Genomic DNA, 82,500 nt, shown 5'->3' with positions numbered 1-82,500 from the left:
ATCTCATTCGCCTTGCGCAGCTCGGCGTTCTCCTTCTCAAGCTGCTTGATCCGCTGCGCGGCCTCGGTCGTGACACCAGGCTTGGCGCCAGCGTCGACCCCGTACCGCCGCTGCCAGAGCCGCAGTGTCTCCGGGCTCATCCCGAGCAGCCCGGCGACGTGACGGACCGCGCTCATCATGTTCGGGTGCGACGGCCGCGTCTCCGCGAACATCCGCAACGCCCGCTCACGCATCTCCGACGAATACATCCCGTTCATCGTGTTCCATCCTTGCTTGAAAAACGGAACGAAAGTCAGGCCGATTCACACCGTCACGAGAGGACAGCCCCATAACAGCACGGACGCCTGCCGACCTGCATCGGGCAGACCGCTGTGGTTGAGGCGGTGGGGATCTTTCCAGGCGCAACCAAGGGAGCGCTGCGGGAGCAGACGGCCAATCTCAGGGCTTGTTTCCGCGTGGAGTCGGGAGCCTCAGGACCGCCACCGCAAGCGACAGGAGAGGCCGATGGCGCACTGAACGGGTCTATGTCGTGAGCATTCCCGACGCCGCGGCGCACGCCGTGATGATGCTGATGCCGAGACCGAGACTGGCGATACCGGCGACCGCTCGGACGGTGATCCTGATGACGCGGCTCATGCGCTCACCCTACGCACAGTTCCCCCATACGTTGAAGAACCGTCGACGCTTGCGGGCCTTCTCGTCGGCGCCGACGATGGATGCATGGCCACGACGCGAGCGCAGACCCGACGGAAGGCAGGATGGATCGCGCTTGCCGTCGCCGGAATCGTCGTTGCGACGGCGCTCGTCATCGTATGGGTCGTCGCGTCGAGCTCGGGCGAACCGCTCGCGGCAGCGCCGAGCCCCACACCCACGGCCACAGTCGAACCCGCGCCGACACCGACACCCACTCTGGTCGGGCCCGCCGCGGACACGACCGACTACGACCTCGCGGGACTCCCGGAGATCACCGTCTTCGCCATCGTTCCCGAGCTGCCCGTCGATGACGATCCGTTCGGAGACCTGACCAACGTCGCCGCTCGCGCGAAGGACGCCGCGGTTCCCGTCTTCGCCGAGCCCGGTGGCGCTGCGGTGGCGTCCCTGCCGCGTGACTACTACTACGACGGCACCGTGGTGCCGGTGATCGAGCAGTACGACGCATGGGTGAAGGTCATGCTCGTGGGCCGTCAGGCCTATCCGTCTGGGGGGAACTCCGGGCAGCTCACCGGATGGCTCCGGACGCAGGACGTCGAGCTGACGCCGCAAGAGGCGGTGATCGAGGTCTCACTCGGGGACCGCACCATCGACATCGTTCGAGGGGAGAACCGGCAGCGCATCGCCGCCGACTTCGGGTCCGGCGTGGAGGCTACGCCTACGCCGCTCGGTCGCTCCTTCATCATGACGGTGCGCACCGAGCCGACCTTCGCTTACACGAGGGGCAATCCGATCACCTACCTGTCGGTGCAGAGTGCGACTCTCGATGGGTTCGACGGCGGCGATGTCGCGGTCACCGCTTTCCACTATCACGACACTCGTTCCGGTCGGGTGTCGAACGGATGCCTGCGCGTCGACGAAGCGGCGGCCCACGCGCTCGCCGCGCTCCCTTTCGGAACTCCGGTGATCATCCGCGAATGACGCTCGCGCGGATGCCCCCGGTGGTCGTCGACTTCGCGGCGCCGTAGTCCACAGAGAGCCGGCGTCACGACCCCCAGGCGACCAGTGCTGCACGGGCACACTCGCCCATGACGGTGAGTGCCCGGCCCGTTGCATCCGCGCCGATGATTAACGGGTTCGCGTCACCGTCTCGCATGTGCTCGGCCTTGTCGACCGCTTCGTCGTAGATGCTGTGATTCGAGATGAAGACGCTCACTTCCTGCATCTGGATGAGTTCTCGGGCTCGATCCGTCGCGGCGATATAGGCCCGAATCCGGTCGAGGCGGTCGGATCGATCCGCGAAGTTGAAGGCCGTCCCGCCCCAGAGCATCGTCCGGTGTGTGGCGTTGCCGCTGCGCGCGTTGAAGAGCAGCGAGATCGTTCCCCCCCACGTGTGCCCGGGGGCGAGTACGACGGTGATCTCGGTGTCTCCTAGCCGTACCACGCTGCCGTCTTCGACCGACACGTCCCGTTGCGGTGGACGGCCCCAGTCGGGACGGTCGAACTCGAGTCCGGTTTCGAGCATCGTCCAGTCCTCGCCGCTCATGACAACCCGCGGATTGTAGGTCCGCGTGAAAAAGCCTGATCCTCCGTAGTGATCACCGTGCCCGTGGGTGATGACGATCACCGCGATCTGTGGTGTCGATCAGGATGATGCCCTCGGATGTTGTGATGGCCCAGGCGCTGACCCATCTGCTGCCAACAAGGAAGAGATTCTCGAAGACCTGCGCGGGCGGTGGGGCTGGTTGCTTCATGAGCTCGTCCGGGCTCATCCCGGCGGGAGCGACGGACTCATCGACAACGCTCGCCAGGGCGAGATACGACGTGAGGTCGTCGGCCGCTGCTTCTTGCGCGGCCGCCAGGTGCGTCCGCACGCCGGTCTCACGCCACTGCTCTTGTCCATCGGACATCTCGTCCGCCCTTCGAGGCCCGGCAATGCGATCACACCCTACGACGGGCCGGCTCTCTGGGGCGAGCATGGGTGCGCGGTTTGCGCGGCCATCGACCGGTTCCTCGACCGCACGGCTCTCGCGGGGTGTGGTCGGTGCTGGCCCCGCCAACGGTCACGAGGGTTTTCTGCCCAGAGCAGAATCACTGCATCAGGTGACCGCTACCGCCATAGCATTCAGCATGGCCAACCATCTGCGCGCAGTTCCGCCTCTCCCGGTGACAGGCTCCGTCCCGATCGCCTCGCGGCGGGAGCCGCTGTGGCGCCAGCTCGTCGGAGATCTGCTTCGCGAACGCCGCCACGACCGGGGGGAGACTCTCGGCGATGTGGCACGACGCGCCGGTGTTGCACCGCAGTACCTCTCCGAGATCGAGCGCGGTCGCAAGGAGCCGTCGAGCGAGGTTGTTCAGGCAGTCAGCAGTGCCCTCGATCTCACACTGCGTGATCTCCTTGACGACGCAGGACGGCGACTGGCCGCGAGTGAAGAGGCGATCTCGCACAAGGCGTCTCTGCACGCGCCCACGCTGCTGGCTGCTTAGGTCGCCGAGCCTGGGCGTCAGCCGGGGTTCCCGATCAGCCCGGCACGGGAGCCGCGGCCCGCTGATCGATCACCCGATCGATCAGGCCATAGTCGCGGGCAGCGGATGCCGTGAAAACGCGATCGTGGTCGGTATCGGCGCGCAGGGTCGAGGCGGACTGCCCCGTATGGCGTGCGAGAACCTCCTCGATATCGGCACGCACGCGCACCACCTCGTCGGCCTGCAAGATCAAGTCGGGGATCGTTCCCCGGCCCCTGCGCTACCGGCTGGTGCAGGATCACGCGCGCGTGGGCGAGGGCGGTTCGGCGCCCCGGCGCGCCACCGGCCAACAGAACGGCGCCGGCAGCCACGGCTTGGCCGACGCGCGTCGTTGCGACAGCTGGGCGGATGAACTGCATCGTGTCGTAGACCGCCAGCATCGCGCCGGGGTCTCCGCCCTCGCAGTTGATGTAGAGATCGATGCCGCTGTCGGGGTTGTCGGAGTCGAGGTGCAGCAGTTGTCCGATCAGTGCATTCGCCACGCCGGAATCGATCGCGGTGCCGAGATAGACGATCCGTTGGGTCAGCAGGTGCGAGTAGACATCCATGATGCGCTCGCCGCGCGGGTTCTGTGCGACGACGTTGGGGATCGCGTACGAGCTCATGGGGTCACCGTTTCGGGAGTAGCGGCGAAACCGGTGGTCGGGCGGGATCCCGGGCGGTAGTCGTCGAGAGATTCGACGATCACGTCGACGAACCCGTACTCCTGCGCCTCGCGCGCCGTGTACCAATGGTCGTGGAGTGAGTCCTCGAAGATGCGCTCGAGTGGCTGACCGGTGTCGTGTGCGATCAGACCGAGGACGGTGTCGCGGGTGTGGCGGAGGTCGTCTGCCTGCAGTTCGATGTCGACCGCGGTCCCGGCGATGCCGGCGGACCCCTGGTGCATCAGCACCCGGGCGTGGGGGAGCGCGCGACGCTTTCCGCGCGTGCCGGACGAAAGCAGGAACTGTCCGGCGCTGTAGGCGATCCCGAAGACGAGCGTCGACACGTCGTTGGGGATCGTTCGCACGATGTCACGGATCGCGAGCATCGCGGGAACCGAACCGCCGGGTGAGTGTATCCAGAGGTTGATGTCGGCGCCGGGATCCTCGAGCGACAGCGTCACGAGTTGCGTGGCCAGGAGCATGCCGTTGTCATCGTCGAGCGGTCCGTCCAGAACGAGCACTCGACGCTCGTAGAGGGAGCGCCGGGCATTCTCGCTGAAGATCGGCGACGTGGTGGATTCGGTCATGACCCCAGGCTGACGCACCACGCCCTCCTCCGTGGTCGGTATCCGCCCACGGCAGAGCAGCCCACGGCAGAACGCAGTCGCCGCCGCCGATCTCAGTCCGACCGGTCAGCGGCGCGGTGGACGGCCTTTGCGCTTAGTCGAGTTGCCGAAGCGGTCGGGCTTGAGTTCGATGAGCTTGCCGCTGATGCGTGTGTTCTCGAGGCGCTTCAGCGTGTCACGGGAGAGATCCGCAGGGAGCTCGACGAGCGAGAAGTCCGGGCGGATCTGGATCGCGCCGAAGTCCTCGCGGCGTAGACCACCCTCGTTCGCGAGCGCTCCAACGATCTGGCGCGGCTCAACCTTGTGGCGCCGGCCAACGGAGATTCGGTAGGTCGTTCGCGCGCCCCCACCGCCACGGGGGCCGCGATCGGAGCGGTCGTTGCGGTCACGTCCACCACGTTCGGGTCGGTCCGGCGAATCGCGCGCGAACCGCGGCTCGGGGGCGGCGTCCGGTTCGAGCAGCAGAGGTGTATCGCCCTGCGCGACGATGGCGAGTGCCGCTGCGACATCTGCCTCGGGAACGTCGTGGTGCTCGACGTAATGGGCGATGATGTCGCGGAAGATGCCGATCTGAGCCGGATCGGCGAGCGCCGCAGTGATGGCGTCGTCGAACCGCGTGAGTCGCGTCGCGTTGACGTCCTCGACGCTCGGCAGCTTCATCTCGGTCAGCGGCTGCCGCGTGGCTTTCTCTATTGAGGTCAGCATCCGGCGCTCGCGCGGCGTGACGAAGCTGATCGCAGCTCCCGTGCGACCGGCGCGCCCCGTGCGGCCCACGCGGTGGACATACGACTCGGTGTCGATCGGCAGGTCGTAGTTGACGACGTGGCTGATGCGGTCAACGTCGAGGCCGCGAGCGGCGACATCCGTGGCGACAAGGATGTCGAGCTTGCCGCTCTTGAGCTGGTTCACCGTGCGCTCACGCTGCGCCTGGGCGACGTCGCCGCTGATCGCGGCGGCGGTGTATCCGCGGGCGCGCAGCTTCTCGGCCAGGGTCTCGGTCTCGTTCTTCGTGCGCGTGAAGACGATCATGCCCTCGAAGTTCTCGACCTCGAGGATGCGGGTGAGGGCGTCGACCTTCTGCGGGTACGACACCATCAGGTAGCGCTGCGTGATGTTGGCCGACGTCGTGGTCTTGGTCTTGACCGTGATCTCTTCGGGGTCGCTCAGGTACTGCGCCGAGATGCGCCGGATCTGGGCGGGCATCGTCGCCGAGAAGAGGGCGACCTGCTTGGTCGCGGGGGTGGTCGGCAAGGATCGTCTCGACGTCCTCCGCGAAGCCCATCTTGAGCATCTCGTCGGCCTCGTCGAGGACGAGGTACTTCAGCTCGGAGAGGTCGAGTGTGCCCTTGTCGAGGTGGTCCATGATGCGGCCAGGCGTGCCGACCACGATGTGTACGCCGCGGCGCAGGGCCGACAGCTGCTGCCCATAACCCTGACCGCCGTAGACAGGCAGGACGTGCACGCCGCGCAGGTGCGACGCGTACCTCTCGAAGGCTTCACACACCTGCAGGGCCAGCTCGCGAGTCGGTGCGAGCACCAGGGCCTGCGGGGTCTTCTGCGACAGGTCGAGTCGAGAGAGGATCGGCAGCGCGAAGGCTGCCGTCTTTCCCGTGCCGGTCTGGGCGAGCCCGACGACGTCGCGTCCGGCGAGCAGGGGAGGGATGGTCGCGGCCTGGATAGCAGACGGCGTCTCGTAGCCGACATCTCTCAACGCCTTCATGACCGCGTCGCTCAGACCGAGCTCGGCAAAGGTGGGTTCGGATGCGAGGGGTTCGGCCTCGTCGGTCGCGTTCTCGAGGGAAGAGGCCATAGGTGTGACGCTAGTCGCTCCGTGGGTTTGGCGCGATTCGGCATCCGTGCTTGGCTGCGCCTGCCCGTCACCGCGTCTCAGGTGTGCAGGTGCGCGCGTTGGCCCTCGCGATCGAAGACCATGACGAGTTCGGCGGGCTCATCGATCGCGCTGATTGCGTGCGGATTCATCGTCGAGAACTCGGCAGCCTCGCCCTGCGCGACCTCGATGCGCCGCTCGCCGAGTTGCAGCAGCACGCGTCCTTCGAGCACGAGGAACCAGTCGAAACCCGGATGCACGCGCATCGCGGGAACCTCGGGCACGGGCTCCAGGCGCATCTTCATCGCCATCGTGCGGCCGTCGACACGGTTCAGTGCCCACGTCGTGCGCGCTCCGTCGGTGCGCTGGATCGGACGGATGACGACATCGTCGTCATCCTCGGCGCGCAACAGGTCGTCAACGCTGACGTGAAGCGCCGCTGCGAGCGGCACGAGCACGTCGATGCTGAGCGCGCGCTTACCGGTCTCGATGCGACTCACCGTCGAAGCGCTGAGGTTGCTGCGTTCGGCGATCTCATCGAGTGAGTACCCGAGGGTGGTCCGGATGCTGCGCAAACGCATTCGGGCGAGGGCCTCGACATCCGTGCTGGTCATGAGTCCAGCATCCGTCGTTCTTGCTAATACTGCAAGTCAGCATCCACTATGCGCCAGATCGGCCTACCCTTGACGCATGGGCAACCACGACTCGTCTCACCGCCACACTCACGGTCCCGCGATGATCCGCCGGTGCGATGTCGCCGTCATCGGTGGCTCGGCTGCCGGCCTTGCCGGCGCACTCCAGCTCGTCCGCCAGCGCCGCTCGGTGATCGTGATCGACGATGGCACACCGCGCAACGCGTCAGCCGAGCACATGCACAGTTACCTCGGGCGCGAAGGTGCGCCGCCAGCCGAGCTGCGGGCAATCGGGCGGGGAGAGGTCCGTTCGTATGGCGGGGAGATTCTGTCGGGCCGCGTCCTCGACGTTCGCCGTGACGGTGAGCGGTTCCGCGTCGAGCTCTCCGGAGGCGGCGCCTTGCTCGCGCGGCGCGTGCTCGTGGCATCCGGGATCACCGACGACCTGCCCGAGATCGACGGCCTGCGCGCGCGCTGGGGTCGCTCGGTGGTCCACTGCCCGTTCTGCCACGGCTGGGAGGTGCGCGATCAGCGCGTGGTCCAGATCGTCACGAGCCCGCTCGGGTTGCACCCGACCCCGCTCATGCGGAACCTCACCGACACTCTCACCGTCGTGCTGCACGACGGCGTCGAGGTGGATGCTGGGGCGGTGGGTCGGCTTGAGGCATCCGGTGTCACGGTGATCGCCAGAACCGTGACACGGGTGACGGATGCCGATGGCGCACTCGTTCTCGACCTTGGTGACGGCTCGCGAATCGCTGCGGACGCCGTGCTCGTCGGTGCGAAGTTCCACGCCCGCATCGAAGCGCTGACCGGTCTCGGACTCGAAGCGACTCCCCACGCGAGCGGGTTCGGTGAGGTGCTCATGGCCGACGCCGCGGGCCGAACGACGGTGGACGGCGTCTTTGCGGCGGGCAACGTCGTCGACCCGAGCCTGCAGGTGCTTCCCGCCGCCGCGAACGGCAGTATGGTCGGCGCGCAGATCGCGTTCAGCCTGGCCGACGAAGATCTCGCCGCGAGCTCCCGCCCGTCGGGCGTCGAGACCGAATGGGACGGTCGCTACAGCGGCGAGCAGGTCTGGAGCGGCAATCCCAACGGCACGCTCGTCGCCGAGGTGGCCGGGCTCGCACCCGGAACCGTGCTCGACGTCGGCGCAGGCGAGGGAGGGGATGCCCTCTGGCTCGCCGAAAACGGATGGCAGGTCACGGCATCCGATGTCTCCTCCCGCGCACTCGCGCGCGTCGAGCACGAAGCGCGGCGCCGGGGCCTTGCCGTACGCACGTGGCACGTGGATGCAAATGCCGTCCGGCCCTACGGGGACGAGACGTTCGACCTCGTCTCGCTGCAGTACGGGTCGTTCGCACGCACGCCCGACGGCAGGGGGGTGCGAAGCCTCCTGGACGCGGTGGCTCCAGGTGGCACGCTGCTGGTCGTCGCGCACGACACGGCGTGGGCGCGCGAGGGGCTCGATCCTGCCGAACACACGCCGATGTTCGACCCGGATGCCTACGTCGGTGTCACCGAGATCGCGGCGGCTCTCGCTGCCGATGCCGGCTGGAGCATCGAGGTGCATGAGACTCGGCCGCGCCCGGCAGGAGCGGTGAGCGGCCATCACGTCGAGGATGTCGTGCTGCGGGCTGTGCGGATCGTCTGACCGACCGGCCGCGGCCGCTCGCCCGGTCTCAACTGTCGAGGAGGCGGGACAGGCGCTTCTTGCGGCTGTTCTGCGTCACGATCCACGCGACATCCGGGTCCTCGGTATCCAGCGCGCTGAAGAGGGGAAGACCCCGCGTCGGATCCCCGGCCACCGCGACGCTCCAGCAGTAGCCGAGCGACAGACGCAAGGTTCGCAGGTCCGGGGTCTTCCGCTGCTCCGGTGGCTGGCTCGCGAGGTGCTCGGTGATGCGCTCGCACGCATCGAGCGCGAGGGCTGCCATCCGGGGATCCCGCAGCAGCCGCGGCTCGCAGACCGCTGCGATGGCGGCGCGCTGAACAAGCGGATGGGGGTGGTCGACCCACGCATCCACGATCGACGCCAGCGCCGCGGGCCGGGCGTCACCCAGAAGCTGGAGGCCCTGCGCGACGCCCTCGCGCACGCGCCACCGGGCGTCGGTGGCAAGCTCCCGGGCGCGTTTCTCGGATGCCGCGTCCTCCGCCCGCAGGGCGAGCGCGGCTCCAGCGCACATTGCGTGGAACTCGTCGCCGGTTGCCAGGAGTGCGTCGATGGTCGGCTCGTCGGCGAGAGGGGCAAACGCTGAGACCAGCTCGAGATTCGCGCGTGGACCAGGAAGCCCGGAATGGGCCGAGAGGTAGTCCGCCCACGCCGATGTCGGCATCGAGAGCAGCTCAGCAGCCCACTCGCCGCTACCGGTCATACTCCGACAGTACGCCCCGGGCGGCTCAGGCCGCGGCGCGAGATCAGGGCGTTGGTGCCCAGACGTCTGCGGGGTCGATCCGCTCCGCGATCCGGCCGCTCATCTCACCGAGCTGTGCGGCCTCGGTATCGCTCAGCGTGTCGAACACGAGCTCGCGAACCAGCTGGTGATGGCCTGGTAGCGCTGACTGTACGAGGTCGTGGCCGGCATCGGTCAGGATGCCGAGGGTGAACCGGCCGTCAGCGGCATCCGTTTCGCGTCGAACGAGCCCGCGCCGCTCGAGGCGTGTGAAGGCGCGAGAAAGGCGCGAGAGCGTGGAACTCGCGTAGCCGGCGAGAGTGCTCAGCCTCAGCGTCCGCTCTGGCGCGGTGTCGAGGGCGTACAGCAGGCCGAACTCGAAGTGTGTCAGCCCACAGCTCTCCTGCAGCTGCGCGTCAAGCGCGCGGGGGAGGCGCTCCACAAGAGTGGCGAGAGACGCCCAGGTTGCGAGCTGGTCAGGGCGAAGGGGCATGGCTCGAGCGTAACGCCATTGACTTGCTTAGGAAAGTCATTCGGCATACCGTTGACTTTCCTGGGCAAGTGAATTGAGGTGCCCGCATCCGACGGGCGCCGGAACGGAGCATCCATGGACCTGCAGCTGACGGGCACGAGCGCCTTCGTGAGCGGATCGACCGGTGGAATCGGCTATGCCGTCGCCGACGCGCTCGCGGCGGAGGGAGCCACCGTGACCGTCAACGGCCGCAGCACCGAGCGCGTGCACGAGGCAGTCGAGAAGCTGCAGGCGGCGCATCCCGACGCCGAGATATCGGGCATCGGCGCCGACTTCGCCGACCCTGCGCAGGTCGTCGACCTCATCGAACGCCTCGGTGAGGTCGACGTGCTGATCAACAACGTCGGCCTGTTCGGGCTCGGCGCGTTCGAAGAGATCGATGACGCCCAATGGCAGCACTACCTCGACATCAACGTCATGAGCGGCGTGCGGCTCTCGCGAGCGCTGCTCCCCGGAATGCTCGAGCGCGGGCGGGGTCGCATCGTCTTCATCAGCAGCGAATCGGGCGTCTCGGTGCCCACCGACATGATCCACTACGGCGTCACGAAGGCCGCCATGATCGCCCTCGGCAACGGCCTGGCCAAGCGCACGCGCGGCACCGCCGTGACGGTGAACACGGTGCTGGGCGGCCCAACCTACTCCGACGGCGTCGCTGCCGCGATCGAGCAGATCGCACACGCGCAGGGCGCGCCGGTCGATGCGGTGAAGGATGCCGTGATCGGCCAGAACGCGACGACGCTGCTCGAGCGGTTCATCGAACCGACCGAGATTGCGTCGCTAGTCACCTACCTCGCGAGTCCGCTCGCGTCGGCGACCAACGGAGCCGCGCTGCGGGCTGACGGGGGAGTGCTGACGACGATCCTGTGAGGCCTGCAGGCGCAGCACATGCGGGCGGCTGGCTGCCGCACATACGGTAGGGGCATGGCGGATGTCACGGAGCGAAGCCGAACCCGCGTCCGCCGGATCGGGTCACTCGTGGCGCTGCTCACGGTGGTCGTGGCGGGGCTCGCCGTTCACGTCCTCCTGCCCGACACGGGAGCCACCGACATTGCCGGGGACGCGCTCTACGCGGTTGCCGTGTATGCCTTCCTTATCGCGATCATGCCCGGGCGGTATCCACCCCTCGTCGGTGCTGTCGCGCTCGCGTGGTGTGTCGGCATCGAGGTGTTCCAGCTCACCGGCATTCCGCTCGCGGCGGGTACCGCTTTCCCTCCCGCGATGCTCGTCCTCGGGACCGTCTTCGACCCGCGGGATCTCGTGGTTTACGCGACCGCAATCCTCGTCCTGACAGCCGCCGACACTGCCCTCTCGCGGGGTAGGGCCAAAGGTACCTGACGTGTTTCGCCTACGGCGAGATACGGTTGTCTGAATCTGGGGCAAGGTGATCGAGGTGTGGGAGCGTCTGCGGGTGACGGGAGTCGCCGAGATCTGGTGGCGCGCCGTCACCGACGGCTCCTTCTACAACCGCTGGAGCGCGTTCCTCTCATTCTTGCTCGCCGCCATCGTGGGTGTGCCGACGGCCAACAGTGCGTCGGTGACGGGTTACCTGCAGGCCATGGTGGTCGGTGTGCTTGGGTGGATCGTGCTGGCGATTCTCGCCCTGCCGGCGGCGGTCGCAGAGCGCCGCTGGCGCTCCCGACCTGCCCGCGGTGCTGCGGTTCTGACCACGCTGCTGGTGATCTGCGTCATCAGGACACCACTGAACGACGTGCTCTCGCGGTGGCTGTGGGACGTCGCTACGGCTGGCGTCTTCCTCCCGCGTGTGGTCACGAACATCGTTGCCGGGATTGCGCTGTTCTCGCTCGTCAGCATCACGCTCTCGGAATACGCCCGCCGGCGAGCGATCAACGCGCGCCTGGAACGAGCGCTGGCGCCGATGCGTGCCAGCCTCGAGAGGGCGCGCGCTCAGGCCGACGAGGTTGGCGAGGTGCTCGCCGCGACGGTGCGCAGGCTCCAGGCATCCCGCAACGTGCTGCTGGCTCGCCCCGTCGACTTCGACAGCGTGCGTGCCTACGCCGAAGAGGTGCGGCGCGAGAGTCACCTGCTCGAGGCGCGCGCTGATGCAACGGATGCCTCGGCTCCGGTGCCTGGTGTGGTGACGGCATCCGCCCTGCGGCCCCGCACGATCTCTGAGCGACTGGCGAACCCGCCGCTTCTGATGGTTTCGGCGATCTACGCGGTGGCAACTCTTCCGTTCTCGATCATGCAGGGCGGCCTGCGCGTCGGGATTCTCGGGGTGATGGGTCTGTTGGCGATCGACCTGGCGGCGGGGTTCGCCGGCCGCCGGTTGCTTCCCCAGCCCGGCGCGCGCTGGCGGCCCGTGCTGTTCCTGCTCCTCTGGGTATTGGCTGGGTGTGCTGTCGCAGCGCTGTCGGTGACGTTGCTGCCCGACATCGGCTTGGTGGCATACGTCGGCATCGTTGCGATCCCGGGTCTGGCCATCTCGGTGTCCGTCTGTACTGACGCCTTGCACGAGGCGCGTCTCGCCGCGGCAATGTCGCAGGACCTGCTCGCCGGTGCGGCGCGAGACGTGGCACGAGAGAGCGCTCGGGCATCGGATCCCTTGCGCCATGCGGTCGGCATCCTGCATGGCGGCGTGCAAGGTCAGTGCGTCATCCTTGCCGCGCAAGCCGATGAACGACAACCCACGGTCAGTGAGGTCGCCCAGTTCCGTGCGCGAACGGATGCCGCCTTCTATCGACTGCAGGGGCCTGTCAGCGAGCGAGACGTGGATCGCGGATCGCTGCGCGGTCCCTTCGGTTCCCTCGGTCGTGTCATCTCCGCGTGGCGTGCGGTCCTCGACATCTCGTACACGGTTTCGGCCACGGCCGCCGCGGCGCTGGGCGATCATGAGACCGATGAGCTGGCCGCCGAGGCGGTCACCGAAGCCTTCGTCAACGCGGTCAAGCACTCGGGAGCGAGGGAGGCAACCGTCTCGCTCACCGTCCCGAGCGATGATCGCCTGGTCGTCACGGTCGCCTCGCCGGGCACCCTTCCCTCTGCCGAGCGACGAGCATCTGGTCTCGGAACGCGCCGACCGAACACGCGAATCCTGCAGTCAGGGACTGATGTCGTCTTCGAAGCCGTCCTGCCGGTGGCTTCCGATCCGGATGCGCCGTCGTCGCCGGTAGCCCGCGCTGCCAGTTTCTAGGTGCAGCCGGCGACCCGTTCGCCAGCGAATTGGGAACATTGTGTAACAATGTTCCCGTGCCTGGAGTGATCGCTGTGCTGCTTGCCGCGTTGTGCTTCGCGACGACGGGAACGGCGCAGGCGCTCGCCGATGTCGATGCATCCCCGCTGTCGGTCGGTGCCGCCCGCATCCTCATCGGCGGGGGGATTCTCGGTGCGATCGCGCTGGTTGCCCGGCCACGGATGCCGCGCACGGCGTCATCCGCGGTTGCTGCCGCACGCCGCGCGCCGGCGTGGGTCATCGTGGCGGTCGGCGCCGCGGGGGTCCTTGCCTACCAGCCGACCTTCTTCGCCGGCACCCGCCTCAACGGGGTGGCCGTCGGTACGGTCATCGCCCTGGGGTCCGCGCCGATCGTGACGGGAATCCTCGACGCGCTCATTCGTCGACGGATGCCGAGCGCGCGGTGGGGCGTTGCCACGGGCATCGCGCTGGTTGGTGTCGTGCTCGTCTCTGGGGTGGTGGGCGGAGCCAGCGCGGCGGGGGTAGGACCACTTGGCATCCTTGCCTCGCTTGCCGCGGGAGCGTCGTACGCACTCTATGCGCTGGCCAGCAAGCTGCTGATGGATCGTGGCTGGAGCTTCCAGGCAGCAATGGGCACCGTCTTCGGGGTGGCAGCGATCGTGAGCCTGCCGATTCTGCTGGCAAGTTCGTCCGCCTGGCTGCTGACGCCCGCGGGTCTCGCCCTCGCGCTTTGGCTCGGCGTTGTGACCACGGCGATCGCGTACCTGCTGTTCGGATGGGGCCTGCGGCGCCTCGCCCCGACCACGGTTGCCACGCTCACCCTCGCGGAGCCGCTCGGCGCGACACTGCTCGGCGTGTGGGTGCTTCACGAGCAGCTCACCGCAGCGTCGGCGATCGGGCTTGTCGTGCTCGCCGCGGGACTCGTGGTGCTCTCACTGCCAGGAGGACGGAAGGTGAAGACTGATGTCTCCGCGCCGGCGTGAGAGCGACCCGGGACCCACCCAGGCTGCCGCCCTTGCCGAGGCGCTGGGCGCCAGCATCCTGTCGGGCGAACTGGGCCTAGACGCACCGCTGCGAGAGGAGAACGTGGCAGAGCGGTACGGTGCGTCGCGGCACACGGTACGCGCTGCGCTGCAGACGCTTGCCGCCGAACGTCTCGTGACGATCGAGCCCTATCGCGGAGCACGCGTCGCAAACTTCGACAACGATGCGGTCGAAGCGCTCCAAGAGCTGCGGGGCGCGCTTGAGGCAGAAGCGGTGCGGCAGGTCAGTGCCACGCACGGCGCGTCGTGGCCGGATGCGGTAACTCGTCCCGTGACGGAGGCCATCGACCGGCTCGCGCTGGCAGAGGCATCCGGCGACTGGCTGGCGACGACTCGCGCCCATGCCGAGGTACACCGTCTCATCGTCGAGGCAGCCGACAGTCCTCGGATCGCGCAGGCGCATCGTCAGCTCGAGTCCGAGATCCTGCTGCTCCTGACCCACGTCAGACCCGACTATCCAGCGGGTTCGCTCGCGCAGGAGCACACTGCCTATCTCGAAGAGGTTCAGCGCGCCGGAGGAAAGGCGGTGCGTGCGCATCTGGCGCACTCGGCCGACCTCATCCGTGCGGTTCCGACCGCTGCGACGGCAAGTTCGTCGACGGGCAGCGGCGACGGCAACGTCACCGGACCCCGCGGTGGGCGCAGTGCCGCGACCAGATCGGCCCGGCCAGTCGCCGCCGAGACGAGTTCCGAGGTGAGCTGATCGAACGACGCCGCCATCATCGTCTGCCCTCGAGGTCACGGATGAATCCGCGAAGGAGGTCGAGTCCCTCTGGCCACGGACCGTGCCCGCTCAGAACGTTGATGTGTCCGGCGTCACCGACGTCGATCTGATGCGCACCCCAGCGCCGACAGATGTGGGGGGAGCGGTCGGCGGAGCAGTAGGGGTCGGTAGTGCTGGTCACCGCGATCATCGGAATCGGCAGGGGATCGTGAGACGCGGCGGCGCCCCTGAAGCTCACCGCCTCGGTCGGGAACGATGGCGCATCCGGATCGGGCGGAGCAACAAGAAAGACACCGCGTATGCGCTCAGGAGAGTGCGCTGCGAACGCCACCACGCTGAGGCATCCGAGACTGTGGGCGACGAGAACCGCCGGCTCACCGGCTGCCTGCACGGCAGCGCCGACGGCCCGGTCCCAGTCGTCGATGTCTGGTTCGTCCCAGGATGCCGGAGTGGTGCGTTCCCAGGCCGGATGCTGCGCTTGCCAGATCGACTGCCAGTGGTCGGCTGATGAACCGCCGAGCCCCGGCACCACGACAATCGAAGAATCCTGCATCGCTCTCCTCTTTCGTGATGGTTGGCGCCCATTCAACCGATCAGGTAGCCCGGCATGTAGAGCCAAAGTGCGCCAGCTGGCCCGTCGGCTCCGACCTGTCAGCTGGCGTAGCGCTCGACGAACGTGCGCAGCATGCGGCTCGGATGCAGCACCTCGCGCTCCCGGACTGCCGCGAGCGGAACGTGCACTTCGGTCGGTGCGAAGTACCCGTAATCGGTGTAGGCGTGGATGCGTGAAGTGATGCCGTTGACGTCGAGCTCGGGATGGAACTGCGTCGCGTAGATGTTCTCGCGCACGCGGAACATCTGAACCGGGCACGAGGCGGATGACGCCAGTAGCGTTGCCGAGGTGGGGAGTGAACGCATCGCTTCCTTGTGCCCCACGAAGGCATCGAAACGGGGTGGGATGCCGGTCAGTAGGGGGTCTTCGATCCCGGCATCCGTGAGTGAAACCTCGACGACACCGACCGGCTCGCCGTAGGTGCGGTCGATGACGGCACCCAGGTGAGCTCCGACCGTGCCCACGCCGTAGCAGGCACCGAGGAAGGGGAAGTCCCGCGCGACGACCTGGTCGAGCAGCGCATCGAACTCTGCCTCGACGCGCCGCTGCACGGCTGACTTCTGCTCGAGGGGGTCGGATGCGTTGAACGGCCCGCCGCCGACGAAGATGCCCGACAGGTCATCGAGCTCGAGCTCCGGCATCGGACCGGCCTCAAGTCGCACCCGTCGCAGCTCGGACTCCGCGAGACCGGTGAAGCGCAGGAACAGCTCGTACTCTTCATCGGCCGGACCGTCCTCGGCGCGGGTGGCCAGCAGGATGAACGGCTTCATCCGCTCAGCTTAAGCGCCGCAGAGCCGCGTTGATCCTGCAATCGGCCTGCATCGATCGAGCTCCGGGCCCGCTCTTCGTGACGAGTGTGTAAACCTCGCATGGCGATTCGCGACCGAGGATGATTAGCTCCGCCGGACTCGATATCGTCGTGAGGTGCCCGACACACAGAACTCCGACGCGACCCTGCGTCCCACGCACCCGCTCGCACTCGCTCCCGTCATCGCACCGCCCGCGTCGGTGGACGGATTCGTCAAGCAGTTCCTCGCGAACCTGAACTTCGATCAGGGCGTCTCGCTGTCGGCATCCGACGCCAACGACCAGTACCTGGCGCTCGCGGGCACGGTGCGCGACTACCTCATGGCGCGGTGGCTCGAAGACCAGACCCGGCAGCGCGAGCAGCAGGCGAAGACGGTCTGCTACCTGTCGGCGGAGTATCTGCTCGGCAAGCAGCTCGACAACAATCTGCTCGCCGCGCGCCTGGGTGAGATCGCCACGGAGGCGCTCGCGCAGTGCGGTATCTCGATGGACGACATGCGCGAGGTTGAGGTCGAACCAGGGCTGGGTAACGGCGGTCTCGGGCGCCTCGCTGCCTGCTTCATCGATTCGCTTGCCACGATGAGTGTGCCGACGATCGGGTACGGCATCCGCTACGAGTACGGCATCTTCCGGCAGACCTTCGTCAACGGAGAACAGGTCGAGCAGCCGGATGCCTGGCTGCGGATGGGTTCGCCGTGGGAGTTCCCGCACCCCGAGGCGGCGCAGACGATCTCGTTCGGCGGTCGCACCGAGACCTACGACGACAACGGCGTTACCCGTACACGGTGGGTTCCGGACTGGAACGTGCTCGCGGTGCCGTACAACATGATGGTGCCCGGCTACCACAACGGTCGCGTCAACACGCTGCGGCTGTGGCGCGCGGTTGCGACCAACGCCTTCGATCTGCGCATCTTCAACTCCGGTGATTACGAAGAGTCGGTGCGCGCGCAGACCTTCGCCGAGAACATCTCGAAGGTGCTCTACCCCGAGGACTCGACGCCGCAGGGCAAGGAGCTGCGCCTACAGCAGCAGTACTTCTTCGTCGCGGCATCCATCAACGACTTCCTCGACAACGTGCTGCTCGAGGGCTTCGATCTCAACAACCTGCCCGACCGCGTGATCTTCCAGCTCAACGACACGCACCCGGTCATCGCCGTGCCCGAGCTCATGCGGGTGCTGGTCGACGAACGCGGTATGGAGTGGGAGGACGCGTGGGCCATCACGCAGAAGTGCTTCGCCTACACCTGCCACACGCTGCTGCCCGAGGCCCTCGAAGTGTGGTCGGTCGACCTGCTCGGGAGGCTCCTGCCGCGACACCTTGAGATCATCTACCGCATCAACGACGAGTTCCTCGATGAGGTGCGCGAGCGGTTCGGCGACGACATGATGCGTATTCGCAACATGTCGATCATCGGTGAGCACCCGTACCGCTCGGTGCGGATGGCCTACCTCGCCACCGTCGCCGGCGCGAAGGTCAACGGTGTGGCCGAACTCCACTCGCAGCTGCTGCGCGACAAGGTGCTGCACGAGTTCGCCGAAATGTACCCCGACAAGTTCACGAACGTCACCAACGGCGTGACGCCGCGGCGCTTCATCCGTTTGGCGAACCCGTCCCTCGCGAGCCTCATCACCGAAGCGCTCGGTGCAGGCTGGACTGTCGACCTCGAACGACTCCGGGGGCTGGAGGCGCTCGCCGAGGACCCCGAGTTCCGCGAGCGGTTCGCTGCTGTTAAGGCAGCCAACAAGCGGCGCCTGAGCGATGTGCTGCAGCGCCGGGACGGCGTCACGATCGATGACACCCATTTGCTGGATGTCATGGTCAAGCGGCTTCACGAATACAAGCGCCAGACCCTTAAGGTGCTGCACATCGTCACCGAGTACGAGCGCATCATCTCGGGCACGGTCGCGGCCGCCGACATCCAGCCCCGCACCTTCATCTTCGGGGCGAAGGCTGCGCCGGGATACGCGATGGCCAAGCGCATCATCCACCTCATCAACTCGGTCGCGTCCGTGGTGAACAACGACCCGCGCGTCGAGGGGCGACTGAAGGTCGTCTTCCCGCCGAACTACAACGTCACGCTCGCCGAGAGCATCATTCCGGCCGCCGACCTGTCGGAACAGATCTCGCTCGCCGGCAAGGAGGCATCCGGCACGGGGAACATGAAGCTCGCCCTCAACGGTGCGCTGACGATCGGCACTGACGACGGCGCCAACGTCGAGATTCGGCAGCTTGTCGGCGACGACAACTTCTTCCTGTTCGGCATGACCGAGCCCGAGGTCGAAGCGCTGTGGGCGAAGGGCTACAAGCCTGCTGATTTCTACCAGGCCGACCCGCAGCTGCGCGCCGCGATGGACCTCATAGCGTCGGGGGAATTCTCGGGCGGAGACCGCACGGTCTTCGAGCCGATCGTGTCGAATCTGCTCTACGACGACCGATTCATGGTGCTCGCCGACTACGCCTCATACATCGAGGCGCAGGCGCAGGTCGACCTCGCGTACGCGGATCAGGATGCCTGGACCCGCTCGGCGATCCTCAACATCGCCCGCTGCGGCTTCTTCTCGTCCGACCGCTCGATGCGCGACTATCTCGACCGCATCTGGCACGCGCGTCCGCTGCTCTGACGGTCGCGGTCAGCGTCGCGTCAGTCGTGCGGCCAGGCGCTCAGCGCGTCTTCGATGAGCCGTGCGGCTCGATCGGTGACGGGCTCGAGGAGCTCGAGCACCGGAGTGCGGCTCTTTGCACCACGAGGCGCCGAGAAACGCCACGTGCCGACCACGACGCCGTCGACGAGGACTGCCGGGCGGAAGACGCCGTTCTTGCCGGGGACAAGAGCGTCGAACATTGCGTCCGAGGTGACGAGCGACCTGTCGGCATAACCGAGGATCCACTCGTCGAACGCGGGAACGAGCGTCACGGTTTCAGCAGACGCTTGCCAGCTTGAGTCAGCTAACGCGTCTGCCTCGGCATCCAGATACACGGGCTTCTCGCCGAGCTGCCCCAGCCCGATGCGGTCGACGGATGCCGCGGCGGCGCGCAGCCGCGTCTTGGGAAGCTTCGTCCACCAGGCCAGGTCGTCGAGGGTGACCGGCCCTCGCGCGGCGACATAGCCTGTGACGACACGGCTGAGTGCGGCATCCGTGTCGGTTTCACGTGGGGTCGCGCTGAGGGTGAGGAACTGCTCAGATCCGTCGGGCGTGAACGCGCCCCAGTGCGCCAACCCGCTGATGCACAGGTGGACGAGGAGGTGGTAGCCGCGCCCGCTGTCGGTCGAGATTCCGGCATCTTCCCACGTCGCGAGGATGTCGGCACGCCGCAGTGGAACGGTCTCGAGCGCCGCGACGGCGACCTCGTGCGCGCGGTCGATCGTGGCGTCATCCAGCTCGAGTTGCTCGCGGCGGCGCGCCATCGACTGCAGCGTTCTGGTACCGGTCAGGGCGAGGAGCGAAGCCAAGTGCTCGGGGGTAGTCGCGAACAGCGTGCCGCGCATGGGCCAGGACCGCACCAGCGCCCCGCTGTCGAACGCGGCGCGCACATCATCGACGGTCGTTGCCGGGGCCGACCGCAGGGCGATCGCACGCAGGACTGCCGGAAGATCTTGGCCCTGCAGGGCTCCCGCGCGGTCGACCACCTCCCGCGGGGAGCGGGCCGAGCCGCCGAGCAGCTGAGCCCGGTGGCGCAGCCCACGCGCTTGCTCGGGGGAGAGGGATGCCGTCATGTCGATCACCGTAGTACGAGCCACCCCCACACGGGCGAGGTGGGCGGCGCCCGCCATAGACTTGGCTTGCGGGGAGGTACACGGATGTACGACGAACAGGCCAGCCAGCGCGCCCTGGACGCGCTCGCCATAGTAGATACACCTGCCGATGAGCGGGTCGACCGGATCGTGCGCCTTGCGGCAGAACTGTTCCGCGTACCGATGGTCGGCGTAACGCTTCTCGACCGGGAGCGTCAATGGCGCAAGTCGCAGATCGGCCTCGGACCCGAGGCGGCGCGTCAGGACTCTTTCTGCGATGTGACAGCGCGACGCGACCGAACTGTGGTTGTCGAAGATGCCACGGTCGACCCGGACTTCGCCAACAACCCCTTCGTGGTGGGAGATCCGAACCTCCGGTTCTACGCGGGTCACCCCCTCCACGCGCCCGGCGGCGAGCCTGTCGGTACGCTGTGCATCCTGGATACCGAGGCGCGTTCACTGACCGCCGATGAACGGGGGTTGCTGGAGGAACTCGCCGGTTGGGTTCAGGCGGAGATCTCGCGGGAACTCGAAATCGACCAGGCTGCGCTCGTGCAGCGCGCCCTCTTACCTCGTGAGGTTCCGGAGGTAGACGGCTATCGCATCGCAGCTTCCGCCGTCGGCCCCGCGCAGCTGATGGGCGACTTTTACGACGTCCGTGCCCTCTCCGAGCACCTCCGTGTGGTGCTGGCAGACGTGATGGGCAAGGGCATCGGGCCAGCGATCATCGCGGCTAGCGTGCGAGCATCTTTGCGCACCTCTCCCGAACGCTCGATTCTGCGCGCTATGGACGATGTAGACACGCTCCTGGTCGAGGACCTTGCCGGATCGTCTAGCTTTGTCACCTCGTTCTACGTCGACGTCGATCTGAAGTCCGGAGACTTCTCGTACGTCGACGCAGGCCACGGGCTTGGGTATATCCTCCGCCGCGATGACACGTGGTCTCGGCTGCGCACGACCGGTCTTCCACTCGGGCTGGGTCTGGGCGATGTAGGTGACTTGCGGGCTGAAGCGAACGACCGCCTCGAGCCGGGCGACATCCTCATGTGCTGCAGTGACGGCCTTCTCGACGTTCTGGACGAGGACGCACCGCTGGATCATGTGAGGCGCGTCGTGCGCGATCGCGGAATCGAGGGAGCAGCGCAAGAGGCGAGTCGCCTGGGCAGAACCCGTCGGGCCATCGATGATGTCACCGTCGTCCTCGTGGAGCGCCTCGGATGAGCGCACGTTTCGTGTGGATCCGGATCCTCGCCGTGCTTTCGGTGATCCTCGGTGTGAACTACGTGGCGTGGCGGTGGCTAGCATCCGTCAACTGGGAAGCGTGGTGGATCGCCGTCCCGCTCGTCATCGCCGAAACCTACAGCCTGGTCGACACGTTCTTGTTTGCGGTGACGATGTGGCGTGCGAAGACCCGGCCACACCCGCAATTGCCGGCGCACGGGACTGCCGACGTGCTGATCACGACCTACAACGAGCCGATCGACATGGTCATGGCGACGGCGTTGGCCGCAAAGAGGATCGAGTACCCCCACACCACCTGGATTCTCGACGACGGTGCGCGCGACGAGCTGAGAACCGCTGCCAGCGCCGCAGGCGTCGGGTACATCACCAGATCGTCCGACTGGATCGGCAAGCCGCGCCACGCGAAGGCAGGCAACCTCAACAATGCGCTTTTTCAGACTGATGGCGAGTTTCTGCTGATCCTCGATGCGGACCAGGTTCCGGATCCGGCGATACTCAGTCGGACCTTGGGTTACTTCGCTGACGACACTGAGGTCGCTCTCGTTCAGACTCCGCAGTGGTTCGTGAACGTGGACGATGCAGACCCGCTCGGGAGTCAGGCGCCGCTGTTCTATGGCCCCATCCAGCAGGGTAAGGACGGGTGGAACGCCGCCTTCTTCTGTGGCTCGAACGCCGTCCTCCGGCGCGATGCGCTCATGCAGATGGGGATCGTCGGATACGTGCGGGATCTCGACCAGTCGACGCGTCGTGCCCTCAGGGCAAGCGATTCGCTGCTGGCTCGTGCCTCGCGTGACCGCTCGCTCGATCCGGTCGTGAGGCAAGAGCTGGTTGAGCTTCGGGCCTCCGTACGTACTGCCCGAACGAGGATCTCTAGCGGCGAGCCGATCGGCGAGGTTACCTATGCGGTCGAGGCCGCGGTCGACGCAGCGTCGCGTCGCCTCATTGCGCGTGACCTTCGTGCGCTGGAAGCCGATCTCAGGGCGATCGAGGAACTTCCGATTACCCGGGACTCAGAACTCGGTGAGATCGTGATCGATGACGAGGCCCTCGACGCGTTGGCGGCACGTGAACTGTCGCCACTGGGCGCCGTGGACTCCGTCGGCGCGCTCGTTCGGGCGGTGCGCGTCGACAGACCGGACGAAGCCATCCCTGTGCTCCCACTCGCGACGATCTCCGTGACAGAAGACATGGCGACAGCCATGGAACTGCATTCGCTGGGCTGGCGCAGCGTCTACCACCATGAAATCTTGGCGCACGGGCTGGCGCCAGAAGACCTCGGAACCATGTTGCAGCAGCGGCTCAGGTGGGCGCAGGGAACATTACAGGTGATGCTGCGAGACAACCCGTTGCTCAAGCGGGGACTCTCGGCAGGTCAGCGGCTCATGTACTTCGCGACGATGTGGAGCTATTTGGCGGGCTTCGCGGCCGTCGTGTACCTTGCCGCGCCGGTGATTTACCTATGCTTTGGTGTTCTGCCGGTCACCGCGTGGAGTGTCGACTTCTTCGCGCGGTTCCTTCCCTACTTCATCGTGAATCAGATCCTCTTCCTGGTTGTGGCGAACGGTTTGAAGACCTGGAGGGGTCAGCAATACTCCTTGGCACTGTTCCCGGTATGGATCAATGCATGCGTGAGCGCTGTGGCGAACGTCGTCTTCAAGCGACCACTTACGTTTGTGGTGACCCGCAAAGACGGCGTTCGAACCGCTATTCCCTGGCGAGCGATACTGCCGCAGCTGACAGCGATCGTCGTCCTTGTCGTCGCCCTGGTCATCGGCCTCGCTCGTCTCGCGGTTGGAACCGCCGACGGCACCGGTACGCTCGTGAACACGATCTGGGTTGGATACGACCTGTTGGTGCTTAGTGTCATCCTTCAGGCGGCCGCCTACCGTGGTCCTCGCACGACGACAGAAGAGGAGACAAAGTCATGAACCTCACCGTGACGTCCCTGCCTGAGTGCGTCGTCGTCGCTCCAGCCGGACGGCTCACGGCGTCGACAGCACCGCGACTGAGGGACGAGCTGAACGACCGCATTCAGAGTGGGCAGAACAAGCTGGCCATCGACATGACGGAGCTGGAGTTCATCGACTCGTCAGGACTGGGTGCACTCATCGGTGGGCTCAAGGTGGCACGCTTGGCTGGCGGCGATCTCCGCATCGCAGCTGTGCCTACTGCGGTGCAGCGCGTGCTCGCTCTCACCAATCTCGACAGGGTCCTCAAGTCCTATCCGGATGCGCGAGCGGCCTACGCGAATGACTGAGCCAGCGGTGTACGCGCAAGGATTCGCTGACGCGACCTTCATCGACGAGGTGCATCGGAGTTTCGCGACGCTGTGGGCGTCGGCGGCTCACGTCGGTGAAGAAGACCGGATGCTATTCGAGCTTGCGGTTTCGGAGATCGCATCGAACGTCGTCATGCATGCACAGGGCCGTGACCCGATTGAGGTTTCCCTCTCTCTTCGCGTGGACGATGTTGCCTTGGAAGCAGTGTTCACTGACTCTGCAGACCCCGCTCTGATCGATCTCGCCGAGGTGCAGATGCCCGGTTCCGACGCTGAGTCCGGACGCGGACTCGCACTCGCATTGAGCGTCTTGGACGAGCTCGTGCATGAACCCGGGCCGGGGAACGTCTGGCGGCTCCGGCGCTCGCTTCATCCTGTCGGGTAGCTCTACCCGTGAGACCGAGTCACGGCTTCACCGCGACTCACGTTCTTTCAATGTCGGACCCCCCTCGTAGTGTCGGGGTATGGAAGCAGTCGGTGCGGGTGATTCGGGTCAGTGGCCCGGGGTGCCGGATGCTGACGGGTTCCTTGACGAGCGGGATGTGCGGGAGTGGGATGCCGAGGTGGCGGGGTGGGTTCCGCCGCGTCCGGACGCTGTCGCTCTTGTGCTTGAGGCTGCTGATTTGGAGGCGGTGTTCGCTGCGCAACGGTTCGCGCGGGTCGATGACCTCCGCCTGGAAGCCCTGGACGATGTCACCCGGTATGGGGGTGGGTCCCGGGAGCTGGTGATGCGGTCCCTGCGGCTGGAGCTTGCCGCGGCTCTGCGGATCACGGAGAACGCGGCGGGGATGATGCTCGCCCGTGCCGAATCACTCGTCCACTCCTACCCGGCCGTGTTGGAGTCCCTCTCCCACGCAAACGTGACGGTCCGGCACGCGGAGATCCTGGTCGATGACCTCGATGTACTCGACCCCGATATCGCGGCGGGCCTGGTGGGTCGGGCGTTGGGGTTGGCGGAGTCTCTGCCGGTGGGGTCGTTCCGGCGTGCGTTGCGCCGCCTGATTGACCGGGAAACCGCCCCCACGTTGACCGAACGTCACCAGGTCGCGGTGCGGGGGCGTCGGATCATGGTGGAGCCGGCGGGGGATTCGATGTCGTGGGTTCACGCGCTGGTCCCGTCGGTGGAAGCCCACGCGATCTACGGGCGGGTCACCCAGAAAGCTGTGGTGATCCGTGACCACGACCGCGGCAGCACCCGGGGCGGGGAACCGGGGGACGGGTCGGAGCGGAGTCTGGATGAGATCCGCGCTGACGTGTTCTGCGACCTGTTAATCGACGGGACCGTTCCCCAACACCCAAAGCAGGCTCGGGGCATCCAAGCAACCGTTGTCGTGACCGTCCCCGCCCTCGCGCTGATGGGTGTGGACGGTGTGACGGATCCGGCGGAGGTGGAGGGGGTTGGTCCGATCCCGATCGAGACCGCCCGGGAGCTCGCCGGTAACGCGTCAGGGTGGATGCGGGTCCTCACCCACCCCGAAACCGGGGCCGTCATCAGTGTCGGGCGCACGAAGTACCGGCCACCACCGGAGCTCGCGAAACTGGTGAAGTGGCGGGCTGACCGGTGCATGGGCCCGGGATGCGGGAAACCGGCGTCGCAGTGCCAGATCGACCATTCGGTCGCGTGGGCAGACGGCGGGGAAACATCGGTGACGAACACGGCACCGTTCTGCCAGGGACACCACACCGTGAAGCATCACGGCGGGTGGGTCATCACGCATCTTGATGACGGGTCCCTGGAATGGGTGTCCCCACACGGGCGCCGCTACATCGTGAAGCCCGAACGACACCTCCCCACCTTCTACCCCAACGCAGCCTGAACCTGGCCCGCTGGCCGCAGGTGCGTAATACCGTGGGGGCATGAGCGCGACGGAATCAGCACGCGGCAGCGACGTGACCCGCCAGATCCTGGTGATCGCGGCCTTCGTCTTCATGATCATCGGCGACGCCGTCGGCCTCGGAGCCTTCGGCGGCACGCCGATTCAGGATGCGCAGGGCGGGTCCTTCTCGCCGGACAGGTCCTACCTCACGCCGGCTACCGAGGCCTTCGCCATCTGGACGCCGATTTATCTCGGCCTCGCGATCTACGTCGTCTGGCAGGCGCTCCCGTCGCAGCGCGCCCGTGATCGTCAGCGCAGCCTTGGCTGGCTCATCGCCCTCACGATGGTGCTCAACGGGCTCTGGCTCGTCACCGTGCAGTTCCTCTCGGTCTGGGCGACCGTGGTCTGCATCATCCTGCTCCTCGCAGCGCTCGTCATCACCTACCTTCGAGCGGTCCGCACCCGGGAGCCGGCCGATGGCTGGCTCGACGGCATCCTGATCGACGTCGTCACCGGCCTGCACCTCGGCTGGGTGGCCCTTGCTACCGTCGCGAACATCGCCGCGGCGCTCACGGCGACCGTCCCCGCCGACTGGGAGAGCGCGGCATCCGTCGTCGGAGTCATCGTGCTCATTGTCGTTGCCGCTGTCGCGCTCGGCATATCGGCGTCGGGCGGGTGGCGTATCGCTCCCGTCCTGTCGATCGCGTGGGGGCTCGGATGGCTCGCCGTCGCCCGTCTGCTCGGTGACCTCGTCGACGTCCCGATCGGGATCACGGCGATCATCGTCGCGGTGATCGTGATCGTCGTCCCGGTTGTCGGCAGGCTCATGCGTGAGCGCACACTCGCCGACTGACACGCCGAAACCTCGTCGCCCCGTGCGCGAAACAGCGACCTGGCACACTGAACCACATGACTAGCGGCGTCGGGCGTGTATCGGTTCTGAGCATCGGCGAGGTGCGGCTGCGGCGGCACAACATCGTCGGCAATGGCACCCCCATGCTGTGGTGGACCTTCACGTCGCGGCGATGGACGGATCCGTTGCCGGTCAATGTCGTTCTCGTTGAACACGAACAGGGCTGGGTTCTCTGGGACACCGGGCAAGCGCCAGCGTCAGCCGACACGCCGCGCGAGTACTTTCCGGGCGGTTTCGTCGGCGCGGTCTACGCGCGGCAGGTTGATTCGACCCTGACACCCGGCCAGGGACTGGGTGAGCAGCTCGAGCTCGCCGGCGTGCCGATCGAGCGACTTACCCTCGCCGCAGTGTCCCACTTGCACTATGACCACGCAGGAAACGTCGGTGAGCTCGCCGCGGCCGGCATCCCGGTGCTCGTCAGCGAACAGGAGCATGCCGTGCTCACGGGCAAGTCCCCACACATGCACGGCGTCTTGGCCGAGTACTTGCTCGATGCGGCTGTTCAGTGGCGGCCCGTCACGTTCGCACCGTCCGAGGATGCAGCGCTCGTCGACTTCGCCGGCGCGTACGACATCTTCGGCGACGGCGCACTGACGCTCCTGCCGACCCCGGGTCACACCGCCGGGTCGATGAGCCTGCTCGTCCGCCGCAGCAACGGGCGGAACCCGTTCCTGCTCGTGGGCGATGCAACCTACGATCCGAGCCTCATCGAGAAGGCGGTCGTTCCGGACGTGGGCGACAGAAAGCAGCAACGCGAGACACTGCGGCAGTTCGCAGCTTTGCGCGAGCGGCTACCGGGCCTTCAGGTGATCGCCGGTCACGATCCCCGGGCGGCCGAACTCGTCGCCTGACAGCACGCGCACCGTCACCGAAGCATCGCGCGCAGCTTCGACTCCACGGATGCCGGACGCGACGGGTCGATCGTCGTGCCGTGCTCGTAGGCCTCCACGATCCGCGGATCCACGTAGCTGCTGCGAGCGATCGCCGGGGTGTTGCCGAGGACGAACGCGGCGTCTCGCATCGCCGCGGCGACCATGCGCGCCCGCCGCGACGGCGACTCCACCGGTCCCGCTTTCGCAAGGCTCAGCGCCGCAGCCGCGGTGCCGTGCAGGGTCCGGAAGTCCTTGGCGGTGAAGTCGCCGCCCGTGCGTCGGCGGATGTCGGCATTGATTTCCTCGGGGTGCAGCGGGTGCACCTCGCCGTCGCCGTCGCGCCAGGCCAGCAATCGTGCCCGCCCGCCGCGGCGTTTCAGGGCTCGCACCACCGCAGCGAGGTCGGGGTCGGTCAGCTCCGATTCCCATGGCTGACCGCTCTTGCCCGGAAACCGCAGCTCGACGCGCTCACCGTCGTGCACGCTCGCGTGGGCGCACAGCAGCGTGCACAGGCCATAGCTGCCGTGCACGTCCGCGTAGCGTTCTGACCCGACCCGCAGGCTCCCGGTGTCGAGCATCCGGAACGCCGTCGCCAGGACGCGGGAGCGCCCGAGCCCGTCGGATCGCAGATCGAGCGTCACCGTGCGCCGGGCCCCCGGTAGCGTCTCGGCGAGGTCCAGCATCCGTTCGAACTTGACTCGATCCTGACGCTCGCGCCACACCTGGTGATACAGATACTGGCGCCTGCCGGCGTCGTCGACGCCTGTTGCCTGGATGTGCCCGTGGGGATGCGGTGAGATCCAAACGTCGTTCCACGCGGGTGGAATCGCGAGGTCCGAGATCCGCTCGCGGGTGGCCTCGTCGGTGATCGCCGCACCCGATTCGTCGAGGTAGGCGAACCCCCGTCCGCGACGCACGCGCCGCAACCCGGGTTCTGTGGTGCGACTGCGACGGAGGCGGGGCATGCGTTCACGCTACGCCGCCGCGATGGGGGCGAGGGCGGTTCGGTGATTCTGACCGCGGCGCGGATGCTGTCAACCCCCTCAGCGACTCGTGTCGGCATCCGTATCGTCGCCGTCGACCGATCGCCGATCCGGCGACCGGCAGCACGGTGACCATGAAGGAGACCGTCATGACAAGCACGATGACCGCAGACATCGAGGTGGACGCACCGATCCGCGCCGTCTACGACCAGTGGACGCAGTTCGAGGAGTTCCCCGAGTTCATGGGATCAGTGAACTCCATCACCCAGACCACCGACGACCTCACACACTGGTCGGTCAGCATCGGCGGTGTCGAGCGCGAGTTCGACGCCGAGATCGTCGACCAGGTTCCCGACGACCACATCGAGTGGGCGAGCACGGGGGAGCGGGTTCACACCGGACGCGTCGCGTTCACACCTGTGAGCGATGACTGCACCCGCGTTGAATTGCGCATGGAGTGGGAGCCCGAGACCTTCATCGAGAAGGCGGGCGCCGGACTCAACCTCGATGAGGCAGCAGCACGCATGGACCTGGAGCGCTTCAAGTCGTTCATCGAAGACCGCGGCCGCGAGACCGGCGGCTGGCGCGGCGAAGTCCACAACTGACGACACCACCGAAGCTCCCCGCACGCCCAGTAGGGTGCGGGGAGCTTCGGTGTTTCACTCAGCGACCCCGACGAACCGCCGCACGGCGCGCGTTCACGATCCCGTACGCCAGCGTGCCGATGATCGCGAGCAGGAACACCGCTGACGCGATCACGTTGGCCTGCGGCGGGATGCCGCGCTGAGCCGCAACGTAGATGTAGACCGGGAAGGTCTGCACCGAGCCGGACGTGAAGTACGTGATGATGAAGTCGTCGAAGCTGAGGCTGAACGACAGCAGCGCCGCCGCGATGATGCCCGGCAGCAGCAGCGGGAACGTGATGCGCCAGAACACCTGGCGCGGCGAGCCGTAGAGGTCTCGTCCGGCCTCTTCGATCGACGGATCCAGCGAGAGCGCACGAGCGCGCACCGTCACCACGACGAAGCTCAGACAGAACATCGTGTGGGCCAGGATGATCGTGCCGAGCCCCTTCGCGACGCCCATCGTCAGGAACTGGGCGGCAAGACCCGCACCGATGACGACCTCGGGGGTTGCCATCGGCAGGAACAGCAGCAGGCTGATCGATCCGCGGGCCTTGAACCGGTAGCGCACGAGCGCCAAGGCGATCATCGTGCCGAGGGTGGTGGCGATGATCGTGGCGACGAGACCGACGAGGATGCTATTGCCGAACGCGACACACACTTCGGGCTGCTCACAGACGGTGAGCCAGTTCTCGATCGTGAACCCGTTCCAGGTGATGTTGGTGCGGGTCGTCTCGTTGAACGAGAACAGGAACGTGTACGCGATCGGGATGAGCAGCACCACGAACGCTGCGATGACGTAGATACCGAGGATGCGGGACCGCACGGTCCATTGCGTCTTCACAGGAGGTCATCCGTTCCCGTGCGCCGCACGTAGCTGCCGACAATGATCAGGATGACGGCCATCAGCAGGATGCTGAGGGCTGCCGCCTGTGGGTAATTCACTGTGATGAGGAACTTCGACTGGATGACGTTTCCGATCATCGTCGTCGACGGGCTTCCGAGGAACGCCTGGCTGGCGTTCACATAGTCACCGGATGCCGGGATGAAAGTGAGCAGCGTCCCCGACACGACGCCCGGGAGCGAGAGCGGGAACGTGACCCGCCAGAACGTCTGCCCCGGCGTGGCGTACAGGTCGGAGCTCGCCTCGAGCAGGCGCGTATCGAGCCGGTCAAGCGAAGCGAACAGCGGTAGCGTCATGAACGGGATGAAGTTGTAGGTCAGACCGAAGACGACGGCGAATCCCGTGCCCGTGATGTGATCTTGCGGCCCGAAGAGCCCGATCGTCTGCAGGAACCCGACGACGGGTCCCTCGTCGGCGAACAGCGCCTTCCACGCCAAGGTCCGCAGCAGGAACGAGATGAAGAACGGCGCGATCACCAGCACCAGCAGCAGGTTCCGGATGAGCGGCCTGTCGCGCAGGACCACACCGATGAAGTACGCGATCGGATAGCTGATCAGCAACGCGAAGAGGGTGGCCAGCAGCGCGTACCAGAACGAGCGGAGGAACTGGGGCCAGTACTCCGCGATCACGTCGACGTAGTTCTGCCAGTTGAAGGCGTAGTAGAACGCGCCGTACTGCGACGTGTCGTTCACGCCGAACGAGGTCATCAGCAGCGACACGAACGGGACGACGAAAAACAGCGCGAGGTAGGCGAGCCCCGGCAGCAGCAGCGCGAACGCCACCCAGCTGGCGCGACGCTGCGGCGACGCCTTCTTCGTATCGGCGACAGCCAGCGCCGACATCGCCATGGCTAGGAGTCCTCGCTGTCGGCGATGGCCTCGGCTGCCCCCGCCTGGGCGTCGGCATCCAGCCCGAAGGTGTGCTCGGGTCGCCACCGCACCCAGACTTCGCTTCCGACCGAGAAGACCGAGCCGAACACCATGTTCTGCTCGAACACCCCGACGGGTCCGATGCCCGGCATCTCGACGGTGTATTGCGTGCTCACACCGGTGAACGAGAGGTCGGTGATGCGACCGGGGCCGAGGACGTTGTCGTCGGTGGTGGGCGCTTCGGCAGCGAGCATGAGTTTCTCGGGGCGAACACCGACGGTGATCTCGCCGGATGTCGAGACGGCGCGATCGATCGGCATCCGGAGTGTGCCCCCGGCCGCCGTGCGAGCCACGAGGGTGCCGCCGACCGCCGATTCGACGGTCGCTGCGATCAGGTTCGACTGACCGAGGAAGCTCGCGACGAACCCGGTGCGCGGGAGTTCGTACAGTTCCTGCGGCGCACCCATCTGCTCGATGCGCCCGTGGTTCATGACGGCCACGGTGTCGGCCATGGTCATGGCCTCTTCCTGGTCGTGCGTGACGTGCAGGAACGTGATCCCAACCTCGTCCTGAATCGTCTTCAGTTCGGACTGCATCTGGCGACGCAGCTTCAGGTCGAGGGCGCCGAGGGGCTCATCCAGCAGCAGCAGCGCCGGTCGGTTGACGACGGCTCGCGCGAGCGCGACACGCTGCTGCTGACCACCCGACAGCTGCGAGGGCTTGCGCCCCGCGACGTGGTCGAGCTCGACGAGCTTGAGGGCGTCGAGAGCGCGGCTGGAAGCATCCGTGACCTTGCGCCGACGCAGCCCGAACTCGACGTTCTCTTGCACCGTCATGTGGGGGAAGAGCGCGTAGCTCTGGAAGACCGTGTTCACCGGCCGCTTGTGCGGCGGCACGGATGTCACGTCTTTGCCGCCGATCGAGATCGAACCCGCGGTGGGTCGCTCGAGCCCCGCGACGATGCGCAGGGTCGTCGTCTTGCCGCAGCCCGACGGGCCGAGCAGGGCGAAGAACGAACCCGCCGGAATCACCAGGTCCAGATCGTGCAGAGCGGTGAAGCCCGGGAAGGTCTTGCGGATGCCGCGAAGCTCGAGGTCAGCGCCGGCCTCGGGTGTCGATGTGCTCATGCCCGGTCAGGCGCCGAGTCCGACGGCTTCGAACTCGGCGTTGTACTTCTCCTGCTCCTGGTTGCTGAGCGCCCGGAAGATGTACGCGTTCGCGAGCGTCGCCTCGTCAGGGAAGATGAGCTGGTTATCGACCATCTCGGGGTCGATGTCGGCCATCGCTTCCTGCGCTCCGACGACCGGGGTGATGTAGTTCACCCAGGCGGCGACCTCGGCGGCGACCTCGGGCTGGTAGTAGTAGTCGATCAACGTTTCGACGTTGGTCTTCTGCTGCGAACCGATCGGGATCATGAAGTTGTCGCTCCAGAGCGTCCCGCCCGAGTCGGGGAGGGCGAACCCGAACTTGTCGTAGCCGACCTCCGCGTTGATCGCGGTGATGTCGCCCGACCACACGATCGCGGCGAGTGTGTCTTCGTTGATGAGGTCGTCGGCGTAGGAGTTGCCCTTGATGTTGCGGATCTGGCCGTCCGAGACCTGCTGCGCGAAAACGTCGATCGCGTTCTGGAACTCGGTGTCGCCCCACGAGTCCGACGAGATGTCGACGCCCTGGCTGAGCATGATGAGGCCGATGGTGTCGCGCATCTCGCTGAGCACGCCGACGCGACCCTTCAGGTCGGGGTTCCACAGGTCTTCGACGGATGCCAGGCCGTTGGGGAGCTTCTCGGTGTTCCATGCGAGACCCGCAAAGCCTGACTGCCAGGGCACCGAGTTGGCGCGGCCGGGGTCGAAGCTCGGGTTCATCAGGCTCGGGTTGAGGTTCGCGTAGACGTTGGGCATCTTCGCCTTGTCGAAAGCCTGCGTGTAGCCGGACGCGATCCAGATGTTCGCCATCCAGTCGGTGAGGCAGACCGTATCGGCGCCGATGCCCTGGCCGAGCGCCAGCTGGTCGCGGACCTTCGCGAAGTAGGTGTTGTTGTCGTCGATCGCAACGTCGTAGTTGACGGTGATGCCGGTCTGGTCCTCGAACGCCTGCAGCGTCGGGTGGTTGCCGTCGTCATCCTCGTCGAGGTAGAACGACCAGTTCGCCCAGGTAAGGGTCTTCACGCTCGACGAGAGGTCCTCGGGGGCGGTCAGCGCTGAGCCGCCCGTGGAGTCCGAACCGCCGACGCGGCCGGTGCAGGCTGCGAGGAATCCCATGAGCGAGAGGGCACCGGCGCCGGCGAGCACGCCGCGACGGGAGATCTGCGCTGCGCGGGCCTGCGAAATCAGCGCTCGGATCATCGGATCGGAGGGGAGTGGACGGTCGGGCATAGTCGGTCACCTCAATCAGCTGAATGCGTGCTGTGCACGGATTGTCAGTGATCGTGTCACGACATCACCCGAGGCGGCAAGCGCAATCCGCAGTCCGAAACAAACTTGATACAGGAATCTGTCGTTTCAAGTAACGTGCGCGACGGTTTCACGTGCGAAAGCTGCGGATTCCGACGTGGCCGGAATCCGCAGCTTTCGAATCCGCTACAGCAGGCTTGCGGCGCGCGTGAGAACGTCGCGCAGGATCTGCTCGAGCTCGTCGAACTCTGAAGGTCCGATCGTGAGCGGCGGCGCGAGCTGGATGACGGGGTCGCCGCGATCATCGGCGCGGCAGTACAGGCCAGCGTCATAGAGTGCGCCCGAGAGGAATCCGCGCAGGAGCCGCTCGGACTCGTCGTCGTTGAACGTCTCGCGCGTCGCCTTGTCTTTCACGAGCTCGATGCCGAAGAAGTAGCCGTCACCGCGCACGTCCCCGACGATCGGCAGGTCCAGCAGTTTCTCCAGCGACGCCCGGAACAGGGGTGAGTTCTCGCGGACGCGCTCGTTCAGGCCCTCCTCGTCGAAGATCGCGAGGTTCTCCAGCGCGACGGCTGCCGAGACCGGATGCCCGCCGAAGGTGTAACCGTGCAGGAACGAGGTGTGCCCGTGGCGGAACGGCTCGTAGATCCGGTCCGAGATCACGGTTGCGCCCAGCGGCGAGTAGCCGCTGGTGAGGCCCTTGGCCGAGGTGATGATGTCGGGCACGTAGTCGTACGCATTGCAGGCGAAGGTGTAGCCGATGCGGCCGTACGCGCAGATGACCTCATCCGAGACCAGCAGCACGTCGTGGCGGTCGCAGATCTCGCGGACGCGCTGGAAGTAGCCGGGGGGAGGGGGGAAGCATCCGCCCGAGTTCTGCACCGGCTCGAGGAAGACGGCGGCAACCGTCTCGGGGCCTTCGAACAGGATCATCTCTTCGATGCGGTCAGCAGCCCAACGCCCGAAAGCCTCGAGGCGGTCGCCCTCGCCGTCCCAGACGAACCCGGCCTCTTCGGCGCGGTACGCGTTGGTATTCGGTACCCGGAAGGCTCCGGGCACGAGCGGTTCGAACGGTGCTTTCATGACCGGGATGCCGGTGATCGCCAGGGCCCCCTGCGGGGTGCCGTGGTAGGCGATCGAGCGCGAGATGACCTTGTGCTTGAGGGGCTGGCCCTGCAGCTTCCAGAACTGCTTAGCCAGCTTGAAGGCTGTCTCGACGGCCTCGCCGCCGCCGGTCGTGAAGAACACGCGGTTCAGGTCGCCGGGTGCCTCGTCGGCCAGGCGGTCGGCCAGCTCGATCGCCGACGGGTGCGCGTACGACCACAGCGGGAAGAACGCGAGCTCTTCGGCCTGCTTCGCAGCAGCCTGAGCAAGCCGCTTGCGGCCGTGGCCCGCGTTGACGACGAACAGGCCGGAGAGGCCGTCGAAGTAGCGCTTGCCGCGGTCATCCCAGATGTGGTGGCCTTCGCCGCGCACGATGACGGGCACCCCGGAGGTGTCCAGTACCGACTGGCGGGTGAAGTGCATCCACAGGTGGTCTTGGGCCTTCTTCTGCAGATCGGCGGGGGAGTTCATGACGGGTCCTTTCGGGGCGCGGTAGCGGCGGCGCGGGGTGCGATCACTGCGTGCCCCAGTCGTAGAGCTGTTTCACGAGGCGGAGGTAGACAAAAGACTCGGTGGCGACGACGCCGTCGATGGCGCGGACGCGCTTGTTGAGCAGATCGATGAGCTCGTCATCCGAAGCACACACGACCTCGGCGAGCACATCGAAGCTGCCGGCGGTGAGCACCACGTAGGTGACTTCGGGGAGGGCCGAGACCTCGGCGGCGATGCGCGTCGAATCTCCCGAGGTCCGGATGCCGACCATTGCCTGTCGCGCGAAGCCGAGTTGCAGGGGGTCGGTGACCGCGACGATCTGCATGACTCCCGCGTCGACGAGGCGCTGCACGCGATTGCGTACCGCAGTCTCTGAGAGCCCCACGGCTTTGCCGATGTCGGCGTACGAGCGCCGGCCGTCGGCTTGCAGGTGCTCGATGATGGCGCGCGAGATGTCGTCGAGCTGCTGGACCCGGGGAGTGCGATCTGCCACGCGACGATCATCGCAGAGGAGCTGTCAGAAGACAACCGAAAGCGTCGATCATTGCAGCGATATATGCGGAATCCGCAGATGCGACGCGTCTTCGCGGAGGAAATCAGAACCGTGTGGTTCGCAGGTGGGCCTCCTCCTGGCGAGAGGGCGACGTGCGACCATGGGGGAATGAGCCTGCCCGAACACGCGCCAGCCTCCAAGCGGGCGATCTGGGAGGCTGCGCAGCGTCTATTCGCCGAGAACGGCTACGCGCGGACCTCGGTGCGCGAGATCGCAAGCGAGGCTGCGGTCGACCCGGCCCTCGTCATCCGTCACTTCGGCTCGAAAGAACAGCTCTTCATGGAGACCATGGAGGTGCAGGTCGCGGCTACTGCCTTCGAGGGTCCGCTCGAGACCCTCGGTGAGCGGTTCATCGCGTTCATCCTCGACGACGACGCCGACATCCGGGGCATCTACCTGGCGCTCCTGCGAGCCAGCGATTCCGGCGGCATCTGGACCCACCTGCGAGCCGCGCACGAGGAGGGATTCGTGCGGCCGTTCCGCGCACGGATCGCAGCGTCGCCTGCTCATGCGGCGGATGCCGACACGCGTGCGCGGATGGCTGCCGCCGTGGTCGGCGGCCTGCTCTACAGCCTGTGGGTGGTGCGCGATGAGGGTCTCGCGCATCTGGAGCGCGAGACCCTCATCGGCCGCTACGGAGCGCTGCTACAGGCAGCGATCACCGGCTGAGCTAGATCGCCGACCAGCCGCCGTCAGACGGCAGGATGACGCCCGAGACGTTTGTCGCGTCATCGCTCAGCAGCCACGTGATGGATGCCGCGAGCTGAGCGGGCTCGGCGATCGGCGGCAGGATCGTCATCGCGAGCCCGACGCGCTCCTGGCCGAGTTCGGAGGCGAACGACGCCTCGATTCCGGTAGCGACCGGCCCCGGAGCGACCGCGTTCACGCGAATATTCTTTGCCGCGTACATGAACGACGTGCTTTTGGTGAGGCCTACGACGGCGTGCTTCGAGGTCGTGTAGGCAAGGCCCGCAGCTGAGCCGCGAAGCCCCGCCTCGGACGCCACGTTCACGATCGATCCGCCGCCGGCCTCGAGCATGAGGGGGAGGACCGCGCGAGTGAGTCGGAAGGTCCCCTCGACGTTGACAGCCATGACGCGCGACCAGACGGCGTCGCTCACTTCGTGCAGCGGCGTCATGTCATCCATGATTCCCGCGACGTTCGCAAGCCCGTCGACGCGTCCGTCGGCTGCCGCGACGATCTTCGCGATCGAGTCCTCCGAGGTGATGTCGCCGGCAACCGCGACAGCGCCGGGCATCTCGGGGACCGCCGCATCGAGGCGCTCCTGCGAAATGTCGACAGCGACGACCTTCCCGCCTTCGGCTGCAACACGGGCAGCCACCGCGCGTCCGATTCCCGAACCGGCGCCGGTCACGATGACCGTCTTGCCATCGAATCGGCCGGGCGTGATGCGCTCGACCCACGGGGCCGCCATCGGGGGAGCGGGAGGCTCGTCCTCGTCATCCTCGCCATCGTCGTCAGCTGCAGGCGCAGCGGCCAATGCGCTCGGGTCGTTGGCGCGACGAACCATATCGTCGATCAGCTCTTGCGACATCCGTCCGCCGCTCATCGAGGCAACGCGTTCGAGCGAGAAGAGTTTGACGGGGGCCAGTGCCGACTCGGTCTGACCGCCCTGCGCGAGCAGATCGCGCAGGATCGGGCCGCCGACGGGATGCTTCAACCACGCGCCGATCGATGATTTTGCGCTGAGTGCCTTGTCTTTGGCCATGTCTCCTCCTTGAGTCGATCGCGGTTTCGGGACCGCGTGATCCCAGTCTAGAGAAGGAGTCAACAAAGTTGACAGGGTGCGCTGGAAGAACCTTCAGATTTCGGGATGGTTCTGCTCCGAGGTAGGTTAGGCAAGGCTTACCAATTCGAGAGTGAGCCCTTCCACAGCAGCCCACGAAAGGAGCGCCCGTGCGCGCCTCCCGTCTCATCGCCCTCGGCATCGCCGTGGCCCTGACCGGTTCCCTTGCCGCGTGTTCGTCCTCGACGGATGCCGGGACCACCGACACCGAATCGACCGAAACCGGTGCCTTCCCTGTCACGATCGAGCACGCCTACGGCGAGACCGTCATCGAGCAGAAGCCCGAGCGGGTCGCGACAGTCGCCTGGTCAAACCACGAGGTACCCCTGGCGCTGGGCGTCGTTCCGGTCGGCATGAGCAAGGCGACCTGGGGTGACGACGACGGCGACGGTGTGCTGCCCTGGGTCGAAGACAAGCTCGAGGAACTCGGCGCCGAAACCCCCGTTCTGTTCGATGAGACCGACGGAATCGACTTCGAGGCCGTGGCAGACACGCAGCCTGACGTCATCCTTGCCGCGTACTCGGGGCTCACACAGGAGGACTACGACACCCTGTCGAAGATCGCGCCCGTCGTCGCTTATCCCGAGGTCGCCTGGGGTACCTCGTACGAAGACATGATCCGCATGAACTCCGCGGCGCTCGGTCTCTCGGCCGAGGGCAATGAGCTGATCGACGAACTGCACGAGACGGTCTCTACCTCGCTCGAGAACTACCCCGAGCTCGACGGCGCTCGCATCCTCTTCAGCTACATCGACCCGTCTGACTTCAGCCAGATCGGCTTCTACACGAGCCACGACACGCGCCCCGGCTTCCTCGAGAGCATCGGGTTCCCCGTTCCCGAGATCGTTGCCGAAGAGTCGGCGAATACCGAGGAGTTCTACACCTCGGTCAGCGCCGAAGAGGCAGACCGCTTCGCGGACGTCGATGTGTTCGTCACCTACGGCGACCCCGGCAGCGACATCGTCGAGCAGCTGCAGGCTGATCCGCTGCTCTCGCAGATCCCGGCGATCGCGAACGGTTCGATCGTCGTGCTCGAGAACAGCACGCCGCTGGCGGCATCCGCGAACCCGTCGCCGCTGTCGATCGGCTGGGGCGTTGACGACTACTTCGCTCTGCTCGCCTCCGGAGTCTCTGCACAGCAGTGACCACCCTCCACGCGCCCGCACCGGTACCGGCCGTCGCCTCGCTGCGACGATCGGTATCGGTGCGCGTCGCGTGGCTGATCGCGAGCATCGCCCTCCTCGTGGTGCTCGCCGTGGCATCCGTCGCCTTCGGGGTCGCCGACGTGAGTCCCGCCGATCTCGTTGCGGGCCTTTCCGGCAACGCCTCCTCGATCGAGTCAGCAGCGGTCATCAAACGGATGCCGCGCACCGTGCTCGCGATCCTCGTCGGCGCCTCCCTCGCCCTCGCGGGCGCGAGCATGCAGGCAGTCACACGCAATCCACTGGCCGACCCCGGCATCTTCGGGGTCATGAGCGGTGCGGCACTGGCCGTCGTCGCCGGGCTCGCGTTCTTCGGCATCGTCGACCCGTACGGCCAGATGGGCCTCGCGATCCTGGGCGCTGCCGCAGCGGCGATCTTCGTCTACGCCGTGGGCTCGCTCGGGCGCGGGGGAGCGACACCGCTCAAGCTCGCGCTGGCAGGCGCCGCGACCGCGGCTGCCCTCGCCTCACTCGTGAGCGCCATCTTGCTGCCGCGCATCGATGTGATGTCGACCTTCCGGTTCTGGCAGATCGGCGGCGTCGGCGGCGCCGAATGGGACCGCATCGCCGTGGTCGCGCCCGCGCTGCTGATCGGTGCCCTGATCGTGTTCGCGACAGCGCGCGGCCTGAACTCGCTCGCGCTCGGCGACGACCTGGCAGCGGGACTCGGCGAGCACGTGTCGCGCACGCGGCTGATCTCGTCGGCAGGTGCCGTCATCCTGTGTGGCGCAGCAACCGCGATCGCCGGCCCGATCGCGTTCGTCGGTCTCGTCATCCCGCACCTCGTGCGGCTGCTGGTCGGACCCGACCACCGTTGGCTGCTGCCGCTGTCGGCGATCGGCGGCGCCGTGCTGCTGCTTGCCGCCGACATCGTCGGGCGCCTGGTCGCCAAGCCCGAAGAGATCGAAGTGGGCATCGTGACCGCCCTCATCGGAGCACCGGTGTTCATTTGGATCGTCCGCCGTCAGAAGGTGCGCGAGCTATGACCGCCACCCTTATCCCCACGGCTACCCCCGCCGCGGTCTCGACGACCGCCGCCGCGATCGCTCGCGGTCGCCGCATCCGCCGCCGCCGTTGGACCGTGATCACCGCGATCCTCGCCGTGATCGTCCTGGCCGTCGTCGCCATCAGCACGATGGTCGGGCACACCTTCTATACGCCGGTCGACGTCGTGCGCGTCATCCTCGGCGAAACCGTGCCCGGAGCATCCTTCACCGTCGGTGAGCTGCGCCTGCCGCGCGCGCTGCTCGCCCTGTTGTCAGGCTTCGCGTTCGGGATGGCGGGGGTGACGTTCCAGACGATGCTGCGAAACCCGCTCGCCTCGCCGGATGTCATCGGCATCAGCGCCGGCGCGAGTCTTGCCGCGGTGACCGGCATCATCGTCTTCTCGCTGAGCGACATCGCTGTCTCGGTCGTCGCCCTCATCGGCGCTGTGGTCACCGCCGGCGCGATCTACCTGCTGGCGAACCGCGGCGGGTTCGCCGGCGCCCGGCTCATCCTCATCGGCATCGGTGTTGCCGCGATGATCCAGAGCCTCATCGCCTATCTGCTCTCGGGCGCTGCCGAATGGGACCTGCAGGCGGCGATGCAGTGGCTGTCGGGAAGCCTGAACAACGCATCCTGGGAACGTCTCGTGCCGCTCGTCATCGTGATGCTGCTCGTCGTGCCGGTCATGCTCGCCCGCAGCGGTGATCTCGACATTTTGCGCCTCGGCGATGACTCTGCCGCGGCCCTCGGCCTGCGCGTCTCGCCCACCCGCGTTTTGTTCATTCTCGGTGCCGTCATCCTGCTGGCCTTTGCCACCGCGGCAACCGGGCCCATCGCGTTCGTCGCGTTCATGGCGGGTCCGATCGCCGCGCGGTTGCTCGGCCCCGGACCCTCGCTCCTGCTGCCGGCGGGCCTTGTCGGGGCGCTCCTGGTGCTCGTTGCCGACCTCGTCGGCCAATGGGCTTTCGAATCGCGCTACCCGGTCGGGGTCATCACCGGCATCCTCGGCGCGCCCTACCTCGTCTATCTGTTGGTGCGCACGCACCGGTCGGGAGGATCCCTGTGAACCCGCCTCTTGGAACCACGCTCCTGGCGCCGGATGCTGCCCCTGCGGCCTCCGCGTCGCTCGATCCGGCATCGGTGCCGGGCTCGGTCGGCCACAGGCTCGCCGCCGAGGGCCTCGCGCTCGCGTACGGCGACCGCGCGGTCGTCAGTGACCTCGACCTGCAGATTCGCACCGGCGCGATCACGACGATCGTCGGGGCCAACGGATGCGGAAAGTCGACGCTTCTGCGCGCGTTCGCCCGTCTGCTCCCGCCGCAGGCCGGGCGGGTCGTGCTCGATGGCCGCGAAATCCACCGCACCCCGACGAAGCAGATCGCGTGCGAGATCGGCCTGCTGCCGCAGAACCCCATCGCGCCCGAGGGAATCGCCGTCGCCGACCTCGTGGGCCGGGGACGGCATCCGCACCAGGGCATGCTCGCCCGCTGGAGCGCCAAGGATTATCAGGTTGTCGCGGAGTCGCTCGAGGCCACCGACATCGCAGACCTTGCCGACCGCTCGGTCGATGAGCTCTCGGGTGGGCAGCGTCAACGCGTGTGGATTGCCATGGCACTCGCGCAAGAGACCGGCATCCTGCTGCTGGATGAACCGACGACCTTCCTCGACGTCGCCCACCAGATCGAGGTGCTCGATCTGCTGACCGATCTGAACCGCAGCCGGGGCACGACGATCGTCATGGTGCTGCATGACCTGAACCTTGCGGCGCGGTATGCCGATGAGCTCGTGGCGATGAAGGATGGCCAGGTCCACGCCTGCGGCGCGCCCGACGCGGTCGTCACCGAAGACCTTGTTCGCGACGTGTTCGGGATGGACAGCCGCGTCATCCCCGATCCCGTCTCAGGTTCGCCCGTCGTTCTGCCCATGGGGAGGCACCATGTCCGTCGTTGAATCCACCGTCGTCGAGGCGTCGCCGTTCGTGGTGGCGCGCGCCGCTGTTCGCTCGGTCGAGCTGCTCTCGCCGAGCTTCGCGCGCATCACGTTCGGCGGCGCGGACCTCGATGAGTTCGGTGACCCCGAGCGCATCCTCGACCAGCGCATCAAGCTGATCTTCCCGCCGAGTTCGGGCCGGCTTCCCGACCTCGAGCACCCGGATGGCGACTGGTGGGCGGCGTTCCTCGCCGTTCCCGAGGAGGAGCGCGGCTCGATGCGCACCTACTCGATTCGGGAGCTGCGCGTTGAGGAGGGCGGCACCGCTGTCGTGATCGACTTCGTGCTGCACCTCGAGCCCGGGTTCACCGGTCCTGCGTCGGCCTGGGCGAGTCAGACATCCGTCGGCGATGAGCTGCTGATCATCGGACCGCGCCGGGGCCGCCCGAACGGCGGCGGCATCGAGTACGCGCCCGGCGAAGCGCGCGAGATTCTGCTCGCGGGCGACGAGACCGCGGCACCGGCGATTGCCCGCATCCTCGAAGACATCGACCGCGACGCTGCCGGCCTCGCTGTGATCGAGGTGCCCCACGCCGAGGACGCGCTCGCGATCGACGCGCCCGAGGGTGTCGAGGTGCGCTGGGTCGCGCGGGAGGGCGCGGCGAACGGGTCGCGGCTCATCCCAACCGTGCTCGGTCACCTGGGCGCGACGGCGACGGTGACGGTGACGGATGACGGGACCGAGGAACTCCTGTGGGAAACCCCCGTCTTCTCGGGCTCGGGTGAGGAACTGGATGACGCGGTCGAGACGATCGATCGCTACTTCTGGATCGCGGGGGAGAGCTCGGTCGTGACGACGCTGCGCCGTCACCTCGTGAAGGATCTCGGCATCCATCGCGCGCAGGTCGCGTTCATGGGCTACTGGCGCCGCGGCGTCGCCATGCGCGGCTGAGTCGGGAGTCTATATACTCCTCTATACAAACCCGGGGGAGGGGCTCATGGCTGTCACGTCAATCGATATCGACCCGGACGAGCTGCGTCAGGCGAAGGAGCTTGCCGGCACGACCTCCAACCGCGAAACGGTCGACCTCGCGCTGCGCACTCTTATCGCCGTTCGTCGTCAGCCTGCCGCTGTCGAGCGAATCATCGCCCGCACTTTCGAACCCGACCAAATCGATGCTCCGACGATCCCGCCGGCGGCGTCGACTGCTGGCCAGTGACGACGTACCTCGTCGACAACAGCATCTGGCAGAAAGCCTCAACGAGTAAGGCGATCGCGGCCAGGCTCCGGGAGCTCTCGCCCGCGCACCTGCTCATCACCTGCCCGCCTCAGGTTCTCGAGTACTGCCATTCGGCACGGACTCCGCAGGAGCACCAGGAACTCCGCGCGGACATGGCGCAACTCTTGCCCGCGTGGGAGCATCCCGACGAGCGTCAGGCGCTCGACATTCAGCAGGCGCTCTGGGATTCGGGGTTCGTGCGCGCGGCTGCGGCGTTGGATTGCCTCATCGCGGCCTACGCGGTCGTCAATGACGCCGTCGTTCTGAACTCCGACCGCGACTTCGGTTACATCGCGGTCGCGACCCGGGGTGCGGTCAGGCAGGAGTACGTGGAGGCCTAAACCGCTGCCGTCCAACACCGGTGGGGGCAGATCCGGTCCTGATCAGGCGGGGAGTGCGGCTTCGATCGCCTCGATGACCTCGGGGGCGTCGGGCAGGGTGCGGGGGCTGAAGCGCCAGACGCGACCGTCGGGGCTGATGACGAACTTCTCGAAGTTCCAGCTGATCTTGCCGGCCTTGCCGTCGGCGCCCGGAACCGTGGTGAGTTGCTGGTAGATCGGATGCGCGTTCTTGCCGTTGAGCTTGACCTTCTCGGTCATCGGGAACGTCACGCCCCAGGTCGCGGAGCAGTACTCGGCGATCCTTTCTTCCGAGCTCAGCTCCTGCAGGAACTGGTTGCTGGGGAACCCGATGACCGTGAACCCGCGCTCACCATAGGTCTTCTGCAGCTCCTCGAGCTGTTCGTACTGCGGAGCGAGCCCACAGCGCGACGCGACGTTCACGACGAGCGCGGCCTTGCCGCCCGTGAGCGCGCCGAAGGTGGTCTGCTCGCCGCGAAGGGTGGTGACGGGGATGTCAGAGAGGTCCATGGGTGGGGTCCTTTCGGGAGGGGTTAGGCGGAGCGAAGCGAGGGGCGGTCAGCGCTGGTGAGGTTCTCTCGCAGATCATGAAGCGAGCTGATGAGGCTGTGCGCAGCATCCGGGGCCATCTTCATCGCGTCGGCGACGCACCCCGCGACGCGGTGGAGGGACGCTTGCAGGTCGGCGGATGCCTCGGTCGCGGTCACCATCACGGTGCGCCGATCGCCGGCCGGGCGGGAACGGATGACGAGCCCCGCGGCTTCGAGACGGTTGACGAGTCCGGTGATGGTGCTGGCGTCGAGGTGGAGTTCGTCGGCGATGCGCCCCGGGCTGGTCGATTCGTCACGCCACAGGATGCCGAGCACGAGCAGTTGCTGATACGTCACACCCCACGGCGCGAGCAGGTCGCGGTAGAGCTGCACGGTTGCCTGCGCGGCGGAGTAGACCGCGAAGCACACGGAATCCTCGAGGGTCACGCTGGGTCGGGTCACACGAGAAGCTTTGCATGCAAGTTATTTGGATGCAAGGTTGTTGCGATGGCTCATAGCTCTCTCGTATCTGCGCGCAACGTACGGCCGGCTTGCGTGCCGCGAATCAGTAGTGGTCTCGCGCCTGCAGTATGACGATGTGGTCATCGGTCACGTAGTAGACGAGTCGGTTCTTCTCGTCGATGCGACGAGACCAGGCGCCTGAAAGAACGTGACGGAGCGGTTCGGGCTTTCCGATGCCGTCGAACGGATCGCGCACGACATCCGCGATCAGCAGGTTGATCCGCTTCAGCGTCTTGCGGTCCTGCGTCTGCCAATAGACGTAGTCCTCCCACCCGTTCGGGTCGAAGGTGAGCGATCGCGTCACGCGTCGAGGAGGTCGTGTTGCTCAAACTCTCCGCGACGTGCGCGCTCGACGGCCTCGAGCAGTCGCTCCGCGTTCGCCGGGTTGCGCAGGAGGTAGGCAGTCTCGGTGAGTGCGTCGAAGTCGTCCTTGGACATAATCACGGCGTTGCCGCGGCGGGAGACGACCTCAACGGTCGTGTGGTCCTCGTTGACCTGCTGAATGAGCCCGAACAGGCTCTTTCGCGCTTCGCTCGCGGTGATGGCGGCCATGGCTGCGACCCTTCGGCTGAGTAGTACGTAAAACGGTACCACTCTGGTGTTCGGTCGGGACCGCATTCATGTCTCCGTAAAGAGTGACGCTGTCAAGGCATCTCGAAGTCTGGACGCACCTCGGCGAGCTCGTCGAGTTGCTCCTGCATGCGCGCGTGGAGCAGTCGCCCGTGCTCGATCCACCCCTCTGGCACCGGCTCGGTCTCGTCCCGGGCCTGCCAAACGGCGTTCCACTGGTGGAGATCGGCGGCCAGCTCACGACTGAGGGGCAGATCCCGGGCGGCGAGCGCGTACCGCTCGCTGAAGGACTCCCATAGCGGCCACTCGCGACCCCAATCCGGAAAGAGTCGAATCACGCGCCGCCCGTCTGGGAGGGTGAGCGGAAGTTTCTTTTGGCTCCGCCGCGAGAGGAGCCGGTCTTGCATTTCCGCGCGCATTCGCCACTCACGCGGTGACGTCGGCGGCGAGTTGTAGTCGCCTCCGACCAACCAGATTAGGCCGCGTCCGTGGGTGGAGTCGTCGACGACCAGCGCGACCGACCACAGACGGTCATCTCCGGCGAGCGTCGTCGCGGACGATTCAACGTCTCTGAGCGTCGCGTCGACAAGATCGACCGTGGTCACCGCTGAGCCGGGGCCTTCGAAGACGTAGATCCGGTAGCGCGGCTCGTTCGATTCCCACGATGAGTCTCGTTCGTCGACTTGGATCGCGCGCATGCCACCACGATAGGACGGGGCCCGCTGGTATGAGCCCTCTCGGACGTCCCGATTATGTGGTCGATAACCTGATCCGCGCATCAACGAATCATCCGCACTCAAGTTCGTGGGGCCTGCCCGATCGTTGCGGTCAGACATCCCCAATCGCGTAGCGGTGCATCGTCACGCCACCGGCGTAGGTCGCCTGCTCGAGCAGCTCGAGCCGCACCGGTGAGGTCATCTCATCGAACAGCGGCCGTCCCGACCCGAGGATGACCGGATGCGTAAACAGCAGCACCTCATCAAGCAGCCCCGCCGCGAGGAGCTGCGTCGCGACATCCGCCCCGCCGACCCCGATGTCTCCGCTCGAACTGGCACGTAGCTCACCGAGCCGCTTGATCGCGTCATCCCCGCCGAACACCGTCGTGTTGTACGGCGCCTCGGGCCAGAAGCTCTCCATCGTCTCGAAGACCTTGCGGCCCTGCACCATCATCGTGAGCGCCTCGGCGCGCGCATTGAACTCCTCGTGCAGCTCGTCGCCGATGCTCATCCAGTCGCCGCCGCCCTGCTCGTCGTGCGCGTGCTCGATGAACAGGTCGAGCGAGACGTTCATCCAATACACGAAGCGTGCGGCCATGGGTCCTCCTCGTCGACGCGGTGCGCACAGTTCACCACGCCGGGCGGTGTCGGTGCGAGGGGGTAGTTTTCGAGGATGGTCGCCCACAACGACAAGCCCGTCCTTCATGTCGACACCGTCGAAGACTGGGAGCAGTGGCTGGATGCCGATCCGAGCCCCGACGGCGTGCGGCTGCGCCTGCGCAAGACATCCACGCGCAAGCCGGGGATCACCTACGCCGAGGCGCTCGACGTCGCACTGTGCTTCGGGTGGATCGACGGACAGAAGCAGTCACTGGATGCCGACTACTTCCTGCAGGCCTTCACGCCGCGCCGGCCCCGCAGCCTCTGGTCGAAGGTAAACATCGCGCACGTCAACCGTCTGATCGAGGAAGGACGGATGCGGCCCGCCGGCCAGCTCGAGATCGACCGCGCGAAGGCCGATGGTCGGTGGGATGCCGCCTACCGCCAGAGCGATGGCGACATCCCTGCCGAGCTGCAGGCGGCGCTGGATGCCGACCCGAAGATCGCCGCCGCGTTCGCAGCCCAATCCGCGCAGAACCGCTTCGCGATGACGTTCCGCGTCGGCAACCTCAAGCGACCCGAATCCCGTGCAGCCCGCGTCGCCGAGTACGTCCGGATGCTCGAACAGGGGGAGACGCTCCACTGAGTCGGGAATTCTGGACTCACACCGGGATTTCCGTCACGAAGCTGCGTTTTTCGTATTACGATGCGGCCATGAGTAGCGGCGAGACCATCAACGGCACACCCGTCACCGAGGAGCAGATCGCAGCTTGGGCGGCGGAGGCCGACGCGGGTTACGACGTGGACGCGCTCAAGCGCCGGGGTCGCGGACGTCCCGGTCGCGGATCGGAACCCGCGCAGGTGGTTGCTCTCCGGCTAACTGCCGATGAGCTCGCCGCGCTCGACGCTCGCGCCGCCCGCGAGAACAAGTCGCGATCGGAACTGATCCGCGAAGCGATCGCCGCATACGCCGCGTGAAGATCCACGACGCTGCGCTCAGGCACGGGATCGCGCCCGAAGATATTCGACAGGCCGCTTCCTGGTCGCTGTGGATCGAGGACCTCGACGACGACTCTCCTGCTCGCCAACTAAGGCTGGGATTCGACACGCAGGGGAGGCTGCTCGAGACCGTCGTCCTCGTCTTCGACAGCGGTAATGAGCTCGTCATCCATGCGATGAAGGCTCGACCCCAGATGCTTGACCTGCTGCCTTGACCTCAGTGCTCTCCGTCGTGGGCGTTGTTGAAGGCATCCCGGATCGGGAAGGTGTCGTAGACGATGTGCAGGCGCTCGATCAGGCCGTGCTCGTCGAGTTCTGCGACGTCGACCACGGTGAAGGGTGCGGGTTCGCCGGTCGAGAGTGTCCAGTCGAAGTCGAACCAGAAGCTCACGACCGTGCGGACCTCGGTCGATCCGATCATCGTGGCGCGCAGCGTCAGCCGCGAGCTAGCCGTGTCGGCGAACAGGGCCGGGTAGAACTCAGCCGCGGGCATCGTGCCATACAGGGGAGACTCGACGATCCCGTCGGGCGCGAAGAGCGCGATCACCCGCTTGGCATCGCCGATCTCGAGGCTCGCCAGGTACTCGTGGACCAATCGGTCGACATCCATCCGCGTCCCTCCTTCGGCGTGGCCATGGCTCGACACTAGCGATCCGCGAGGCCGCCGCGTCCAACCGCCTCCACGGGGACCATGGTCCCTATATGTGGTCTGACCACAGTGCCACGATGGTGTCAGGACGAAGGCGTGGACACCGGGTCCACACCAGGTAGGAGGATCCGATGTCCACCGCAATCGATGCACTCGTGGCACGAGCACAAGATGCTCTGGCCGAGTACGCGTCGTTCACGCAGGAGCAGATCGACCACATCGTGCGCAAGGCATCGGTCGCCGCTCTCCACCACCACGGCGAACTCGCCGTCCTGGCCGTCGAAGAGACCGGCCGTGGACTGTTCGAAGACAAGGCCGTGAAGAACATGTTCGCGTGCGAGCACGTCACGCACTCGATCATCAAGCAGCGCACGGTCGGCGTCATCAGCCACGACGAGATCACCGGCATCACCGAGATTGCCGACCCCGTCGGCGTCGTCGCGGGCATCACCCCGGTGACCAACCCCACCTCCACCGCGATCTTCAAGTCCCTCATCGCGCTGAAGACCCGCAACCCCATCGTCTTCGCCTTCCACCCGTCAGCTCAGAACTGTTCGGTCGCTGCGGCGAAGATCGTTCGGGATGCCGCAGTCGCAGCCGGTGCGCCGAAGAACTGCATCCAGTGGATCGCCGAGCCCTCACTTGAGGCATCCGGTGAACTCATGAACCACCCCGGTGTTGCGCTGATCCTCGCGACCGGTGGCAACGCGATGGTTCGCGCGGCATACTCCTGCGGCAAGCCCGCACTGGGTGTCGGCGCTGGAAACGTGCCTGCCTTCATCGAACGCTCCGCCAAGGTCGGCCGCGCCGTCAACGACGTCGTGCTGTCCAAGGCGTTCGACAACGGCATGGTGTGCGCCTCCGAGCAGGCAGTCATCCTCGACGAGCCGATCGCGACCGAGGCTATGGCCGAGTTCACGCGCCTGCACGCCTACGTCGTGAACGCCGACGAGAAGCGCAAGCTCGAAGAGTTCATCTTCGGCGTCCACGCCAACGCCAAGAACTGCGGCGAGGCCAAGCTCAACGCGAAGGTCGTCGGACAGTCCCCGGTGTGGATCGCCGAACAGGCCGGCTTCACGGTGCCCGAAGACACCTCGGTGCTCCTCGCCGAGTGCGCCGTCGTCGGACCCCAAGAGCCGCTCACCCGCGAAAAGCTGGCTCCGGTGCTCGCCGTGCTGCGCGCCAAGAACGCCGAAGAAGGCATCTCGCTCTCTGAGCAGATGGTCAACTTCGACGGCCTCGGCCACTCCGGCGCGATCCACAGCAACGACCAGAGCGTCATCGACGAGTTCGCCAAGCGCGTCCGCGCCGTCCGCATCATCGAGAACGCCCCCTCGGCTCTCGGTGGCATCGGCGACATCTACAACGCGTTCATGCCGTCCCTGACCCTCGGGTGCGGTTCCTATGGACGCAACTCCGTCTCCAACAACGTCTCGGCGGTGAACCTCGTGAACGTCAAGCGTGTCGGTCGGCGCAACAACAACCTGCAGTGGTTCAAGGTTCCGGCCAAGACCTACTTCGAGCCGAACGCGATCCGCTACCTCATCGACATGAAGAACGTCGAGCGGGTCACGATCGTGACCGACCCGACGATGACCAACCTCGGTTTCGTCGACAAGGTCATCGATGTGCTGAACCGTCGTCGCAACCGCGTGCACCTGCAGATCATCGACCGCGTGCAGCCCGAGCCGAAGCTCTCGAGCGTCGTGGCGGGAGCTGCCGAGATGCGGGAGTTCAACCCCGACACGATCATCGCGCTCGGTGGCGGTTCCCCGATGGATGCCGCCAAGGTCATGTGGCTGCTCTACGAGAACCCCGACGTGCAGTTCTCTGACATGCGCGAGAAGTTCTTCGACGTCCGTAAGCGCGCGTTCAAGTTCCCCGACCTCGGCAAGAAGGCACAGCTCGTCTGCGTGCCGACCACGTCGGGCACGGGATCTGAGATGACACCGTTCGCGGTCATCACGGATGACGAGACGGGAATGAAGTACCCGCTCGCCGACTACGCGCTGACCCCGTCGGTGGCGATCATCGACCCGGTCCTGACCTCGGCTCTGCCGGCCAAGGTCGTGGCGGATGCCGGATTCGACGCTCTCACGCACGCGACGGAGGCCTACGTCTCGGTGTACGCGAACGACTACACCGACGGCCTGGCCCTGCATGCCATCAAGCTGATCTTCGAGAACATCGAACGCAGCGCGAAGGCACGCCCCGGCAGCACGGACCCGGCTGACATCCAGGCGCGCGAGAAGATGCACAACGCGGCATCCATCGCGGGCATGGCCTTCGGCAATGCATTCCTCGGCATCGTGCACGCGATGGCACACGTCACGGGATCGAAGTTCCACCTGATCCACGGACGCACCAACGCGATCTACCTGCCCCACGTCATCCGCTACAACGGACGCATCCCCACGAAGCTGACCAGCTGGCCCAAGTACGAGCGCTACATCGCTCCCGAACGGTTCCAGCAGATCGCTCAGCACCTTGGCCTGAAGGCCACGACCCCCGAAGAGGGTGTCGAGTCCTACGCCCGGGCCGTGGAGAAGCTGCGTGACCTCGTCGGCATCGAGCGCTCCTTCCAGGCGCAGGGCGTCGCAGAGGAGGCCTTCATCGGCCGCCTCGACGAGCTCGCGATGGCCGCCTACGAAGACCAGTGCGCTCCGGCCAACCCCCGGATGCCCATGCTCGCCGACATGAAAACCCTCATGGAGGCGGCGTACTACGGAACCTCGTTCGACGAGGTCCGTGCCCACCGCGGTGAGGTTGCGGTTGCGGGAGAAACCCCGGCAGAGGCCCCCGCATCCCCGCTCGCCAAGCGCGGCGCGTAGTACGAAATCACTGAAGCCCCGCCGGGTCGCGTTTCCCGGCGGGGCTTCGGCGTGCCCGGGAGGGTGGAGTTCGCCTACTCTTCGTACGGCCGTATCGACAAGCGCTCAATCTCTTCGGCTGACAGAGATCGGGGGATGCCGTGCCTGGTTCGGTGACGATCTTGTCGAACATGCGGATCAACGGTCCGAGATCCAATTGATCGGACCCTGCCCCTGCGGCGAGATGGTTCTCTTCACCGTGCACAGGGCGCCAGTCGAGTTGCCACCCCGCGGCGAGTGCAACGCGGCTCCAGTAGATCCGCTGTACGCGCCCGTTCCCTTCCCGGAAGGGGTGGACGTAGTTGATCTTGCCCGGCACGTTCTTGCGCAAGTCAATCGTCCGTAGTTGCCCTGCCCAGTCGTAGAAACGTCCTGGAAGAGGTGGAGGTGAATCGCTTGCAGTTCTCGCAGATCGTTTGTGGGGGAAACCGGGTCCTCGAGCAGCTGAAGCGCTCGTGCGAACGAAAGATCCGCCTCTGCAGCGCTCAGGGCCTCCGTCGACGGTAATCCGAGACGGTTCCTCAGAACGTTCGTTCCGGGAATGAGGTACGGGTCTACGGTTTCAGGAGAGTCCATACCGGGTGCGTACGCGGTTGACGAGCTCCGACGAATCGATTGTCCCGGCAACGTACGCGTCGGCGTCGGTGAGCGTTGCGCTCGTGATTTGTAGACCCTCGATCTTGGCGCTGTGTATTGCCGCTTCGACGTTGCTCGCCCGTACTTCCGTCGTCTTCATGTCGGCTCCGTCCGTCTTCGTCAGTCTACGAGCAGCGGCTGACACTCGGCGGATAGACGAGGTCGCGCCGTTTCACGAGGCGAAAACTTGCGCAGGCGCCTGATGTCTTAGAGCAGATTGGCGATGCCGATAATCACCAGGAGCGCACCGATCAGCGCCACCGAGAGGTTGAGAACGAGGGATGAGTTTGCCACCAGCCAGTCGCTGAAGCGCTCAAGCCGTGGCCGCACCGAGTGGCTGCCGATGACGTAGGCCAAGACCAGAGCAGCGACAGTCGAGATGGCAACGGCCGTGAAGATCAGCACCGTGAGGCTGCTGCCGGCGATGCTGAGCGATGCAGAGCCGATGGCAAGGCCCGCGGCCAGCGCGATGGCAAGGTTCTTGGGCCTGACGTTCATCGCGAGTCCGAACGCGAACGCCCGGCGCGGCCCGATATGGTCCATCGCCTTCGTCCACGAGGGCGGGCTGGTCGGCGCAGGGCGCCGCCGGGCGGCTATCGTGCGCCAGGTGCCCACGACAACCAGAAGCACTCCGAGCGTCAGCTCGACGATGTGGGCCCAGGGTGGCATCCGGCCCGCCGTCGTCGGCGGCACGAGCCGCGCACCGAGCGAGAAGAGGGTGACCAGCACGAGCACGCCGCCCGACCACCCCGCGAGGTAGCCGACGCTCGCCGGGATGGGGTTCGGCGAGAGCAGAAGCAGCACGACCGCGAGGATCGGGAACACGCTCAGCGCCGCCGCAACCCCCAGCGGCACGACGTACCACAGCACCGAATCCACCCCTCGACTCTAGGGCCGCGGGTGGGGTGCTCGCGGTGTCAGGGGACGATGAGCACCGGCGCGTTGAGGTTCATGAGCACGTCATGCACCACCGTCGAGATGTTCGGGGGCTCCTCGCTCTGGCCGCGCCCGATCACCAGCATCGCGGCATCGATGGACGCTGTCAGCAGCGCCGGGGCGACGTTGTCGGCGACGACCCGGGAACTCAGGTCGAGGTGAGGAATGTCGATGAGAGCGTGTGCGCTGGCGCGCGCGACAACATCCCGCGCAGCCGACGCGCGGTACTCACCGTTGCTCGACGATTCCTCGTGCGGAACCGGAGGCCGGGCGTGGATGAGGACCAGCTGCTGATCGGTGCGCGCCGCTTCGCGAGCTGCCTGCATCAGCGCGGCATCCGAGGCCGGCGATCCGCTGACCCCGACCACGACACTGTGCCGGCCCTCAAGCGGCAGGTTCGGCACGACCAGGACCGCCGACCGGGCGGCAGCGACGACATAAACGGATGCTGCGCCGAACGCGCGCCCACGCAAGAAGCCGGTGCGGTGCGAACCCACAACGAGAAGGTCGTGCGGGCGGGCAGCGCCCGACAGCACACTGGGCGCGCGACCGTGGACGAGTTCGGTCTGCACGTGGGCGACGCCCGCATCCACCGCGCGGCGCCGGGAAGCGTCAAGCACGTGGATGCCGCGCCGTTGCGCATCAGCCATATAGTCGGCGCCGGCAACGCCCCACGTGTCGTCGACAACGTGCACGAGCAGGAGCTCGGTGGCGTGATCGGCCGCGTACGCGATGGCCCATGCCAGCGCGCCGGTGCTCGGGCCTGACCCGTCTACGCCCACGACGAGGCGATCGTAGGGCGATACCCGCCAGATCGTGTCGCCGGCCGGGGCGCTCAACGAGCCGCCCTCGGACAGGCCCACGTGCGAGTCGTGCAGTGTGTTTCGCATCCGTCTGCCCCTCCTGTCTGTTCCAGCATCCGGCCCGCCAAGTTCCCCGCACAGGGTCGAAGGTCCCGCGATAGGATCCTGGCGAGAGAGCCGAGGGACGAGAACGGGGTAACCGGGTGGCTGATATCGAGGCACGGCTGCGCAGTCTCCTGACGGCGAACGCCGCTGTCGTGAGCCAGCTGGAGCTCTCGGCGGTGCTGCGCCGCATTGTCGAATCGGCAGTTGAGCTCGTCGGCGCGAAGTACGGTGCCCTCGGTGTGATCGGACCCGACGGGATGCTCGAGGAATTCATCCACGTCGGGTTGAGTGCCGAGACCGTCGAAGCGATCGGCCCGCCCCCGCGTGGCCGCGGCGTGCTCGGAGCCCTCATCCACGATCCTCGCCCGATCCGGCTGGAGCACATCGGCCACGACCCGCGCTCGGTCGGCTTTCCGCGCAACCACCCGAGAATGGACAGCTTCGTCGGGGTTCCCATCCGCATCCGCGGCGAGGTGTTCGGCAACCTGTACCTCACTGAGCACCCCGACGGCGCCTTCAGCGAAGAGGACACCGAGCTGCTCGAGACCCTTGCTGCCACCGCGGGCATCGCCATCGACAACGCGCGCCTGTACGAAGACTCGGTGCGCCGCGAGCGGTGGGCCGCAGCCGCGGCCGAGATGAGCGCAGCCATGTTCTCGGACGAGACCGGCAGGCCGCTGCAGCTTCTGGCCGACAAGGTCCTCCAGCTCACGGATGCCGCCACCGTCGTGGTGATCTCATCGATCAGCGACACCATGATGTGCGTCGAGGTAGCGCGCGGCGAGCACGCCGACGAACTCACCGGCTCCGTTCATGCGCAAGCTGGCACCCTCTCCGGCCGTGTCTTCGACAGTTGGCAGCCGCTGCAGGCCAGCGGCGACACCGTCGAACTCGGGGACGAACTCGTCGCGTGGGGTCCGACGGTGGTCGTGCCGATGCTCGGTGCAGACGGCGCCCCCATGGTCCTCACTGTGGGACGGCCCGTCGGTGCCCCCCGGTTCACCGACAAGGATGTCGACCTCGCCGCGGACCTCGCAGCGCAAGCCACGATCGCCCTCGAGCTCGCGCGAGGCAGGTCCGACCGGCAGGCGCTTGCGCTCATGGACGAGCGCGGCCGCATCGCCCGCGACCTGCACGATCACGTCATCCAGCGCCTGTTCGGCGCCGGGCTCTCGCTCCAAGCTGTCGCTGGCAGGGTCGGTGACGCGTCAGCACGAACTGAACTGCTCGAACAGGTCGATGCGCTGGATGCCGCCATCACCGAGATCCGCACCGTCATTTTCGCCCTGCGCCAACCCCGCGCGTCATCGGGATCGGTCAGGCACCGCATCGTGGATGTCATCAGCGAAGTAGCGCCGTCGTTCTCGGAGTCACCGCGACTGGTCTTCCAAGGGCCGCTCGATCTGCGCACGCCGCCGGATGTCGCCGAAGACGTCGTCGCGGTAGTTCGCGAAGGTGTGAGCAACGTCGCCCGCCACGCTCAGGCGACCGAGACCTCCGTGCGAGTCGGGATCGCCGACGAGATGCTGGTCGTCGAAATCCTCGACGACGGAGTCGGCGTGCCAGAGTCGACGACGCGCCGCAGCGGGGTCGGTAATCTTGAGGATCGCGCCGCGCGCTGGAACGGGGAGTTCGCCCTCACCGGACGCGCCGGCGGCGGCACCCGCCTGCGGTGGGCGGTGCCCTTGGCCCAGGGAGAGACCACATGATCCGTGTCTTCGTGCTCGATGACCACGAAATCGTCCGTCGCGGGGTGGTCGACCTGATCGACGCCGAGCGCGACATGGAAGTGATCGGCGAGGCATCCACAGCCCGGCAGGCACTCGGCCGGATCGCGGCCACCATGCCCGATGTCGCGGTCCTCGACATGCGGCTTCCCGACGGCAGCGGCATCGACGTCTGCCGCGAGATCCGCTCCCAGTACCCGAGCGTCACATGCCTCATCCTCACCGCGTACGACGATGACGAAGCCGCCTACTCGGCGGTGCTGGCAGGCGCTGCCGGCTACGTCCTGAAAGACATCAAGGCCAATGGACTGCTTGACGGCATCCGTGCTGTCGCAGCCGGCAAGAACCTGCTCTCGTCGGCTGCCGCGACGCGGGTGCGCGAGCAGGCACGCGAGACTCGCTCGAGCACGCCCGGTGTCGACCTGACCGAGCGCGAGCGTCAGGTGCTCGAACTCATCGCCGAGGGTCTCACCAACCGCCAGATCGGGGAGCGCCTCGACCTCATGGAAAAGACGGTCAAGAACTACGTGACTGGGCTGCTGCGAAAGCTCGGCATGGAGCGGCGCACTCAGGCAGCCGTCTACGCCACCTCGCTTCGCTCGCAGTAGCCACGCGTCGCCATCCGCGCATCGCGAGCCGAAAACAGTGAGGCCGTCGCAGCGCCCGGTGACGAGTCGGGCGCCGCGACGGCATGCGTGGGGGAGGCTCGCAGATCGACGGCGGGCCCGCTGCACCAGGTTTGGGTTATCCGCCGGATACCTCTCCCCACGTGCGTCGCCGAACATCGTCCAGCGACGAAACCTGTCATCCTCGGCGGGGCTTCGGACGACTTTTGTGGTCTGACATCAGAGTGCCGCACCGAACACCTCAGTCCATAGGGTCTTTGGTCCCGCTCCCATGGGCCGTGTCAGATTCCCGCGACGGATGCCGAGACACCTCTGGGCCGCCCCCTTCATTCGGTCCGGTCGCTGTGCGAGTCGTCGGTTTCCGATTGATGGGTGCATTGCCGAGCGTAGTCGACGGGTGCGAGGTAGCCGAGCGATGAATGCCGGCGGTCGTGGTTGTATTCGGTCTTCCAGTCGCCGATCACGACCTGGGCGTGGAGCAGCGAGTAGAAGCTGTTGATGTTCAGGCACTCGTCGCGGAGCCTGCTCTCGGCATCCTCGCCTTCACTTCGGCGAGGTCACCCGTGGCCAGGCCTCTCGCCCTCGCTGCGCCACCGGCGACATCCTCCGCTTCGCGAGGTCACCATGGACGAGCCCCTCGCTGGGCGACGCGTGCGTCCCGTCATGGCCTGAGACCTTACATCACCGACGGGGCCCTGCCGAGAGACGATCCTCACGGCAGGGCCCCGTCACGGTGCTTGGGCGCGAGCGGCCGGGTGCGCCTCGGGGGTCAGGCGTCGTCCCGCCCGGCGGCGCGGTGGACGAACTCGATGAGGGAGTTCTCCATCTCGGCGCGGGTCTCGGGCTCGTTGTGAACCTCGTGGCGGACGTCGGGGTAGATGTGGAGTTCGACGTCGTGGCCCTTCTCCTCCAGGCGCCGGGCGACCTCGCGCGCACCCTCGCCGTAGTTGGTCACCGGGTCCTCCGCGCCCGCGAAGATCGCGACGGGAACCTGCGGAAGGCGGTCGAAGAAGTCGTCGCCGTTGGCCTGGTCGTACACGTCGACGAAGCCCTGCAGGAACCGGTTGCTCAAGGGGGCGCCGAAGTTGTTGAAGGGGTCGCGGCCGTGATCACGGACGACGTCCGCGTTGCGCGCCACCCAGTCCGTCGGGCCGAAGTCCGGGCCGAGGCGGTCGTAGAAGCCGTCGAACAGCTGGCCCACCAACGCATCCGCAGCGGGGGCGGAACCGTCGGCCGCCACGGCAGCCTTCAGGGCCTCGCGATCCAGCGTCGACTCGACACCGCGCATGCCCACGGCGATACCGCCCAGCGCGAGCCCGTCGACCTCGACACCCGGCTGCAGCACCAGCGCCCGCGCGATCATCGACCCCAGGCTGTGGCCGAACACCACGTACGGCAGGTCGGGGAACAGCTCCTTGGCCTTCCGGTACAGCGTCACCTCGTCCTGCACGATGACCGTCGCCGACTCGTCACCGGCGTCACCCCACGTCCCCGACTGCATCGCCGTCCGACCGTGACCCGCGTGATCGTCCGCGACCACGACGAACCCCGCATCCACCAGCGCGGCCGTCATGTGCAGGTACCGGCGGGAGTGCTCGCCGAGACCGTGGATGAGCTGGACCACCGCCACCGGCGTGACCGCCGGTTCGTACACCCAGGCCTGGATGGTGTCGGTGCCGTTGTGCGACGTGAACTCGAGTTCGCGCAGAGCCATGCTGACCTCCTCGTCATGCCCTCGGGCGGGGAGCTCGACGGTATGACCCTACCGTACCTGCCGACAACGGGATGTCCGGCCCCCGACCTCCGTCGCCTACTCGCGGAACTCCCTGTCGCGGGCGCTGAGAGCGGCAGGTACGCGCCCAGCCCGTCCCGAGAGCCGCGTGACCGGGTCCGGACCCGGCGGCCCGGCAGGGTCACCCCCGGTGGGGGGCCGCGTCCCGCCCGGATCATGTCTGCCGGCCCGCCCCGTGGCACTTCGGACGCTCTGTGCCGGCGCCGGGCGTGCCCGTCCACGCCCGGACGGCCCGCAGAACGTGGACCAGGCCTCGGCATCGCGGCTACGGAAGGTGAGGCCGGGGTCGATCAGACAGGCGACAGAGGTTTACCCGGGTCCGCGCCTGATCGAGTTGGAACGGGTCATGGAGGACGGTCGGCCGGCGTGGACAGTCACGACGTACGACACCGAGACCGGGGCGCAGTCGGTGGTCACCCTGGAAGCCGACTGACGGCCGAGCTCACCGTTGTGGGGGGATGACGAAATCTTCGGGTAGTGCGTTGTTGTGAACGACGCCGTTCTGATCGCCGACGCTGAGGATGGTGTGGGCATCCAGGTTGAGCGTGTCGCCGGCGAAGAGGGCGTCGCCGTCGCGTCGGACGTAGTTGACCCAGTAAAGCCATTGCTCGCCGACGCAGAACCGAGCGCCAACTGTAGAGATCACGTCATTCGGGGCGACCTTGTATGCGACGGGAACACCCTGGTCATTGACAATCGCCTCGCCGGCGGCATGGGGCATGGAACCGCGGTCGAACGGGACGGCGAGGGTCGCGCCGCCGAGCTGTTCGACTTCCGTCTTGTCTGCGACCGGGTAGGCGGGTACGGCGGAGGCGCAGGGGCCGGAATCATCGACGGGTTGAACGTCTGGTGTGATCGCCGGGGTGGGGCTTGGTGCAGAGGTTTCACTTTGGCTGGGCTCTGGTGTTTGAGCGTCGATGTCTGGTGGAGGTGCCGCTGTGCATGCCACCAACATGAAAGCAAGGCTCACGACAGCGGCAGTGCCGCGTAACCCTCGCCATCTCATATTCGAAGTCTATGCGGCGCTCGGACGGCGGCTTTCGATCGGAGCTGCCAGTCGATCGGCTGGCAGCTGGTAGAGGGTGCCGTCGCGCAGCATCGCGAACATGACGTCGGAGCGGCGCCGGGCGAGGGCAAGCAGCGCCTGGTTGTGACGTTTGCCTTGGCTGATCTTGCGGTCGTAGTAGGCGCGGGATTCGGGATCGCGGAGTGCGGCGAACGCGGAGAGGAACAGCGCGTTCTTGAGGATCTTGTTCCCGCGTCGTGATGAGTACTCGCCGCGGATCGACGATCCGGATCTGCGGGTGACGGGTGCGAGGCCGGCGTAAGCGGCGAGGTGACCCGGGGTGGGGAAGTGTTTGCCGGCGACTTCGGTGAGGAGTCTGGCTGCGGTCCTGACGCCGACTCCCGGCATGCTCGTCAGGACGGGCTGAAGAGGGTGCGCATCAACCAGCTTCTCGACCTCCGTCGCGATCTCGTCACGCTGCTTCCGCAGGGTCGTGAGCTGCGCGGCGAGCCGTGGGACCACGAGCGCGGCCGCGTTCGTGCCAGTGACGACGACGGTCTGCTCGCCCAGCGCAACGACGATCTCACGCGCCCATTCCCGACCCTTGCGGGGCGCGAGTTTCAGCATCCGCGCCGCGATCCGCTTCTCCCCGGCCGAGCGCAAATCGTGCGGCGACGGCCAGTGTTGCAGGAGATCGAGAATGGCGGGGTGATCGAGCCGTGGCCCGACCACGCGTTCCAGTGCGGGGTGGATCTGGGTCAGGAGTCCGCGGACGCGGTTGCCGACTTGGGTGATCTGGGCGGCGAGGTCGTCGTCGAATCCGCAGAGCATCGTGAGCTCGGCAACCTGTTCATCCGTCGCCTGGATCGAGCGAAGCGTGTGCGGCATGGAACGTGCGGTCTCTGCGATGATCGCCGCGTCTCTCGCGTCGGTCTTGGCCTCGCCCGGGTGCAGGTCAGCGATACGTCGCATCGCGAGCCCCGGTAGATAGCCGACCAGCGCGCCGGCTGCTTGTGCAACCGCGACAGGCAACGCGCCGATTGTGGCGGTTTGATCCACGATCAACAAGACGACGCCGTGCTTTTGAAGATCGGCCAGCACCGTGCGGAGACGTTGCTCGTCGTTGGGGAGCGCCCGGTCGTAAAGCTTCTTCCCGCCGCGGTCGAGAGCGACCGCGTGGTGCTCGCCTTTGCCGACGTCGAGGCCGACGAACACGTCGACCTGGTCGTAGTTGTCGATCTGGTTGACCACCTGCTCCTCCGTCCGTTGTGAATGACAGCTGCGACGGTGCGTCTCGGCATCCACGTTACGAACGACCTCGAGCGTGCCCGGGCCTGGCCCCTATCAGCGATCACCCACCGCCAACCAGGCTCGGTGACAACACCCCCCGGATCATGCGTGCGACAGGGGGGACCAATCATGCCGAGCCCGGCAGACTGTCACCGCCCAGCATGCTCACCGAACGGCTACGAAGAAAGTAACGGGGGAGTCCGGGACCGGCGCCCTCATGGGTCGAATCACTCGGCCCGGCCATCGAATTCGGCGGCAGCCTCTCGGTGATCCTGGGACCCGCGCGGTGTTGCGGGGCGGCCTGGCACCTCTTCTCCGCGTCGTGCAGCAGCGTCCCTTCGCGTGAGAACACTGTGAACGTTCCCCCGAGATGCCGGGGGAGGCTGGGCCGCCCCCTTCATTCGGTCCGGTCGCTGTGCGAGTCGTCGGTTTCGATTTGATGGGTGCATTGCCGAGCGTAGTCGACGGGTGCGAGGTATCCGAGCGATGAGTGCCGGCGGTCGTGGTTGTACTCGGTCTTCCAGTCGCCGATCACGACCTGGGCGTGCAGGAGCGAGTAGAAGCTGTTGATGTTCAGGCATTCGTCGCGGAGACGGCTGTTGAACGACTCGACGTACCCGTTGTGCCAGGGCGAGCCGGGCGGAATGTAGAACAGGCCGGTGCGGGTGCCGGCCCAGTCGGCCATCGCGTCGCTGATGAACTCCGGGCCGTTGTCGGATCTGAGCACCGCGGGAGCGCCGCGGACGGCGACGAGGTCCTCGAGGTGCGCGGTGAGCCGGTCCGCGGTGATCGACCGCTCGACAAGCCCGCCGATGCATTCACGGGTGTGCTCGTCGACGATGGAGCAGATCTTGATCGCACGGCCCTGCTCATCGGCATCGAACTGGAAGTCCACCGCCCACACGAGATTCGGCGCGACCGCTGCCGGGGCATCGATGGTCGAGGAACCGACGCGTTTGCGGCGACGTCGCCCAGGGACGCGGAGGCCTTCCTCGCGCCAGAGCCGCTGGATCTTCTTGTGGTTCACGGCCCAGCCCTCGCCGCGAGCGTCGTGGTACGCCCTGCGGTATCCCCACCGCGGGTGCTTTTTTGCGTACGCACGCAACCAGTCCCGCAACGCCCTATCCGGGTCGGCGGCCGTGTCGCCCTTGAGCGGGCGACGGTACGCGGACCTGCTCAGCCCGGCCAGACGGCACGCCATCCGCTCGCTCACCTGCAGTGTCCTGATCAGGTGAGCGACGGCGGCGCGGCGTCTGTCCGGGCCTAGAAGTTTCCCTCAGCCAACTCCTTGAGCGCGGCCTTCTCCAACTCCGCTTCGGCCAGCAGCCGCTTCAAGGTGGCGTTCTGCTTCTCGAGCTCCTTGAGGCGTTTCGCGTCGTCGGCCTTCAGCCCGCCGTACTGGTTGCGCCACCGGTAGTACGTCTGCTCGGACACCCCGAGCTCGCGACACACTGCCGCGATGTCACTGCCGTCGGCGAGCATCCTGTCGGCCTGTCCGAGCTTGCGGACGACCTGCTCCGGGGTGTGACGCTTCCTGCTGTTCGTCATGATCTGACCAGTCTCACTGCCCGGACCCCCGGGCAACAGGACGACTCACACAACCACCGGACCTACCAAACGGGGTCAGCCCACCTCAGGCGCGAGCCGCGATGGATGCCGCATCCGTGCCCAGCGGCAGGACGCCGTAGAGGTGACCATCGCCGCCCAACCGTGATCCGATGAAGGCGTCGGCTACCGACGGGGGCGCTGCGCGCACCAGCAGCGATCCCTGCACAGCGAGTGCGAGCGCCGTGACCAGCTCTCGGGCGCGGGCGTCGCGGGCGTCGTCGCGACTGAGCTCGCCGATGAGTTCGCGGGTTCTTCGCACATGCGTGTCCAGGCGCCTGTCCGCCCCCGCTGACCGCGCGAGCTCGGCGTCAAAGGCCTCGAAGCTCTGCGGGTCGCGCGAGAGCGCTCGCAGCACATCCAGCGCGATGACGTTGCCCGACCCCTCCCAGATCGCCATGACGGGCTGTTCGCGATACCGCATCCCGAGGGGGAACGCCTCGGTGTACCCGTTGCCGCCCAGGCACTCCATCGCCTCATAGGCGTGCCCGGGACCCCGCTTGCAGATCCAGTACTTCGCCACCGCGGTGGCCAGGCGGCGGAAGGCCACCTCCTCGGCCGTCGCGTCCTCGTCGTAGGCACGGGCCAGCCGTAGGGAGGTCGCGGTGGCAGCCTCGGTTTCGAGCTGCAGATCCGCGATCACCTGCGTCATGAGCGGCTGGTCGATCAGGCGTGCTCCGAACGCGGCGCGGTGTCGAACGTGCCAGGCGGCTTCGGCGGTTGCCTGCCGCATCCCGGCAGTCGACCCCAGCACCGAGTCCAGTCGCGTGCGCGTCACCATCTCGATGATCGTGCGCACGCCGCGGCCTTCCTCGCCGACCAGGTGTGCGCGGGCGCCCTCGTACTCGACCTCGCTCGAGGCGTCGGCGCGGTTGCCCACCTTGTCTTTCAGGCGACGGATGCGGATCTCGTTGTGCGAGCCGTCGGGCAGCAGCCGGGGGAGAAGGAAGCACGACAGGCCTCCGGGCGCCCGCGCGAGCACGAGGAAGGCGTCAGACATCGGCGCGGAACAGAACCACTTGTGCCCGGTGAGTTCGTACTCGTCACCGCCGATCGGCCTGGCGGCAGTCGTTCCCGCGCGCACGTCTGAACCGCCCTGCTTCTCGGTCATCGCCATCCCGAACAGGGCACTGCGTTTTCCCGGCACGAGCTCGGGTTCGTACGCGGTGTTCAGCAGCCGCGGCATCAACCCTCGCATGTTGCAGTGAATGCAACTGTCCGTGCTTGCAATCGATACCTATTCGGCTCCTTCGGTGTCGAAGTGTTCCGACCATAACAGCGTGATCTCGCGGATGCGGAGATCTGGGTTGACACAGTGATGCACTGTCCCATACTTTGTTGCATCTAATGCAAGATTTTGAGGCTTCTCCAGCGGCGCTTCGGCTGATCACGTCAGCATCGAACGTCGCACTGGCGAACCCGGAAGCGCAGGTTTTCAGTGCGATGATCGATGGTTGGCGGAACCAGCAGCTGTCGCGCGGGCTCCGTGAGCAGACGATCCGGAACCGGACGGCGACGGTGACACGGTTCCGTGATTTCGTGGACAAACCGCCTTGGAGGTGGACTGTCGCGGATGTGGATGAGTTCACTGCTCAGTCTGGCGGTCGCACTCGGACGTTGTCGACGATGCGCGCCAACCATGGGTCTATCCGTGGGTTCTGTGACTACCTCACGAACCCGTTGTACGACTGGATGGAGATCTGCGATCGCGAGTTTGGGGAGGTCCCTTCGCAGGTGTGCCTGCCGTGGAACACGGTGGCGCACCGGTTCGAGTTCGAAGGCGATGGGAAGCGTCGCCCGTTCACGTACGACGAGATCGAGCGCCTGTTCGATACGGCCGACGCCCGCGTCGAGCTGCTCGTGAGTTCCGGGCGAAAGGGTGCGCTCGGCGCGTTGCGGGATGCCCAGTTGCTGAAGACGGTCTACGCGTTCGGTCTGCGCCGCACTGAGGCGGTGATGCTCGATACCGTCGATTTGCACCACAACGCGAAGATGCGCCAGTGGGGCCGCTACGGCGCGGTCCACGTGCGATGGGCGAAGGCGGCGGGCGGTGGCGCGCCACGACGTCGCACGGTGCTGCTGGTGCCGGAATTCGACTGGTGGGTCCCCGGCATGCAGCAATGGCTCGAGCAGGCCCGGGCCCGTTTCGCGCCCGGAGACGACCTCGACGCGCTCTGGGTGACCGAGCGCCGCACGCGTCTGTCTGCTGGGTATCTCGATCGGAGGTTCGCAGAGTTGCGTGATGAAGCCGGCCTGTCGAAGGACCTGACGTTGCACAGCCTCCGGCACTCCTATGTCACGCACCTTCTGGAGTTCGGGTACGCCGATCGATTCGTCCAAGAGCAGGTCGGGCATATGCATGCCTCGACGACCTCGATCTACGCCTCCGTCAGCTCGGACTACAAGAACCGTGTGCTCGCCGAAGCGCTGAAGGCCCTCATCGAAGGAGAAGCTGATGACCGTTGAGCTCGACACCGGCTGGAATCTGCGCAGCGTGATGGCGTCGCGCGGGATCTTCCAGACCTCCAAGCTGAAACCCCTACTCGAAGAGCGCGGCATCGACCTGTCCCGGGAGCAGGTGTATCGGCTGGTGACTCAGCCGCCCCAGCGGGTGCGTCTCGACGTGTTGGCGGCGTTGTGCGATGCGCTGGAGTGCTCGCTCGACGATCTCGTGACGATCACTCGCCGGGAGGCCTCGACCCCGGTGGCGGTGGGTGAGGAGGCGACACGGGGGGCGATCGGTGATCTCCGTCCTGTTCGCGCGGCGATCCGTCGGCCGCGTACGAAGTAGCCGCGGTGGCCAAGCCTCCGCAGCTGCCGCGAGTCGCTGAAGTCGTCGCTCTCGTCCGCCCTCTCGTTCCCGAGATCTCTCCCGAGCGACTCACTGAGATCGTGCATACGGTCGCGCCAGTACCCCTCACGCAGCGGCTTCTTGAGCTCGCGCTGATCAAGCAGCCCGGAGTCCTGGAGGGGCAGCATGCGAACGTGCCAGCGACCGTTCAGAATCTGGCCCATGCGCTGGTCAAAGAAGGGGCGAGCCGGGTGGTGTTGCCGACGTGTGAGTCCTGCGGACGCGCGGTGAGAATGCCCCACAAGACGCCGGGCGGTGGTCGGCACTGCTCCCGATGCGAGCGGAAGGCCCGGTCCGTCTCCTGCGCGTCCTGTGGCCGGGTCCGGCCCGTGCAGCGCACCATCGACGGACAGCGTTTCTGCCGTGACTGTTGGCGAGCCGACCCTCGATCGTTCGGCGACTGCTCGCGGTGCGGTCAGCACGCGACCATCATCGTCCGTCGCCCGGAACTCGTCTGCCTGGCCTGCTACACCGCACCGATCAAGACCTGTGGTCTTTGCGGAGAACCTGGCCGCGTCGCCTCGCACCTCGACGGACGACGAGTATGCGCGCGCTGCTACTACGCGATGCGCAGACCCCAACCTTGTCCCGAGTGCGCGCGCAGAGTGTTCCTCACCGGGTTCATGAATGGCCAGAAGGTCTGCGCCGACTGCGCGGGCACTCCGATCACGATGGCCTGCCCTGGATGCGGCTCGATCGAGGAAATCCGCAAACATCACCTCTGCGTCGAGTGCCGCCGGCCCGTCGCGATCCAACAGCTGCTCGCCGACGATGCGGGAGAGATCCGTGAGGATCTCCACCCGCTTGCTGACTATCTGCTCACGCACCATGGCAAAGCGGCGTCGCTCGAACGCTGGCTGCACAAGAGCAAGTGCGCGATGGTGCTCCGCGAGCTCGCGGACGGGACCCTGCCGCTCACCGCCGAGGCGATCATCACCCGAGCCCGGTCGGGACAGTCGGTCGCGTTCCTCCTCTCACTGCTGGTCCGTTCCGGCGTGCTGCCGGAGCTCGACGTCGAGGGCACGCGCTTCGACCACTGGCTCAACGACTGGCTCGGTGGCATCGACCATCCCGAGGACCGGCTGATCCTGCGCCGCTACTGCACCTGGGAGCTCCTCCGATCCACTCGGACACTGCGCAGCGCGTCCAGCCCTGCTTCCGGCTTCCAGAGGCAGAGGGCTGCACTGAAGTACTGCGCCGCGTTCCTCGGGGAGATCCGGGCGCAGCAGGAGACACTGGCGACGTTCCCGCAGCGCCTACTCGACGCGTATCTGACCGATTCGCCTAGCCAACGCGACGCGCTGGCACCGTTCACTCGCTGGCTGCGAAAACACCGGCTGAGCACCCTTCGGGTCGAGTTTCGAGCCCATCGCCTCGAGGGGCGAGACTACGCCTCTGATCACCGATGGCAGATGGCCCGCAGGTTCCTGTCCGATGCCGACATGGACCCGAAGACCCGGGCCGCGGGTCTCCTCGTGCTGCTCTACGGGATCCAGCTGACCCGCATCGTCACGATCACCCGGGCACAGGTCGACACGAGCTCGCGGCCCGTGACGCTCACCGTCGGGGCCGAGCCGATCGAGGTCCCCGCGATCCTCGGCGACGCCATCGTCGAGCTCGTCGATGCCACAAAAGGCCATCCTGAAGGGTGGTTGTTCCCCGGCCGGAACCCGGGCCGTCACCTCACCCCGGGGCCGCTCAGCCGTCGCCTTCGCGCCGAAGGCCTGCTTGCCGGGAGCGCCCGCACGACAGCGCTCATCGAGCTCACCCGGCAACTGCATCCCCGGATCGTCTCGGATCTCCTCGGCATCACGGCGGCATCCGCTGCCTCATGGTCGCGTCTCGCCGGTGGCGAGTGGTCCGACTACCCGGCTCTCCGCTCCACCCACCCCTGATCAAGCATCACCCGTCAGAGCCGGGCCGGAAATCGCTTCGCGCAGTTGCTCGACGGTCGGAGAGCCTCCCAGCCCGGCAGGGGTACGGAACACCCGGCAGGCGAGCCCGACCGGCGTGTGCTCGTCGGCGAAGGGATCGACGCCGTCGACGAGGACGGTCGGTGACCCGTGGAATCCGAGGCGCTCGGCGTCCTCGGCGGTCTCGACCAACTGTCGTGTGACGCGGATATCTGATCGACCGTCGAGCAGCTCAGCAAGCCGGCGGTCGAGTACTTCCCAGTTCGGGCAGCCGTCGAAGTACTGCAGGGTGATCTCCATGGTTGGCCCTCTCAGTTCTCGGTGCCGCGGAGCATCAGGAGCGCTCCGGCAATCGTAGCGGTGACGATCACGATGTCGGCGAGGTTCCCGATGAACCAGTTGCCGTAGGCGAGGAAGTCGACGACGTGCCCCCGGGCGAATCCTGGTTGGCGGAAAAGCCGGTCGCCGGCGTGCGAAGCAGCGGCCCCGCCGAGCGCACCGATCACGATCGCCCACCCGGGGCGTCGGACCCGGAACGCGAACACGATCGCGGTGGCCGTGGCCGCGACGGCGATGAGAGCGAACACCCAGGTGAAGCTCTCCCCGAAGGAGAACGCCGCGCCGGGGTTGTACGCGAGCTGCAGGCCCAACAGGTCGCCGATCAGCGGGATGCGCTCGTGCTCCGACAGGGTGGCCTCGGCCCACACTTTCGTTCCCTGATCGATCACGACGACGACCACGGCGATCAGAAGCGCCCAGGCAGTGAGCCGCCAGCGTCCTCTCTGCGGACGCTCTCCCGACGCCGATGCCGACTCAACGTCGGTATTCGTGTCCGGGGTCATACGAGGGCCTCGAAGAGACGGACGATAACGCCGGATTCAATGAGGATGAACAGGCCCAGGCCGATGAACACGACGGGGACGAGCCAGTGCTCGACACGTTCGAGCGTTTCGGTGACGGCCTTGTGGGTGCCGATCAGTCGCCCGGCAGCGCACCAGACGGCGACGAGGATCAGGAACACGACGATCATGACCGCGACGTCGCCGGGCGAGCTGGTGCGGAAGATCGGCGTGTAGAGGGAGATGTTGTCGGCCCCGTTGGCGATCGTGATCCCGGCGACCCCCCATAGTCCGACCGCGGTGATCTTGGAGTCGTCATCATCGTCGTCGCCGTTACGGCGCAGGCCGCGAATGAGCGTCCAGATGCCGATGCCGAGCGGGATCAGACCCAGGAAGCCGACCCATTCGTCCGGGACGATCGTGAGACCGAGCGCGGCGATCACGCTGATCACGACGAGTGTGATGAACCCGAGGTACTGGCCTGCGACGATCTGCCACGGTCGCGGCTTTCCCCGGCTGGAGGCGAGGAACAGCACGGTGAGCACGACGATGTCGTCGATGTTGGTCGCCGCGAACAGGCCGATCGCCGACCCGATGGTTGCGAGCATCAGCTTTCCATTCGTGGTGTGCGGGTGCGTGCGGCGCGCAGGCCGTTGAGGATCACGATGACCTCCGCGACCTCGTGGACCAGGACGACAGCCGCGAGCCCCAGGACCCCGAAGAGCGCGAGCGGGAGCAGTGCGGTGATGATCAGCAGGGACAGGATGATGTTCTGGTTGATGATCCGCCGGCCCCGCCGCGCGTGATCGAACGCCCGCGGGATGAGCCGCAGATCATGACCCGTGAAGGCCACGTCCGCAGACTCGATCGCCGCATCGGAGCCGGTCGCTCCCATCGCGATGCCGATGTCCGCGGACGCCAGGGCCGGGGCGTCGTTGATGCCGTCACCGATCATCGCGACCGATCCCGCCTTCGACAACTCGCCGATCGCGGTCGCCTTGTCCTCAGGGCGCAGCTCCGCGCGCACATCAGCGATCCCGGCCTGCGCAGCCAGCGCACGAGCGGTGCGGGCGTTGTCCCCGGTGAGCATCGTCATGCCGACGCCCTGATCCGCAAGCGTGCGGACCACCTCGGGGACTTCCGGACGCAGCTCGTCGCGGACGCCGATCGCCGCGACCGGTGCCTCGTCGCGGTGCACGATCACGACAGTCATGCCCTGCTCCTCAAGCCCTGCAACCCGGTCGCCGAGCTCGCCGGCGTCGAGCCAGCGGGGGCTGCCGACCGTGATACGAGCGCCATCGACGGTGCCGTCGATGCCGTGCCCGGCCTGCTCGGTCACATCCGCGGCCACGGGAACACCCGGGGCTGCAGCGGTGATCGCCGCCGCAAGGGGATGCGTGCTGTGCTGCTCCAGAGCCGCCGCCCAAGCCAGCGCCTGCTCCTCGGCAATGCCGTTCGCAGTGAGGACCGCGGTGACCGCGGGCTCGTTACGGGTCAGGGTGCCGGTCTTGTCGACCGAGACGTGCCGGACCGTGCCGAAGCGCTCGAAGACCGCGCCGGACTTGATGATCACGCCGAACTTGCTCGCCGCGCCGATCGCGGCAACGACCGTCAACGGCACCGAGATCGCCAGCGCGCACGGAGAGGCCGCTACCAGCACGACGAGCGCACGAGTGATCCATACCTCCGGGTCGCCCAGCAGTGACCCAATGATCGCGACGAGCGCTGCGAGAATCAGCACACCGGGTACGAGCGGGCGGGCGATCCGGTCCGCGAGACGCGCACGCTCGCCCTTCTCCGTCTGCGCTTTCTCGACCAACTCCACGATCGTCGTAAGCGAGTTATCGGTACCGGCCGCGGTCGCCTCGACCTCCAGCACGCCGGAGCTGTTAATCGCGCCGGCCGACACCGCGTCCCCGGGCTCGACCTCGACGGGGATCGACTCCCCGGTGATCGCCGAGGTGTCCAGGCTTGAGCGGCCAGAGCGGACGATCCCGTCGGTTGCGATCCGTTCGCCCGGGCGGACCACCATGACCTGGCCGACCGTCAACTCCCTCGCCGGCACCTGCGCAGAGACGCCGCTCTGCAGCACGGTCGCCGTCTCCGGCACGAGCTTCAGCAGCGCCCGCAGGCCGCCACGGGCACGGTCCATCGCCTTGTCCTCAAGCGCCTCAGCAATCGAGTACAAGAACGCCAGAGCGGCGGCCTCCTCCACATAGCCGAGGATGACCGCGCCGATCGCGCTGATCGTCATCAGCAGCCCGATCCCGAGCTTGCCCTTGAACAGCTTCCGAATCGCGCCAGGAGTGAACGTCGACGCGCCCAGCAGCAGGCCGATCCAGAACAGTACGAGCGCCGGGATCTCGAGCCCGGACCATTCAAGGATCAGACCAGCCAGGAACGCGACACCGGAGAGGACCGGCACCATGATCCCACGGTCCCTCCACCAGGGCCGCTCCACCTCTTCGGTCTCATCCTCCGCCGCAGTGGCAGGCTCGTGCTCGCAGCTACACGCCGCGCTCACGCGTCCGCCCCTGTACCGCAGCAGCCCGGCACCGTGCACGACGAGTCCACACACGGCGCGTGCTCATCGACCGCCAGCGTCACATCCACGAGCGCGACCAGCGCAGCCGCAAGATGCGGGTCAGCGATCTCGTAGCGCGTCTGGCGACCCTCAGGCTCGGCGACCACGATCCCGCAGTCACGCAGGCACGTCAGGTGGTTCGAGACGTTCGAGCGGGTCAGCTCCAGCTCGCGCGAGAGCACGGCCGGATAGCTCGGGGCGTTCAGCAGCGTCATCAAGATCCGGGAGCGCGTCGGGTCCGCCATGGCCCGGCCGAGCCGGTTCATGACGTCGAGGCGCGAAGCAATAGTCAGCATGTACTGAACTATACAGCAAGCGCTGATCAATCATTGGTGATCAGTGCCCCACCATTCATTGGGAGAAGAGTCGGAAGCCGCTGAATACGCAACTCAGCAACAATCGGCGCTACCAGTACACTCCCGGGCGAGCTCGTCGTGCTGGGCGATCACCGGAACCGCCGCGTGGGTCATCGAGACGGGACACGCGTGGCCGGGTTCTACCTGCGCATAGAGCATGAACGCGGCGGCGCGCACGACGGATGCCCCGGGCCCGGGCTCTCGGAACGCCCCGGTGTGGGCGCCGTCGGCCAATGCCGCGCCGATGATGCGGTGGTAGGCCGGGTCGTACTCGACCTCATCGAGCTGGCGGCCATAGCGGTCGTGCGTCTGCAGCACCGGCTCGACCCGGTTGGCGCGCACCGCATCGCGTTGGAAGGCGGAAGAGCCGACGCGATGCCCGATGTGGTGCAGCCGCGCCGCGGCACCTGGCCCGCTGTAGGTCTCGACGCCCTCGCGCAGGGCGATGTTCGCCTCGTACTCATCCAGCCCCGTGCGTGCGGGCGCCTGGTTCGCGACCTCGTGTGTTTTCATCCGACTCCCTCGTCCGTGGCTCCACGGTAAGCCCGCACGTGCCACGGGCGGTTCCCGGATGCGGCGCTCCCGGCATCCGCGAACCGCGCCGATAGGGTGAGGGGGTGACATCGGCGCTGCGCATCTCGGTCGTCATCCCGTGTCGCAACGACGCCGAGTTCCTGCGCAAATGCCTGCTCGCCCTGCAGAAGCAAGAGCGTCCCGCTGACCGCATCATCGTGGTCGACAACGGCAGCACCGACGAGTCGGCGGCAGTCGCGCGCGAGGCCGGTGTCGAGCTGATCGACGAGCCGCTCGTGGGGATCTGGCCCGCCGCCGCACGCGGATACGACGCTGCGCTACCCACCAGCGACATCATTGCAAGACTGGATGCCGATTCCCGGCCCCATCCGGATTGGCTGGCGCGCATTGAGTCAGCCTTCAACAGCGACGCCGCGCTCGGGGTGCTCACCGGCGGCGCCGAGTTCTACGGCGCCGGCAGAGTCATCAGCTATCTCGGCGAGCACTGGTACATCGGTGGGGGGAGGGTCTGGGTGAACCTGTGGCTCGGCATCCCGCTGGTGTTCGGGTCGAACTTCGCGATGCGTGCTGCCATCTGGGAGCGGGCCCGCACGGTGGTGCACCGCGAGAACCCCCGCATCCACGACGACCTCGACCTCACCATCCACCTGCGCGAGAGCGACGGGGTGCGCTGGGATCGGTCGCTCACAATGCCGGTCTCGGCACGCCCCCTGACCTCGGTCCGAGGTCTCGCGCGCAGGGTCGGGCGGGTCGTTCCGACCTTCGCCGCCAGCTGGCCCGCGGGTGCTCCCTGGCGGCGCCGGCACGACAGCTATCCACAGGAAGGCCAGGATGGCGAGGACCGAGGGGTCGCCGTCACCTAGGCTCAGTCGCCATGCCGACGATCTCGACCGCCCTCACGGTCGTAGCCTTCGTCACGTTCGCGGTCATCGGAGCGATCCTCGCAATCATCGACATCCGCACTCACCGTCTTCCCAACCGCCTCGTCGCGACGGTCGGCGTCACGGGTGTCGTGCTCCTGGTTGCGGCAGCACTGACCGGCAGTCGAATGGATGCGCTGATCCGGGCTCTGCTGGCGGCGCTGGTTCTTTTCGTCGCGTACCTCGTGCTGCGGATGCTGTCGGCCGGCGGTGTCGGCGGCGGCGACGTCAAGCTCGCAGCGGTCATCGGACTGCACCTCGGGTGGCTGGGATGGGGGAGCGTGCTCGTGGGGACACTGGCCGGATTCGTGCTCGGCGGTGTCTTCGCCGCCGGGATGCTGCTCGTTCGCCGCGCCGACCGCCGGAGCGCGATCCCGTTCGGTCCATGGATGCTGGCCGGCGCATGGGTCGCGATCGTGCTGACCGTGTCAAGGCCCTGAGCGTCTCGGCCCCCCGCAGAGCTTCCCGGTTAGCCTGGAACCATGCCGGCCGCCCTGAAGACCTTCGTTGCCGTCGTGATCAGATGGGCGCTCTCGCTGCGCATCGTTCGCGCGTTGCTGCTCTACACCGAGAAGCGCGGACCGGTCCTTGCCGACAGCGTCACCTACCGTGCGCTGTTCTCGGTCTTTGCGGCGGTCCTGCTCGGGTTCTCGGCCGCAGCACTCTGGCTCGCGGGCAACCCCGAAGCGTGGAACGCGCTCGTCAGTGCCGTGAACTCCGTGATTCCCGGGCTGATCGGGGGCGAGAACGCGGTCATCCGGGAAGAAGACCTGCGATCGGGCCTTGATCAGTTCCAGTCGGGTCTGTCGATCGCGGCGATCGCTGCGGTCATCGGACTTCTGTTCGCTGCCATCGGTGCCGTCGGAACGCTTCGCTCAGCGCTCCACCTGATCGGTGGCACCGTCATGGACGACGGGTTCTTCCTGTGGGTGATCCTCCGTAACTTCGCGATGGCCGTCGGAGTCGCGATAGCGATCGTCGCGACCGCCGCCATCACCTACTTCGGAACCGCCGGCGTCTCTCTCGCCCTGGACTGGATAGGCATCGACGGCGACACCGTGATCGCGGAGGTGCTGACCCGCACGGTCGGTATCGTCACGGTATTCGTGCTGGATGCCGCGCTCATCGCGGCGATCTTCCTGGTGCTCGGCGGGATCCGTCCTCCCGCGCGGGCCCTGTGGGGCGGCGCGCTCCTCGGCGCAGTGGGCTTGACGGTGCTGCAACAGTTGTCGGGACTGTTCGTGCGGGGCGCCCAGGCCAACCCGCTCCTCGGTACTTTCGCCACCCTCATCGCGTTGCTGCTGTGGATCAACTTCTCGGCGCAGGTCATCCTCATCTCCTGCACCTACATCGTGGTCGCCTCCGAGGAGGCGCACGGTGTGGTCTCCTCGGCCCCTCCGATGACCTTCGCCCAGCGCCGACTGCGCCGGGCACAGGCATCCGCGCGCGATGCGACAGCCGAGCTCCTTGAAGCACGCGCCGCCGCGATCGCCGAAGGGGACGAGATCGGGGCTTATGCTCGGGGGATGGCCATTGCACGACTCCACGGAGGCCCGCTCGACGGGCAAGTCCTGCCCCTGGAAGCCCCGGATGCAGACACGATGATCGTTCCCTACGGCGAGGGCCAGGTCATCTACGAACGACGTGGTGCCCTCGAGCACACGGGCGATCACGACGGACCGACCGAGGGTGAGTTCTACTTCGTCGAGTCCACCGACGAGATCGCCCCGTCTGACGACTGAGCCGACCACGCCATCGATGGAGCCCTCGCAGTCCCTCGAGGTTGAAATCACCTTCGACGTGGACCCAGAAACCGAGGTCCCCGATTGGACCCAGGTTCCACTGGTCGTCACTGTCGCCGAGCCGGAAGTGCGTGAACTCGACGCCGTCTACTACGACACCGCAGAGTACGTCCTCGGCAGAGCCGGCTACGCGCTTCGGCGCCGAGAGGGTGGGCCCGATGCGGGCTGGCATCTGAAAGGGCCCCGCCAGGGCTCCGGCCGGATGGAGACCGGCTGGCCGCTCGACATCGGTGGCGACACGGCATCCGTGACCGGCGTCCCGCCCGAGATCGCCGCGCATATCGGGGATCTGACGACGGACCCGCTGGTCGTGATCGCCCGCATCCGCAACACGCGCACCGCGTACGCGCTCCGGGATGCCGAGGGCGGCATCCTCGCCGAGATGGTCGATGACCGCGTGCGCACGCGCGACGAGCAGCGGGGGATGGAGCAGGCGTGGCGCGAGTGGGAGATCGAACTCGGGCCGGCAGCTCCCGAGGATGCGGATGCCCGTGCCGCGTTCTTCGACGCGGTCACCGTCGCCGCATACGCCGAGGGCGCGCGCGAGGCCTCGAGTGACTCGAAGCTCGCACGCGCCCTGGGCGTGTGAGGCCTGACCCGCGGGTCAGATGTTGATCATGTGGCCGGCAAGGCCGTGGAAGGCCTCCTGCACGGCCTCCGACAGCGTCGGGTGCGTGTGGACGTTCCGCGCCGCCTCGAGAGCGGTGAGGTCCCACTTCTGAGCCAAGGTGAGCTCGGGCAGAAGTTCCGAGACATCCGGGCCGATCAAGTGGGCGCCGAGCAGCTCGAGGTGCTCGCCGTCGGCGATGACCTTCACGAAGCCGACAGCTTCGCCCAGGCCGTTCGCCTTGCCGTTGGCGCTGAAGGGGAACTTCGCGACCTTCACGTCGTAGCCGGCATCCCGCGCCTGCGCTTCGGTGAGGCCGAAGCTCGCGACCTGCGGCGAGCAGAAGGTGGCGCGCGGCATCATGCGGTAGTCACCGAGCGGCATGGTCTCGGCCTTGCCGATCGTCTCGGCGGCGACAACGCCCTGGGCCTCAGCGACGTGAGCCAGCTGCAGCTTGGCAGTCACGTCACCGATCGCATAGATGTGCGGCACGCTGGTGCGCATGTAGTCGTCGATGTCGATCGCGCCGCGCTCGGTGAGCTTCACGCCGGTCTTCTCGAGCCCGAAGCCCTCGACCCGCGGTGCGAATCCGATCGACATGAGTACCTTGTCGGCGTCGATCGAGCCCTGTGCGCCGTCGTTGTTGCCGGTGTAGGCGACGGTGACCCGGTCACCGTGGTCGGTGACGCTCTCGACCTTGGTCGAGGTGAGGATCTCGATGCCGTACTTCTTGTACTGGCGCGCGATCTCCTTCGAGACCTCGACATCCTCGTTGGGAAGTGCGCGGTCGAGGAACTCGATGATCGTCACCTTGACGCCGTAGTTCGACAGCACGTACGCGAACTCCATGCCGATGGCGCCAGCCCCGACGATCACGATCGAGGTCGGTAGCTCACGAGTCAGGATCTGCTCTTCGTAAGTCACGACGTTCTCGCTCAGGCTCACGCCCGGGAGCAGGCGCACCGTGGAACCGGTAGCGATGATCGCGTTGTCGAAGGTGACGGTCTCGGTGCCGCCCTCTGAGGTCTTGACCTCGATCGTGTGGTCGTCAATGAACGAGCCACGGCCGTCGTACTCCGTGATCTTGTTCTTCTTCATCAGGTAGTGGATGCCCTTGACGTGGCCTGACGCCACCTCACGGCTGCGGTCCCAGGCGACACCGAAGTCGAAGTGCACGTCGCCGGAAATGCCGAACAGATCGGCCTTCGCGTGGAACGTGTGGGCGAGGTCGGCGTTGCGTAGCAGCGCCTTCGAAGGGATGCATCCCACGTTCAGGCACACCCCACCCCAGTACTTCTCTTCGATGACCGCTGTGGACAGGCCCAGCTGAGCGCTGCGAACGGCCGCGACATAGCCGCCGGGGCCGGCACCAAGGATGACGACGTCGTAGTGAGGCATGATCCCAGCCTATCCCTCGGAACCACCCCGATGGCGCCGCCGTCGGCGGGTGAGAGTGAGGGCGATCCACTCGACATCCGCCCACCAAATCCGACTATCCTGGGGAGCCTGAGGAGGCACCCGTGGAACACAATGCGCCCGCTGAACCCGACGAGATCCGTCGTGCCTCCGGAGACCCCGGAGCCGCGGTTCCGGGTGGTCGAGGGACGGATACGACGGCTTCATTCGGACACGATTCCGACCTGTCTTTCGTGCCGTTCGGCAGTGAACTGACCGAGATCGAGCTCGAGGCTATCGACGCGCTCCCCTCGGGGTCGGCGCTCATGATCGTCCGATCGGGCCCCACCGCCGGTGCCCGCTACCTGCTGGATGCCGACGTGACGACGATCGGCCGCCACCCCGAGGCGGATATCTTCTTCGATGACGTAACGGTCTCGCGACGTCACGCCGAGATCACCCGCTCCGGTACGACCTTTGAGCTGGTCGATCAGCGCTCGCTCAACGGCACGTACGTCAACGGCGAGCGCGTGGATCGTGCTGTCTTGACGAACGGCTCGGAAGCGCGCGTGGGCAAGTTCCGGTTGAACTTCTTCGTCTCTCCGGCCGACCTCCAGCCCCCGGCGGATCAGTGATGGCGGGTGTTCCCGCCCGCGATCGCGCCTCGTCCCCGGGGCTTCTGAGCATCGGTCAAGTCCTCGCGCGCCTTTCTCCCGAGTTTCCCGGGCTGAGCTCGAGCAAGCTGCGTTTCCTTGAGGTGCAGGGAATCGTCACCCCGACCCGGACCGAGTCGGGGTACCGCAAGTTCGCGCCAGCGGATGTCGAGCGGCTGCGGCTCGCGCTCACGCTGCAGCGTGATCACTATCTGCCACTGCACGTCATCCGGGGGTACCTCGATGATGTGGATGCCGGTCGTGACCCGGTCACCCCCATCCCGGCGCCGCCGACCTCAATCGTTGCTGCGCCGCGGCGTTACCGGCGCGACGAGTTGCTCTCTGCCGCCGGGGCAGCGCCACAACTCCTCAATGACGCGATCAGCACCGGCATCATCACCGCCGCGGAGCACTACACCGAGCAGACGGTGGCTCTGCTTCGGTGCCTGGTGGCCCTCGATCGTCATGGCATCGAGCCGCGTCACATCCGTACGCTTCGCCAGAGCGCCGAGCGTGACGCAGCCCTCGTCGAATCTGCGGTTGCGCCCCTCGCGCGCCGAACCGATGCGACATCGCGGGGCAGAGCCGAGGAACTCGCGCCAGAACTCGCGCGTCGCCTGGAGGAAGTACGCTCGATTTTCCTGCGCTCAGCCCTCGAGCGATTCCTCTCATAGTGCGACACGCCGAGACGCAACGGCCCGATGTCGTTGCCCGAGCCTCTCGGCTGATCTAGCGTTGACATGTCCGATCGAACTGGGGAGGTTGCCATGACGGCACGCGAGGCGGAATCGACGCCCAGCCTGACGGCAGACCTCTTGTTCACCGACGGCCTTCCCGCCCTCGACGACGAAGTGGGCTACCGGGGAGCTGTCGCTGCACGAGCTGCGGGCATCACGTACCGGCAGCTGGACTACTGGGCTCGCACCGAACTCGTCGAACCGACAGTGCGCGGTGCATCCGGTTCCGGGTCGCAGCGTCTCTACGGCTTCCGCGACATCCTCGTGCTCAAGCTCGTCAAGCGCCTCCTCGACACCGGCATCTCGCTGCAACAGATCCGAACCGCCGTCGAGCAGCTGCGCGCCGCCGGCATCCGTGATCTTGCCGGAACCACGCTCATGAGCGATGGCGCTTCGGTGTATCTGTGCACCTCGAACGATGAGGTCATCGACCTTGTCAGCCGCGGTCAGGGTGTGTTCGGCATTGCCGTCGGCAAGGTCTGGCGTGAGGTCGAGTCGACGCTCGTCGAGTTCGACCCGCAGGCACCGGATGCCGTCGACGAGCTCGCCGCACGGCGCGCCGCACGCTCAGCCTGAGCAACGATCCCAGCCGCCCTCGGGGCGCCTTCTCGACGCCTCAGCCGCTGTATCCGCTCTGCCATTCGCGAAACTGCAGCGTGCCCGCGAGACTGCGCGGTTCGGACGCGCTCTCGCGGGCACGCCGCAGTCTCGCTGAGAGCAGAGGCCGAAAAACGCGGATTCGCGCGAGCGTGGGGCTGTCGCGTGATCAGGAGGCGGCGGCGTCGGGGGAGGGAATCCGCCCGGTGCGCATGACGCGATCCAGGATCGCGTCGAAATCGGCAGCCAACTCCTGCGCCGAGTCGCCCGGCCAGATATGGAGGGGCTTTGCCGCGCCCTGAGCCTGCTGCAGCGAGGTCCGTTCGGGAAGCTGGGGCGAAAGCACGAGCGGGCCGAACATCTCGCGCAGTTCCTTGATGCGGAACTGATGCTCGATCGACTGCGGGCGTACCCGGTTCACCACGATGCCCAGCGGCTGAAGACGGGGGGAGAGACCGCGGCGGATCTCTTCGATCGCACGCAGCGCCCGGTCGGCTGCGGCAACGGAGAACAGACCCGGTTCGGTGATGACGATCACGCGGTCGCTTGCCGCCCACGCGGTGCGCGTGAGCGCGTTCAGGGAGGGTGCGCAGTCGATGAGGACGAGGTCGTAGTCGGCCTCGATGGTCGCGAGTGCTTCCTCGAGCTTCCACACGTCGCGCACACTCGGATGCGGGCCGTCGAAGTTGATCGCCGAGGGCGACCCGATCATGACGTCGATCGTGCCGGGGTGGACTTTCGCCCAGCCGCTGGCGGTGATCGCCTGACGGACGACCTTCTCTTTGGGGTTGGCGAGAACGTCGGCGACGTTGAGCTTGCCGGCTACCTGGATGTCCATGCCTGTGGAGACATCTGACTGCGGGTCGAGATCCACCACGAGGGTGCGGACACCGCGGGCGAAGGCGGCGGAGGCAAGCCCCAGCGTGACAGTGGTCTTGCCGACACCACCCTTGAGCGAGCTCACCGACAGTACGTGCACGAGGCTCTACGTTACCGTCCCCTAGGCTGGGTGCACACTCAGGCAGGCCCCGTCACCAACAGCGAGGTGTGATGTTCCGCAAGATCCTGGTAGCAAACCGCGGCGAGATTGCGATCCGAGCCTTCCGAGCGGCCTTCGAACTCGGGGCCCGCACCGTGGCTGTCTATCCCTACGAGGATCGCTACTCGTTGCACCGGCTGAAGGCCGACGAGGCCTACCAGATCGGCGAGCCGGGGCATCCGGTGCGCGCCTACCTGGATGTCGACGAGATCATCCGCGTCGCCCGAGAGAGCGGCGCCGACGCCATCTACCCGGGCTACGGCTTCCTCTCCGAGAACCCGGAACTGGCCGAGAAAGCTGCAGCAGCCGGCATCACCTTCATCGGGCCCCCCGCCGCGGTCCTCGAGATGGCTGGCAACAAGGTCACGGCCAAGCAGCACGCCGTGGGTGCCGGGGTGCCGGTGCTGCGGTCGACGGATGCTTCGGACGATGTCGACGCGCTCGTGGCGCAGTCTGCCGAGATCGGCTTCCCCATCTTCGTCAAGGCGGTCGCCGGCGGTGGCGGGCGCGGCATGCGCCGGGTCGAGACCGCGGATGAGCTGCCGCCGGCTCTTGCCGAGGCGATGCGCGAGGCGGGCAGCGCGTTCGGTGACCCGCGAGTGTTCCTCGAGCAGGCAGTGCAGCGCCCGCGGCACGTCGAGGTGCAGATCCTCGCCGACAGCGCCGGCCACACCGTTCACCTGTTCGAGCGTGACTGCTCGGTGCAGCGTCGCCACCAGAAGGTGATCGAGATCGCGCCGGCGCCGAACCTCGACCCGACGGTTCGCGATGACCTGCACCGCTACGCCGTGGCATTTGCCGAGTCGATCGGCTACGAGAACGCGGGCACCGTCGAATTCCTCCTCGAAACCGCGGGCCCCCGCACCGGCGAGGTCGTGTTCATCGAGATGAACCCCCGCATCCAGGTCGAGCACACCGTCACCGAAGAGGTCACGGATGTCGACCTCGTCCAGTCGCAGATGCTGATCGCCGCGGGTGCGAGCCTCGAGGAGCTGGGACTTCAGCAGGAGAACATCCGACTTCGAGGTGCCGCACTGCAGTGCCGCATCACGACCGAAGATCCCACTCAGGGGTTCCGTCCCGACACCGGCAAGATCACGACCTACCGGTCGCCGGGCGGTGCCGGCATCCGGCTCGATGGGGGCACGACCGCGGCAGGATCCCAGATCAGCCCGCACTTCGACTCGATGCTCGCAAAACTCACCTGCCGCGGGCGCGACTTCGGCGCCGCCGTGCTGCGGGCCAGGCGTGCGCTTGCCGAGTTCCGCATCCGCGGGGTCTCGACCAACATCCCATTCCTGCAGGCTGTGCTCGAAGACCCGGCTTTCCTCGTCGGCGACCTGTCGACGGCGTTCATCGACGAGCGGCCCGAGCTGCTGCGCGGGCGGGAGTCCAAGGACCGCGGCTCGAAGATGCTGAACTGGTTGGTCGACGTCACCGTCAACCGCCCCAACGGCGACAACCCGCTGACGGTCACCCCCGCTCTCAAGCTTCCCGCCGCCGATCTGACCCAGGAGCCGCCCGCGGGCTCGCGCCAGCGTCTGCTCCAGCTTGGCCCGGCAGGATTCGCCCGCGCGCTCCGTGAACAGACTCCGCTCGCCGTCACCGAGACGACCTTCCGCGACGCGCACCAGTCGTTGCTTGCCACGCGCGTGCGCACGAAGGATCTGGTCGCTGTAGCGCCCTACGTCGCTCGGCTCACGCCCGAGCTGCTCTCGGTCGAGGCGTGGGGCGGGGCCACCTACGACGTGGCGCTGCGCTTCCTCGGTGAAGACCCGTGGGAGCGGCTGGACCGCCTTCGGGAGGCCCTGCCGAACGTCGCGATCCAGATGCTGCTGCGCGGGCGCAACACGGTGGGATACACGCCGTACCCGACGGAGGTCACCGACGCGTTCGTCGCCGAGGCCGCAGCCAGTGGCGTCGACATCTTCCGCATCTTCGACGCGCTCAACGACGTCTCCCAGATGCGTCCCGCGATCGACAGCGTGCTGGCCACCGGCACCGCCGTCGCGGAGGTCGCCATGTGCTACACCGGCGACCTGCTCAGCCCCGGCGAGGACCTCTACACCCTCGACTACTACCTGCGGCTTGCCGATCAGATCGTCGCCTCCGGCGCGCACATCCTCGCGATCAAAGACATGGCAGGGCTGTTGCGGCCCGCGGCGGCATCCCGGCTCGTCGCGGCGCTGCGCGACCGCTTCGACCTGCCCGTGCACGTCCACACCCACGACACCGCCGGTGGGCAGCTGGCGACGCTGCTGGCGGCATCCGCGGCCGGTGCCGACGCCGTCGATGTCGCTGCCGCACCGATGGCCGGCACCACGAGCCAGCCCTCGCTCTCCGCGCTCGTGGCGGCCCTTGCCAACACCGACCGGGACACCGGAATCGACCTGGAGGCGGCATCCGACCTGGAACCGTACTGGGAGGCGGTGCGTCACCTGTACCGCCCCTTCGAGTCCGGTCTTCCCGGCCCCACCGGCCGGGTCTACCGGCATGAGATCCCGGGCGGCCAGCTGTCGAACCTTCGCCAGCAGGCGATCGCCCTGGGACTTGCCGAGGACTTCGAGCTCATCGAGGACCTGTATGCGGCGGCCAACGACATCCTCGGGCGCGTCCCCAAGGTCACCCCGTCCTCGAAGGTCGTGGGAGACCTGGCGCTGCACCTGGCTGCGGTGAAGGCCGACCCCGCCGACTTCGCGGCAAACCCCGAGCGCTACGACATCCCGGACTCGGTAGTCGGCTTCATGGCCGGCGAACTCGGCGATCTGCCCGGTGGCTGGCCCGAACCCTTCCGCTCGAAGGTCCTGCAGGGGCGCGAGCATCACGTCGGCTCGGCACCGTTGCAGGCAGAGGATGCCGAGAAGCTCGCCGGGTCGTCCGTCGAGCGTCGCGCGACCCTCAACCGGCTGCTGTTCCCGGCGCCGACCAAAGAGTTCGAGCGTGTCCGGGACACGTTCGGCGATGTCAGCGTGCTCGACACCGTCGACTATCTCTATGGACTCGAACACGGCGCCGAACACGTCGTCGAGATCGAGCGCGGTGTACAGCTGTTCGTCGGGCTCGAAGCGATCGGCGAGGCCGATGAGAAGGGCATGCGGACCGTCATGACTACGCTCAACGGTCAGCTGCGCCCCGTCTTCGTGAGAGACCGCAGCATCTCTGTCGAGGTGCGCCAGGCCGAGAAGGCCGACACCTCGAAGCCCGGCCAGGTGGCTGCACCGTTCGCGGGCGTCGTCACACTGAAGACCGCCGAAGGCGATCGGGTTTCCGCGGGTCAGCCGGTTGCCTCGATCGAGGCGATGAAGATGGAAGCCGCCATCACGTCGCCGGTCGACGGTGTCGTCGAACGGCTCGTGATCGGGTCCCCGCAGCAGGTCGACGCCGGAGATCTTTTGCTCGTCGTGCGACCCGCCGGATAGCCTGAGGGGCGGCGCATCGCGCCACAACGACGGCAGGGAGAGCACGTGGCAGATCGATCGGACCCGGAACGAGCCGAGACCGAAGAGCACGGCATCCTCGACGAGGAGCGCGTGGACACCTCTGGGATCTTCCTCGGCGGGTCGACGGCGCAGGTCGACGTGACCCTTCCGGTGCCCGCCGATGACGACGACTCGATCGACGAGGACTTCGACGAAACTTCCGGTCCGGCGCACATCGCGGCCGACTACGGCATGCCCCTGCACACCGACACGGCAGAAGCCGAGATCATCGATGACGTCGACGAGACCCCGGTGGACGCAGAGCACGCGACCCACGTCTACGACACGCACGCAAACGACACGCACGCATACGACACGCATGCAAACGACACCGATACCCACGACGCTGACATCGAGGATGCCGTGGAAGAGGCCCGGGAGGATGCCGTGGCAGACCGCGAAGACGAGCCCACAGCGCCCGCCGAGCGCGTCGCTGTTCCCGTGGCGCAGCCGGTCCGTGCCGTCGAGCCCTCACCGGTGGCCTTCGATGTGACGCTCGCCTCGAAGCGACTGGGTGAGCTCGAGGTCAGCCGGGAGGGTGCCGACGTGCTCACCGCCGACCGCCTGCTCGATCCGCATCACGTCGCGAAGGTGGAGCCCGAGGGTTTCTGGCAAAGTGCGCTGTACCGGGCATCCGGCACTCTGATCAACCTCGGCGACAGCAAGAAGGCGCGTGAGCGCAAGGAGCTGAGCCGGCGCATTGCGGCGCCGCTTCCCGGGGGAGCACGCTTCGTGCCGGTTCTCAGCCGCAAGGGCGGTGTCGGCAAGACCACCGTCACGACGCTGCTCGGGATGGCGCTGGCCGACGCCCGCGATGACCGCGTCGTCGCTGTCGACGCGAACCCCGACCGTGGCACGCTCGCCGAGCGGATCGCCCGCACCAGCGGCAAGACGATCCGCGATCTCGTGCGGATCAAAGACGAGGTCGTCGGCTACAACGACCTCTCGACGATCGTCGCCCGCGACGAGACGCGACTTGATGTGCTCGCCTCGGATGCCGACCCGCGTGTCTCCGAGGCCTTCGGCGATGATGACTACCGCGCCGCTGCCGAGGTCGCGGCGCACTACTACTCGGTGGTCCTCACCGACACGGGAACCGGCATCGTGCACTCCGTGATGTCGGCAACCCTGGAACGTGCCGACTCACTGGTCGTGGTCGCAGGCCTCAGCATCGACGAAGCACGCCTGGCATCCGAGACCTTGACGTGGCTCGAGACCAACGGATACGGCGATCGGGTTCGAAACGCCGTCGTCGTTCTCAACACGACGCGTCCTGGCTCACCGTTGGTTCGCGCAGACGAGGTCGAGGCTCACTTCCGCACGCGCGTCCGCTCGGTCATTCGGATGCCGTACGACTCCCACATCGCCTCGGGTGCGGCGATCGGCTTCCACGAGATCCACCCCGCGACCCGGGAAGCTGCCCGCCAGCTGGCAGCAGCGGTCGTCGAGTCGCTGCGCGTTCCGGCGACGGTCTGAGGCTCGAATGGCAGTTCGTCCCATCCGTGTGTTCGGTGACCCTGTCCTGAAGTCCCCGAGCGCTCCGATCGAGCAGATCGACGAGGGCACGAAGGCCCTGGTCGCCGACCTGCTCGACACCGTCGCCCTGCCGGGGCGCGCGGGAGTGGCAGCCCCCCAGATCGGGGTCGGCGTTCGCGCGTTCAGCTACAACGTGGACGGCGAGATCGGGTATGTCCTCAACCC

General features: G+C 66.9%; 86 protein-coding genes and 2 pseudogenes (1 of these 88 cut by a window edge). 44 read left to right on the top strand and 44 right to left on the bottom strand.

The window, feature by feature from the left end; genetic code table 11:
- The coding region (locus AADH62_RS11790; protein WP_341579617.1) for a transposase at nt 1-257 on the bottom strand (257 nt) is incomplete at its 3' end.
- Between the two features lie 463 nt (nt 258-720).
- Between AADH62_RS11790 and AADH62_RS11785 the strand changes: the two genes are divergently transcribed.
- Nucleotides 721-1,632, top strand: a complete 912-nt coding sequence (locus tag AADH62_RS11785) for a L,D-transpeptidase (protein WP_341579616.1) — start codon at nt 721-723, stop codon at nt 1,630-1,632.
- A gap of 64 nt (nt 1,633-1,696) precedes the next feature.
- On the opposite strand, the gene AADH62_RS11780 is transcribed toward AADH62_RS11785, so the two are convergent.
- Both AADH62_RS11780 and AADH62_RS11775 read right to left on the bottom strand, forming a co-directional pair.
- On the bottom strand, nt 1,697-2,278 hold the full coding sequence (locus tag AADH62_RS11780; RefSeq protein WP_341579615.1) for an MBL fold metallo-hydrolase: 582 nt from the start codon (nt 2,276-2,278) through the stop codon (nt 1,697-1,699).
- On the bottom strand, nt 2,250-2,561 hold the full coding sequence (locus tag AADH62_RS11775; protein WP_341579614.1) for a hypothetical protein: 312 nt from the start codon (nt 2,559-2,561) through the stop codon (nt 2,250-2,252). The genes AADH62_RS11780 and AADH62_RS11775 overlap by 29 nt, the downstream gene beginning before the upstream one ends.
- Nucleotides 2,562-2,817: 256 nt before the next feature.
- Here AADH62_RS11775 and AADH62_RS11770 point away from each other — a divergent pair, with 256 nt between their 5' ends.
- Nucleotides 2,818-3,138, top strand: a complete 321-nt coding sequence (locus tag AADH62_RS11770) for a helix-turn-helix transcriptional regulator (protein WP_341579613.1) — start codon at nt 2,818-2,820, stop codon at nt 3,136-3,138.
- 17 nt (nt 3,139-3,155) lie between these two features.
- On the opposite strand, the gene AADH62_RS11765 is transcribed toward AADH62_RS11770, so the two are convergent.
- The 4 genes and pseudogenes from AADH62_RS11765 to AADH62_RS11750 all read right to left on the bottom strand — a co-directional run bounded on the left by AADH62_RS11765 (nt 3,156) and on the right by AADH62_RS11750 (nt 6,889).
- Complete coding sequence (locus AADH62_RS11765) at nt 3,156-3,782, bottom strand: ClpP family protease (protein WP_425355682.1); 627 nt, start codon at nt 3,780-3,782, stop codon at nt 3,156-3,158.
- Nucleotides 3,779-4,408: an ATP-dependent Clp protease proteolytic subunit gene (locus tag AADH62_RS11760; RefSeq protein ID WP_341579612.1), complete on the bottom strand. Its 630-nt coding sequence runs from the start codon at nt 4,406-4,408 to the stop codon at nt 3,779-3,781. The genes AADH62_RS11765 and AADH62_RS11760 overlap by 4 nt, the downstream gene beginning before the upstream one ends.
- A gap of 105 nt (nt 4,409-4,513) precedes the next feature.
- A pseudogene (locus AADH62_RS11755) lies at nt 4,514-6,257 on the bottom strand (DEAD/DEAH box helicase).
- A 77-nt stretch (nt 6,258-6,334) separates the two neighbouring features.
- Nucleotides 6,335-6,889, bottom strand: coding sequence for an XRE family transcriptional regulator (locus AADH62_RS11750; protein WP_341579611.1), 555 nt, complete (start codon nt 6,887-6,889; stop codon nt 6,335-6,337).
- Between the two features lie 76 nt (nt 6,890-6,965).
- On the opposite strand from AADH62_RS11750, the gene AADH62_RS11745 reads away from it, so the two are divergent.
- Nucleotides 6,966-8,561: a bifunctional NAD(P)/FAD-dependent oxidoreductase/class I SAM-dependent methyltransferase gene (locus AADH62_RS11745; protein ID WP_341579610.1), complete on the top strand. Its 1,596-nt coding sequence runs from the start codon at nt 6,966-6,968 to the stop codon at nt 8,559-8,561.
- Nucleotides 8,562-8,589: 28 nt separating this feature from the next.
- Here the strand turns inward: AADH62_RS11745 and AADH62_RS11740 are convergent, their stop codons facing one another.
- On the bottom strand, nt 8,590-9,282 hold the full coding sequence (locus AADH62_RS11740; RefSeq protein WP_341579609.1) for a HEAT repeat domain-containing protein: 693 nt from the start codon (nt 9,280-9,282) through the stop codon (nt 8,590-8,592).
- Between the two features lie 43 nt (nt 9,283-9,325).
- Nucleotides 9,326-9,793 carry a MarR family winged helix-turn-helix transcriptional regulator gene (locus tag AADH62_RS11735; protein ID WP_341579608.1) on the bottom strand — a complete coding sequence of 156 codons (468 nt, stop codon included), beginning with the start codon at nt 9,791-9,793 and terminating at the stop codon, nt 9,326-9,328.
- Between the two features lie 114 nt (nt 9,794-9,907).
- Here AADH62_RS11735 and AADH62_RS11730 point away from each other — a divergent pair, with 114 nt between their 5' ends.
- From AADH62_RS11730 to AADH62_RS11710, 5 genes are all read left to right on the top strand, one after another.
- The gene (locus AADH62_RS11730; protein ID WP_341579607.1) at nt 9,908-10,699 is read left to right on the top strand and encodes an SDR family oxidoreductase; all 792 of its coding nucleotides are present in this window, start codon (nt 9,908-9,910) and stop codon (nt 10,697-10,699) included.
- A gap of 54 nt (nt 10,700-10,753) precedes the next feature.
- Nucleotides 10,754-11,167, top strand: coding sequence for a DUF2809 domain-containing protein (locus tag AADH62_RS11725; RefSeq protein ID WP_341579606.1), 414 nt, complete (start codon nt 10,754-10,756; stop codon nt 11,165-11,167).
- Nucleotides 11,168-11,240: 73 nt separating this feature from the next.
- Entirely contained in the window at nt 11,241-12,983 is a 1,743-nt protein-coding gene (locus AADH62_RS11720; RefSeq protein WP_341579605.1) for a hypothetical protein, read from the top strand.
- A 56-nt stretch (nt 12,984-13,039) separates the two neighbouring features.
- Complete coding sequence (locus tag AADH62_RS11715) at nt 13,040-13,966, top strand: DMT family transporter (RefSeq protein WP_341579604.1); 927 nt, start codon at nt 13,040-13,042, stop codon at nt 13,964-13,966.
- Nucleotides 13,947-14,729: a GntR family transcriptional regulator gene (locus AADH62_RS11710; protein ID WP_341579603.1), complete on the top strand. Its 783-nt coding sequence runs from the start codon at nt 13,947-13,949 to the stop codon at nt 14,727-14,729. The genes AADH62_RS11715 and AADH62_RS11710 overlap by 20 nt, the downstream gene beginning before the upstream one ends.
- Before the next feature lie 16 nt (nt 14,730-14,745).
- On the opposite strand, the gene AADH62_RS11705 is transcribed toward AADH62_RS11710, so the two are convergent.
- Both AADH62_RS11705 and AADH62_RS11700 read right to left on the bottom strand, forming a co-directional pair.
- Nucleotides 14,746-15,303, bottom strand: a complete 558-nt coding sequence (locus AADH62_RS11705) for an RBBP9/YdeN family alpha/beta hydrolase (RefSeq protein ID WP_341579602.1) — start codon at nt 15,301-15,303, stop codon at nt 14,746-14,748.
- A 98-nt stretch (nt 15,304-15,401) separates the two neighbouring features.
- The gene (locus AADH62_RS11700; protein WP_341579601.1) at nt 15,402-16,133 is read right to left on the bottom strand and encodes a glutamine amidotransferase; all 732 of its coding nucleotides are present in this window, start codon (nt 16,131-16,133) and stop codon (nt 15,402-15,404) included.
- A gap of 154 nt (nt 16,134-16,287) precedes the next feature.
- Between AADH62_RS11700 and AADH62_RS11695 the strand changes: the two genes are divergently transcribed.
- Nucleotides 16,288-18,792 (top strand): glycogen/starch/alpha-glucan phosphorylase, encoded by a 2,505-nt coding sequence (locus AADH62_RS11695; protein WP_425355681.1) that lies wholly within the window; start codon nt 16,288-16,290, stop codon nt 18,790-18,792.
- Nucleotides 18,793-18,812: 20 nt separating this feature from the next.
- Here the strand turns inward: AADH62_RS11695 and AADH62_RS11690 are convergent, their stop codons facing one another.
- Complete coding sequence (locus tag AADH62_RS11690) at nt 18,813-19,886, bottom strand: winged helix DNA-binding domain-containing protein (protein ID WP_341579600.1); 1,074 nt, start codon at nt 19,884-19,886, stop codon at nt 18,813-18,815.
- Nucleotides 19,887-19,970: 84 nt separating this feature from the next.
- On the opposite strand from AADH62_RS11690, the gene AADH62_RS11685 reads away from it, so the two are divergent.
- The 7 genes from AADH62_RS11685 (at nt 19,971) to AADH62_RS11655 (ending at nt 27,005) form a co-directional block, all read left to right on the top strand.
- A complete protein-coding gene (locus tag AADH62_RS11685) occupies nt 19,971-21,125 on the top strand; it encodes a PP2C family protein-serine/threonine phosphatase (RefSeq protein WP_341579599.1) in 1,155 nt (384 codons plus the stop codon).
- Entirely contained in the window at nt 21,122-23,074 is a 1,953-nt protein-coding gene (locus AADH62_RS11680) for a glycosyltransferase (RefSeq protein ID WP_341579598.1), read from the top strand. Before AADH62_RS11685 ends, AADH62_RS11680 begins: the two co-directional genes overlap by 4 nt.
- The gene (locus AADH62_RS11675; RefSeq protein ID WP_341579597.1) at nt 23,071-23,403 is read left to right on the top strand and encodes an STAS domain-containing protein; all 333 of its coding nucleotides are present in this window, start codon (nt 23,071-23,073) and stop codon (nt 23,401-23,403) included. The genes AADH62_RS11680 and AADH62_RS11675 overlap by 4 nt, the downstream gene beginning before the upstream one ends.
- A complete protein-coding gene (locus AADH62_RS11670; RefSeq protein ID WP_341579596.1) occupies nt 23,396-23,809 on the top strand; it encodes an ATP-binding protein in 414 nt (137 codons plus the stop codon). The genes AADH62_RS11675 and AADH62_RS11670 overlap by 8 nt, the downstream gene beginning before the upstream one ends.
- Nucleotides 23,810-23,888: 79 nt before the next feature.
- Complete coding sequence (locus tag AADH62_RS11665; RefSeq protein WP_341579595.1) at nt 23,889-25,241, top strand: HNH endonuclease signature motif containing protein; 1,353 nt, start codon at nt 23,889-23,891, stop codon at nt 25,239-25,241.
- Nucleotides 25,242-25,281: 40 nt separating this feature from the next.
- Nucleotides 25,282-26,094: a TspO/MBR family protein gene (locus AADH62_RS11660; RefSeq protein ID WP_341579594.1), complete on the top strand. Its 813-nt coding sequence runs from the start codon at nt 25,282-25,284 to the stop codon at nt 26,092-26,094.
- Between the two features lie 56 nt (nt 26,095-26,150).
- Nucleotides 26,151-27,005 (top strand): N-acyl homoserine lactonase family protein, encoded by an 855-nt coding sequence (locus AADH62_RS11655; RefSeq protein WP_341579593.1) that lies wholly within the window; start codon nt 26,151-26,153, stop codon nt 27,003-27,005.
- Between the two features lie 14 nt (nt 27,006-27,019).
- Here the strand turns inward: AADH62_RS11655 and AADH62_RS11650 are convergent, their stop codons facing one another.
- Nucleotides 27,020-27,991, bottom strand: coding sequence for a DNA topoisomerase IB (locus tag AADH62_RS11650; protein WP_341579592.1), 972 nt, complete (start codon nt 27,989-27,991; stop codon nt 27,020-27,022).
- 167 nt (nt 27,992-28,158) lie between these two features.
- Here AADH62_RS11650 and AADH62_RS11645 point away from each other — a divergent pair, with 167 nt between their 5' ends.
- The gene (locus AADH62_RS11645) at nt 28,159-28,614 is read left to right on the top strand and encodes an SRPBCC family protein (RefSeq protein WP_292732716.1); all 456 of its coding nucleotides are present in this window, start codon (nt 28,159-28,161) and stop codon (nt 28,612-28,614) included.
- Between the two features lie 58 nt (nt 28,615-28,672).
- Here AADH62_RS11645 and AADH62_RS11640 read toward each other — a convergent pair whose 3' ends face one another.
- The 6 genes from AADH62_RS11640 to AADH62_RS11615 all read right to left on the bottom strand — a co-directional run bounded on the left by AADH62_RS11640 (nt 28,673) and on the right by AADH62_RS11615 (nt 34,887).
- On the bottom strand, nt 28,673-29,476 hold the full coding sequence (locus AADH62_RS11640) for an ABC transporter permease (protein ID WP_425355680.1): 804 nt from the start codon (nt 29,474-29,476) through the stop codon (nt 28,673-28,675).
- A complete protein-coding gene (locus AADH62_RS11635) occupies nt 29,473-30,384 on the bottom strand; it encodes an ABC transporter permease (RefSeq protein WP_228178532.1) in 912 nt (303 codons plus the stop codon). Before AADH62_RS11635 ends, AADH62_RS11640 begins: the two co-directional genes overlap by 4 nt.
- Before the next feature lie 2 nt (nt 30,385-30,386).
- Nucleotides 30,387-31,532, bottom strand: coding sequence for an ABC transporter ATP-binding protein (locus AADH62_RS11630; RefSeq protein WP_292729179.1), 1,146 nt, complete (start codon nt 31,530-31,532; stop codon nt 30,387-30,389).
- 6 nt (nt 31,533-31,538) lie between these two features.
- Complete coding sequence (locus AADH62_RS11625; protein ID WP_228178534.1) at nt 31,539-32,780, bottom strand: ABC transporter substrate-binding protein; 1,242 nt, start codon at nt 32,778-32,780, stop codon at nt 31,539-31,541.
- A 204-nt stretch (nt 32,781-32,984) separates the two neighbouring features.
- Nucleotides 32,985-34,373, bottom strand: a complete 1,389-nt coding sequence (locus AADH62_RS11620) for an aspartate aminotransferase family protein (RefSeq protein WP_228178535.1) — start codon at nt 34,371-34,373, stop codon at nt 32,985-32,987.
- A gap of 43 nt (nt 34,374-34,416) precedes the next feature.
- Complete coding sequence (locus AADH62_RS11615) at nt 34,417-34,887, bottom strand: Lrp/AsnC family transcriptional regulator (protein ID WP_228178536.1); 471 nt, start codon at nt 34,885-34,887, stop codon at nt 34,417-34,419.
- Nucleotides 34,888-35,055: 168 nt separating this feature from the next.
- On the opposite strand from AADH62_RS11615, the gene AADH62_RS11610 reads away from it, so the two are divergent.
- On the top strand, nt 35,056-35,616 hold the full coding sequence (locus AADH62_RS11610) for a TetR/AcrR family transcriptional regulator (protein WP_292801119.1): 561 nt from the start codon (nt 35,056-35,058) through the stop codon (nt 35,614-35,616).
- Between the two features lies 1 nt (nt 35,617).
- Here the strand turns inward: AADH62_RS11610 and AADH62_RS11605 are convergent, their stop codons facing one another.
- Nucleotides 35,618-36,676: an SDR family NAD(P)-dependent oxidoreductase gene (locus AADH62_RS11605; protein ID WP_292728067.1), complete on the bottom strand. Its 1,059-nt coding sequence runs from the start codon at nt 36,674-36,676 to the stop codon at nt 35,618-35,620.
- 188 nt (nt 36,677-36,864) lie between these two features.
- Between AADH62_RS11605 and AADH62_RS11600 the strand changes: the two genes are divergently transcribed.
- The 7 genes from AADH62_RS11600 (at nt 36,865) to AADH62_RS11570 (ending at nt 42,493) form a co-directional block, all read left to right on the top strand.
- Nucleotides 36,865-37,899, top strand: coding sequence for an iron-siderophore ABC transporter substrate-binding protein (locus AADH62_RS11600; protein WP_228178539.1), 1,035 nt, complete (start codon nt 36,865-36,867; stop codon nt 37,897-37,899).
- Nucleotides 37,896-38,942 (top strand): FecCD family ABC transporter permease, encoded by a 1,047-nt coding sequence (locus AADH62_RS11595; RefSeq protein ID WP_228178540.1) that lies wholly within the window; start codon nt 37,896-37,898, stop codon nt 38,940-38,942. The genes AADH62_RS11600 and AADH62_RS11595 overlap by 4 nt, the downstream gene beginning before the upstream one ends.
- Entirely contained in the window at nt 38,939-40,009 is a 1,071-nt protein-coding gene (locus tag AADH62_RS11590; RefSeq protein ID WP_228178541.1) for a FecCD family ABC transporter permease, read from the top strand. The genes AADH62_RS11595 and AADH62_RS11590 overlap by 4 nt, the downstream gene beginning before the upstream one ends.
- A gap of 74 nt (nt 40,010-40,083) precedes the next feature.
- On the top strand, nt 40,084-40,893 hold the full coding sequence (locus tag AADH62_RS11585) for an ABC transporter ATP-binding protein (protein WP_341579623.1): 810 nt from the start codon (nt 40,084-40,086) through the stop codon (nt 40,891-40,893).
- Nucleotides 40,880-41,824, top strand: coding sequence for a siderophore-interacting protein (locus AADH62_RS11580; RefSeq protein ID WP_341579591.1), 945 nt, complete (start codon nt 40,880-40,882; stop codon nt 41,822-41,824). Before AADH62_RS11585 ends, AADH62_RS11580 begins: the two co-directional genes overlap by 14 nt.
- A 46-nt stretch (nt 41,825-41,870) precedes the next feature.
- Entirely contained in the window at nt 41,871-42,092 is a 222-nt protein-coding gene (locus tag AADH62_RS11575; RefSeq protein ID WP_292728026.1) for a type II toxin-antitoxin system VapB family antitoxin, read from the top strand.
- The gene (locus AADH62_RS11570) at nt 42,089-42,493 is read left to right on the top strand and encodes a PIN domain-containing protein (RefSeq protein WP_341579590.1); all 405 of its coding nucleotides are present in this window, start codon (nt 42,089-42,091) and stop codon (nt 42,491-42,493) included. Before AADH62_RS11575 ends, AADH62_RS11570 begins: the two co-directional genes overlap by 4 nt.
- 42 nt (nt 42,494-42,535) lie before the next feature.
- Here AADH62_RS11570 and AADH62_RS11565 read toward each other — a convergent pair whose 3' ends face one another.
- The 6 genes from AADH62_RS11565 to AADH62_RS11540 form a co-directional block, all read right to left on the bottom strand.
- Nucleotides 42,536-43,021 carry a glutathione peroxidase gene (locus AADH62_RS11565; RefSeq protein ID WP_228178545.1) on the bottom strand — a complete coding sequence of 162 codons (486 nt, stop codon included), beginning with the start codon at nt 43,019-43,021 and terminating at the stop codon, nt 42,536-42,538.
- 23 nt (nt 43,022-43,044) lie between these two features.
- Nucleotides 43,045-43,503 carry a MarR family winged helix-turn-helix transcriptional regulator gene (locus AADH62_RS11560; RefSeq protein WP_228178546.1) on the bottom strand — a complete coding sequence of 153 codons (459 nt, stop codon included), beginning with the start codon at nt 43,501-43,503 and terminating at the stop codon, nt 43,045-43,047.
- A gap of 103 nt (nt 43,504-43,606) precedes the next feature.
- The gene (locus AADH62_RS11555) at nt 43,607-43,867 is read right to left on the bottom strand and encodes a Txe/YoeB family addiction module toxin (protein ID WP_228178547.1); all 261 of its coding nucleotides are present in this window, start codon (nt 43,865-43,867) and stop codon (nt 43,607-43,609) included.
- A complete protein-coding gene (locus AADH62_RS11550; protein WP_228178548.1) occupies nt 43,864-44,115 on the bottom strand; it encodes a type II toxin-antitoxin system Phd/YefM family antitoxin in 252 nt (83 codons plus the stop codon). Before AADH62_RS11550 ends, AADH62_RS11555 begins: the two co-directional genes overlap by 4 nt.
- A 92-nt stretch (nt 44,116-44,207) precedes the next feature.
- Nucleotides 44,208-44,831, bottom strand: coding sequence for a hypothetical protein (locus AADH62_RS11545; protein WP_228178549.1), 624 nt, complete (start codon nt 44,829-44,831; stop codon nt 44,208-44,210).
- A 130-nt stretch (nt 44,832-44,961) separates the two neighbouring features.
- Nucleotides 44,962-45,447, bottom strand: a complete 486-nt coding sequence (locus tag AADH62_RS11540) for a dihydrofolate reductase family protein (protein WP_228178550.1) — start codon at nt 45,445-45,447, stop codon at nt 44,962-44,964.
- A gap of 75 nt (nt 45,448-45,522) precedes the next feature.
- On the opposite strand from AADH62_RS11540, the gene AADH62_RS11535 reads away from it, so the two are divergent.
- The 3 genes from AADH62_RS11535 to AADH62_RS11525 all read left to right on the top strand — a co-directional run bounded on the left by AADH62_RS11535 (nt 45,523) and on the right by AADH62_RS11525 (nt 46,663).
- Entirely contained in the window at nt 45,523-46,095 is a 573-nt protein-coding gene (locus AADH62_RS11535) for a YdeI/OmpD-associated family protein (RefSeq protein WP_228178551.1), read from the top strand.
- Between the two features lie 68 nt (nt 46,096-46,163).
- Nucleotides 46,164-46,427 carry a ribbon-helix-helix protein, CopG family gene (locus tag AADH62_RS11530; protein ID WP_228178552.1) on the top strand — a complete coding sequence of 88 codons (264 nt, stop codon included), beginning with the start codon at nt 46,164-46,166 and terminating at the stop codon, nt 46,425-46,427.
- Nucleotides 46,424-46,663: a toxin gene (locus AADH62_RS11525; RefSeq protein ID WP_228178553.1), complete on the top strand. Its 240-nt coding sequence runs from the start codon at nt 46,424-46,426 to the stop codon at nt 46,661-46,663. Before AADH62_RS11530 ends, AADH62_RS11525 begins: the two co-directional genes overlap by 4 nt.
- A gap of 2 nt (nt 46,664-46,665) precedes the next feature.
- Here the strand turns inward: AADH62_RS11525 and AADH62_RS11520 are convergent, their stop codons facing one another.
- Nucleotides 46,666-47,058 (bottom strand): nuclear transport factor 2 family protein, encoded by a 393-nt coding sequence (locus tag AADH62_RS11520; RefSeq protein ID WP_228178554.1) that lies wholly within the window; start codon nt 47,056-47,058, stop codon nt 46,666-46,668.
- 170 nt (nt 47,059-47,228) lie between these two features.
- Between AADH62_RS11520 and adhE the strand changes: the two genes are divergently transcribed.
- Nucleotides 47,229-49,928: a bifunctional acetaldehyde-CoA/alcohol dehydrogenase gene (adhE, locus tag AADH62_RS11515; RefSeq protein ID WP_341579589.1), complete on the top strand. Its 2,700-nt coding sequence runs from the start codon at nt 47,229-47,231 to the stop codon at nt 49,926-49,928.
- Nucleotides 49,929-50,529: 601 nt separating this feature from the next.
- Here the strand turns inward: adhE and AADH62_RS11510 are convergent.
- From AADH62_RS11510 to AADH62_RS11500, 3 genes are all read right to left on the bottom strand, one after another.
- Nucleotides 50,530-50,703 carry a hypothetical protein gene (locus tag AADH62_RS11510; RefSeq protein WP_341579588.1) on the bottom strand — a complete coding sequence of 58 codons (174 nt, stop codon included), beginning with the start codon at nt 50,701-50,703 and terminating at the stop codon, nt 50,530-50,532.
- 107 nt (nt 50,704-50,810) lie between these two features.
- Nucleotides 50,811-51,482 carry a GAP family protein gene (locus AADH62_RS11505; RefSeq protein ID WP_341579587.1) on the bottom strand — a complete coding sequence of 224 codons (672 nt, stop codon included), beginning with the start codon at nt 51,480-51,482 and terminating at the stop codon, nt 50,811-50,813.
- 38 nt (nt 51,483-51,520) lie between these two features.
- Nucleotides 51,521-52,429 carry a universal stress protein gene (locus AADH62_RS11500; protein ID WP_341579586.1) on the bottom strand — a complete coding sequence of 303 codons (909 nt, stop codon included), beginning with the start codon at nt 52,427-52,429 and terminating at the stop codon, nt 51,521-51,523.
- 116 nt (nt 52,430-52,545) lie between these two features.
- Here AADH62_RS11500 and AADH62_RS11495 point away from each other — a divergent pair, with 116 nt between their 5' ends.
- A complete protein-coding gene (locus AADH62_RS11495) occupies nt 52,546-54,156 on the top strand; it encodes a GAF domain-containing protein (RefSeq protein WP_228178559.1) in 1,611 nt (536 codons plus the stop codon).
- Nucleotides 54,153-54,782 (top strand): response regulator, encoded by a 630-nt coding sequence (locus AADH62_RS11490; protein ID WP_228178560.1) that lies wholly within the window; start codon nt 54,153-54,155, stop codon nt 54,780-54,782. Before AADH62_RS11495 ends, AADH62_RS11490 begins: the two co-directional genes overlap by 4 nt.
- Nucleotides 54,783-55,126: 344 nt before the next feature.
- Here AADH62_RS11490 and AADH62_RS11485 read toward each other — a convergent pair.
- The 6 genes and pseudogenes from AADH62_RS11485 to AADH62_RS11460 all read right to left on the bottom strand — a co-directional run.
- A pseudogene (locus AADH62_RS11485) lies at nt 55,127-55,339 on the bottom strand (integrase core domain-containing protein); the annotation flags it as partial.
- 230 nt (nt 55,340-55,569) lie between these two features.
- Nucleotides 55,570-56,514 carry an alpha/beta fold hydrolase gene (locus tag AADH62_RS11480; protein ID WP_035964342.1) on the bottom strand — a complete coding sequence of 315 codons (945 nt, stop codon included), beginning with the start codon at nt 56,512-56,514 and terminating at the stop codon, nt 55,570-55,572.
- Nucleotides 56,515-57,034: 520 nt separating this feature from the next.
- Entirely contained in the window at nt 57,035-57,598 is a 564-nt protein-coding gene (locus AADH62_RS11475; protein ID WP_341579585.1) for a hypothetical protein, read from the bottom strand.
- A 9-nt stretch (nt 57,599-57,607) separates the two neighbouring features.
- A complete protein-coding gene (locus tag AADH62_RS11470; protein ID WP_341579622.1) occupies nt 57,608-58,837 on the bottom strand; it encodes an IS110 family transposase in 1,230 nt (409 codons plus the stop codon).
- A 448-nt stretch (nt 58,838-59,285) separates the two neighbouring features.
- Nucleotides 59,286-60,436 (bottom strand): IS3 family transposase gene (locus AADH62_RS11465; protein WP_341579584.1). Its coding sequence is split into 2 segments (ribosomal slippage): nt 59,286-60,166 and nt 60,166-60,436, totalling 1,152 coding nucleotides; the frame shifts between segments, so codons are not numbered across the junction.
- Between the two features lie 85 nt (nt 60,437-60,521).
- A complete protein-coding gene (locus AADH62_RS11460; protein WP_341579583.1) occupies nt 60,522-61,679 on the bottom strand; it encodes an acyl-CoA dehydrogenase family protein in 1,158 nt (385 codons plus the stop codon).
- 389 nt (nt 61,680-62,068) lie between these two features.
- On the opposite strand from AADH62_RS11460, the gene AADH62_RS11455 reads away from it, so the two are divergent.
- The 3 genes from AADH62_RS11455 to AADH62_RS11445 all read left to right on the top strand — a co-directional run bounded on the left by AADH62_RS11455 (nt 62,069) and on the right by AADH62_RS11445 (nt 65,239).
- Nucleotides 62,069-62,959, top strand: coding sequence for a tyrosine-type recombinase/integrase (locus tag AADH62_RS11455; protein ID WP_341579582.1), 891 nt, complete (start codon nt 62,069-62,071; stop codon nt 62,957-62,959).
- Entirely contained in the window at nt 62,949-63,284 is a 336-nt protein-coding gene (locus AADH62_RS11450; RefSeq protein ID WP_058631822.1) for a helix-turn-helix domain-containing protein, read from the top strand. The genes AADH62_RS11455 and AADH62_RS11450 overlap by 11 nt, the downstream gene beginning before the upstream one ends.
- A gap of 683 nt (nt 63,285-63,967) precedes the next feature.
- Nucleotides 63,968-65,239 (top strand): hypothetical protein, encoded by a 1,272-nt coding sequence (locus AADH62_RS11445; protein WP_341579581.1) that lies wholly within the window; start codon nt 63,968-63,970, stop codon nt 65,237-65,239.
- Here the strand turns inward: AADH62_RS11445 and AADH62_RS11440 are convergent, their stop codons facing one another.
- From AADH62_RS11440 to AADH62_RS11415, 6 genes are all read right to left on the bottom strand, one after another.
- Nucleotides 65,240-65,557 (bottom strand): hypothetical protein, encoded by a 318-nt coding sequence (locus AADH62_RS11440; RefSeq protein ID WP_058631820.1) that lies wholly within the window; start codon nt 65,555-65,557, stop codon nt 65,240-65,242.
- Between the two features lie 11 nt (nt 65,558-65,568).
- Nucleotides 65,569-66,099, bottom strand: a complete 531-nt coding sequence (locus AADH62_RS11435) for a signal peptidase II (RefSeq protein WP_036297873.1) — start codon at nt 66,097-66,099, stop codon at nt 65,569-65,571.
- Nucleotides 66,096-66,704 (bottom strand): cadmium resistance transporter, encoded by a 609-nt coding sequence (locus tag AADH62_RS11430; protein ID WP_341579579.1) that lies wholly within the window; start codon nt 66,702-66,704, stop codon nt 66,096-66,098. The genes AADH62_RS11435 and AADH62_RS11430 overlap by 4 nt, the downstream gene beginning before the upstream one ends.
- Nucleotides 66,704-68,620: a heavy metal translocating P-type ATPase gene (locus AADH62_RS11425; protein ID WP_425355679.1), complete on the bottom strand. Its 1,917-nt coding sequence runs from the start codon at nt 68,618-68,620 to the stop codon at nt 66,704-66,706. The genes AADH62_RS11430 and AADH62_RS11425 overlap by 1 nt, the downstream gene beginning before the upstream one ends.
- Nucleotides 68,617-68,976: a Cd(II)/Pb(II)-sensing metalloregulatory transcriptional regulator CmtR gene (gene cmtR / locus AADH62_RS11420; RefSeq protein ID WP_036297877.1), complete on the bottom strand. Its 360-nt coding sequence runs from the start codon at nt 68,974-68,976 to the stop codon at nt 68,617-68,619. The genes AADH62_RS11425 and cmtR overlap by 4 nt, the downstream gene beginning before the upstream one ends.
- 93 nt (nt 68,977-69,069) lie before the next feature.
- On the bottom strand, nt 69,070-69,549 hold the full coding sequence (locus AADH62_RS11415) for a hypothetical protein (RefSeq protein WP_341579577.1): 480 nt from the start codon (nt 69,547-69,549) through the stop codon (nt 69,070-69,072).
- Nucleotides 69,550-69,653: 104 nt separating this feature from the next.
- Here AADH62_RS11415 and AADH62_RS11410 point away from each other — a divergent pair, with 104 nt between their 5' ends.
- From AADH62_RS11410 to AADH62_RS11395, 4 genes are read left to right on the top strand one after another with little or no spacing between them, the layout of a single operon-like run.
- Nucleotides 69,654-70,433: a glycosyltransferase family 2 protein gene (locus AADH62_RS11410; protein WP_228178564.1), complete on the top strand. Its 780-nt coding sequence runs from the start codon at nt 69,654-69,656 to the stop codon at nt 70,431-70,433.
- Between the two features lie 11 nt (nt 70,434-70,444).
- A complete protein-coding gene (locus AADH62_RS11405) occupies nt 70,445-70,930 on the top strand; it encodes a prepilin peptidase (RefSeq protein ID WP_228178565.1) in 486 nt (161 codons plus the stop codon).
- 42 nt (nt 70,931-70,972) lie between these two features.
- Nucleotides 70,973-72,232, top strand: a complete 1,260-nt coding sequence (locus AADH62_RS11400; RefSeq protein ID WP_341579576.1) for a YihY/virulence factor BrkB family protein — start codon at nt 70,973-70,975, stop codon at nt 72,230-72,232.
- 16 nt (nt 72,233-72,248) lie between these two features.
- Nucleotides 72,249-72,881: a CYTH domain-containing protein gene (locus tag AADH62_RS11395; protein WP_341579575.1), complete on the top strand. Its 633-nt coding sequence runs from the start codon at nt 72,249-72,251 to the stop codon at nt 72,879-72,881.
- Nucleotides 72,882-72,896: 15 nt separating this feature from the next.
- Here the strand turns inward: AADH62_RS11395 and lpdA are convergent, their stop codons facing one another.
- Nucleotides 72,897-74,297: a dihydrolipoyl dehydrogenase gene (gene lpdA / locus AADH62_RS11390; protein ID WP_341579574.1), complete on the bottom strand. Its 1,401-nt coding sequence runs from the start codon at nt 74,295-74,297 to the stop codon at nt 72,897-72,899.
- 122 nt (nt 74,298-74,419) lie between these two features.
- Between lpdA and AADH62_RS11385 the strand changes: the two genes are divergently transcribed.
- From AADH62_RS11385 to AADH62_RS11375, 3 genes are all read left to right on the top strand, one after another.
- Entirely contained in the window at nt 74,420-74,929 is a 510-nt protein-coding gene (locus tag AADH62_RS11385) for an FHA domain-containing protein (RefSeq protein ID WP_425355678.1), read from the top strand.
- The gene (locus tag AADH62_RS11380; RefSeq protein ID WP_341579573.1) at nt 74,929-75,621 is read left to right on the top strand and encodes a MerR family transcriptional regulator; all 693 of its coding nucleotides are present in this window, start codon (nt 74,929-74,931) and stop codon (nt 75,619-75,621) included. Before AADH62_RS11385 ends, AADH62_RS11380 begins: the two co-directional genes overlap by 1 nt.
- 93 nt (nt 75,622-75,714) lie before the next feature.
- Nucleotides 75,715-76,260 carry a MerR family transcriptional regulator gene (locus tag AADH62_RS11375; protein ID WP_228178570.1) on the top strand — a complete coding sequence of 182 codons (546 nt, stop codon included), beginning with the start codon at nt 75,715-75,717 and terminating at the stop codon, nt 76,258-76,260.
- A gap of 190 nt (nt 76,261-76,450) precedes the next feature.
- On the opposite strand, the gene AADH62_RS11370 is transcribed toward AADH62_RS11375, so the two are convergent.
- A complete protein-coding gene (locus tag AADH62_RS11370) occupies nt 76,451-77,260 on the bottom strand; it encodes a ParA family protein (RefSeq protein ID WP_228178571.1) in 810 nt (269 codons plus the stop codon).
- Nucleotides 77,261-77,331: 71 nt separating this feature from the next.
- Between AADH62_RS11370 and AADH62_RS11365 the strand changes: the two genes are divergently transcribed.
- The 3 genes in view from AADH62_RS11365 to AADH62_RS11355 are tightly spaced (at most 45 nt apart) and all read left to right on the top strand, a layout consistent with a single transcriptional unit that may run on beyond the window.
- A complete protein-coding gene (locus tag AADH62_RS11365) occupies nt 77,332-80,739 on the top strand; it encodes a pyruvate carboxylase (protein ID WP_341579572.1) in 3,408 nt (1,135 codons plus the stop codon).
- A 45-nt stretch (nt 80,740-80,784) separates the two neighbouring features.
- Nucleotides 80,785-82,275, top strand: a complete 1,491-nt coding sequence (locus AADH62_RS11360) for a MinD/ParA family ATP-binding protein (RefSeq protein WP_228178573.1) — start codon at nt 80,785-80,787, stop codon at nt 82,273-82,275.
- A 7-nt stretch (nt 82,276-82,282) separates the two neighbouring features.
- Nucleotides 82,283-82,500, top strand: the beginning of a protein-coding gene (locus AADH62_RS11355; RefSeq protein WP_228178574.1) for a peptide deformylase. 274 nt of this gene lie beyond the right edge of the window; 218 of the gene's 492 nt are visible here — the first part of the coding sequence; the start codon lies at nt 82,283-82,285; its stop codon lies off the right edge, out of view.

The sequence above is a fragment of the Microbacterium schleiferi genome (assembly GCF_038150145.1).
Classification (GTDB): domain Bacteria; phylum Actinomycetota; class Actinomycetes; order Actinomycetales; family Microbacteriaceae; genus Microbacterium; species Microbacterium schleiferi_B.
This window is presented reverse-complemented; position numbering and strand designations above follow the sequence as displayed.

Coding starts and splice junctions, on each gene's coding strand:
- AADH62_RS11785 (WP_341579616.1), top strand. CDS start 721: ATGGCCACGACGCGAGCGCAGACCCGACGGAAGGCAGGATGGATCGCG.
- AADH62_RS11775 (WP_341579614.1), bottom strand. CDS start 2,561: ATGTCCGATGGACAAGAGCAGTGGCGTGAGACCGGCGTGCGGACGCAC.
- AADH62_RS11765 (WP_425355682.1), bottom strand. CDS start 3,782: ATGAGCTCGTACGCGATCCCCAACGTCGTCGCACAGAACCCGCGCGGC.
- AADH62_RS11760 (WP_341579612.1), bottom strand. CDS start 4,408: ATGACCGAATCCACCACGTCGCCGATCTTCAGCGAGAATGCCCGGCGC.
- AADH62_RS11750 (WP_341579611.1), bottom strand. CDS start 6,889: ATGACCAGCACGGATGTCGAGGCCCTCGCCCGAATGCGTTTGCGCAGC.
- AADH62_RS11745 (WP_341579610.1), top strand. CDS start 6,966: ATGGGCAACCACGACTCGTCTCACCGCCACACTCACGGTCCCGCGATG.
- AADH62_RS11740 (WP_341579609.1), bottom strand. CDS start 9,282: ATGACCGGTAGCGGCGAGTGGGCTGCTGAGCTGCTCTCGATGCCGACA.
- AADH62_RS11735 (WP_341579608.1), bottom strand. CDS start 9,793: ATGCCCCTTCGCCCTGACCAGCTCGCAACCTGGGCGTCTCTCGCCACT.
- AADH62_RS11730 (WP_341579607.1), top strand. CDS start 9,908: ATGGACCTGCAGCTGACGGGCACGAGCGCCTTCGTGAGCGGATCGACC.
- AADH62_RS11725 (WP_341579606.1), top strand. CDS start 10,754: ATGGCGGATGTCACGGAGCGAAGCCGAACCCGCGTCCGCCGGATCGGG.
- AADH62_RS11710 (WP_341579603.1), top strand. CDS start 13,947: ATGTCTCCGCGCCGGCGTGAGAGCGACCCGGGACCCACCCAGGCTGCC.
- AADH62_RS11705 (WP_341579602.1), bottom strand. CDS start 15,303: ATGCAGGATTCTTCGATTGTCGTGGTGCCGGGGCTCGGCGGTTCATCA.
- AADH62_RS11700 (WP_341579601.1), bottom strand. CDS start 16,133: ATGAAGCCGTTCATCCTGCTGGCCACCCGCGCCGAGGACGGTCCGGCC.
- AADH62_RS11690 (WP_341579600.1), bottom strand. CDS start 19,886: ATGACGGCATCCCTCTCCCCCGAGCAAGCGCGTGGGCTGCGCCACCGG.
- AADH62_RS11685 (WP_341579599.1), top strand. CDS start 19,971: ATGTACGACGAACAGGCCAGCCAGCGCGCCCTGGACGCGCTCGCCATA.
- AADH62_RS11680 (WP_341579598.1), top strand. CDS start 21,122: ATGAGCGCACGTTTCGTGTGGATCCGGATCCTCGCCGTGCTTTCGGTG.
- AADH62_RS11675 (WP_341579597.1), top strand. CDS start 23,071: ATGAACCTCACCGTGACGTCCCTGCCTGAGTGCGTCGTCGTCGCTCCA.
- AADH62_RS11670 (WP_341579596.1), top strand. CDS start 23,396: ATGACTGAGCCAGCGGTGTACGCGCAAGGATTCGCTGACGCGACCTTC.
- AADH62_RS11665 (WP_341579595.1), top strand. CDS start 23,889: ATGGAAGCAGTCGGTGCGGGTGATTCGGGTCAGTGGCCCGGGGTGCCG.
- AADH62_RS11660 (WP_341579594.1), top strand. CDS start 25,282: ATGAGCGCGACGGAATCAGCACGCGGCAGCGACGTGACCCGCCAGATC.
- AADH62_RS11655 (WP_341579593.1), top strand. CDS start 26,151: ATGACTAGCGGCGTCGGGCGTGTATCGGTTCTGAGCATCGGCGAGGTG.
- AADH62_RS11650 (WP_341579592.1), bottom strand. CDS start 27,991: ATGCCCCGCCTCCGTCGCAGTCGCACCACAGAACCCGGGTTGCGGCGC.
- AADH62_RS11645 (WP_292732716.1), top strand. CDS start 28,159: ATGACAAGCACGATGACCGCAGACATCGAGGTGGACGCACCGATCCGC.
- AADH62_RS11635 (WP_228178532.1), bottom strand. CDS start 30,384: ATGGCGATGTCGGCGCTGGCTGTCGCCGATACGAAGAAGGCGTCGCCG.
- AADH62_RS11630 (WP_292729179.1), bottom strand. CDS start 31,532: ATGAGCACATCGACACCCGAGGCCGGCGCTGACCTCGAGCTTCGCGGC.
- AADH62_RS11625 (WP_228178534.1), bottom strand. CDS start 32,780: ATGCCCGACCGTCCACTCCCCTCCGATCCGATGATCCGAGCGCTGATT.
- AADH62_RS11620 (WP_228178535.1), bottom strand. CDS start 34,373: ATGAACTCCCCCGCCGATCTGCAGAAGAAGGCCCAAGACCACCTGTGG.
- AADH62_RS11610 (WP_292801119.1), top strand. CDS start 35,056: ATGAGCCTGCCCGAACACGCGCCAGCCTCCAAGCGGGCGATCTGGGAG.
- AADH62_RS11605 (WP_292728067.1), bottom strand. CDS start 36,676: ATGGCCAAAGACAAGGCACTCAGCGCAAAATCATCGATCGGCGCGTGG.
- AADH62_RS11590 (WP_228178541.1), top strand. CDS start 38,939: ATGACCGCCACCCTTATCCCCACGGCTACCCCCGCCGCGGTCTCGACG.
- AADH62_RS11580 (WP_341579591.1), top strand. CDS start 40,880: ATGTCCGTCGTTGAATCCACCGTCGTCGAGGCGTCGCCGTTCGTGGTG.
- AADH62_RS11575 (WP_292728026.1), top strand. CDS start 41,871: ATGGCTGTCACGTCAATCGATATCGACCCGGACGAGCTGCGTCAGGCG.
- AADH62_RS11565 (WP_228178545.1), bottom strand. CDS start 43,021: ATGGACCTCTCTGACATCCCCGTCACCACCCTTCGCGGCGAGCAGACC.
- AADH62_RS11550 (WP_228178548.1), bottom strand. CDS start 44,115: ATGGCCGCCATCACCGCGAGCGAAGCGCGAAAGAGCCTGTTCGGGCTC.
- AADH62_RS11545 (WP_228178549.1), bottom strand. CDS start 44,831: ATGCGCGCGATCCAAGTCGACGAACGAGACTCATCGTGGGAATCGAAC.
- AADH62_RS11540 (WP_228178550.1), bottom strand. CDS start 45,447: ATGGCCGCACGCTTCGTGTATTGGATGAACGTCTCGCTCGACCTGTTC.
- AADH62_RS11535 (WP_228178551.1), top strand. CDS start 45,523: ATGGTCGCCCACAACGACAAGCCCGTCCTTCATGTCGACACCGTCGAA.
- AADH62_RS11530 (WP_228178552.1), top strand. CDS start 46,164: ATGAGTAGCGGCGAGACCATCAACGGCACACCCGTCACCGAGGAGCAG.
- AADH62_RS11520 (WP_228178554.1), bottom strand. CDS start 47,058: ATGGATGTCGACCGATTGGTCCACGAGTACCTGGCGAGCCTCGAGATC.
- adhE (WP_341579589.1), top strand. CDS start 47,229: ATGTCCACCGCAATCGATGCACTCGTGGCACGAGCACAAGATGCTCTG.
- AADH62_RS11510 (WP_341579588.1), bottom strand. CDS start 50,703: ATGAAGACGACGGAAGTACGGGCGAGCAACGTCGAAGCGGCAATACAC.
- AADH62_RS11500 (WP_341579586.1), bottom strand. CDS start 52,429: ATGCGAAACACACTGCACGACTCGCACGTGGGCCTGTCCGAGGGCGGC.
- AADH62_RS11490 (WP_228178560.1), top strand. CDS start 54,153: ATGATCCGTGTCTTCGTGCTCGATGACCACGAAATCGTCCGTCGCGGG.
- AADH62_RS11480 (WP_035964342.1), bottom strand. CDS start 56,514: ATGGCTCTGCGCGAACTCGAGTTCACGTCGCACAACGGCACCGACACC.
- AADH62_RS11475 (WP_341579585.1), bottom strand. CDS start 57,598: ATGAGATGGCGAGGGTTACGCGGCACTGCCGCTGTCGTGAGCCTTGCT.
- AADH62_RS11460 (WP_341579583.1), bottom strand. CDS start 61,679: ATGCCGCGGCTGCTGAACACCGCGTACGAACCCGAGCTCGTGCCGGGA.
- AADH62_RS11450 (WP_058631822.1), top strand. CDS start 62,949: ATGACCGTTGAGCTCGACACCGGCTGGAATCTGCGCAGCGTGATGGCG.
- AADH62_RS11445 (WP_341579581.1), top strand. CDS start 63,968: ATGAATGGCCAGAAGGTCTGCGCCGACTGCGCGGGCACTCCGATCACG.
- AADH62_RS11440 (WP_058631820.1), bottom strand. CDS start 65,557: ATGGAGATCACCCTGCAGTACTTCGACGGCTGCCCGAACTGGGAAGTA.
- AADH62_RS11435 (WP_036297873.1), bottom strand. CDS start 66,099: ATGACCCCGGACACGAATACCGACGTTGAGTCGGCATCGGCGTCGGGA.
- AADH62_RS11430 (WP_341579579.1), bottom strand. CDS start 66,704: ATGCTCGCAACCATCGGGTCGGCGATCGGCCTGTTCGCGGCGACCAAC.
- cmtR (WP_036297877.1), bottom strand. CDS start 68,976: ATGCTGACTATTGCTTCGCGCCTCGACGTCATGAACCGGCTCGGCCGG.
- AADH62_RS11415 (WP_341579577.1), bottom strand. CDS start 69,549: ATGAAAACACACGAGGTCGCGAACCAGGCGCCCGCACGCACGGGGCTG.
- AADH62_RS11405 (WP_228178565.1), top strand. CDS start 70,445: ATGCCGACGATCTCGACCGCCCTCACGGTCGTAGCCTTCGTCACGTTC.
- AADH62_RS11400 (WP_341579576.1), top strand. CDS start 70,973: ATGCCGGCCGCCCTGAAGACCTTCGTTGCCGTCGTGATCAGATGGGCG.
- AADH62_RS11395 (WP_341579575.1), top strand. CDS start 72,249: ATGGAGCCCTCGCAGTCCCTCGAGGTTGAAATCACCTTCGACGTGGAC.
- lpdA (WP_341579574.1), bottom strand. CDS start 74,297: ATGCCTCACTACGACGTCGTCATCCTTGGTGCCGGCCCCGGCGGCTAT.
- AADH62_RS11380 (WP_341579573.1), top strand. CDS start 74,929: ATGGCGGGTGTTCCCGCCCGCGATCGCGCCTCGTCCCCGGGGCTTCTG.
- AADH62_RS11375 (WP_228178570.1), top strand. CDS start 75,715: ATGACGGCACGCGAGGCGGAATCGACGCCCAGCCTGACGGCAGACCTC.
- AADH62_RS11365 (WP_341579572.1), top strand. CDS start 77,332: ATGTTCCGCAAGATCCTGGTAGCAAACCGCGGCGAGATTGCGATCCGA.